This is a genomic window from Bacillus kalamii, assembly GCF_047238185.1.
Lineage (GTDB): Bacteria > Bacillota > Bacilli > Bacillales > DSM-1321 > Bacillus_AD.
On record NZ_JBDFMI010000001.1, the window covers coordinates 2,017,014 to 2,132,356 of the forward strand.

A 115,343-nucleotide genomic window follows, 5' to 3' on the forward strand; every position below is an offset into this window, starting at 1 on the left:
ACCACATTATCATTGATACTCGAATGTTTCCAAATGTTTAAGCTCATTAAACGCATGTAAAAGAATGGCCAAGCCCATACTATGACCATACAAAGACAACTTTGAGAGGTACCTGTTATGAATAGACATATTGCATCTGTTAAACAGCTGCTGTTTTGGAATTGGAAAAATCTATTGCTTTTTGCGATTTTATACGCACTTTTTGGCCTTTTGTTTCTATACCCACTGCTCCGCTCCATACTATTGGCCACCATTCAAGAGGCGCATTTACAGTATTTAACCGCTCAAAACCTGTATACATGGATTTCTGCACCTACTACCATTCCACTATGTTTATTAACCGCTATACTTCTTGGAAATTATATAATGATCGAATTCGCTGTATTGATTACCCATTTTGATTTTGTTAGACGCGGAGAAAAAATCGGTTTTTTCAACATGGTCGGTTCCGGCATTAAAGAAGCGAGCCGTATTTTCTGGCCGGCAAATTGGCTGTTTGTACCGTTAGCACTCGTTCTCTTTCCACTAACCTCATTTCCACTACTAACTGATTTAACGGTGAATCTACGAATTCCTGAATTTATTATTGATTTTCTTCGTGAAAAGCCGCTTCTCTATCTGTTTTATCTCATGGTCCTTCTGGCCATTCATTTGATTGTATTCTACCTCTTTTTTTCTTTGTGTTTTTTTACGTTAGAAAAGCTGAACTTTACACATTCTTGTAAGCGAAGCATCCAATTGATCCAGGGGCGGCTCTTCAAGATATTCCTTTCCTATGTGTGGTGGATGGTGCAGGTTCTTTTTTTGGTTTTATTGGTCATCACTGCCCTTTTATTACTATTTGTGATAAGGGTAAAAATGTTTGAAAGCGATCCAGTAACAGCATTCTTGGATGACTTTATGGTGTGGAAGCAAATCTCTTTCCTCCTCTTTTCCATATTTACGTTAGTTGGAACGTTCTCTTTTATGTGCTATACATATTTTCAGCTAACGAATAAATGGAAGATAACGGAAAGGAAGAACAAAAAAATAAAATGGGCCAGTTTTACCTTCTCAGCCATTCAGGTTTTGGTCATTATTTTTCTTACTGGGATGTACTTAGATTATCGAAATGGGGCTTACTTTTTTTATGACCGCCCACAGCTGCACATAACTGCCCATCGTGCAGGTGCTGCATTAGCTCCAGAAAATACATTGGCTGCTCTAAATCAAGCCATTGAAGCCAAAGCCACCATGGCTGAAATCGACGTGCAACAGACCAAAGATGGAAAATTAATTGTAATGCATGATTCCGACTTCAAACGGGTTGCAAAAGTGCCTAAAAAAGTATGGACGGTAAGCGCTGAAGAAGCACAGACTTTCGAGGTGGGAAGCTCCTTTTCCAAGAAGTTTAAAGGAGAAAAAATACCTTTGCTTGAGGAAATGATTAAGGAAGCAGACGGTAGAATCAAATTGATGATAGAACTAAAAATGAATGGACATGATAAACAGCTTGTGAAACGGGTGTTACAGGTCATACAAAAAAACAATTTTACGGACCAGTGCATCGTAGCAAGTATGGATGCACGTCTTCTTCAACAAGTAAAAACCATGGATCCCACAATAAAAACAGCCTATATTACAGCTGTTGCGTACGGAAATCTTCACCTTATGAAAAATGTAGATGTATTTAGCATAGAGGCGTCATTTGTTAATAGTGACCTTGTTGCTTCTCTTCAAAGCACAGGAAAAGAGGTCTTTGTATGGACAGTCAATGAGAAGGATGCCATTAACAGAACGATAACCATGCCCGTGAATGGCCTTATAACCGACAATCCCTATCTTGCAGCTTTTTATTATCAGCTCAATATTCTTCATCCATTTGCAAAAGATATTATTCAGCTATTTTTATAATATAATCAAACAAAATAATAAGAAATGCGCGAAGGCTTTCTCCTCCCTCACAGTGGGATGCTAATTTATGGCAACGGGGAACGCGGACAAACACATCATGGTGTTGGCATGTACAGTATTCATATAATAGAAGCGGCCTTAGCTCCCCGGAAACGAGCGCTAAAGCCGCTTAAAGTTTTTTATGTTGACTATCCACTTAACAGGGCCGTTCTTCACTTCACCTTTTTTATTCCTGTTTCTAATATCTCCATTTGCATAAGTGTCTGTTCATCTGTAATCGTTTTATCTTTGCCATTCATGATCGCCTCATATAAATCATCATACACTCTTCCATAATCACCGTTGATGGACTTCACTTTTTCTTCGTGGATTGTCCCTTCTTCATCGATATAGGTCAGAACACCATAGTGTTTTAATGTATCTATACCAAAATCTTTATGATCCGGCATGTAAAACAATTTCAAATGCTCTTCCTGGCGATCTTTCGTTTCTTTTACGAAGCATCCCTTTTTACCATGGACCACAAAGCTTGGTCTTTCTTTTAGTCTAAAATAACTGGATTTCACTGAAACTTTTACTCTACCATAGTATAAATCCAAATCGAAATAATCATTCATTCTTCCTTCCCCTAATAGTTGCCTTACATCATACTGGATATGTTCGGGCCTGCCAAAATAGCTGATGACCTGATCCAATGTATGACAGCCATGGCCGTATAGAAAGGACAAAGCAGGGTCGGAGGTATGAGTGGACTCTGGTACTTCGGGACGAAAATAGTCATAATGCATTTCTACTTCCAGTAAATCTCCCAACTTCCCTTCTTCCAAGACCTTTTGAACGGTTAAAAAATCACTGTCGAAGCGTCTGTTCTGGTACGCTTGAACAATTAACCCTTTCTCTTTTGCCATTGCGAATATTTCTTTTGCCTGCTCCGATGTTTCCATAAACGGTTTTTCAACCAAACAGTGTTTATGATGTTCTAATACTAGTTTTGAGTATTCATAATGGCTATCATGTCTTGTGCAAACGACAATGAGCTGTATTTCTTTGTCATGTAAAAGTTCATCCATATCAGAAGTATAATGGACTCCATCAATCCGGTCCCAACTTTCATGATCAGGATTTCTTTGATAAATCGTCTTTACCTTTATATGGTCTCTTTGCAAGACGAACGGCAAATGATATCTGTTTGTGCTTTTTCCATTTCCGATATAACCAATAGTAAGCATAGCGGCCTCCAAACATTTATTTTTTATTGACTGCCTTCTGTAAGGGCAAAAGTTTCTTTTGCTTGATATGTATGAAACGGGTTCAATGGCAAATGTAGCGCAGGCATATGAAAAGCACCACCCAAAATGATGAGCTCATATCAGGAGGTGCTTCACTATTTGTTCTGCAGACTTACATACCATTTTTAATAAAGACTGATCAAAAGCCCTTATTCATTACATGATATGCAATACGTGGAATACAACACCAACCACGAACAATCCTAGGATCATAATGATTGGAGATACTTTCTTCTTAAGAAGCCACATGCATAGAAGGGTTAACAATAAACCAGCTAATCCAGGGATTAAGCTATCTAAATTGTCTTGTAAGGTCGTTACTTTAACATCGCTTAACGAGAGCCCGGCCGATTGTTGTTCCAATGCCGTTTTAACTCCTTCGGCCCCGGCAGGCAATTTATCCCAATCGATATAGGCGCCTTTATCCAGCTGAACGGAAGATACGGTAGGCGTAAATACGACAGATACCCAACGGTTAACTAACGCACCGAGTATAAACATACCGAGTATCGAGGCGCCCTTGGTAATATCTCGAAGCAAGCCGCCAGATAAATCATCAGTGATTTTAGATCCAGCTTTGTAGCCAAATTCCTGTGTATAAAAAGTGAATCCCATACGGATAAGATTCCATAATACGAAGTAAAGAATCGGTCCAAGTATATTACCAGTCATAGCAAGAGAAGCCGCCAACGCACCAAGGATCGGTTTAACCGTGAACCAGAAAACCGGATCACCGATACCAGCCAAAGGCCCCATCATACCGACTTTGACACCTTGAATCGCTACATCGTCAACCGGTGCGCCATTTGCGCGTTCTTCTTCAAGCGCTAAGGTAACACCAAGAATTGGTGAAGCTACATATGGATGAGTATTAAAGAACTCTAAGTGGCGTTTTAAGGCAGCAGAACGGTCTTCTTTCGTTTTATATAATCGTTTGATAGCAGGAATCATTGCATATGCCCAACCACCGTTTTGCATCCGTTCATAGTTCCATGAACCTTGGATGAAAGTTGAACGCCACCAAACAGAAATACGATCTTTTTTGGATAATCTCAATTCTTTTTCCATTTTTTCTCCTCCTCCTTCTTCTTAGTAATCATCAATAATAGCGCCTAATGGATCACCAGTGTTGCCATTTCCGCCATTACCAGAACCGCCTTGTTTAGAAAGAGCTAAATAGATGAGTGCAAGAGCTACACCGATAGCACCTAAACCAATAAGTGTGATTTGTGAAACAGTCGCCAATACGAATCCGATTGCAAAGAATGGCCATACTTCTTTTGTAGCCATCATGTTAATAACCATTGCATAACCAACGGCTACGACCATTCCCCCGCCGATCGCCAAACCGTTTGTCAACCAACTTGGCATAGACTCAAGCAAATCTTGTACCGGACCTGCCCCAATGGCTAAAATTAATCCAGCCGGGATGGCAATACGTAATCCTTGCAAGCAGATAGCGGCGATATGCCAAAATTCAACTACTCTGATATTTCCTTCTTGAGCTGCAGCATCCATAAAATGGACAAATGCTGTCGCAATCGTACGGACAATAATTGTCAAAAGTAAACCTGCAACTGCAAGTGGAACAGCAATCGCGATAGCAGAAGATACTCCGTTTTGACCTTGTCCACTTAAAACTAAAATGATAGCAGATGCAACTGATGCCAACGCAGCATCCGGTGCTACGGCAGCTCCAATATTTGCCCAGCCTAAAGCGATCATTTGAAGCGTACCGCCTAAGATCAGACAAGGTACAAGGTCTCCTGTAACTAAGCCGATTAACGTACATGCAATGATTGGCTGATGGAAATGGAATTCATCCAAAATTCCTTCTACACCAGCTAAAAATGCCACGAGAACGACTAATATTATTTGAATAACCGTCAAATCCATGGTGCTTCATCCTCCCTTTTTTTCTTGATACATATGATTACTGTTGTTTGTTTAACTCTTCTTGAGCTTTCTTGATAATGTCATTCATGTTGCCTTTTGAATCATTCGGGACTTTTCGTACATCAAATGTCACACCAAGTTCTTTTAATCTAGCAAAAGCCTCAATATCTTCTTGGCCGAAAGCCAGCACCTTATTCGGTTGTACCTTGCCAGGTGAGTGTGCCATAGATCCAACATTGATTGTCTCCAATGGAACGCCGCCTTCGACCGCTCTAAGTGCATCTTGTGGATTTTCGAAAAGAAGCAGTGCACGCTGGCCCCCGAAATGTTGATCATCTTTTGCAAGTTCAATCATTTTATGTACAGGGACAACGTGAGCCCTTACACCTGGTGGAGCAGCTTGTTGAATCAATTTTTTACGAAGCTCATCCTTAGCTACCGCATCAGAGACAACGATGATACGAGTAGGCTGTGTTGTTTTTGTCCAAGCGGTCGCTACTTGCCCGTGAAGCAAACGAGAGTCGATGCGTGCTAAGACATATTTAAATGTACCAGGGGCGCCTGCAGTTGATTGTTGGGCAGCTGCTGCAGGTGTATCAGTTGGTGCTGGTTCTAATTCTTCAGGTCTTACTCTAACCCCTTCCTTAGCAGAACCCAGAATACTCGCAGCAATCTCATGCGCAGTGTTCATTGAAAAACGTGATGCAAACGATTCAATCAACATCGGCAAGTTCAAACCGGCAACGATTGCCCATTTGTCGTTGTGCTCTTCAAACAAGCTGTTGGCTTGGTTGAAAGGAGTGCCGCCCCAAAGATCGACTAAGAATAATACTTCATCTTGGTTATCGAAAGATGCGATTGCTTCTTTCATTTTTGCCTTTACATCATCAGGCCCTTCACTAGGCATCAATGTAACAGCTTTCACATTTTCTTGCGCTCCAAAGATCATCTCTCCAGATTGCAAGATACCATTAGCAAATTCGCCATGACTAGCAATGATAATTCCTACCATCTTTTTACCTCCTATACTATTTTTTACAACCAAACACACAAGAACTCTTCAAATGTGTGTTTTCTAACCACCGTAACGCGTTACATGTTCGACAAAAAAGGCACGAGCGCAGTGTTGATGGAATGAAGTTACAGGTATAAACGCCCCCTTTTCCTCACCAATCAACACCCTCTACTCATGCCTGATCGAATTAGTAATACGTAAAAAAATTAAGGCGATGGTTATTTAGACTTGCATTTCGAAAACTTCAATCAATTTTCTCGGTAATTATAGCACGTGATAATCCGCTCTCAAAAACATAATTTCCCATTGATTGCTTTCTAATTGTATACTACTTTGGAAATTGTGCGCAAATTATGTGCACCGCTTCGAAAAAACACATCGAAATTTCACAATTGTGGCTTTTTTCAACAAAAAAAGACAAGTTCTATACCTGTCTTTTATACAAAACTATTTCTTTTTAAATGTATTTCCCACACCGCGTTTGATTACATCAAAGAAACTTAATGACGAAACCATTTTATCCGGATCCACATGCTTACGAATCGTCCGCAACACTTTTTTCGGATTTTTAGAAGAAAATGTATACGATCCATTTCGCTTCGTTTGAATCGCGTAACGCGGAATCCATTTCCCTTTGAACATGATAGAAGCAATCACATAATCAACTTCTTCCCATGGAATTTGAATATACTTGCGTGCATCACGATCATTGAAAAATTCAAATCCTTTGTCGCCAACCATCAATTTGCCATATTCCGGAAGACCCACATGTGAGGCTGCATCAATAACTAAATCTGCTTTTGTATTAATTGATTGAACCATTTTATGTACTCCATTTCTGTCTGTTAATACTCATTATTATACGCATTTTTTCAATTTAAGCCAAAATCTTTTTAAAAATTAGAATAAATTGGATGCGTGATTCTATTAATCTGTAATAAAGAATTTAAACAATATTAAACCCTGAACAAAAATTAGAAATGCTGGTTTAACAGGAAGTAACCACCTACCGGCTTCCTAGCAGTAGAGTGTATCATATATAAAGGGCCTGATTCCTATTTCATTGGAATCAGGCTTTATAAACTTACTTTGTTATATCGTTTCGCTCACATTCTCTGAATCATCTCTTTTAAGCAATAACATGATCGTAAAGGAAATACAATATAAACCTGCTAAGTAGAGCATCGCAACTTTCATATCATAACTTTGTAGAATATAGCCGACAAGTACTGGTGAAAAACCGCCTATAGCTCGGCCAAAGTTAAAAATTGTGTTTGTTGCTGTACTTCGAATTTGAACGGGATATAGACTCCCAATCAACGCCCCGTATCCGGCGAACATTCCATTTGAGAAAAATCCGACAATTGCACCACCAATTAATACACCCACACTACCTGTGGCATAAGAATATAAAAACACAGCACATGCTGATGCAATTAGGAAGACACCAAAAGCACGCTTTGCGCCAAATCGATCTAAGAATAGCCCAAAGGATAACATGCCAATAATCATGCCTACAGCTGTACTAATTGTCCAAATGGCAGAACCTGAAACAGATAAACCTTGTGACTGTTGCAACATCGATGGCAGCCAAATCATTAACCCGTTATAACCGGCAATTTGAACAGTTGCCATTATTATTAATGAAATTGTTGTAATCGCTGTTCGTGGTGTTTCAAACAATTGGACCAACTTGCCTTTTTCATCTTTCTTACTAGCCTCTTTCTTTTTCTGAGCAGCAAGCCACTCAGGTGATTCATCTAAATTCTTCCTTACGATAAAAGCAAAAATAACAGGTACTACACCAACGAAGAACAATGCTCTCCACCCTAAAGTAGGAAGAATAATCGCACTTAGCAATGCTGCTAAAATGACACCATATTGAGCACCTATACTGACATATGAGGACGCACGCCCTTGTTTATTTTTCGGCCAAGCTTCTGCAACAAGCGCCATACCAATACCATATTCTCCTCCGGCACCTATTCCTGCGATAAATCTAAATAGGTATACTTGTTCAATACTAGTGGCTAGTCCCGTTAAAGCTGTACCAATTGCAAAAACGATGACAGTATATGTGAAGACCTTTACCCTTCCATACTTATCTGCTAGAACTCCGAAAACAATTCCTCCTAAAAGCATCCCCATATTCGTTATAGAAGAAATAAGTCCTCCAGTTGCTAAATCAACGTTAAATTCTGCAATAATCATTGTCATCGCAAATGAGATAAACATGATATCCATGCCTTCTAGTGTTAAACCAGCTACCGATGCGACCACGGTTTTTTTACGATAATCCATTCTGCTTTCCCCCAATATGTTCATGTGAAATGAATCTCTTTTACTTACGAATGAATGGATGTATCTTTATAAAACTTTTCCATTCTCCTTTTAAGTCTCACTGGACTTCCTTTAAAAGAGAGACGTTAGTTGTGTCATCACAGCTAAACGGCAAAATAAAATGCCCTTTCGTCGAATTAGACAAAAGGGCATGAATAAACAAAGATATTATTAATATATAACTAAAATATCAAGTTGCCCTTTTCAGCCTCTCTGGACCATATTAAAGGTTAATAATTTCAAAAGATATTTTAGCAGAATTATCTAAATGTTTCAATATAAAATTTGTTTTTTTTAATACGATTAAGCTCAGATGATATTCTCTTGAAAAAAGAATCAGTCGAATACCGCGATCTAATAGACAAGCAAATCAAAGAAAACTACAGTAAAAAACACAACGATTAATGCATATTCTTACGCAAACGAATGCTGCCATTCTTATAAAACAAGGAGTAAACCCTAAAATCGTCAGTAAGCGATTGGGACATGCGAATGTAGGGATTACGCTAGATATCTATAACGCATACTGACTTAGAGATGCAACATGGTACGGTAGTTAAATTGGGCCAAATATGGGCTAAAAGTTAAAAGGATAGTCGCAATCAATCTTTGATTGCGACTATCCTTTATACATTCTTACTTTAACTCTTCACCATTAGAAGCGATGACTTGCTTGTACCAGTTGAAGCTTTTCTTTTTGTACCGTTTTAATGTTCCATTCCCTTCGTTATCCTTATCTACATAGATAAAGCCATATCGTTTTTTCATTTCAGCAGTAGAAGCACTTACAAGGTCAATAGGACCCCATGTAGTGTAGCCGATTAAGTTAACACCATCCGCGATAGCTTCCTTCATTTCAGCAATATGGTCACGGAAATAGCTTATACGGTAATCGTCATTTACGGTCTCATTTTCTAATATATCAACAGCACCAAAACCATTTTCAACGATAAATAAAGGAATTTGGTAACGGTCGTATAACGAATTTAAAGCAATTCGAAGGCCTTTCGGATCGATTTCCCATCCCCATTCAGATGCTTCTAAGTACGGGTTTTCTACGCCTCCTAATTGTAAGTTGCCATCAGAAGCCTTATGTTCTTCAGGAGTTGCAGAGGCCGTGCCACTGTTGTAGTAACTGAAGCCTAAAAAGTCTACTTTATGTGTACGAAGGATTTCTTCATCGCCAGGCTCCATTTTAATTGTAATGTTATGTTCAGCAAAGTAGCGTTCAGTATAGGAAGGATAATAGCCACGAACTTGAACATCCGTGAAGAATACCGTTTCACGGTCTAACATCATAGCGGTCCAAACGTCTTCCGGATTACATGAATACGGATAAGTTGGTGCATAGGCAAGCATACAACCAATTTTACTATCCGGATTAATCTCGTGGCCTACCTTTACTGCCAGAGCGCTGGCAACGAATTGGTGATGGGCTGCTTGATATTGCGTATCTTTTACATTTTCACCTTCCTCAAATTCAAGTCCACCACCAGTAAATGGGGCATGAATGACAAAATTAATTTCATTAAATGTCATCCAATATTTAACTTGATCTTTGTAGCGAGTAAAAAGGGTTCTAGCATAACGCTCATAAAATTCTATGAGTTTACGGTTTTTCCAGCCTCCATAATTTTTCACTAAAGCAAGTGGCATTTCATAGTGAGAAATAGTAACAATAGGCTGGATGTTGTGTTTAGCTAACTCAGTAAATACGTCATCATAATATTTTAAGCCTTCTTCATTTGGTTCTAATTCATCGCCATTTGGAAAAATACGAGTCCACGCAATACTCATACGAAAGCATTTAAAGCCCATTTCAGCAAACAGAGCGATGTCTTCTTTATAGTTGTGATAAAAATCAATGGCAGTGTGGTAAGGATAATAGCCTTCCATTGAATAATCCTGTAAGTTAAAAACTCCATGCGGTAATACGTCTGCTGTAGAAAGGCCTTTGCCTTTTTCTTGATATGCACCTTCAATTTGGTTTGCCGCTGTTGCGCCACCCCATAAAAAATTCTTCGGAAAAGGTTTTGAATAGCTTTTCATCTTTGTTTGTCCCTCCAAAATATGTTCAATCAACTGGGAATGAACATAGTTCATCCCCACCAGTTAGTTGTATTAGATTACTAGGGTTAATAAATCTTCTTGTTTAGCAATTTGTTCTTTATTTGTTTCAATGATATCCATATATTGTGCAGTATTTGTAATAATTACAGGTGTTGTTAGAAGGTATCCAGCCCCTTTAATCTTTTCTATATCAAAGTCGATTAAATGCTGCCCTTTGGTTACTTTATCACCCGTTTTCACATGTGCATTGAAGTATTTTCCCTCTAATTGAACCGTATCAATTCCAATATGAATGAGAATTTCCGCTCCATCATCTGATGTAATACCGACAGCATGTCCCGTAGGGAAGATTGTTGTAATGGTACCATTTACTGGCGAATGAACTTCTCCAATAGTTGGTTCAATCGCTATTCCTCTTCCCATTGCCTCAGATGCGAATACTGCATCTTTCACTTGATTTAACGGAGTAATCGTTCCTGTTAAAGGGCTAACGATCCCTTCTTTTCTCACAAGTAATTCTCCTGCTTTAATTGTTGTATCAGTTGTTGTATCAGTATTTTGTGGTTTCTTTTTGTCTTCATAACCTAAGAAATATGTTAAAGCTGCTGCTCCACCTATTGTCATGATAATCATAAAGAAGTATGGAAGCCATGGTGTAGTTGTACCGCTTAGTGTAAATATAGTGTGAAGTGCAAAGGCATTATTTTCAGCTCCAAATGCCCCAATGAAAGCACCACCGATCGCTCCGACAATAACAACATATTTTAGTGTGCGTTTATGAGTTGCAATCAATCCATAAAGAATTGGTTCTGTTACACCTGAAAGTAATCCAGTTAGTGTCGTTGAACCAGAAAGGGCTTTGGTTTCTTTGTCTTTCGATTTTAAGAAAATACCTAATGCAATACCCATTTGAGCAAAAGTACTTGCAGCCCACATAGGATCAATTGGGTCTCCACCGTTCATTAAGTTTTCAATACTCATTGGAATAAGGGCCCAATGTAATCCAAACATAATAAGGAATACCATGGCACCGCCAACAACAGCACCCGTTAATAATCCGCTATGTTCACTTAAGAAATTAATTCCTGTAGCAATCATTTGACCTACATAGGTTCCAAAAGGACCGAACGCGATAGCAGCTAGTGGTACAATAATCATTAATGAAAGCATTGGTACTAAAAACATTTGTAAATCTTTGTATATCACTTTTTTCAAGAATTTCTCTAATTGAGCATAAATAAGCACTGAGATAAATGCTGGTACGATTTGAGAAGAATAGTCCATCAAAATAACTGGTATTCCTAAGAACGAACTTGTATCTCCATTAGCTAATAAAGCTGTAAAGTTTGGTTCTAATAGTGCGGCTCCTATAATACCACCCATGTATGGATTCGCTCCTAATTTCGTAGCTAAAGTAAAACCTATCATAATAGGCAAGAAGAATAAAATAGCATTACCAGCGGCAGATAAAATAGCATACGTACCACTTTGATCAGATAACAGATCGAACATGACTAATACGCCTAAAAGAGCTTTCAGCATACCTGCTCCTGCAAGCGGTGCTAGTAGTGGGGTAAATGTACCAGAAATTAATTCAAATATTTTTCCGGATAGTGATGTTTTTTCTTCAGATGTGTCATTAGCTTCTTTGGAGAAGTTACTGATTTTATTAATTTCTTTAAATACATCCGAAACATGGTTGCCAATTACTACTTGTTGTTGGCCGCCAGTTTGAACAACACTAATAACACCTTTCACATTTTCTAATGCTTCTTTATTCACTTTTTTGCTATCTTTTACTTTAAAACGTAAGCGAGTAGCACAATGCACTAAACTATTTACGTTGTTTTCTCCACCAATATGTTGGAGAATTTCTTTAGCCAAGCTTGTATAGCTCATATATAACACTCCTTTTATTTTATGTTTATATAAAGAAAAACCTGAATTGGTATCAATTATTCGAAATAATGAACTCGAATAAGCAATATCAACTCAGGTTTTGCCTGCCGAACAGTCACAATCCTGTAGTTCAATTATTATGTTTTTCCCGTGAAGTAATACGGTGAATGTGAAGCATTAAATATAGCATTTCATCTTTGTTTGTTTTTTTACCATAAGAAGATTCAATATATGCGTTTACCTTTTGTGTACATTGATATGCTTCGGGATATTTTGTCTTTACTTGATTATATAATTCATTCTCACCTTCAAGAGTAGATTCATTATGAGTCAGCCTATAGGCAAAATATCTTAAATGAGTAACAAAACGGCTATAATTAATTGAATTTTCGTCCAGCTCCAAACCATAATGATATTTAACAATAGTAAGTACATCATTTACCATTTTCGTCATATTCATCGTATCTTCCATATCATTTTGGTTTTGCTGAGCATTAATGAGATGAAGAGCAATCGAACCAGCTTCATCCTCAGATAGCTTATAACCCGTTTTCTTTTCAATGATTTGTAATGCGTGTAAAGCAATTTCATATTCATTACGATAGAATTTTTTTACTTCCCAAAGCAACGCGTTTTTGAGTGCAATGCCTTGTTGAAAGCGAGAAATCGAAAAACTTATATGGTCAGTTAAGGTGATATAAATATTATCACTGATTTTCCCAGGTAACTTTGATTTAGCGTAGGTAATAATCTCATCTGATACATCCAGATGTTCGGATGGAATTTCGTTAATAAGATGAGCTAATTTATCTGATAAGCCTTTTGTTTCTAAAACAAATGTTTTATCAACTATAGAAGGATCAATATCTTCACCTGATTTCTTTTGGAAAGCAAGACCTCTGCCCATAACAATCATTTCTGAATTATTATCATTTTCAACTAAGACTACATTATTGTTAAATACTTTTTTGATTTTCATCTATCATCACCTACTTATTAGCCTAAATAAAAAACCTAAATCCATACCAAAGATACAATATACTTGTATGCTTGGTATGAACTTAGGTTTTGCCTGCCGAACAGTCACAATCCTATGTGAGAATAAATAATTACTATTTGTCTTTATCTACTTGTATTATAACTAGATTTGATAACGTTTACAAGAGGTTTTTTATTAAAATAATAATCTTAAAATAATAATCGGATTTAGTATTACTACTAATTCAATCTGCTTCCTTAGTTTAATAAGAACAAGGACGTATCAGTGCAACACTCTTTTAACATAAAGCCTATAAGAAATATTTTCTAGATACACCCTACCTCCATCTCAACATGGAGGTGTTTTGTTTGTGGAAAAGAAAAACCCAAACCTCTGATATAAATGGGTTTGAGCTACGTGAAAATGATGACCCGAGATGGGTTCGAACCCCCGACCCCTTCCCTGTCAATTTTGTTTGGTGAATTAAGCTCAGTTAAATACGGTCAAAGAAGCTAGATTTAATAAGGTTTTGAGGCTTCTCAAAATCAATTCAGTTAAATAAATTTAGCTCAATAAAATAATTTGGTGAGCAAATGTGTGAGCATTTGGTTAGTAAGTGGTCTGTTATACCCGTGATAAACGATTCAATATATTACGACTTTATAAATAACAATTGATATATAGTCAAAAGCACTATCTGAGTGAATTTTTTGTTAATTAACGAGTATAAAAATCAAATATTTATTAATAAATGACTTAACTACGTTCAAAGTATTTCCTGTAATTTTTTTTCTGTCAAAAATTTTTCATAAGAGAGCCGATCAGCTAAAAAGTTTTTTTCATTTAACTTAAGTGTAGACGCATTTATTTGGAATTTTTCATATAAATAATCAATAATTTTACCACATTCATTTTGATTTATTTCAATTTTAAAAAGAAATTCCTTTGGATCTAACCTTTTGTCATTCGCCTTGTCACTTACAAAGTCCCGAAAGTCAACATAATCTAGCCCAGTATATAAAAAGGTTCCCTTTTGTTGTAATAATCTCTCATTTGCGGACGATGGATTATCAACACATATTGCAACAGGCTGTTGGTCTCTAGAGTTTTTTATGAAAGTCTTATACGTTCCTGCATTAGCTTGCTTTATCTCATATTCCCCTCGGATTAATTCATTAAATTTTAATGGGTCTAGAATCCATATACAAGCATCATTATTTCCACCATTTTGAGTAGCAAAATACAAACCCACCTCCAACGCTGTAGACCAATCAAGAAACCTAGTTGGTATTCCATAATGTTGTTCGAAATAAACTATATCCCAATCATCAAAAGCTTGCTGCTTATAATTAATTGGATGGATAGAAGTAATTTCATCTAGCATTTTATTATAGAGCCAATTTTCAAAATTCTATATCCTTATCTTTTCTCTGGGATTCAAAACTTTCTTGCAAGATCCTTTGAATGCGGCTTCTGGTAACACATTTCTATACATTGAAGGAACCATTTTTTGAAAGATACCATTTTCCCCACGAAACCACACTATATCCTTATTATATTTAGATTTCCAATCATTAACCTGCTCCTCTATTCTTTCAAATGCTAATCTCGCATCTTCCATTTAACCCACCCCTTGATATTATTTTATAAATTTACCTTTTTAAAGATAAATACTTCGCTTATAAATGTGTACGTAACATAATCCGTACTATATCCTTCATCTATCCAAGTAATTGCTTAAGAATAATCTTAATTATTAGTCCATCATTTCTAAGCGTGTCTATATGCTGATTGAAGGATTTTATTTTGAATAGTTTCTTCATTCCCTTGTAAGAAAAATATTTTTTGTTCTCTTCACTTTTTAATAAATATAGGATTTATATCATCAATGCTTTGTAGTGCAATTCATAGGAAATTGGATTATGATTTACCTCCATCTGATAAATAGGGATATTTGATGTGAGTGCTATATTTACTAAGTGCATTTTATATTCATCTTGGCACTTCAAACCTATATATAGCATAAGGAACGGCTTTCATATGAAAACTATTTCCTACATTTTCTGCTTTCTAACCCTTAACTCTTGCTCATACTCCCATTTTTTTGTTTAATGCAGAAAGTTCAATTAACCAAGCCTATAGTTACTAAATATAAAATTATATTAATAACTAGAACTTATCTGAATATAACTCTATACATTAACTTTTTATAAACTACTTTAATTAAAAATACATTCTTCCAAAGAAACAATACAAAACCTCTTCAAATGTGTGCTACATTAATAATGATATTGCAATTCAATTAACAATACAAATAGATTAAATATAAATGCTTAATTATACTAAATATTACAAAAACAAAGATTTCTTTACAAAAAACTCAACTTCTCTATAATATCTAACTACAAGAAGGTGAAGATGATGATCAAAAAATATAACAATAACTATGTCGATAAAATTAAGATTGATACAGACAAATATTTATTAGATAAAACCAACAACATTTATATCCGTACTTTTTTAGAAATTCCCTTATTAAATGTTCAAGAAGGTAAAGAAATAGGAATAATTATGATGAATCCTTCATATGCTGATAAAACGGCATCAGATAAAACAGTTAATCTAGTAATTGATTTTTTTGTTAACTACAATAAAAAAAAGAACAAAAAAGAACAAAAAATAAAGAAGATAACGATTTTAAATTTATTTCCCATATGTAGTTCCGATCCTAGAGAAGCCTACGAATACTTACGAATTCTACATAGCAAAAACCAGTTAAATAGAGTGATGAAAAACAACCTACTCAAACTAAAAAACAAAATGGTGGATTTTGAATATATCGTATTAGCTTGGGGGTTACCACCAGAAGGTACGATTCCCTACTTATGGTTACATCAAAAATCTCTACAAGTAATTAGATACTCAGAAAAAAATAATGTTAATATGTATGTATTTAAAGTAAACGATACTTCTACTCTATTACGTAAAACTGGTGATCCTCGCCACCCGGCAGGAATGAGAGGAGAAAATCAGTATCTTAGTAGACTAGTTCAAGTTACTCGAAATAATTTGTATGGCATAAGTGGTCAACAACTACATTAAAAACAATGTTACTTGAAGAAAACATACAATTAACATCATTACAGAGTTCCTATTAAACATTAAAATTATATTATATTATAAAAAGCCATTTTTCTAATTTAGCACTATCAATAAAAAAGCACATTAACAACTATATTTATTAAAATCATCCTTTGAAGCTTTGATACCATTTACTAAAAATGCTACAGTTTCTTCAACTGTAGCATCAACAAGACAACTACACTTTCCTATCCAATCTTAAAGAGATACAGTATTCTCTATTACCTATCTAATCAAGTACGTAAGTACGTTTAAATAACTAGTATAAATATCTTCTTTGTTTGCAATTCAGTTAAGAGAATAATCCATTATAATCTTAATATTCAAGTCTTTAGAATTGTCAAGTTCAAAATATTTAATCAAATCTAATAATATAATATTAACCAGTACAATAGTAACTAAAGAAAAAAATTTGTTTTACTCAACACTAATTACGTCAAACCCTATATTAACAAGTGTACTTTTTTCAGCTTCTGGTAGGTTAGGAAAGTTTATGTATAGTCCTTTTTTTGCTCTGCTTAAAGCTACGTAATAAACTCTATGCTCTTCTTTATTCATATTTGGAGCTAACAAAAATGACAATTCATTACGTTCAAGTGAAGGAATAATCAGAAGGACATTTTCAAATTCTTCCCCTTTAGCATTATGCACTGTTTGAAAATCATTTATGTCATCTACAAGTTTCATTTGGAGTACAGCTTGAGAATATAATATATTGTCATACATTTCTTTTGCCGCTCCACCTGTAATTTTTGCTTTAATATTATAATGCCCATAAAGGAATTCATTATAGATTTGTGTGAGGGGCAAGTTATTAATTTGTTCTTGGAATTGTATCAATCTTTTCAAGTTTTCAAACGAATTCTTCTCAGTAAAACTTTCTTTCCTATATGCCATCCTCATTGCTTTTAAAGACTCTTTGATTTTCAATTGTTTCGCATACTCTAATGATTTTATTACATAAAATATTCTCCAACCTCTTTCACTATTTGAATCTTTGACAATATATTCAACTTCATTAGCACTAGAGGCTTGTGGATTTTGAAATGTATCCAACGTTTCTTTTCGATATGCCAAGATTTTCAAATCTACCAGAGATTGATTTTTGAAGTAATCATATGACTTAGTTTTTGAACCAATTATGATAATCGGCTTAGGCCCTTCAATATTATTAACACTTACTTGTTCAAAATCCTTATCTTGTCTCATATGATTAAGAACCGTGATAATTTCATTAGATGATCTACTATTATTTCTTAGAATATATAGTTTCATTTGAGGTACTTCAAACTCTTCGAAATCTTGCACACTGGCGCCCTGAAAAGAATATATAGATTGACATACATCTCCTATAACACCTAAAGTTGTTTCCTTTTCAGCAATTAATTCCACAATCGCTACCTGCAATGGACTTGTATCTTGAAATTCATCAATTAAGAGATAAGGGAATTTCCCACGAATAATCTCACAAATATATGGCTCTTGTAATAAGATATTATATGCAAAATACAAGACATCATCGTGACTTAATTTCCCTTCTGCCCAGTAAATCTCTTTATATTTTGAAAATGTGGTAGGTTTTATTGTGTATCCATCAACTCGACTATCAAAATGTCTGATAAATCCTAATTTAAATGTCTTATCTTTCTCTAAAATCCATTGAAGTTTATTTAAAGCTTTCGCTAAATTTGTATCAGATAAATAATTTTGTCTAGTTTCAGATTTAATTTTTGCTATTTGACTTTTTCTTAGTTTTATTTCATCGTGTCCATCTAGTTTATCAATAGCGATTAGACTTGAATCTAATAGCCAGATAAATGGTTTAACTATATGTTTATAACAAAAACTATGGATAGTTGTTATTTCAATGCTCTCTAAAGAGCCATCTAATCTGTTTCTTAAAGTATTAACTGCTGCATTAGTGTACGTTATACAAGCTATTTTTCTAGAACGTTTAAGCTTGTCTGAATGATTTAGAATACGCTTAATATGATTTACTAAAAAAGTCGTTTTTCCAGCTCCTGGTCCTGCATATAACTTAAATGGTTCATCTAGTGGTATTGCTTCAAAGCTATTTTTTAATTCGATTGCATCTGATAAATCCATTCTAATGCCTCCTTTATATAATCTGGAGGTTGGATAATGTTCTCTTCTAATGAAACTATATTTGCCAATTCTTGAGCAGCTTCTCCTTTTGAAATTGATGCTAGGTATCTACAAGCTATTAATTGCTTCTTAACATTGTAATTATCGATAAGCTTCCCTTTTTCATACACTTCAAAAACTTCATCTTTAAATTTTCCTACTCCAAGCCTGTTTATCAATTCAATTAATGGTTTATCTTTTTCTAATAAAATTAATAATTCTTTTAGCTCTTGAGCATTTGAAAGTGAAGGAGTAATTAACTGTTCACAGTTCGGATTTTTCAAAAACACATCGTATTCAAAAGTTGAACTTTTTCCTCCTTCTTGAGAAAACACACAAATTGTTGGACAAGAATATCCCTCACTATTTACTAGTTCATTAGAAGTAGTTTTATATTCGTACTTTTCTTCTTGTAAATTTAAAAAGAGTGGTAAACATTTTTTCCATTTTGCATTTAAAGTGTTTTTTTTCTTTCTCATTGGATCTAAATCAGTTATACAGGCTACTTTTTTCTTCAATGCATAGTTTCTTGAAGTATCAAAAAGCTTTAAAAAATGATTAAAATATCTTCCTCCGATATTAATAATTGAAGTATGATTATCTACTAAATCAAAGTTTAATATTTTAGCAAATTCCGGAATAACTAGTTGCTCTGCAATACCTTCTACAAGAACAATATTTTGGGCGAAAAATAAATCTGATTTAGTGACATCTAAAAACCTTTTCACATAATTTTTCGACTGAATATCATCCGGATTTTCTAAGTCAAAAACTTTACCTGGATAAGCGATATGTATGGATTCTCCATCTCTTTGTATAACCAGAATATCATCTAAATCTACTGCTGCTGTAATATTAGGAGAATGAGATGTAATAAAAACTTGATTCACCTGAGATGACCTATTTTCTTTTAGAAATTGTAAGAATTTATACTGCATATTTGGATGTAGATGGGCTTCCGGCTCTTCAATAGCCAAAATTGAAAAAACTTTAGCGTTGGTTCCTAGATAGTCACCAGAAGCATTCTTTTGCATTTTTGAAAGTAATAATGAGATATAAATGAGATTGTTATACCCTAAACCATTACTGATTGCAGGAAGTTTAATACCCGACTCTTTTTCTACAATAAGTCTTAAAGCTGAATATAATTCAGTATCAAGAATCTCTCCATCAAATAGAGGCTTTGAATCATCTATACCGGCTCCAGTACGTTCAACATACTTTAATATTTCACCCGTTCCTAACTCCATTCTTTGTTGCAAAGTTTTAATTAATTTAGTAGATTCATCATTGAACTCGCGTTTTAATTCTTCAATTTTTAAAGATTTCTCACTTCTGTTATAATCCGTATTAGATTTAATATCATAATCCATAAAGAAATCGATAACTTCTCTTAGCAAGCTATTATTTCCCTTAAATAAATCTCTTTCTACATCTCTAATCGCTGTAAGAAATTGAAAGTCAAAACGATTAATTTCCTCTGGCTGTACCACATTTTTAAAATCTGGATTCCCGACATATAATCTTGATACATATTTCTTTAAAAAATTATGCTCAATTGATTTCCAATAACGATTTATATCATCGCTTTGAATACTATTCATTAATGTTTCATATTCAGCTTGATTTGTTTCTGGCAAGTAAAATTCATAGGTAATTGTTGCTTCATAAGGGCTATTAATGCTCGTCAGCCAATTAGCTACTGTAACTAGTTCATCTGAATATTCTTCTTCATCTTTAGATTCAGTAAGTTTAGCAGAGATTACAATTCTGGGTGAGGTATTTATTAGCTCTTCAATGTTACAATTTCTATTAAAATCGTTTATATTTAGTTTTTTGCTAGAACCATTATTAAAAAGTAGTTCAAAAGCTTTAAGTATTGCAGTCTTGCCTGCATTATTTTGGCCAAGTATCACATTAATTCCATCATTGAATTGTATTGTAGTTTGAGATGAAAAAGCTCTAAAATTAGTTAATGTTAATTCAGAAATATACATATAAAACCTCCTTATATATATATATTAGCATAACTAGGAAATTTCATATTTTTTGATTTTTTTAAAAAAGATCAAGTTGCTATAACCTAATAAGAAATTTTAATATACAATGCTGAAAGCTTTTTGGACCCTAGGCCTATCCCTTGGTTTTCTTTTCTATAAAAGCTTAGACCCTTTGTACAAAGTCTAAGCTTTTTAAACTATCTTTAATTTTGAACAATAGCTGTTGCAGCTAAAACTTGTATATTTGTATCTGGATTATCTAATGCTTTATACAAAATACCCAAAGCTTTCTGTACTAATTCGCTATTTTCCTCTATTTGAACACCATCTGTTTTGTTTCCTTCAATAATGGAATCAATATCAGTTAGTTGTAGAGGATACTAAAACTTTGTAATTGTAGCCGATTTCTCAAATGCTCCTGAACTTTATCGTTTAACGTATGTCTTTCTACTTTCACTAGCCAGTGTATGTATCTTTGATGGCACATTCCATCCTCATTATTATCGAACTGCTCAACATAACTGTAAGGTCCAACTTGACCAAAATATACATAATCACCTTGAGCAATCATCACAATATCTTGATTATGCATTATATTGATAAACGCATTAATCATCCCTTTATTGTATGCCATTGTTTGCCTTATATAATCTACATAAGTATCGGCTAAACGTGTTTCAATGTCTTCAACTGATACGTTAGATAAATTTCCGATACACAGCCATCCTATTGCTATAAATTTTTTCTACAAAAAGCGGTAATCGCTCTATACCGTGTGGTTTACTCTTTAGTAGAAATAAATTCATAAGCCTTATACCCCAATAAATTCAAACCTAATTCTGATACATTATAGCGTGAACCAGTTACAATTCCTGGACTACGTACGGTAGTATGAACCGCTTGATTGAAAAGATGTAAAGGTTCATCGGTTTCAATCCATCGAACACTTCGTTGATGGCAGAACCCATCAACAGTATTATCAAGACTTGGGACATATTGATATTTAGAAATGCTAATTTAAATATGTACAGTATTGCTCGAATAAATATGTACAAATTTGATATGAATCTACATACTAATCTTGGGGGGATTAGTATGTACATAACAATGAATATTGATATCGATTTTGAGATTAAAAGTCTTTCAGACTTACCGAAATTCAAACAGATTATGGAGCATATGAAAATGAAAATCAATAAAAGTAAGCTAGCAAAGGAATTGGGTGTGGATCGGCGGACAATTGATAAATATCTAAATGGCTTTATCCCAAAAAGAAAAAGGGAAAAGCCCTCAAAGATTGATCCTTATTATGAAATAATAGCCGCATTGTTATCAGAAGATTCAAAACAGGTATTTTATTACCGTCGTATGCTTTGGCAGTACCTAAAAGACAATCATGGATTGGAATGTGGAGCTTCAACCTTCCGTGCGTATATAGCTCGTACACCTGAATTTAATGCCTACTTTGAAGAGGATAAACGTATTTCTTCACCCAAAGGGACAGTCCGATTTGAAACGCCACCAGGTAAGCAGGCCCAATTAGATTGGAAGGAAAACATTTTATTCGAAACCAAAGAGGGAGAAAAGATAGAAGTCAATGTGGCGGCTTTCATTTTATCAAATTCCAGATTCCGAACATTTCAATTAAGTCTTTCTAAGTCACAGAGTACCTTACTTTCTTTTTTAACAGATACTTTTGAAGCAATTGGCGGAGTTCCAGCTGAAATCCTTACGGATAATATGAAAACGGTAATGGATGAAGCGAGGACTGATTATCAACCTGGGAAAGTGAATGCGAAATTTGATCAGTTTGCGAGGGACTTTGATTTTAAAGTCAAACCATGTATTGCAGGACGACCGAGAACCAAGGGGAAAATTGAATCCACAATGAAACTCCTTGATGAAATTCATGCGTACCAAGGTCAACTGACAATGGAGGAACTTCATCTATTCATACAGGATTTAGGGAATAGAATGAATCACCAGATCCATCAAGGAACGGGGAAAATACCGATTATGGAATTCAAAAAAGAAAGGAACCACTTACTCCAGCTACCAACTGACAAAGTAAGAGATTCCTATCGCATCAAACATACACATGTAAAAGTCAATGCATCAAACATGATTTCCTACAAATCGAATCAATACTCTGTACCACCAGAATATCAAGGAAAAAAAGTAGGCTTACAGGTGTATGATGACTACTTGTGGATTTATTATAACATGAAACTGATCGCCCAACATCCAATTAGTAACGCTAAACTTAATTATCAAGAGGAACATTATAAGGCAAGCTTACTTGTTTCCACCCCTCATTATCCTGAAATCGACGATTTAGCAAAACGGAATTTAGCAACGATTGGAGAAGTGTATAAATAATGAATCCAACTACAAACTATCAACAATTATTATGGAATCTTGACTATCTAAAGTTAAAGCAAATGAGCTTACATTTAAATGAAATCGTAGACTTCAGCGTAAAGCATCAGATGTCATTTATCGACACATTAATCAAGTTGACTGCGTATGAAATAGACATACGGGAGAAAAACATGACGCAATCGATGGTGAAGGTCGCAGCTTTCCCTCATTTTAAGGAGGTGAAAGATTTCGATTTTACCTTTCAAACATCGATTAACCAACAGCAGATTCTAGACTTCCTTACATTGCGTTTTATCGAGGAGAATGAAAATATTGTGTTTTTAGGACCAAGTGGTGTCGGTAAAACCCATTTGGCCACAGCAATAGGGATTGCGGCAGCAAAGAAACGGACGAGTACCTATTTTATTAAGTGCCATGACTTGATTCAAAATTTGAGGAAAGCTCGATTAGAAAATCGGTTAGAGAGCCGTTTGAAGCATTACAGCAAATACAGACTGTTAATCATCGATGAAATCGGTTATTTACCGATTGATCACGAAGACGCTAAGTTGTTTTTCCAGCTGATTGATCGAAGATATGAAAAAAGAAGTACCATCTTAACAACCAATGTGAATTTCAAAGCGTGGGATGAAATATTTCAGGAACCTAAACTGGCCAATGCCATATTAGACCGCATTTTACATCATGCGACAGTTGTGCCTATGATAGGTGATTCATACCGATTAAAGGATCATTTAGCAAAAGAGAACGAGTAATTCTGTACATCCTTATCCAAGCGAAAGTGTACATATTTATGTTGACATTTACAGATATTCTCCAACTATTCCATAACTTAGTTTTTTACGATTTCTAACAAGAATAAGATCTCCGGCTTCCATTATATTTAAAAAACACTAGATAGCCCCTAATGCATTTCCAAGTTCACCACTTTCTAATTCATAAACATATTGTAATGCTCTTTTTATCTCTGACTTCGATTGAGTGGCTAGATCACTATACCTGGCCATCCATTTCTGATTACATCTTCTTTAATAAATTCGTTATATCGATTATTGCCGTGTGGACGATATTTTGATACACCTTCATCCTAACCACTCCTCAAGATTCTTAATGACTATACTAAAATCAGAAAATTCACCTTAGTAAACCCTTTTTATTCCTTATGATTCCATAGGGTTATTTTTTTCCCTTCATTTAACACCGCTATTCTCTCCTAAAGCGGTATATTTTTTCTCTATCAATCTTACAAAAATCAACAATCCTTTTTGTACTTGATAATAAAGCTTATTTTCATCCCTAGTTCGTAATAGAAATAACCATTACTGATTAGATTCAATGCCTCACTTACACTATTGAACAATTTCACATTTTATTCACTAATTTGGAAACATTTTTTCTCCAATTCTGCATCAAAATCATTTATAATACCGCATCAAATATCTAGAGCATTAAAATCCAAAAGTTTTCCCCATTTCAAGGACAAGTAGTGTATAATATAGCATTTTTATTTAAGCAACCCGCACTTTGAAAAATCTTTTTTTACTATGCATAGTTGAGTTGATATATAATAGTAGGCTTTATTTATGAAAAATCTATTTCAACCTGAATCTAATCATTGATTCAGGTTTTTTTAAAACTTTTTTCATCTTCTCATTTCAGCTGGTATATAATCCACTCATTGATTCGTGGCTTTTCTTAAAAAAATTTCTTTTTTTCATCTTCGAACCTCAGCTGGTATATAATCCATTCATTGATTCGAGGACTTTCTTAAAAAAATTCTTTTTTCATCTTCGAATCTCAACTGGTATATAATCCATTCATTAATTCGAGGACTTTCTTAAAAAAATTCTTTTTTCATCTTCGAATCTTAACTGGTATATAATCCATTCATTAATTCGAGGACTTTCTTAAAAAAATTCTTTTTTCATCTTCGAATGCCAACCATTTTAAAATGATAGGTATCAATTGAAATCACAAACAACCAATCTGTTTTTTATAAAAGGAGAATTATTATGCACAAAACAATAGAAGATTATCCAATGATGTTAACAGCGGCTGAGATATCAGAAATTTTAATGGTATCTAAACCAACAGCTTATGAAATTATGGAACACAAAAGCTTCCCATTAATCAAAATAGGCCGTAGCAAACGAGTACTCAAATCAAAATTTTTCGAATGGCTGTCTCAACAACAAGTGAACGCATCCTAAAATCACCTTTTTACCAGCAAACAAAATTTAACTAGAAAGCGAGTACAGCTATGGAACATCAATTACAATATATAAATCCTCAAATTGACTTTGAGGTAATTCTATCAATCTGTGAAAAGCACGGTATTTCACAAGAGGTGATTCGCCATTTTCAAACGATAGAAGGGAGTATAAAAAATGAACCCTCTTCAATCGAATCTTGAATTACTTGGGAGTAAAACTCAGCCAATAATTATTAAGCGCAAGATTAATTGTGATCCAGATACAAAGTTAAATGTTCAGCTAGAACTGGCTTTATCTACTAAAAACGAGAAAGTATTCGATTTAAAAGAATAAAACTCTTCCCTCCTGTTCATAATGAATAGCACTTGAACAGGAGGGATTACATTGTCCAAACCTAAAATTATGAAGGTTTCCTATGGCGAAGAAATGCCAGAACAAACAGCTTTACTATTTTACAGAATCCTAGAAAAACTGATTATTAGCTCATTACCTAATGATCCACAAAGAGTCGGACTCTTTTTACAGGATTCATTACTAGAATTCACTAACGAGATTAACGAGGAGGAAACATAATTGCCACGATCTAAAGCAAAATGTATCGCTGATGTTTTTCAGCCACATAGAAAAGTCGCTCAATATCTCAGGGTAAGTTCAAGTGGTCAAGAATTGGGATTACAGGAAGCGACGAATTCAAAGTATCTAACTGATTTTAATAAAGAGGATATAATCGATTTTGTTGATGATAATGTTTCAGCTACAAAACTCTCTATTGAAGAGCGCCCTGCACTAAATCGAATGCTCCATTTCATAAAAGAAGGTAAGATTTCAACTATTATTGTTTATGAACGAGATCGATTGGCTCGTGATGTCTATGAATATATTCAAATCGTAACTTTGTTTTACAAATTTAATGTTAAAGTAATTTTCACTGCTTCTAATTCTCCAGAGTTTTCCGATGATTTATTTACGGAAGCTTGGTATGGATTAACTGCTCAATTCGAAGGTCAGAAAATTAAAACACGTTTGTCTGATGCACGAAAGAGGAACCCTTCACAAATTATTGGATACAAAAAAGTTAAATCAACCGATAGTAACTCGTTAAAACAAACCAAATTTGTAGCTATAGCTGATATGAAAGACATAATCAAACAGATGTTCATTGACATATCTGAAATTGATGAAGAAAAGGACCTTTTCAATATCATTATTAGATATCAACCATTGCTTAATAGAAAAGATACGAGAATCATCGATATCTTAAAAACCCCTTTTTTTAGTGGTCATTACATCGATTCATCCAACGCTACATTTGTTCAATTACCTAACGTTGAACCAATCATTACTGTAGAGTTATTTAAAAAAGTACAAGTGGTATTGGAGCAATTCGAGCGAGATATTGATAATGGCATTTCCTTTTCACAAAAAGAAACCATTGTTAAACCACAATGTAGCCTTTGCAAACAAGAACTTAAGTTCAAGAAAGGTTTAATTGGCTCTCCAGGTTCTTATGTCTGGCGTAAACATAAGAAGATATCTATTGAGGTATCAGAATTGGATGATCTAACCTCGGAATTGATAGAAAATACTTCGTATTTCTTTTTCAAAAATCGAAAAAATTATCAAGACTGTTATCAACAAGCAGCTCACTCAACTCAAAAAACACTCCAAGCAGATTCAAATAGAACTTGAAAATTTGTGTATTGAGTTTACGAAAACATTTAATCCCAAACAACTCCATTAATGGAGAAAAAAATGATGGAAATCACTGTCCTAAGAAAGGAACTCCATACGACAGAGGAAAACATTACTCTTATTAAAGATCGTATAGAAGATATTCATCTAATGAAAGAGTTTACTGAATTAAGATTTAACGAATTGATTGAGTCCGAATTGAATACACTTATCGAATTACTTATATCGAAAATTATTGTTCATCCAGAATACATTCATTTCGATGCTTATTTTAGTGAATTTTTTGAAGAAGGAGATAAAAAATATGCCTCATAATAATGAACGACCTATTCGAAAAGCTATAGGAGTTGTTAGACGATCTGATGTTAAGCAAAAAGAGAATGCTTCTTTACTAACGCAGAAAGAAGAAATATTAGCAAAGGCTAAACTCGAAGGTTATACAATTGTTGATATATTTGAAGATGATGGTCTAAGTGCTTACCATTTATCAGTAAGTGAAAGACCAGCTATGATCAAAGCGTTAAAACTTGCCTTATCTCAAACCGAAGAAATTGAAGCTTTGTTTTTTTATGAAGAGTCACGGCTTTCAAGACAATTTTCCGATTTCGTCATATCTTTCTATAACCCAGTAAAAAAAGAAAAACCGCATTTTGCATTCTTTTCAACAAAAAAAGTAGCAGAATGGAACCCTAATGATATTACTTCAGTCTTTGAATTTGCTACTGCTGCTAAAGATTCAAGTATTAAATCCGCACGAATAATTGATGCTCAAGGTGAATCATTAAAAGTATCTATCAAGTCGAGTAGACTCTTAAAATAGAACCTATATTTTTATTAAGCCGTTTTCTTTTGAGACACAGGCAAGTCTAAAATAGGTAGGAGAGTAGTTAAAAAAGCAGAGCACTTCACCATATGAAATCGCTCTGCTTTTATATTTACTTTTTAGAAAAAACTGATTCCGCTGCTTTCTTAGCGTTCTCAGCTACTTGCTTTCTTGTTTCAGGGTTTTTAATTGCGATTGCGCTACCTGCTGCTACTACAACAAGAACAGCACCCATAGCTATGCTTTTAAAAATTCCTGTTTTCCATTCCCTGTCTTCTCTATGTACAGTGTTTGAAGTTTCAATCATTTCTTTTACAAGACCATTGATTTCGCTACGTTCTTCTTTAGATAAATCGATGTTCCTTAATTGGTCACCATAAATTTCTACTGCTTTTGTAATAATTGCTTGTAATCTCTCAGAAGATTCTCCGTTCAACTTTGCTAACTGAGTTGCCGCCTCAACAACGCTCGGCATAAACTTCATAATCATTTTTCTTTCATCTTCAGATATTTTACTTAAGTCAAACCCGTTCTCTCTGAGCTTTGTAAGTGCCTCTTTAAATGAATTTGCTTGTTGATTATCCATAGAGCACGCATCCTTTTCAATTAGTATTACAATACACAATACTGCGAAAATAAAGAGAATCTTGTTAACAAACTCTTCTACCGCTTGCTAGAATAAAATCAAGTTAAATTACTATCATTAATAACCTCACCATCAACAATACGAATTGTTTTTTCAGCCTTTTGAGCCAAATTTAAATCGTGCGTAATCATAATTACAGTTTGGTTAAACTGCTCACTTAACTTTTTAAGATAATCTACTATTTCTTCTGATGCTTTTTGATCTAGGTTACCTGTTGGTTCATCAGCTAAAATAATACTTGGCTTTGCAGCTAATGCTCTAGCAATGCTGACTCTCTGCTGTTGCCCCCCAGATAATTCACCCGGCATATGGTTAACACGTTCTTCTAGTCCTAAGAAATGTATTAATTCACCTACATATTCGTTATCCACTTTATCGTTTCCAATAAGCAGGGGTAATTCTATATTTTCTTTCGCATTTAACATAGGTATTAGATTAAATTTTTGAAACACAAAACCGACTTCTCTTCGACGATAATCTGCTAGTTCATCATCAGTCATAGCGTTTAATTCTTTTCCGTTTATTTTAATGATGCCTTCTGTTTGCTTCTCTAGTCCTCCGAGTAAATGTAAAAGAGTACTTTTTCCACTACCACTAGGTCCTACGATGGCAACAAACTCACCCTTTTCTATTTCGATATTAGCATTCTTTAATGCTCTGACTTCTGTGTCTTTATTTTGGTTGTATATTTTTTCAACATTACAGACCTCCACAACTTTCATATAAAGCGCTCCTATCTATTCTACATCGTTAATATCTTCCATAATATTATCATTTTTCAACTTGGTGCTAAGTACAATCGAAATAATATAGCTGAGTATTAGTGTAATTAATGCTAATAAAACAAATATCATATAGTCATACTCATAAGGTATTCCGAATAAGTAAATCTCTGATTTTTTATATAAATATTTTGCAATTGGCTGAGAGACTAAAAATGTAATAAATAACGAAATAAACCCTAACATCATATTCTCAAAGTAAATCATACGTTGAAGCGTTTTGAATCTCATTCCAATTGCACGATATACACCTAGTTCGCTTTTTCGTGTCTGAATACGATATTTTAAGTTGTTTACTAGATTGGTTAATACCAAAACAAAAACAACTACCGCCATCCCAATAACATATACTAATTTTTTATGATACATCATATCTAATTTTTCTTTTTCTTCTATCATACTTCTAGCTGTAACCTTTTGGTTTTCGACAGCCAAGCTAATGAGTTTCTCTTCAATAGCCACTTCCTGCTTTTTCGTTAAAGAAGGTTTAGCTCCTATATTAACCGTTTCATATACATTGGTTGGTGCCATTTGTTTAAAATGCTTTTCACTAGTAATCAAAAGAGGATATGTCTGTTCTAATATGGACACTTCTTTCATATACGGATAATAAACAATCGCTGCAATTTTGAAATTTTTATAAGTATACTTCGCATCGTTATCTTTTAAATGCCAATAAGCCTCTTCATCTGTTTTAAAATCCGAACGATATTTTAGCTGGACAGTATCTCCAACATTATATTGCATAATACTTATACCATTTTTGAAATATCCCACATTCCCTTTGGATTCTCCGTACGTACTCATTCTAGGCATTGCAATAATAATTTCATTCGATTTCAAATTAGTAGCATCAAAGCTTCCTTCTGCGAGATAATCCTTTAATTTTTTTAATGCAGGTTCATTGTAGCCTTTTAATTTAGTGAGATAAACGGTATCTTTACTGTCCTTTCCTGTAAAAGAAAATCCATAGACTTTTTTCACAAGTTCATTTCCTTGTTGTAAATAGACTTCGTTTCGATTAATATCTTGTTCTATCACTTTTACTGGTAAAGCCATCTGTGTTTCGATACCATTAACACCTGAAATAACTTTTATTTTTTCTATTGTCTCGCCTTTAATTCCTTCAGTGGCGGACATATCATCATAGGCGTTCATCATATAATCACCATTAAAGAAATTTTGCTCTTTGCTTATCTGATTTGTTTGTTGTGCCATTTTTGCTTGATAACTCATTCCGTAAAACAGAATACATCCGATGCTAATAGAGAGAATTACCAATACGGTCGTTTTCAAATCACGAAATGCGTATTTGATTGCTAGTGTTTGGTAAGGTTTTAAAATACTTTTTCCTGGCTTTAAGTTTAATAAATGGAAACTAGATTGTTTTTCTGCTGTACCAAAAATCGTTCCTATGATGGATTGATTATTCACTTTACGACTTCCTATAAGCCCGATAAGCACAACAATAATTCCAACACATATGATGCAAATAAAAATTGGAACAATTGGAATGACCATACTAAATGGATCTTCCTTCCCCCAAAAATAGATTTTTATCATTCTATCTTTTGAAAGAAGAGTCACGATATAAGCACTTAAAATCCCCAAAACAACGCCAATTGGGATGCTTATAAGATACATATCTAAGAGTTCAGCGAGAATCAATTTCCGCATTTGTTTTTTCTTCATTCCCATCGCTCTTAAGACACCATATTGTTTCTCCCGAGCCATAAGCGAAATGCGGTACACACCATAGATAATGATGGCACAAATCAGTATCAGCAAAGCTCCAAACTCTACATCCATTTTTGCTAAAGCTTGCATATCCTCTTCCCATACATTTTTAGAAATCCTTTTTGGAGGAAAATGTAGGTTTTGCTGAATATCCTTAATGGCTGTGTCTTTATTGACATTTTCTTTGAATTTAATGGTTGCGATAAAATCACTATATTTTCGGTTATCTATTCCCGTATAAAGATTTACTGAACTAGCTAATTTATTTAAGGATAAATCATTAATTATTCCAACAATTTTGTAAGTGACTTTTTCATTTTTCGAATCAACAAAGGATGTTGTATTGAACGTAAATTCTGAACCGATTACTGGATTTACTCCTAAGTTTAACAATGCCCATTTTTCAGCTACAATCTCATTTTCATTTTCGGGCATTCGTCCTTTAAGTAATTTAGATACGGTTATGATTTCTGTTTGATTTGCTTCAACAACCATAGCCCTTTGGTTGTCTTCTGTATGAATAATGCCTCTACCTCTACTGACTCCCAAGTGTTTGATTTGCTCATTATCTCTTAATTTTTCTATTTGTTGATTGTTAAGATCCTTAAGTTGAAAATCGATTGCCGTATAAATAAATTGATTCTGTTTTGCCTCATTTTTGTGATTGCTATGTATTAAAGTGAGCATACCTACAATCAGTGCAATCGTTAAAGAAATACTTAATATGAGGGCTGCTGTGTTCTTCTTGTAATTTTTAATATAGTATCTATGTAGTTTCATTACTCTTCACCACCTCATTTTCATTTATGTAGATTTCCACCTTTAAACTCCTTTCACGACTATTAGTGTTAGAATATTCACTTTTTATAAATCTATTATATCAAAGCATCAAAGAATGATACTAGAATATCAATTTATCTGAACAGAACCCATAAGAAAGACTAAGTTCCATCCACCTATGGCAGCTTAGTCCTTTAGTTGTTTCGTTTTATTTTGCCGATTGTAGTCAAATTTCCTATGTCTGACGTATTGCACATATCGATTTAGGTTCTTTGGATTATTTAAGCGATATTCTGCTATACCACCAATATTGTAAGTCAAAGTTAAAGTTATCGTTAATAATCAAAGCTTTTCGTATATATGATTAGATAAACTTTTTTATTGCTCATTTTTTATCTTTGACCATTTGCATCACTGTGTTTCGGTATTCTTCTTCAGTAATCATACGAGATAAGAGGGAATGCACTAGTTCTGTATGAGCATTTGTAATATTAAAGCCCTCTATTTCTAGTGATGCTTTAGCCTGTCGCAAAGCTCTTTCTAAATATGCATCTCTTTCATTAATGGTCATATTTAAAATTCTCCTATCCTGGATATGTTCAAATACTTAATAACTTTCCATTTTATATTTTTCTTCATAGATTTTAATGCTATACCCCTATCTAACCAACCATTAAAATTAAACGTTTACTAGTTCACCAAACAGACACAACAAATCTTCTCCATCCGTTGGTTTTACAAAAACACCGCAATATAATCTCTTCACAAAATTTTTTTCATTTTTACTCACTTTTTTTCCACTTCACTTAAATACCTTTATAAACTGGAGTTATGGACAATTCATAATGTCACATAAACCATTCAAAACTATTAAACATAGAAACGTTACAACAAGGAGAGTACTAGATGAATAAACATATTGAAGAATACCCGCTAATCCTTACTGCGGTACATATATCAGAAATCCTAATGATTTCTAAACCAACTGCTTACGAAATAATGGAGCAATCCACATTTCCATTGATTCGTATAAGTAGAACCAAACGAGTCCAAAAAGATGCTTTCTTTAAATGGTTATCTCAACAGCAAGCACAAGCATTATAAAGAATGAAGCAAGTGGGCAAACTAATAATAGACCACTGCTTTTCAAAAGCTTAGTTATCAATCTAGGAGGAAAGCACAATGAAAGGTAGTATCAGAAAAAGAGGAAAGAAATACGAAGTTATTGTGGATATAGGAAGAGATCCATATACAGGTAAGCGAAGACAAAGAACCAATTGTACTTTCACTAGAAAACGAGATGCTGAAGCACACCTTCGCAAATGGCTCGTTGAATTAGACGAGAACCGATATGTGGAACCAACCAAAGTCACATTCGCTTCTTATATGGAGTATTGGTTCACTTCTCATTATCAAAAACGAGTTAAAGAATCAACTGTATACAATCGAAAGACTGCAATGGATAAACATCTCATTCGTGAGAATCCATTTGCCAACAAAGAACTCTCAAAAATCACAACAGAAATGATAGATGGTTTATACAACGACAAGTTAGATGAGGGGTATAGCACCAATACCATACGCAAAATCCATCAATTGTTGAATCAAGCTTTCAAACAAGCGGTTAAGTGGAAGAAAATTGCTCACAATCCGGTTATGGATGCGGATCCACCATCCGTAAAAACAAAAGACACAGTAATATGGTCTTTTGATGAAATACACCGATTTCTTGAACACTGCAAGGAAGAGAGACATTACATCACCTTCTTACTTGCCATCTATACCGGAATGCGTAGAGGTGAAATTCTTGGGCTCAAATGGAGTGATATTGATTTCAAGAAAAAAATCATCCGTGTAGAACGCACATTAATTCACATTCCTGAAAAAGGCTATCAACTATCTCCTCCAAAAACTTTCAAGTCGAAGCGTCAAGTTCCTATTACTGATTACATCCTAAATGAGCTAATCACTCATAAAGAGCAGCAAGACGAGTGGAAAGAGCGATTAGGTGAAACCTATCAGGATAACAACTTGGTAATTTGTACGGAACAAGGAACCTTTCAAGATCCACGTAACTTATTACGTGTAATGAAGCGATTATGCGAAAAGGCAAAGGTCACATCGATCTGCATACACGAGATTCGTCATACACACGCTTCGATTTTGATTAGCGAAGGTGTAGATATCGTCAAAGTCGCCAATCGATTAGGTCATTCCAAACCAAAAACAACATTAGATACGTATGCTCACCTGATACCTACTGATCAGGATGAAGTCGCCGATACCTTCCACAACGCCTTGATGCAGAAAAAAGAGCCTGTTGTGAGCATTATGTGAGCATTTCACTAAAAGAGCGTATCACCATAGAAAACCCGCTCCAAACAAAAAGCCAGAAACCCTTGATACATAAAGGTTTCTGGCTCCTAAAAAGTGATGACCCGAGAGGGATTCGAACCCCCGACCCCATCCCTGTCAAGGAACAGGTCAGAAAAACAAAAAGACAAGCCAATGGACATCAAGTCCTTCAGCCTGTCTCCCCATCATTCATTCAATCACTCATACTCTTTCTCAAATTCCATCGTACTTCTGACCGTATCGATTGGTCTAACCAACTGTTCTATTTGTGCACGGTTCGGCTCAAGGAATGGCGGCAATGATAGTTTTTCTCCGACGGTTTCATACGATTCGTCGCCCATGAAGCCTGGTCCGTCTGTCGCGAATTCGAATAGGATTTGCGGTGCGACGCGGACATATAGCGATTCGAAGAAATGGCGGTTTACATAGCCGGATGTATGGAAGCCGAAGCCTTCCATTCGATTTGTCCATTCATCAAGGACTGCTCTGTCAGCGACGCGGAATGCGGCATGATGGACTGTTCCGAAGCCTTGGCGTGCCACTGGAAGTACGGCATTATGCTCGACGACGACCTGTGCCCCGTTGCCGCCCTCTCCCACCTCGAATAAGTGGAATGAGCCTTCTGTGGCGATTTCTTTAAAGAGCATCACTTGCTCAAGCATTTGCTTGAAGTAAGAAAAATCAGCAATTCGGACAAAGATTGGCCCTAATCCTGTTATAGCGAATTCCAATGGGATCGGTCCCTTTTGCCAAGGTGTGCCTGATTCCACTCCTTGATTATGTTCATCTGAGATCAATTGGTATTGTTGATCATCGAAATCGGCAAAGGATAGTGTTTTCTTGCCGAATTGTTCTTTTATGCCTGTATGCGCCACTTTCAAGCGGTCAAATCGCTTCACCCAATAGTCAAGGGCTGCGTCTGTCGGCACACGGAATGAGGTTTTGGCAATTTCGTTCGTTCCGTGGACCCCTTTCGGAATATTGGGGAAATCGAAGAACGTCATATCTGTACCGGCGCTTCCTTTATCATCAGCGAAGAAGAGATGGTATGTTTGGATGTCATCCTGATTCACTGTTTTTTTTACTAAACGCATTCCAAGCACATATGTGAAAAACTCATAGTTTTTTTCCGCAGAGCTTGTAATGGCTGTTACATGGTGTATCCCTTTTAAATGATTCATGGTTTATTCCTCCTACTTATCTGTCCATTTAATACGATTTAAATTATCTCTATTTCGAGATATACAATTAAAAAAAGAGAAATGTTGTTTTTATTTCTAATTATATTATCTTTACTTCGAAATAAATTTACCATACATTCTCTTATTATGTCAAACGATTCACTTTTCTACGGTCGATTGTCTCCCAAAAACGTTAAATCGCTATACCCGTACGCAATCTCTTCCACTTCCAAACGATCGATATACGCCTCCCCTAGCTTCACGCACCCAAATGATTCATAAAAGAATCGGGTCGGATTTTCGCTAAGCACCCATACCAGAATAGATTGGCAGCCGCTGTTTTTAATGGCCTCCATCGTTCGTAAAAATAAGTTCTTGCCCAACCCTTTTCCCTGATGTTCAGCTAGCAAATAGATGGCGTACAATTCGCCTTCATGCGGAAATGGTTTATGGCGGTTCTTGCCCCCTGAAGCAAAACCGACAATTTGGCCATGATCATCACAGGCAGCATATACTATTTGATTGTTTTCAATCGTAATCTTCCAGTTTCTTTCTCTTTCCTTCACATCCAACTTTTCAAGTATTTCATCTTTAATCAAGCCTCTATACGTCTCTTTCCATGATTGGACATGTACCGCAGCGATGGCTTTTTCATCTCCAGCTTGAGCTTTTCGGATCATCATTACATGTCTTCCTTTCCGTATAAATGCCGCCATTCGTTATGTAAGAGCGAAAAGCTGAAGGCATCATGATTTCTTTCATTCTGGAATAGATAAGACCGCAAAACACCCTCTTGTTGGAAACCTGCTTTCATTAAAAGCTGATTAGAGGCTTCGTTTTGTATGAAGGTGACCGCACCGAGTCTTACTAGGCCCAAGCCTTCAAATGAAAAAGCCATGATGGCCTGCATTGCTTCCTTCATTAATCCTCTTCTCCAGTAAAATGGATGGATTTCATATCCGACGTTCGCTTTTTTACTTTTTAATTGCAGGGCATTCAAGCCGATCGTCCCGATTAAATCACTAGAATCCTTCAATACTAAGCCCCAACGGATGGCGCTTCTTTTTTTAAAGGCATCGGCAAAGGAATGGATGATGTTTTCTGCATCCGCCTGGGTCTGTAGGGGATCCATGCCATAGTAGCGCGTCACTTCTTCATTCGACATAATATCAAAATAGGATTGAATATAGGAATCATCCAACTCGACCAGTTGAAGCCGTTCAGTTTCAAGCTGCGGGAACATACAACCCCCTCCTCTTCTATACAGCTACTAATTCTGCATAAAGGCCTAAATTCCTCCTTCTGTATGAACAAGATCTATTACTACAGTAGGAGGAATGAAATAGCAATCTATATAAAAAACGGTTTCTGCCGACTCTCTTTCATTTTCAAAAAAAGACTGTTTAACTACCAGACAACCATTCTATCCACACTACAACTATTTGACCGTTCGCTTATTCTTCCATGAACTGATAAATAGCAGTGCAAAAGAAATACTGCCGAAAGCGATAAATGAAAGGACGATTGGCATAAAATCATAGCTTCTACCCTGCCAAAAAGCCAAAAAGTCGTTATTCATATAAGACATCGGCAGCCCTTTTGAAATGACCTGCAAAAAATGGGGCAGCTGATCCGTAGTGATGCCCATCATCCCGCAAAGGATCATAAAGGCAAAATACAAAGTCATCGTTACACCATAAGTCGGTCCGAATTTTTTGAATATCGAAGCCACAGCATGAGCGACCATAAATAGAAAGGCACTGACCAATAAAATGATGAAGCATAACACAATGGCAGCAATAGGCGTTGGAGCCAACATATCGAGCAATATCCAATCAACACATACATAGATAAGAACCGCGCAAATCATGAATAAGAGATTGGCAATCATTTTAGCCAGCAGAATGCTCCTCTCCTCATAGCCGAAAAGCTTCATTCTTAGAGGGATGTCATTTTCAAGTTCCTGCGAGTAGTTGGCCGCATATCCAATCAGCAGCGTCGCCATTGGAATAATCATGATCATTGTCAAAAAGATGCTTGTCGTTGCCTCCGCTAATTGAGCAGCAGGCATTTCCCCGCTGATCATTTTGGCGATTAGGAGAGACATTAGAATCGGAAAGCCAATTCCGAAAAAAATGGTGAATAGATTTCCGCATGTATTGCGCAGTTCATATTTGATTAAATGAAGGCTAACTCCTTTTGTTTTCATTTTCCTGTGCCTCCATTGTTTGAATTGAATTGCTTCAATGCATTCACGTACATGATTTCGAAATCATTATTGCTTCGTTTATAATTGATATTGTGTTCCGTGAACATCTTCGTAAACGTCCATTCTTCCTCGTTATTCCTGCAGGGGAAAGCCAGCAAATGCTGAGGGGCTTCAATGCGTGCATACTCTTTCGTCAAAGCTTTGCTTTCCTCTGTATGTTCGATGGTGACGATTGATCTGCCGCAATATTTAGAAAATAAGTCCTCAGCCTTTCCGAAATCCACAAGTTTTCCTTTATCGAGGATCAACAGTTTATTGACCAGCCGCTCCAGTTCATCATAATAATGCGAAACAACGCAAAGTCCTGTATGTTTGCCCTGATACCAGTCCGTTATTTTTCCCATCAGCTTTTGGCGTGTTTCAAAATCAAGGCCTGAAGTCACCTCGTCAAAGAAGGTAAGAGGTGCGTCCTGCATCAAAACAAGAATAATCGTCAGCCGTTGCTGCTGTCCGCCTGATAATGTATGGAACCGTTTCTTCAAGCTGCCCTCGAATTGAAAAAAATCAATCAGCTCCATCAATTTTTTATTTTGTTTAATATCCGTGTTTAATATAGCCTCCATAATGTGCTTGACGGACATTGTTTTTACATAATGGTTTTGTTGCATATGCACAGCTATTTCCCGCAAGGAGAGATTGGTTCGGATAGAGCCTTTATATTTGACTAATCCTAGCACCGCTTTCACAAGCGTACTCTTTCCCGCCCCATTTGAACCGATGATGCCTATCCGGTCACCCGCCTTAATATCAACCGGCGTTTGGATCGATAATGCCTTATGCTCACCGAAGGCCACCTCTAATTGCTCAATTGTTAACATACATTGATTTCCTCCTGTACTTTAAAGAAATCATCCCCTGTTGTCCAATCATTTCTCTAAAAAAAGTGTATCATAAGAATGACCATTATTCTGATTTTTCCATAAATAACCACAAATGAATATCCTTATTAGCCTATTCTCCTCATTATTTTTCTATGCTTCTTCCCAATCATTTGCTGATACAGGAACTAATGATCCATCTAACCGTTTGCCAATGATTGATTGGATTCTTTCTATCAGGCTCTTTCGCCTTCTGTCCTGATTTGTGAATACCTGTTGTGGCAGGTTGACTGCACAGAAAAATCAGACTATTGTGTAACAATGAAGCAAATGCCATAATTATACAAAATATAGTAGGGGGATATAGAATGGAAGAAGATGTAAACAAAACAGAGATGATGAAATTTGAATTTAGTGAATTCATTCCTGCTCGGGTTGACTTTACACGATTACACCAAACAACGGGATGGAATAACGACGGACTATATACATATGACCAATTGTATAGGGCCATCTGTAATAGTTGGTACTCTGTTTCTTTCTATCATAATAAGTCTTTAATTGGATTTGGGCGGATAATCTCAGATGGGATTTATCAAACGTTTATTTGTGATGTAATCGTTCATCCCGACTATCAAACCAAAGGAATCGGGACAAAAATAATGAACGCATTGATTAAAAAATGCGATCAGGAAGGGATTAAGTGGATTCAATTATTTTGTGCGAAAGGAAAGGAACATTTTTATAAGAAATTAGGCTTTATTCCTCGCGATGCCGATGCACCGGGTATGTCTTTATTTTTATAATGGGTTGATAATCCATAAAAAACAATAGGGGCGTGCTACAAATCACCGCCTCCTATTGTTGATCTCTTTTCCATACCGAAGCCTTACTCTTGATTCCCTCCCCTTTTCGCCTCTTCCTCTCTTTCAGCCTTTAAAAACAAATACCGCAGGCGATCAGGTTCCGAAGAATAGGCAGTAGGAAAATCCCCCAGGTCTCTATCTAGTTTTCCATATCCTGCAGGTTCTGTTAAAAACAAGCCCTTTCCCTCGGTATAGGCAATCACTTCGGCGGCATATTCACGCGATGTATCGGCTGGTATGATGCCGCTGATTGCCATTCTGCTTACGATTGGCGACATATTTTGGATGGTCCCCCCCATCTCCAGGACATCATGAATGGCCCTTCCCCCACAATCAGCCGGAATCTCCATATGAAATGAACAAAGAGGCTCAAGCAGCTCTGTACCGCTCTTCCGAATTGCTGCTTCCATGACATAGGGAGCCAAATGGCGAAAGTCTGAAGGGGTGCTTACGGGACTGGCATACTGGGCGTAAAAAAACGTGATTTTGGCATCGGTCAGTTCAATGCCATTCAAACCGGACCGGCATGCTTTTTCTACCCCTTGCTGAACTGCATTCTGAAACGATGAGTTCAAATAGCCGTATGAAACCAGGCTTTCGTATTCGATCCCAGCGCCTATCGGCAGCGGTTCAATCCGCAATCCGATAGATGCATAATAGGGGTTTGGCTTTACACCCATATTGATGATCGCTTCGCCTGCTTGGGTCGGACACTCTTTATAGATCGTTAGTAATGATCCGAACAGAGCTTCCAAGCCATATCGTTCTTTTAATAACGACTGGATGATTTCAATCTGGACCTTTCCATATATATGGATGGTTATTTCATTGGTTTCTTGTAAAATACTGCACTGTAGAAGAGGATCCTCCTCTGTCAACTCATAAATAGCCTGGATCAGTTTGCTTCTGTCTCCGCTTACTATCGGTTGGAGAGAAACCTGAAGAGTCGGTTTTTCCCTGGATACCACCGGCATTGCACGAAAAGGAGCGCCCAGTATGTCTCCTATCGATAAAGGATCGGCATTAGGCAGGATTGCGATGTCACCGCAATCGACCTTTTCGGCAGGGTGGAACGAGCTGTTTTCCAGTTTGAACAGCTGGCGGATTTTAAAGCCTGCACGGTTTTTATTGCTTATATCTACATTTTGCCGGATGGATAGACAGCCGGAAAATAGTTTGATATATGCTGTTTTCCCCCATTTTGCATCTCTGTCAATTTTATAGACATACCCGCTTAAAGTATCTAATGAAGGAATCTTATAACTCGGAAGCAGTCGATCGATGGCATCCAGTAAAGATGGAATGCCGATCCCCTTGGCAGCGGCACCGTGAAAAACGGGGAACACATCCCCTGATTGGACAGTTGCCAAAAAAGACTGCTTATATTCATCTTCCGAAATAGGCTGGTCATTCAAAAATTTTCCAGCCAGCATTTCATCACGCTCAAATAGACAATGCAGGATGTCATCTGCCATAGGTGCCTCATCCAAAATGGCAGGTGTCGATGTGCCTCCATGGATGACTTTCTGCATGATGGCTAAACGGTCATCAAGCTCAACTTTGATCTGGCCATAAAGAGGTTCTAATTCCACACCATTCCGGTCAATTTTATTAATGAACAGAAGGACAGGTATCTTCATTCTCTTCAATTGTTGAAATATAATCCTTGTTTGGCTTTGGACGCCTTCTTTTGCGGAAATCACCAGTACAGCTGCATCCAAGATGCCGAATACCCGTTCCACTTCAGCAAAAAAATCCATATGCCCCGGTGTATCGATTATATTGATTTTTTGATCTTTCCAATAAAAAGAAGTAGTGCTAGAGCGGATGGTTATCCCTCTTTTCCTCTCCAATTCCATTGAATCCGTCACTGTGTTTCCCTCGTCTACATCACCTGCTGAAGCAATGGCTCCTGCTTCAAATAATAACCTTTCCGTCACCGTCGTTTTCCCTGCATCCACATGTGCCAAGATGCCGATATTCTTAATTGGGGTCATTTTCTGCCGCCCCCCTTACAAACAAAACAAGTTTGCTTTCGGTTGCAGCAGGCAGTTACTTGCCATTCTGCTAACGCTATGGTGAACATGTTTTTACATTCAACAAATGGCATGTGTGGCTGCAGAGAAAACCTTGTACTCTTTTTCCGTTTCAGCAACAGGAAAATACCTCCATATAAAAAGAGGAAGAACGCAGTTTATAGGGCCGTTGATACGCCTTCCTCTGCTCTTGTACCCATTTTTCTTTGTCTCAACATCATAATTTTACGCCTCCTAGTATGTATTACTTCTGATAATAACATATTTATCCAAATATAGCATATTAGTTAGAAACCCATTTTAGCTTTGTTTATCATTCTTCCTTTAGACAAATAATGTAGAAAACCGGGAATACTTTTTCCCGGCTGTAAAAACTAAGCACACGGTTGCCTAAGTAACTGACATGGACGAAAAAAAAGGCTAATATGAAGATAGGTTATTAAGAAAGGGATGATTGTATGATTCACTATAAAAGCCGCAACGATGTAGCGGAGGCAGAAAAATGGAACCTGAACGATATCTACCCTACAAAAGAGGCTTGGCTGGAAGGTGTAGAAAAAGTCAAACAATTGACAAAGGAATTGAAGGAATTCAATGGACGTATACATAATGCAAGTGATCTGTACGAATATCTGAATAAGGATGAAGAAGTGTCTAAGACTTTTACGCTCGTTTCCGCCTATGCAAGGCTGAGTAATGACCTAGATACACGCGACCCTGAGTCCCAAGGCTTGCTCAATCAGGCAGAAAGCTTGAGCTTTGCATTAAGCGAAGCGGTTTCTTTTTTCTTTCCATTCTTACTGAGCCTTGATGAAGAAAAATTGAAGCAGTATCTAGTGGATGAACCAAAATTGCGCTATTTCGAGCAGGATCTAATGGAAATGTACAGATACAAAACACATGTCCTGTCCTCCGAGCAAGAGGAAATCATGTCACAAATGGGACAGGCGATGTCTGCACCGAATCATATTTACCGAATGATCAATAATGCAGATATCAAGTTCGGTGACATTACGAATAGTGAGGGAAAAAAAGAAGAATTAACAAGAGGCAAGTACTCGCTGATCCTTCGCAACGGGAATCGGGAACAGAGAAAAGAAGCTTATATTGCCCATTATGAACCGTATATCCAATTGAAAAACTCAATTGCTGCCACCCTTTCTTCTGCGATTAAAAACAACGTAACTGTCTCTTCCATCCGGAACTACCCTTCCGCACTGGATAAGGCTTTGTTTGGAGATAATGTGCCAAGAAGTGTGTATGACCAGTTGATTGAAACAACGAAAAAACATGTAGATGCATTGCATGAGTATGCGTATGTACGCAAAGATATTTTGGGGCTGGATGACTTGCATTTGTATGACGCCAGTGTAAAGCTGGTCGATGATGTCGAACAGGAACAATCATTTGACGATGCATACGGCACCATGCTGAAGGCATTGGCACCGCTTGGCGCTGAATATGGTGAAACACTGGCTGCCTTCAAGCATAAGAGATATATCGATGTCAGAGAAACGCCAGGAAAGATGTCTGGAGCGTATAATATGGGTGTGTACGGCGTGCATCCTTTCGTATTGCTGAACCATCAGGATGACATGAACAGCCTGTTTACGCTTGCTCATGAAATGGGCCATGCGATGCACAGTTATTACTCCTCAAAAACACAGCCGTTCCCTACAGCAAGATATAGCATTTTTGTCGCAGAAGTCGCTTCGACAGTGAATGAAGTGCTGTTGATCCATTACCTTCTGGAGCAAGCAAACGATAAAAAGATGAGGAAATATTTATTGAACCATTTTATCGAGCAATTCCGGGGCACTTTCTTCACACAGGTCATGTTTGCCGAATTCGAAAAAATCACCCATGAACGGGCTGAAAAGAAAGAACCGCTGAATGCGGAAGATTTCAATGATATTTATGAAAATCTGTTCAAGGAATATAATGGCGATGCATTCACGCTCGATAAGGAAGTCGCCTATAATTGGGCTAGAATACCCCATTTTTATCGTCCATTTTATGTGTATAAATATGCAACCGGTTTTGCATCGGCCATTCATATCGCGAAGGCTCTGCTAAGCGGTGATCCATCCGTAAAAGAAGCCTATTTGGACTTTCTGAAAAGCGGCAGCTCAGACTTTCCATTGGAGCTCTTAAAGAAGACCGGCGTTGACTTGGCTTCGGGTGAACCGGTTGAAAGTGCTCTTCAGTATTTCCGTGAATTGCTGCAGGAGTTCAAAGGATTGGATCTTTAAGCAAAACAATTGATAAGCGCGTTTTTTATCAAGTTGCGGGTTTGATGAGCGGAAGTTTCGTTTCCGGCCCCAGCTGGCGTATGAGAGTGGTTAGTAACCCGGAACGTTAACAGATCCGAAGAAAAAAGGCATTTAGCCTTTGCTCTATATAGGACTAGGCAGTGGATGGTTTCATCCACTGCTTTTTGTTTTGCCTTCCTTAAGATCAAATAAGCACTGTTTATCCCCTCTTCATTTTGGAAAAACTAACATAAAATACCGAAATGGAGGGAATGACATGCCCCAGAACGAAGAAAAGCGACACCTCCCCAACCAGCCCGAATCCTATTGGCTGGATAAGTCGATTTTGCCTGATTATCCCGCTTTATCAACCCATATCGATGTTGACGTCATTATCGTGGGCGCAGGTATTACAGGGATCACATCTGCCTACCTACTTGCTAATGAAGGCTTCAACGTCGCTATCCTGGAAGCCGGCAAGGCGCTTAATGGCACTACCGGACATACGACTGCAAAAGTGACCGCACAGCATGGTTTGATATACAACGGCCTTATCCAGAATGTGGGGGAACAAATGGCTTCACTTTATTATCAAGCGAACGCAGATGCATTGTCATTTATGAGGAAAACCATTGGCCAACTTGATATTTCCTGCGATTTTCTCGAGCAGGATGCCTTTATTTACAGTACGACCGAACAATATGCAAGAACATTAGAGAAGGAAGCGGAAGCATATAGCCTTCTTGGAATAGATGGAGAATTGGTCGCCAGCATTCCCTTCAACCTGGACATTCAAAATGCACTCGTTATGAGAAATCAAGCACAATTCCACCCGGTTAAATATCTTTCCAGGCTTCTTGAAGCCTCCATCGAGAAAGGGGCCAGTCTCTTTGAACGGACGACTGCGGTCAACATCCAACCGGGAGAAAGGCCGACTGTGTTCACACGTGATGGAGCAACCGCTACAGCCGACTATGTTCTCTTGTGCTCCCATTTTCCTTTCTATGAAGGTACAGGCCTTTATTCAACCAGGCTGCATGCCGATCGTTCGTACGTGATTGCCGCCAAAACCAAAAAGGATTATCCGGGAGGCATGTACATAAGTGCCGAACAGCCGACCAGATCGCTTCGGTCACTATCAATGGATGGAGAATCATATGTTTTGATCGGCGGCGAAAGCCACAAAGCCGGCCAAGGTGGGGACACGCTCAAATGCTATGAGGCACTTGAAGCATTCGGCGAAGATGTGTTTGGCCTTGAAGCAATTCCCTACCGCTGGTCTGCGCAGGATTTAATCACACTCGACAACATCCCTTATATCGGCAGTATTACCTCCGGACATGACAATTTGTTGATCGCAACCGGATACCGTAAATGGGGAATGACAAATGGAACAGCGGCCGCCTTGCTTTTCAAGGACATGGTATTGAAAAAAGAAAGCAAATATGAGACCTTATTCAGCCCTTCCCGCTTCCACATGAATCCAAGCCTGAAAAATGTGTTGATGGAAAACGCCAATGTAGCCGGCCATTTGCTGAAAGGCAAACTGGAAATGCCAGAAACGCAGCTGAACGATCTGTCCTTGGATGAAGGTGCCGTGATGATGATTAATGGCCATCGAAAAGGCGTTTATAAAGATAGCGGCGGAAAACTCCACATGGTGGATACCACTTGCACACATATTGGCTGTGAAGTGGAATGGAATAACGGCGAAAGAACGTGGGATTGTCCCTGCCACGGCTCCAGATTCTCGATTACGGGCGAAGTCATTGAAGGGCCGGCGGAAAAACCGCTCCAGCAATACGATTATACGATGCTCGATAACCTCACCTCAGATGATTCCGGTTATTAAGATCCAGCAATGCTATAGAAAATAAACCCCTTGCTGAGAATGCAAGGGGTTTTTGGGTTATTGTCTCCACCAGTCATCAAAAACGGTAATCGGGCCAAATCGCTTATGTTCTGTTTTCTTATACCAGTTTTCAATCGTTTGGGCACTATTTTCGCTGACTTCTTTTCCTTCCAAATAGTCGTCGATGTCCTCATAGGATACACCGAGCGCCACTTCATCCGGTAATTGTGGTTTATCGTCTTCCAGGTCGGCAGTCGGCTTTTTCGTATACAGGTGCTCTGGCGCCCCTAAATAATTCAGGATGCTTTTTCCTTGTCTTTTCGTAAGGCGGTATAACGGAGCCAAATCGCAAGCTCCATCACCATGCTTCGTATAGAATCCTGTCACGGCTTCGGCAGCATGGTCAGTTCCAAGGACAGCCCCTTGATATAGGCCGGCCAAATCATACTGGACCTTCATTCTCTCTCTCGCTTTTACATTCCCGCGGAGAAAATGGCTTAATGTCTTTCCTGTTGCCTTTTCAACAGATGCGACACTCGCGTCGACCGAATCTTTAATATTCACAGCCAATGATAAGGAAGGCTTGATCCAGCCCAAGGCATCCTGGCAATCATCCTCATCCAATTGAACGCCATATGGAAGTCTGACTGCTATAAATGAGTACTCATCTTTTCCGGTTTCTTCATTCAATTCATTGACAGCACTTTGTGCCATATATCCGCATAATGTTGAGTCCTGCCCTCCTGATATACCAAGGACGACACTCTTTAAGAATGGATATCTCTTCAAATAATCCTTAATAAAGTCGACACTTCTTCTGAATTCCTGTTTAGGGTCGATTTCAGGTTTTGTTTTTAATGCTTCAATGATTTCTGCTTGTAATGGTCTCACAGTTTATACCCACTTTCTTAATACTTGGTTAGGATTAGTATAACAATATTCAGGCCAATCATCATATATTTCAGAAGAAAAATGGAATGGACGGACATTTTTCCGCATACAGCACGATGTCCTTTATTCCTGTCCTATTGCTGTCTTAACCGCCCACTGTTGATGTCGATGAAACAGCTTATGAGCTTCTTCTACAGATATCCAAGACAGAATATGGTCCATCTCGACCGGTTCCTGGACCTTATGTGTCAATCCAGCAAGGTAAAAAAGGGCGTCATTCAGTATAGCTTCACCCTTTGAATTGACAAAATAGTTTTGCGCCTTTCCAATGCACGAATCAATCCTTATTTCATAGCCTGTTTCTTCAAGCAATTCACGGATGAGGCATTGCTCCGGTGTTTCCTGCCTTTCTATCCCACCGCCAGGCAAAAAATAACGGCCGCTCCCATTTTGAACCACTGCAACCTTTTCTCTTTTCTCATCCAATATAACGGCATATGCACATGGCCTGGCCGCATAGTTATAACCGTGTTCTTTCTTTCCGAAAATCACAGTATCTCACCTCTTTATGCCTTAAATAGAGAACTTCCTCAAAACATCTTCAAACGTATCCACTCTGTATTATTAGTGTATACCACCATCCTAGCAAGAACATCAGCGAGACTATTCTTTTTTCGTTCAACATGGACTGGGCATAATGATTAATCCTTGACATAAAAACCGTCCGGACGGTATAGTAATTTCATAAAAGACCAAACAGACGGTTTTGCAAAGGAGGACTCCTTATGAATACAAAAGCAGCTCAAAAGCGCCAAAAAATTTTAGAAGCCGCAAAAGAATATATACTCAATAATGATTTTCAATCACTTACGTTGGATGCCACTGCACGGCAAGCAGGAATCAGTAAAGGCGGACTATTGTATCACTTTCCCAATAAAGAAGCTTTACTGAATGGGTTAGCAGATTATATTCTTCAAAACTTCACTAAAGCATTTGAGGATCATGCCAAAAACGATGTTACCGAAAAAGGGCGATGGAGCAGGGCTCTAATTGAAACTACAAAAAAAGACATTGATCAACATGCTGAATTAAATGTCGGGATCATTGCCGCTTCCATGCTTCATACAGATTTATCAGGAAACATATCGGAAGCGTATCAATATATGCAAACCAAAGTGGAACAGGATGGCCTTGATCCAGTCGCTGCAACTATTATCCGTCTAGCTATCGACGGACTTTACTATTCTGAGTTATTCCAAATCGCTCCGCTCGATCCTCATATGCAGGAAAAAGTGATCGAACGGTTAAAACTGATGACTCAATAGGAGGTGCATACGTTGAATCCTTATCTATTTCTCGCAATTGCTATTATCAGTGAAGTGTTTGGCAGTTCTATGTTAAAAATGGCGGATGGCTTCAAAAAACGATGGCCATCTGTCGGGGCCATTTGCGGCTTACTAATCGCTTTTTACTTTTTATCTTTATCTTTGAGGTCTGTACCGCTGGGTACCGCATATGCGATATGGTCAGGTGTCGGCACTGCCTTAACTGCCCTAGTGGGGATATTCATTTATAAAGAAAAGGCATCTATTACAAAAGGGTTGGGTATATTGTTCATCATCGGAGGCGTCGTACTCCTGAAATTATCCAGCAGCGGCATTCATTGACCCATAAACGAATAGGAGACTGGATACATGAACGGTTATATATTATTGGGCATTTCCATTATAAGTGAAATATGTGGCACAACCATGCTTAAACTATCTGATGGTTTCACCAAGATACTTCCTTCCGCCGGAGTAGTGATCGGCTTTTCAGTTGCCTTTTACTGTTTATCCTTATGCCTAAAAACGATTCCACTCAGTTTGGCGTATGCCATATGGGGAGGAGTGGGCACTGCCTTAACAGCTTTAATCGGGATCCTTGTTTGGAGAGAACCTTTCAGCTCCGCTACACTGCTTGGATTATTGCTGATTATTGGGGGCGTCGTATTTTTAAACGTCCCGGACAAAAGAAAGCGGAAGCTAAAACGGTCATCCTTCGAATGATCGTTTTAGCTTCATATATTAAATCTCCTATTCTTTAGATTGTGATAAAATGAAGCTATCCTTGTTCAGAAAATAGGAGTGATCGTAACCCTTTGAAAAAAACAGTCAAGCTTGTTCTCGCTATGTTTATTATCGTTTCGATTGCCTATATAGCCATTCTCCAATGGAAAATCAGCAGTGCGGGCAAGACACCGATTCCTGATGATACCGGGTACTTGATGATCTTAGGCACAAAAGTGAATGGTGAAACCCCTTCACCTGCCTTGAATGAACGCATACATACAACTGCCCGTTATTTGAAGGCCCATCCAAAAACAATTGCCATTGCTTCTGGCGGAAAAGGGCCTAACGAAGGTATAAGCGAAGCCCTAGCCATATCTAATGCCCTGCAGGGACTAGGCATAGAGGAAAACCGAATCATCCAGGAAAATCAATCTTCTTCAACAAAAGAAAATATCGCTTTTTCCAAAAAGCTTATTCCTATTAGCGCTAAACAATCCGGAGCAATCGTCTCTAATAAATTCCACCTATACAGAGCATTGTCTATTGCGGAGGATAATGGCCTGCAAATGACCGGCCTCCCGGCAAAAACCCCGAATAGCGCCAAATTGAAACTATATATAAGAGAGTATTTAGCGATCACTAAATACTATGTACTGAAGTGGCTCTAATGTTCCCTTCTCTTAAAAAGAAGCAAGCCTTGCAAGAAAGGCCTGCTTCTCTATTTATGCATCACGTAGAAGTGATGGCCTATTCGTCCTTCCCGCTTATCGCTGCCATCTCTCCCTTTTCATATTTCATGAGCTCCGATAAATCTTTAACATATTGTTTATAGTCCATTAAGAGCTGGTCGCTCATGATGTCCGCTCCCAATACCTTCATCATATGCTGGAGGAAAGCCAATCTCTTTGTGAGTTTATTGTGATCGCAAGCATGCAGAACAGAATCGTACCAAATATTCGCCAAAAGCAAAAAGACTTCCGCGCATTCGTCCGGATAATCCGTATCGATTGTTCCATCCCTCATGCCATCTCTCATTATATCCGCCAAGATAGGTGCACTTTTCTTGAGACTTTGTTTGATTGTGCCCACCATCAAATGCGGGTTTTCAACCTGAGTAACCCATGTATGATGAGAAAATTGCTTGTCTATATTTTTTTGCAGCAACAGTGTCAATTTCTCTCGTGCCGTAAACCCATGTAACTGTAATAACCACTTTTTCAGCATTGCTTCCATTTCTTCGCCTCGCTGCTCCAGCACTGCTTTCAGAATATCTTCCTTAGAGGAGAAATGATGATAGATAGCCCCTTTTGACATGTCTAAAGCTTTGACAATATCCTGCATGCTTGTTTGTTCATACCCATTTGTGTGAAAGAGTTCTGCGGATACTGTTAGGATTTTTTGCTTTGTTTTTTCCGGATATTTATTTCTGGCCATACTCAACACCCCTTATACATTCCAACGGTCGGCCTTTTAATTATACCGTACCAACCCGACACACTAAACTGAATCGTTTACCTATTTTAAGTAATCAAAAAAGCAAGCATACGCTTTTACAGCATCCTACTTGCTTTTTACATTCCTATTCAATTCATCCATTTCCTATTGACCATTGAAAAGCTTTGGTCATCCACAATGAATGAGCTTACCCGATACCCATTATGACTGCAACGACCTGCTTATATTGATTTAATACTTGCAGTTCATAGTTTTTGGGGGATTCCAGCTGCTTCAAATTCTGAGGTGTTATATTTTTTTTATAAACTAACTTTTGTTGCAATTGGTATGTATGATTTTTAATTTTCAGTTTTTGTAAATCTCCATAAATGGGAGTCGGTTTTTCAACCAGCATGCTGCTGACCAATTCTTCTCCTTCCTCATCGCCGAAAGAAAAAAAGTAAGGATGTTCCGTACTCTTCAGCATGGTTTCAAGTTTTTTGGATAAAATAATTTGCATCTGTATATCCATAAACCCATCCTTTTTCTGAATCATCAGTTTCCCTGTTTTAATATTAGGCCGTATGATGAACTCGTTGTAATCGGCAACGGATTCATACTTATATTGGGTGTTTTTTTCTGACTGTATGGCTTCATGCCCATTTGAACAGCCAGCTACACCTATAATAGCCAGCATTACAAACATACTACTTATTTTTCTCATCTTGTTTCATCCTAAATAATATGGACTTTTCCCTTAAAGACTTGGCTTTATATCTCTAATAATTGCATCAATTTTTTAATGTTGAAAAATTCATTACTATATCCATAGTAAAATATTATGTATGTAATATCAATGAAATTTTATTTCAATGACTTCTGATTGATTATCCATCATACTGAATGGAATATCCCCATAAGGACATTGGACAGTGAAAGACACAGATTTACATGGTAGAAAAAAAGAGGAGATTAACATTCATCCCCTCTTTTTGCAAATGTCTTTTATACTGGATTGACTCCATGCTTACGTTCAGTAAAAACAAGCTGCTTGCTTGAGTATGCGGAAAATCGATCAATTAATTCGCCTCTTAAATGTTCCGGCTCCACAATAGCATCGACAATCATTTCCGAAGCAAGATGATAGATGTTGATATCCTGGCGATATTCTTCTCTTTTCTCTTCAATGAATGCTTTCCTTTCTTCCTCAGGCAATGCCTGAATTTTGTTGGCATATACAGCATTCACTGCCGCTTCCGGCCCCATCACCGCAATCGAGGCCGAAGGCAGTGCGATGCAGCAATCAGGTTCAAAGGCCGGACCAGCCATCGCATAAAGCCCTGCTCCATATGCTTTACGAACAATAACCGAAATCTTTGGCACCGTCGCTTCACTCATGGCTGAAATCATTTTGGCCCCGTGGCGGATAATGCCTGCTTGCTCTACCTTGGTTCCTATCATAAATCCAGGAATGTCAGCCAAGAACAGCAACGGAATATGGAAGGCGTCACAAAGCTGGATGAATTTTGCTGCCTTATCGGCACTATCATGGAAAAGTACTCCGCCTTTCACTTTTGGCTGATTGGCTAAGATCCCCACCGGCTTGCCTTCCATTCTTGCCAATCCAGTGATTAATTCTGCAGCAAACAGTTTCTTTATTTCTATGAAACTGCCTTCATCAATCAATCCATCTATGAAATCGTACATATTGAAAGGCGCGTTTTGATTGGCAGGAATAATGCTTTCGATCGATATGGATTCCTTGGCTGCTTTGCCAGGTACATGTTCAGGCATTTCCTTATAGTTTTGAGGAAAATAGCGAAGGTAGTCCCTTGCGAATAAAAGGGCTTCTTCCTCGCTCTTCACCAATACATCCCCACATCCGGAAACAGAGCAATGCATTTTGGCACCGCCCATCTCTTCTTCCGTCACTTTTTCTCCGATGACCATTTCAGCCATTCTTGGAGAGCCGAGATACATGGAAGCATTGCCATCCACCATCACGACAATATCGCAAAATGCCGGTATATAGGCTCCACCGGCTGCAGAAGGTCCGAATAGGAGGCATATTTGCGGAACTCTGCCGGATAATTGGACTTGATTGTAAAAAATACGCCCTGCCCCTCTTCTTCCCGGGAACATCTCTACCTGATCCGTAATCCGTGCCCCAGCTGAATCCACTAGATACAGCATCGGGATATTCAACTTCAAGGCTGTTTCTTGGATACGGATAATCTTTTCAACAGTCCGCGCTCCCCAAGAGCCTGCTTTGATGGTTGAATCGTTCGCCATGATACAAACCTTTCTGCCATGTATAGTACCGATTCCCGTCACAACCCCATCAGCAGGAAATTCTTCACGGTCACAGTTTGCAAAGAATTGGTCCTCTATGTCCAAGCCTTCGTCGAATAATTGCTGCAGACGTTCACGTACAAACAATTTGCCTTTTTCTTTATTTTTTTCATGGTATTTTTCTTTACCGCCCTTTTTAATGCTTTCTACTCTCTCTTGGTAGGAAAGGTCCTTGGTCGCTACTGGTTTCATTATTCCGTCACTCTCCCTTATAGTTGGGTTTCCTCTTTTCTGCAAAAGCCGCCAATCCTTCCACCCGGTCACTTGTTGGGATGGTTGCACTGTAGCAGATATTTTCAATTTTCAGGCCAGACTGCAAATCTGCTTGGAGCCCCGTATCTATCGCCTTTTTGGCCTGTTGGATGGCGATTGGTCCGTTAGCCGCAATCATTTCTGCCAAACGGTATGCTTCTTCAAATACAGCCTCTACTGGTACAGTTTTATTGAATAAACCGATACTGTACCCTTCCAACGCGCCTAAACGCCGAGCAGTAAAAATTAATTCTTTAGCCCTTGCAGTACCGATAATCCTCGGAAGCCGTTGCGTCCCGCCCGCTCCAGGTATAATGGCAAGAGACGTTTCCGTTAACCCATACTGGCCCTGCTCTGAAGCGATACGCATGTCGCAGGCTAGCGCAAGCTCCAATCCTCCCCCAAAAGCCGATCCGTTCATTGCGGCAATGACTGGAAACGGAATTGCTTCTACCCTTTGGACCGTTTCTCCGATCAATGCGACTGTTTTACTGACTGTGTTCTGGTCCATCCCTTTCCTTTCCTTCAAATCGGCTCCTGCACAAAAGATGCGGTTGCCTGCGGATGTAAGGATAACGGCACGAACGTCCGGTTCATGCCTTAAGCGGTCCAATGTCTCACTAAGGGTTTGAAGCAATAAGGTGTTTAGCGCATTCGCCGAGCTGGGGCGATTTAAAGTCAGAATCACTATTCCCTTCTCATCCTTTTCTACTAAGAGGCATTCATTCATCTGACAACACTCCTTCTATTTCATAATCAATGCTTGCTACTGTTCGCTATGGCCATTTGATGGCTGCGCAATGGTTTTCTGATTCTGTTTTGGATAAATAAAGCAGCCTGTTGAAGATTTCCTTCATCAATGCCTGTTGTATAGCCCATTTGGTGCAGCATGTGGATTACATCATCGGTGGCAACATTACCGGAGGCGCCAGGCGCATACGGACAGCCTCCCAATCCTCCAACAGAGGCATCAAAGGTAGAGATGCCCATGTCTAGTGAGCGTAGGATATTCGCCATCGCCATACCTTGCGTATCATGAAAATGCATGGCCACCTTATGTATGTCGAATTCCTTTCCTACCTGTTCCAGCACTTGCTCCACTTGCTGCGGATTCGCTACCCCGATTGTATCTCCAAGTGAAATTTCCCCGATGCCATAGTTGAATAATTGGTCACAGATCGCCAAGATTCTATGTATATCAACTGTCCCTTCATAAGGACAGCCGAAAACGGTCGATACGTATCCTCTTACACTTTTTCCGGCTTTGAGAGCTTCAGCAGCCACTTCCTTCATGACAGGAAGCGTCTGCTCAATCGTTTTATTGATGTTTTTTAGATTATGCGTTTCACTCGCTGACATAAAAACATTCACTTCATCGATTTCGGCATCCAATGCATTGGCCAATCCTTTCATGTTAGGAACTAAGGCCGCATATGTGATCCCTTTCTTGCGGCTGATTCCTTTAGCGACTTCTACAGCATCGCTTAATTGTGGAATCCAATTTCTTGGCACAAATGAAGTAATTTCAATGTAATTCATCCCTGTTCCAGACAGTTGATTGATCCATTGTATTTTTTGCTCAGTGGAAATGATTTCTTTTTCATTCTGTAAACCGTCCCTTGGCCCAACTTCCTTGATTGTAATATGGGTTTTTCCCATCGTTTCCTTCCCCCCGTTTGTACTAGGATACAGAATTCCTACCCGGCTTTAACGGTCGGGCCGCTAATCTATGGATTATTTGATTGTCTATTCCAGGACGACCAGTACGTCGCCTTCATTCACAAAATCATTTTCTTGGACATTTAGTTTACGGACTGTTCCATCCTGTTCGGCCACAATGGGTATTTCCATTTTCATCGATTCCAGGATGATAAGGTCCTGTCCCTCTTTAACCGATTCCCCTTCTTTGACCGCTATCTTCCATACACTTCCTGCCATGCTTGCTTTTGCTTCATTCATTTCACTGTGCCCCTCTCTTTATTTGTATAATAGGTGTCCACAAATCCAGTATGGGTATTCCCTCCCCGAAACTCCCCATGCCCGATTATCTCTTGGACCATACTAATATTCGTTTTAACTCCTTCTACATGATACTGATTAAGTGCCTGTTCCATCCGTTGAATGCATTGATTCCGATTTTCTCCTGTCACAACCAGCTTGGCGATCATTCCATCATAAAAGGGTGTGACTGTATAGCCGCTTTTCACGCCAACATCATTCCGCACTCCTTCTCCATCAGGGACAGAAAAGCGTGTAATGGTACCCGGAGACGGAAAAAAAGTAACCGGATCTTCGGCATAAATTCGTGCTTCGATACTATGGCCCGACAATGTAATATCTTCTTGTGAGAATGGCAGCTCTTCCCCGTTTGCGATCCTAATTTGCTGCTCGACTAAATCCAATCCAGATACACCTTCTGTAACTGGATGCTCCACCTGCAACCTTGTATTCATTTCTAAGAAATAATAATCACCGTTATTGTCCATCATGAATTCAAATGTACCGGCATTGGCATAGCCGATTGATTTGGCCGCTTTCACTGCCGCCTCGCCCATTTTCTTTCTGAGCTCTTCCGTAACGATTGGAGATGGAGCTTCTTCAATTACCTTTTGGTTCCTTCTTTGTATCGAGCATTCCCGTTCGCCAATATAAACGCCATTCCCAAAAGAATCGAACAGCACTTGGATTTCAATATGGCGTGGCTGTTCAATCAACTTCTCCATGAACATGTCGCCATTATTGAAAAAGGTCTGTGCCCTTTTTTGCTGGCCATGAAACGATTTCATCAGTTCCTCTTCTGAATGCACAGCCCCCATGCCAATACCCCCGCCGCCGGCAGAAGCTTTCAGCATAATTGGATAACCAATGGCTTTAGCCTGTTCAATAGCGTCATCCACATCTTTCAGGGCAAACGAAATGCCGGGTACAACCGGCAGGCCGGCGGCTTCCATCGCATGCCTAGATTCAATTTTCTTTCCCATCATACGGATCACTTCAGGATTAGGGCCGATAAACAGGATGCCCTCCAATTGACATTTCTCGGCAAATTCAGGGTTTTCGCTCAAAAACCCATACCCGGGATGGATCGCTTCACAGCCTGCCTCCTTCGCTGCTGCTATGAGGGCATCTCCATTGTTATAGCTGTCCTGCGGCCGTGGGCCTCCAATGCAATAGGCTTCGTCTGCTTCCTGGACAAACGGCGCGCCCGTATCTGCCTCGGAATAAACAGCAACAGCAGTGATTCCCATCTTTTTGCATGTCCTGATGATCCTCGATGCAATTTCTCCCCTATTGGCAATCAGTATTTTCTTGAACATTTTGTTCCCTCCATTACTTATGATTGAATGAGGCTTTGCGCTAGTTCCCGTAACTTGAACTTTTGGATTTTCCCAGAAGCTGTCATCGGATATTGCTTCGTGAATTCGATATATTTAGGGATTTTATGATAAGAAATTTGTCCTGTGCAGAAGTCTCTGATTTGTTCCGCATCCACAGGAATTCCTTCTTTAGGTATAATCCAGGCCATTACTTCCTCGCCGTATTTGCTGTCCGGTATCCCTACTACCTGGACATCCAGAACGGCTGGATGAGTATAAAGGAATTCTTCAATCTCCCTTGGATAAATATTTTCTCCGCCGCGAATAATCATATCTTTAAGACGGCTGGTTATTTTGACATATCCGTTCTCATCCATGACCGCTAAGTCGCCGGTATGAAGCCAGCGTTCTTCATCGATCACTTGCCGGGTCGCTTCTTCATTTTTGTAGTAGCCAGCCATTACATGATAGCCTCTTGTGCACAGCTCCCCTTGCTGGCCTGCAGGCAGGATCCTGTTAGTTCCCGGCTCGACAATTTTAACTTCCACATTCGGAAGAGCCTTACCCACGGATGAAACACGCAATTCAATGGGATCATCCGTCCTCGTCTGAGTGATGACTGGCGAACTTTCCGTCTGCCCGTACGCAATTGTAATTTCGGCTGCCCCCATTTTTTCGACCACTGCCTTCATCACCTCGATCGGGCAATTGCTGCCTGCCATGATGCCTGTTCGTAAGGTGGAGAGATTAAATGAATCGAAGTTTGGCAGATTCAGTTCTGTAATGAACATCGTCGGCACCCCGTGAAGAGCCGTGCATTTTTCAGCTTGGACCGTTTGCAGCACGAGATCGGGATCGAATTCCTGGACAGGCACCATTGTCGCACCTGAAGTGACACATGCCATCGTACCGAGCACACAGCCAAAGCAATGGAAAAAAGGAACTGGAATACACATCCTGTCTTGATTCGTCAGTTTCATGCATTCACCAATATTCTTTCCATTATTCACTATATTGGAGTGGGTAAGCATTACACCTTTCGGAAAGCCTGTCGTACCGGAGGTATACTGCATGTTAATGACATCCTCGGGTTTAAGCATTGCCATAGCTTCATTCAATTCAGCATCGCTGACCTGCTCCCCCATCAAAAGCACGTCATCCCATGAATAGGTGCCAGGATAGCGTTTATCCGAAAGAACGATGACATTTTTCAAGTTAGGCAGCTGCTCAGCTGACAGTTGTCCGGGCTTGCTTTCCTTCAATTCCGGCACAATTCCATACAATGTATCAATATATGAATGGGCTTTATAGGAATCTATCAAAATAAGGGTGGTACTGTCGCTTTGCTTCAGTAAAAATTCCAGTTCTCGAGCCTGGTAGTTCGTATTGACAGTCACAAGCACTGCACCCATTTTTCCGGTGGCAAATTGAGTGATCAGCCATTCCGGTGTATTAGTGGCCCAAACAGCGAGTGAATCTCCTTTTTTCACACCCATTTTCATAAAACCCTTTGCAGCTTTCTTGCACTCTTCGTTAAACATCTTATAGGTATACCGCAAATCCCTGTCATGATAGACCATCGCTTCCACATCAGGTTGCTTCTCAGCTACATCTTGAAGTAATTGACCGATCGTAACATGCATGATTTCTGCCATGCCATCCCACCTAACCTTTCGATTATTACTCTATTTTTGCCATTACTGTTCAAGACATGCTGGGTCATTATTTGCAGCCTAATTGACGGGAAATAACCAAACGCTGGATTTCTGAGGTCCCTTCCCCGATTTCCAATAATTTAGCATCACGGAGGAACCGTTCCACTTCATACTCGCGCATATAGCCGTATCCACCATGGATCTGGATTGCCTGATTACATGTGCGGAACGCCATCTCGGTGGCAAAAAGCTTGGCATAGGCGCTTTCTTTTGTAAACGGCTTTCCTTGGTCCTTCAACCAAGCGGCTTTATACACCATATTTCTCGCCAATTCAATTTCCATGGCCATATCCGCCAATTTGAACTGGATCGCCTGAAATGAAGAGATCGGTTGTCCGAACTGTTTGCGTTCCTTGCTGTATTGCAGAGCCTTTTCAAATGCGCCCTGGGCAAGTCCGACAGCAAGCGCGGCAATGGAGATTCTTCCTCCGTCCAGTGTATAAAGAAATTGCTTGAAGCCTTTTTGGCTGTCGCCAAGTATATTTTCCTTAGGGACCCGGACATCCTCCAGTACAATCTGTGTCGTATCCGAGGCGCGGACACCCATTTTTTCATAGGGTGCCGTAATGGTCATACCAGGCGTCCCTTGTGGTACGATCAATGCCGAGATGATATTTTTCCCTCTCTCATCCTTTCCTGTCACAGCTGTCACAGTAACGGTCTTTGCGTACGTACCGTTTGTAATCCAGCATTTCTCTCCATTAATGACATATTCATCGCCGTCAAGGACTGCCGTTGTCTTCGTTCCTCCTGCATCCGACCCGGCATTCGGTTCCGTTAGGCCGAAGGCTGCTATCCCTTCTCCGCTTGCTAAAGGAACAAGATACGTTTGTTTTTGCTCTTCTGTCCCGAAATAATAAATGGGACTTGCCCCCAATGAAACAGCGGCTGCATAGCTTAATCCGGTACCTCCGCATACCTTGCCGATTTCTTCTACAGCAATCGCATAAGAGATGGTATCGCCGCCGGCTCCTCCGTATTGTTCAGGAAAAGGGATGCCCAGCAAGCCCAATTCGCCCATCCGTTTGAATAAAGGCTGTGAAAAACGGGCCTCCCTATCCAGCTCAATCGCCAAAGGCTTTATTTCTTTTTGTGCGAAATCCCTAACCATTTCCTGAATCATTTTCTGTTCTTTGCTTAATGAAAAATCCATTTGCTTACCTCCTGTATTGGCAGACCGACTAATCGGTCTGTTGAGAACAAACGCAGGTATCCAAACCGATATGATGGATGTTCTTAAGCTGATAGGGCAAATAGGCCGGATTACGTTTGGCTTCATCTGTCCAGATAGATTGAAAGATAATATCGCTATATATGGCGCCGATTTCATCAATGGTATGTGAGCCGCTGCTCTTATACCATTTATATGTCCAATTGACCATGCCGAGAACCGCCATCCCGGTAATGCCAACGGGAAGTTCCGGCCTGAATTCCCCATTCTCGATTCCTTCTTGGATGACTCCATCGAGAATGGAACGGTATTTATTCCGCTTTTCTTTGATTTGCTGTTCGTATGGTGGTTTTAAATATAAGTTTTCCTGATAAAACACAGAAATATGAGGTTTATAGAGGTCAAATACTTTGACAAATGACTGAATGATCTGCAGTAGTTTTACGGTGGGAGTATGATTCTTCGATGTGGCTTCCTCCGCTTTACGGAGAACATATGAAATAAAATAATCGTGGATGACATACAGGAGCTCATCCTTCGATTGAAAATGGTGATAGAATCCCCCTTTGCTTGTTCCGGAGCTTTCCACAATCTGATGCACAGATACACCGTGAAAGCCATGCTGCTCGAACAATTTCAAAGACGTTTCGATGATTCGATCCTTTAATTGTGCTATTCATTTCACCCCTTTCTAAATGTAAGCACTTACATTTCCATATTTAAAAGTGTAGCAGAGTCATTTTCTTTTTGTCAAACAAGAACACAGCCGGTAAAGAATCCAACTGCATTATGCCAATCCCGCACATTCTCTGAAAAATGGATCGATCCTATCATTTGGAGCAATAGCCTCATAACGTATCCCTTTTGCAATATAGAGAACTAGCTCTCTCGTTTATACTTGCTTTTTCGAAGGAAAATCGCGGTTTTATCCCTTGAACCGGAAAAAATTCCATGGTTAATTGTTCCCGAATCAACGGTTTCACCGCTTGTCCAAGCAAAAACCGGATGAACTCCTCATCCGGTTTCTTTCAATTCAAAAAACTATCCTCTATTCATCCCATCGGAAAAATCAAGCCGCTGCAGCTTCCATTTGCCATTTTTAAGGACCCAAAGTGCATTCAATTCACCCACTGGATCACCTTCACTGATTCCGCTGACCTTCTGTGTCGCCATGAAACCAGTGCCATAAGTACCGTACACAGGTTTAAGCATCGATATGCCTCCTACCAACAATTCCATCGGCTCATTAAGCAGTCCTTTTCGGTAAATGCCCAACCGTTCATATTCTTCCTTTTTACGGTTCAAATCAATCTTAAACAGTTGTTTGCCGGCCACTATTTCTGCTGCATATTGATTTTTAAAATAGGCTTCTGTCATCACCGGCTCCGGCAATTCCACTTGTATCCATTTGCCTTTTTTAAATGAAAAGACATTTCCCTCATAGCTTTCCGGTTGGTCTAAAGATTTCATTGTCATAATGACATCTTTTATGCCGTCATTGGTTATATCCTCAACGAGTAGTCTGGGTGCTTTTCCCTCGCCGATCGGCACTTGAAATGTTTTCTTTCCATATAGGATCTTCAGGCTCATTTTTTTATAGGTGGAATCGGATTTTTTTAACGGCGAACCGCGTAAAATTATATGGTCTTTAACTGCATTACCCGTTACATCTGCATACATATTCATTTCTTCAACACCCGTTGTTTTTGCCTGGGCAGCCAGGTATGGATACGTTCCCAGCATTCCGAAAAGCATGGCGAGGACAATTATTTTTTTCATACATATCACCCTTCTATTTGGATTGAACTTATCGGCTAATTCCTTAATAAGATGCCCACAAATGGAAAAAATATGAATACGCTCAATCTGTGTTTTTTTCCACAAAAATAAGCATGGTCCTTTTTGAACCATGCTTAACTGGCAATTATCTTTCTCAGATTAATGATAGTAAATGTCTGACTGAATAAACAAAACCATCCTCATCATTCGTTTTCGTTATTATATCTGCTTTTTCCTGGATGCTCAAAGGGGCGTTCCCCATCGCCACTGATTTGGTAGCCACTTCAAACTGGGCCAAATCATTGCCTCCATCGCCAAATGCGTATATCTCTGTAAATTGTTTCCCGGTCATTTGTTGATAACGCATAATTGCTTTCCCTTTTTGTGCTTCATTTGATGTTATTTCCACATTATTCGGGAAAGAGGAAGCCATGGATATATGTTCATTCCCCGCCAGGGCTTTTTTAACCTCATCGATCAGTTCCACTTGCTCGTATCGGACTAACGCTATCAATTTGTAGATTGTGAGGGAATCCTGTTCCAATATATCATCATAATTAAAGGCGTTGAATAGCTCATCCAATTCACCTTCATCCATATTATGCAATGGCGGCAGCGTTGAGGGAAATCCACCGTGGTTGGTGTAGACAAGAACTCTAACCCCCAATTGGCTGAGCTCCTGCAATAATTCTTTATACACATCTATCGGCAATGATGCTTCATACAGAATTTCGCCTTCTTCATCATAGAGGACAGAGCCATTTATACAAAAAATGGGGATATCCAATCCTTTGACTGCATCATATTTGATGACATCCCTATAAGCCCTGCCCGTGTTCAGAATGAGCTGATAGCCTTGATCCTGCAATTCCTTTATGGCCTTACTGCTCTCTTCCGTAATTTCGTGCTTTGAATTCAATAATGTTCCATCTAAATCAATTGAAAGACATTTCATTTATATAATTCCTTTCTATAAAGAAAAACGGAATAACCATTCTGTTTTTGCTTTATCTGACATGTACCGTTACAAACTCTATTAATCCCACTTTAAATTATATCAAAATAAGATAGATTGAAAAGTCCCTATCCACTGGCAAAATAAAACCCCCTCGGTTGGACACATAAGCCAACAAAGGGGGACAGTTCATCAAAACGAATGTTTAAAACGTTTTATACATCAATTCGTTTAATGAAAAAGGCAAGCACTAATCCTATTACACTGGCTGCAAAAGCAAACAAAAAGGCATTTTGTACACCTGCTGTCAGGGCTTCAGGTATAAGAGAAGGATTGGCAGGATTAGCAGCACTGTTCATAAAGCTGTTCTGCCCAGCCGCCATGATGCTGATTGCGATTGCCGTTCCGATTGCTCCAGCAATCTGCTGCAATGTATTCATAACGGCTGATCCATCCGGATACAGCTCCCTCGGCAATTCATTCAGTCCATTTGTTTGGGCAGGCATCATGAGCATTGCCACGCCGATAAACAGGCAGCTATGAAGGATTATCACATAGAACTCGGTTGTATCTGCCGTGACACGGGAGAATAAGAATGTCATTATGGTGGTAATCACAAATCCAGGGATTACCAAGTATTTCGGTCCAAAGCGGTCAAACAAACGGCCTGTGACAGGGGACATGAACCCATTGATGATACCGCCTGGCAATAAGACAAGTCCTGCTGTAAAGGCTGGAAGCAGTAATCCTCCTTTTAGGTACATCGGCAAAAGGATTGAGGCTGAAAGGATCAGCATCATGCCGATGAATACCATCAGTACACCCATTGTAAACATGGAAAACTTGAATACACGGAGATTCAGCATTGGCTGCCCCATTTTTAATTGTCTGATTGAAAAAAGAATCAGTCCAATGACACCGATAACCAGCGGAACGATGACGTTCGGATGCCCCCAAGCCCCGGCTCCCTCGCCGGCATTGCTGAATCCGAAAACAATACCGCCAAATCCGATTGTTGAAAGAATGATTGATAGTATATCAATTTTCGGCTTTGTTATGACAGAAACATTTTGCATATAGATGTATCCAAAAACCATTGCAAATAAGAGCAGAGGCAAACAAATCCAAAAGATAGCCTGCCAGCCTAACGAATCGACAATAAGGCCTGACAAAGTAGGGCCGAGCGCTGGTGCAAACATAATGACAAGTCCCATCATGCCCATTGCGGAACCTCGTTTATGCGGAGGAAAAATAATGAGAATGACATTTGTCATTAATGGAAGCAATAATCCAGTCCCGATTGCTTGGATTACACGTGCAAACATGAGCATTTCAAAATTGCCCGATAAACCTCCTACAAGCATTCCGATGACCGAGAAGGCCAATGAAGCCAAAAAAAGCTGCCTAGTCGTATACCATTGCAGCAATAGCGCCGATACAGGCACAAGTATTCCAAGCACAAGCAGATAGCCTGTCGTCAGCCATTGAACAGTCGACGGTTCAATATGGAAATCGCTCATAATATTCGTAAAAGCCATATTTAAGGCCGTTTCACTGAAAAGTCCAATAAATGCACTGATCATCAAGGCGATGGAAATAGGCATCGGCCTTATATGTTGTGTTTCTTTTTCCAATTGTTGTTCCAAAAAATCACTCCTCATAGACCAATCATGTTGGTTACTTATGTATGTGCATAGATTTTCCGCTTCCCGAATCTAAAAGGAGCGGATACACCGATTGATTTAGTTTAGCGGGTTGCTGGCGCAGTGTCAATATTGAAATCAGATTGTTTCCACTATAAAAAAAAGCCTGCTCATTCAGTGCCGATAGCATACAGCACTGAATCAACCAACAGGCTTTTTCCGTTTTTATATGGTTATATATACATTTACTTATTTTTCTTTATTTCACCCTGCCAATAGTCTACACCGGAAGAATCCTCAAGGACATCACGGTTGAAAACCGGGTCTTTCCCCTGCTTTCGCTGTTCGCGGTAATCTTGAAGAGCTCTCAAAGCCACCTTGTACAATAACGCAATAGCAACTAGGTTAATTAAGGCCATAATGCCCATAAATACATCTGCCAACGTCCATACTACAGCCAATTGAGCAACACTTCCCCATAATACCATACAAAGGACTAAAACTCGGTATATATTCAAAGCGATCTTATTATCCCTGATAAATTCGATATTTGTTTCCCCATAATAGTAGTTGCCAATAATGGAACTAAAACCGAACAAGAAGATTGCAACAGCGATGAATATACTTGCCCAAGGACCGATATGCTCAGTCAACGCCATTTGAGTCAGGTTGATGCCTTCCGCGCCGCTCGTATATGTTCCTGACAATAAAATGATAAAGGCAGTTGCACTGCAGATAAGAATTGTATCGGTGAAAACACCCAATGTTTGGATCAAGCCCTGCTTGACAGGATGTGTAACTGAAGCGGAAGCAGCAGCATTCGGCGCACTTCCCATCCCTGCTTCATTAGAGAATAATCCTCGTTTGACTCCGTACAAAATCGCTGCACCGAAGCCGCCTCCGACAGCTTGTTCAACACCGAATGCATTTTCGATGATCAATTTAAACACAGTAGGAATCTCTGTTACGTTCATCACAACAACAAATAGTGCCAATACAAGGTAAAGTAACGCCATTACAGGTACAATTACTTGCACAACATGCGCGATTCTCTTGATGCCGCCAAAAACCACTAAAGCTGTCAATAGGGCCAGCACAATCCCGATCGTCTTTGTATTCACCCCGAATGAATCATTGATTGCCATCGAAATCGTATTGCTTTGAACAGAGTTAAAAACTAGGCCGAAGCAAAATGTAATGATGACCGCAAAAACGATGCCCAGCTTTCGGTTTTTCAATCCCTTTTCCATATAGTAAGCAGGGCCGCCCCTATATCCGTCACGATCTTTCACTTTATATACTTGAGCTAATGTACTTTCAATAAAACTGGAGGCACCTCCAAGGAATGCAATGATCCACATCCAAAAAATGGCGCCAGGCCCCCCAAATGTAATTGCGGTTGCCACACCTGCAAGGTTTCCTGTACCTACACGTGAAGCTGTACTGATACAAAAAGCTTGAAAGGATGAGATCCCCCTTCTGCCTTCTGTAGTGACCGTTGCTTTATCGGTCATTAGCTTAAACATTTCACCAAGATAGCCAAACTGCACAAACTTCGTTTTAATTGTGAAAAACAACCCAAGAGCGAGCAATACAGCTATCAATATGTACGTCCAAATAATATCGTTCAATTCTGTCAATAATCCTAACAAATCGTATCCTCCATTACTAAAGATTTGACCCATTACTATCCCAAGATAATAATATACCCACAATTATAATCTATCATTAATTTGTCATAACTATCAAGCTTTATCTATAAAAACCAATAACAGATTTATTTAACAATATTTCCTATCTATGTCCCTTTTGATTGTTTTATTGAAATAATGTAAAATAAAACCAAAAAGCCGTTCGGCTCTGGATATCCCAGAGGCCTGAACGGCTTTCACATCGTTTCATCTTATGATTGTTCTTCTTCCATTTTTCTCTGCTTCCACATTTGAACAATTTCACCATGTTCAGCAGTGTCAATTATGAAGGATCCGTTTGAATAACGGTCAGATGTAGAAAGGCTGGATACCTCTACCTCTTCAAGAATCCCTTTTTCGGTCATTAATAACATCTGGTCCTGATCAGTGGCAATTGCCGCTCCCGCAACACGGTGCGGATTATTCTTTAATTCACGGAGCATGACAACACCACGTTTAGCCCTGGATGTTTTCTCAAATTCTTTCAGCTTCATTTTTTTCATAGCGCCCCGCTGTGTAGCTAAAACGACCATTTCCGTTTTTTCATTACTTACGATTCCAGCGTGGACGACTTCATCTCCATCCTTCAGATTAATGCCTTTTACACCTGATGCCCGTACGCCCAAAACATTTACTTCACTTTCATCGAACCATAGCCCAAGCCCTAGTTTTGTCGCAATGAATAATTGTTGTGTGCCATCGGTAATATCCACGAACATTAATTCGTCATCGCCTTTTAAATTGATGGCCACCAATGGTTTCGAATAGCGGTTTGCTTTATATAATGCAAGCTCAGAACGTTTGACCAAACCATTCTTTGTCAGGAACAATACATAATGCGGCACATCGAAATCCTTTATAGTCATTGCTTTTATTACGTTTTCATCCCGATCGGTCGGTACAAGGCTGGCAATATGCTGGCCGATATCCTTCCAGCGGATGTCAGGCAGCTGGTGGACCGGACAGAATATGTAATTCCCTTTATTTGTGAACAACAAAAGATTATCTGTTGTGTTAACTTCTTCCTGATAAATCAGAAGGTCACTTTCCTTCATGCCAAAATCCTGGCCCCCAGACGCCGCAAAGGAACGCGGGGAGGTTCTTTTGACATAACCTTCTTTTGTGACAGTAACAATCACATCCTCACTCGCCACAAGAACTTCCAGGTTAATTTTAATTTCTTCGATTTTGTCTTCAATCTTCGTTAAACGAACATCATTATATTGTCTTTTCACCAATTTCAACTCTTTTTTGATGACAGAAATCAATTTCTTTTCGCTTTCAAGGATAGCCGTTAATTCAGCGATTTTCTCAGCTAATTCCTGCGCTTCCGCTTGTAGCGCTGTGATGTCCGTATTCGTTAAACGGTATAGCTGCAAGGAAACGATCGCTTCCGCTTGAGCTTCCGAAAAATCGAATTTACCGGAAATATTGCGTTTTGCATCTCTTTTATCCTGTGAAGAACGGATGGTCGCAATCACTTCATCCAAAATGGAAAGAGCTTTCATCAGGCCTTCTACAATATGCTCGCGTTCCTGTGCTTTCTTCAATTCAAAAGTTGACCGCTTCGTGATTACGTCCTTCCGGTGATCGATGTATGCATCAAGCATCCCCTTAATGCCCATCAGCATTGGTCTTTTCTTATGGATGGCCACCATATTGAAGTTATAAGGAACCTGAAGGTCCGTATTCTTGTATAAGAAATTCAGGACACCCTCGGCATCGCTCTCCTTCTTCAAATCAACCACGATCCGTAAGCCTAGACGGTCGGATTCATCGCGTACCTCGGCGATCCCTTCAACTTTTCGATCAATTCGCAGTTCATCCATTTTCTTGACCAGGTTTGCTTTATTGACCTCATAAGGAATTTCAGTGATGACAATTTGCTGCTTTCCGCCGCGAACCGTTTCTATCTCTGCTTTCCCACGTACAATAATTTTCCCTTTGCCTGTCTCGTAGGCTTTCTTTATGCCTTCTACACCCTGTATGATGCCTCCGGTTGGGAAATCAGGGCCTTTAATGACTGTCATCAGATCATCGACTGTGCAATCTGGATGGTCGATCCGCATTAAAGCTGCATCAATGACCTCTCCAAATTGGTGTGGAGGGATTTCAGTCGCATAACCAGCCGATATGCCTGTTGAACCATTGACCAATAAAGCCGGAAACATGGCTGGAAGCACAGTCGGTTCTTCGGCCGTATCATCGAAGTTTGGGATAAAATCTACTGTTTTCTTTTCAATATCGCGCAACAATTCACTTGCTATAGCAGACAATCTCGCCTCTGTATAACGCATGGCTGCCGCAGGATCTCCGTCCATGCTTCCGTTATTTCCATGCATTTCAACAAGGACTTTCCGAAGCTTCCAATCCTGGCTCATTCTGACCATGGCTTCATAAACGGATGAATCGCCATGTGGATGGTAATTACCGATGACATTCCCTACCGTTTTGGCCGATTTCCTGAAGTTTTTATCACTTGTATTCCCTTCCGTATGCATGGCAAATAGGATTCTACGCTGCACCGGCTTCAAACCATCACGCGCATCGGGTAACGCACGGTCCTGAATGATGTATTTACTGTATCTGCCAAACCGATCTCCAATTACTTCTTCAAGAGGCAGGTCGCGAAATTGCTCTACTGATGACATACGTTACACCCCTTCCTCTGAAATAATCATATTTTCATTATCAAGTATATTATTTTCATCCTCTAATCCAAATGCCACATGCGTTTCTATCCATTTTCTCCGAGGCTCTACTTTATCGCCCATCAAAGTGGTTACTCTTCGTTCCGCTCTTGCAGCATCATCAATGCGAACCCTTATTAATGTCCGCGATTCAGGATTCATGGTAGTATCCCATAACTGGTCTGCGTTCATTTCGCCAAGACCTTTGTATCGCTGCAGGATATATCCCTTTCCTACCTTCTGCTGTACAGACTCCAATTCTTCGTCATTCCATGCGTATTCAACCCTGGCTTTTTTTCCAAGGCCTTTGCTTACCTTATAAAGAGGAGGAAGGGCTATGAATATATTGCCATTCTCTATCAAGGGCTTCATGTAACGGTAGAAGAATGTCAACAGCAATACTTGGATATGGGCACCATCCGTATCGGCATCCGTCATGATGACCACTTTGTCATAGTTGATGTCTTCGATGTTGAAATCAGGTCCAACTCCGCCGCCGATCGCATGAATGATCGTATTGATCTCTTCATTTTTGAAAATATCGGCAAGCTTCGCTTTTTCAGTGTTGATTACCTTTCCCCTTAAGGGCAGGATTGCCTGGAAGCGTCTATCGCGGCCTTGCTTGGCTGAACCGCCAGCAGAGTCTCCTTCGACCAGATATAGCTCATTTTTCTTAGGGTTTCGAGATTGTGCGGGGGTCAGTTTGCCTGATAGGGTGGTTTCCCCTTTTTTGCGTTTCTTCCCAGTCCGTGCTTCCTCACGCGCCTTTCTCGCCGCTTCTCTCGCTTGAAATGCCTTAATTGATTTTTTGATCAACAGGGTAGCCGTGTCTGGATTTTCATGGAGGAAATAGGCAAGGTGCTCAGAAATCACTCCATCAACAGAGGACCGTGCAGCGCTTGTGCCCAATTTACTCTTCGTTTGTCCCTCGAACTGAAGTAATTCCTCAGGGATACGGACTGAAATGACTGCCGCCAATCCTTCACGGATATCGCTTCCCTCGAGATTTTTATCTTTTTCCTTTAATAGTCCATTTTTACGGGCGAATTCATTGAATACTCTCGTCATCGCTGTCTTTGCCCCTACCTCATGGGTACCGCCGTCTTTCGTGCGGACATTATTGACGAAGCTTAACATATTTTCGGAATATCCATCATTGAATTGGAAAGCGAATTCAATTTCTATGCCGTTCTGTTCGCCTTCGATGCTGATTACGTCATGCAAAGAATCGCGCTCTTCATTTAAATACTCGACAAAAGCTTTTAATCCTTCTTCATAATGGAACATTTCCCGATTATTATTGCGGTCATCGATTAATTCTATCTTCATCCCTTTCATGAGGAATGCAGATTCCCTCAATCTCTCGGATAACGTTTCAAAGTTATATATCAATGTAGAAAAAATGGCAGGATCCGGTTTGAAGTGTATGGTTGTCCCGGTCCCGTTAGTGCTCCCTTTTTTCTCCAAAGTAGTTTGCGGCTTCCCTCCATTGGCAAATCGCTGTTCATAAATAAAGCCATCTCTCTTAATAGTGACTGTCAGCCATTCGGAAAGTGCATTGACAACAGAAGCACCTACACCATGGAGCCCACCGCTTGTTTTATAGCCGCCTTGTCCGAATTTCCCTCCGGCATGTAGGATAGTCAAAATTACTTCAGGTGTTGGTTTGCCCATTTTGTGCATGCCGGTAGGCATCCCGCGGCCTTTATCGGTTACGCTGACACTATTGTCCTTGTGCAATCTCACAATTATATGGTTTCCATAGCCGGCCAATGCCTCATCCACGGAATTATCTACAATTTCATAAACAAGATGGTGCAACCCTCTTGTATCTGTGCTGCCAATATACATTCCAGGCCGTTTCCGGACGGCTTCCAGCCCTTCCAGCACCTGGATGGCATCATCGTTATATTCAATATTCTTAGTACGGTTTGTTGCCACTCTTATTTCTCCTTCCACAAGCAAATCTTAATGTACTCTATACTTGCTTGAAAGTAAAACTAATTATGTAATAAATTCTATTATACCACAAACAGAACGAATGTTCCCGGCAGTTTATTGCACTTGATGCGCTTTATGACCTATTGTAACTTGAAAATTCAATTTCGCAAATATTGTTTTCTATTATTCACAGAGTATTACTTATTGTGAAAACATATGGATAATGGTTGCAATAAAGGCTATACATCTGTTCGAAAAAGGAAAACGATTAGAAAAAAGGAGCTAATCCGCTCCTTTTCCCCTTACTTTGTCAATGCATGCTCCACCTTGATACAGCGATTCATTATGACAGTATAGCCTTTCTCCTTTAAAAATATATATGCTTCTTCGTCAATGACCTCTAGTTGGGTCCAAAAAACATCTGCATCAATCTCATCGAACTCTCTTGCCAATTCAGGCAATACCGCTGGTCTTCTGAATACATTCACAATATCCACATGGCCTTCAATAGCCCGCAATGAAGGAACTGCCTTTATTCCTAAAGCTTCTTTGATTGTAGGATTGACCGGAATAATTTCATAACCGCAATTCATCATTGCCTTTGAAACCATATTGCTTGTCCGGTCAGGATTGTCGGATAAGCCTACAACAGCGATTCGTTTGGATTGTTTAAGTATGTCCCCGATTTCCTGTCTGCTTGGATTTTCGATGTTCATATTCCATTCCCCTTTATCCCTTATTTAGTTTATCGCATGAAAGAAGCGAGTATTGTCTTTATACATCCCATGCCGCTTGGAAGCAGCAACCCCTAAGAATGGCTTTTACAGCTAGCGAGATCTTACGAACCACTTTGTCAACATTTGTTCTCCAGCAATGCAAATGATTGTGCCTAAAATCAAACCGTTCGAAAGCAATGAAGTAAGCACTGGGTGCAAGCCTTCAAAGGCCTCTGTCGGCAGGAACATTACCCCGGCACCGCTCAGCAAAGAAACACCAATCACTGTCCGAGTAGAGTCGTTGGCATCCTTAAATTCACTTAACGCGACACTCAGCATGCCTGCAAAAATAACGAAGCTGACAGAATAGCCGACAGCGGGCGGCATAGCAGCGAAAAATGACATGACCGGCGGAAAAAAGCTGATCGCAATAACTGCCAGCGAGGCAATGATAAATGGCCGTTTGGAAGAGATGCCTGTAGCTTGGATAAATCCCCCCGCTCCCGAAAGAGGCACTGGCCCCATTGTACTGAATGCCCCGCCCAGCAGCTGTGCGATCCCGCTCATTGCACCTGATTTATTGATGCTGTATGGCTCTGTATCCAGATTCATTTTTTTTAGGATGCTTTCTGTAATCCTTATACTAGCAATCATATTCGCAAGCAAAAGAAAAGTCACGAAAAGAGCAGTCATGATCATTCCTGAATTAAAGGCTGGCTTGCCAAATACAAATAGTTCAGGAAGTGAAAAAACTTGGCTTCCCTTAAAGTCAAACTGCGGGGACAACTTACAGGCGGCAAAAATGATCCATCCCAAAGCCAAAGCCAGTAGGATCGCGTACTGTTTAATAAAATGGATTTTATTGCGTGTAAACCAGAAAGTGATTACAATGACAAGCAAGCTTAAAATGGCGGATTTCATATTAATCAACGGATGCATATCCGTTATGCCAAGCATTCCATTCAAAAACGATTTACTTAATTGAAGGACTAACAGCAACAAATAAACACCTGTAACTGTTGGCGTAAACAATATACTCAGTTTTTGGATGAGTCCAAACACACTCAATACAATAAATAAAATGCCGCTTGCCAGCAAAGCGCCCTGCAGCGCCTGCAGCGTTTCCGTATGAGAAGAGAATAATGTCGTTGACAGTCCGGCATACAGGGCGAATACACCCCACCACAATCCAGCCGGCCCCTCATTAATCGGCAATTTATGCCCAAAGAGTATTTGCAGCAAACCGGCTACTCCCATTACGAATACGGCTCGCTGGATAAAACCAGCGGTGTCGGCTGCATCAAGACCAAATAGCCCGGCAACTGCAATTGGGGCTATAATGGAACTTGAAAACATGAACGCCAGCCACTGAATGGATGATAATAAATGTCTCATTACTGGTTCCTCTCCTTAAAACTATTCAATTATTCTATAAAGTTCCATCATAATTAATAGCATATATGCCACCTTCACACAAACAATCTTTTACGTAGATTTACCAATATTGCATGGTTTTTTTCTTGAATCATGGTAAAATGATAACAGGATTTTGTTATTAAGAAAGGGTATTATACAATGGTTATTTTTCTCGTATTACTATTAGCATATTTGCTTGGCAGCGTGCCGTCAGGCTTATGGATCGGTAAGATATTCTATGGAAAGGATATACGCCAGCATGGGAGCGGCAACCTTGGAGGGACAAATACGTTCCGTACACTCGGCAAAAAAGCAGGGTTCACCGTGACAATCATGGATATTCTGAAAGGGACATTGGCTGCACTGCTACCTTACCTGCTAAATGTCGATATCCATCCGCTAATTCCGGGAATGGTCGCTGTACTCGGCCACATGTATCCCATCTTCGCCGGTTTCCGGGGAGGAAAGGCTGTCGCTACTTCCGCCGGGGTAGTCCTTGGGTATGCGCCGCTGATCTTTTTAATTTTGTTAGTCACCTTTTTCATCGCACTCTATCTTTCGAAATATGTGAGCTTATCCAGCATGATTTGTGCAGTAGTTGCACTTATTTGCTCATTGGTTGTTTGGGATATCCCGCTGATCATCATTATGGCAGTGATAGCTGTTTTTATCATCTACAAACATCGTACGAATATAAAGCGGATAAAAGAAGGAACCGAACCGAAAATCACGTTCATGTAACATACATAGTTAAAGGGCCGCTATCCATACGGGTTGGATTCGGCCCTTTTTTTCGGGGAGACTATATGAATTTGCCTTTCATTCAATATATTTCTACTATCTGTTACATATATCAAAACCAATCTGTTTCACTTTCCGCAAATATAAAAAAGGCTCCATTAGAGTTCCCCCTTCTCTATACTTCCTTTACATGCGAAAAAGGAGATTATCATGTTAAACCCTAAATATTCATAGAAATATTTATCGACTTTGAATGTTTCACGCTTTCTTTCTCTTCCTCTTTTCCTTTATAATTACATTGGAAGCATAAGGATGTGAAAGGAGAATTTTCATGAAAATATATATAACAGACCAAGCTGCACAATGGTATCAGGAAGAACTGGATTTAGAAAAAGGGGATAGTGTCCGTTTCTTCGCCCGTTATGGCGGCGAAAGCACCATCCAAGCAGCCTTTTCATTAGGTATATCTCCGGAACAGCCGGAAAATGCCGTCGTATCTGTAGAAAAGAACGGGATGCTTTATTTTATTGACGAAAGTGATTTATGGTATTTTGACAACAAGGACCTATACGTTGATTTCAGCACTGAAAAAGACGAACCGACTTATACAGTGAAATAAGCAAAAAAGCTTGTCCCCTTTTTACCCTGGACAAGCTTTTTTGCTTATTTTGCCTGTTTCTTATTTTCATCATATGCTTGGTGCCAATCGGGATACTCCCTCTTTAAGGAGATAGGCCTAAAGGAGTCTTTCTTGACGCATGCATGTGTGGAGTTTGCTGTTACAATCAAATCGTTATGCTGGTTATAGATTTCATATCCATAGACAGTTTTAACGCCATTGTATTTTTCAATCCATGTATGTACTGTCGCGGTATCTCCATATGTCATAGGCTTTTTATAAGAGATTTGTACATCCATTACCGGTGATACAATCCCATCCTTCTCCATATCCGCATATCTGAACCCTAAATCCTCCACAATCTGAGTGCGTCCAAGTTCTAGCCAAATGATATAGTTCGCATGGTAAACGACACCCATTTGATCTGTTTCAGCATAACGGACTTCTATTTCTTTTTTAGAGATTAGCATACCATCTCTCCCTTCCATTTCACATCCAATATTATTTTACCATATTGGAATTATGAACGCCTGTAGAAAGAAGCTATACAAATATCAAAAGACCATGTTTCCATGGCCTTTCGAATCATTATTCGCCTTTGGTTTGAATAACCTGAGGCTGGCGGCCAGTTTTATCCTGCATTTTTTTCCCTTTATTGCCGCCGGCAGAACGTGATTGTGTGCCAATGTGGTTAGGCACAAAATCTTGTGGATGCTTTTTTGGATTTCCCATTAGACACCCTCCTTCCCTTATATCCTGTACAAAAGAGAAGGAATCATTCCAGGCTTATTCTGCCTTTTGTAGATGCCTTTTTTCCAGTTTTGCTTCGATCCGTTCGATCGCCTCTTGATCTTTCATTAATTCATGTTTGTTTTCCAGCACTAAATCTTCGAATGAAATTTTCCGCCTTCTCTTCATGTGATATCCCTCTTTTCAATAATGTAGTATTTATTATTGTCAAAAAGGAGCCTTTTATATAACTTTTATTTCAACTTTTATTATTTTTATCAATAAAAGTATTCAGTCTTCTTATACTTTGAGCCGGCCGCGAACGATTACTATTCTTCACACCCTTATTTAACTGGCCAAAAGCTTTTCGAAAGGTAAATGGTCGTACTCTGTAAGAGAATCTCCATTTTCTGCCTATTAATCATTTTATCACTTGTTTACCGTTTGCGTACACCCATTTATTTACTTCATAAATATGACCAACCTCTGTACAAAAGCTGCATATTTCTGTGACATAATAGAAAAGTATAAATTATTTGTCTATTCTAACTTTTACCACTTAAAGGAGAGATCAAATTGGCAGTTGTCATAATTGTAATCATCATAGGCATTAGTGCTCTACTAACCAGTTGACAGCAAGCTGCCGGCGAATATACTATATACCGGAAAGTCTAGAGACATATCGTTTTTAATAATGGGACATGAAAAACAACCATAAAACTCTACCATTCAAGGGTCCCTGCCTGGAGTCTGCTTTTTTTGTACTTTATTGGAAATGGAACCCTTCTTTTTGAGGAAAAGCCTGCAGATTCAGGACCATTTTCATCACATTTTTTTATATTGTTTTTTTAATTGTTCATATGTTATCTGGCCAATATGTTTATATGCGATATTTCCTTTCTTATCAATAAAATAGGTCGAAGGAAAAGCAATTATTTCATATGTTTCGGAAACATGCGTTTTATCCTCCAAGAGGACTGGGAATGTGATTCCATAGGAACCGGCGAAACCCTTGACATCATTATAAGGATCATTATTAATAGCGAGCAATTCGACGTTTTGTCCATATTCGGCATAAAATTTCTGTAGATCTGGCATTTCTTCTTTACATGGCGGGCACCAAGTTGCCCAGAAATTAATGATTACATTTTTGCCCTTCAAACTACTTAGCTGCACTTCTTTGCCATCCAGGTTTTTCAGCGTAAAATTAGGCGCTGCCATTCCCTTTTCAAGCCCAGGCATTTTTTCCTGATTCAAATCTTCCTTTCGGTCCATTGCTTGTACAATAGCAGCTCCAATTAAAATAAGCAAAATCGATGCAGCAATTATTTTTTTTGCCATAGTTATTGCCTCCCGTTATTCCCATTGCCCTTATTGTATCTTAGAAAAAAATACAGAACAAACATTTATTTACACTATATGAAATGAAAGGGTTTTTAATCCTGTTTGAATAGCCAGCAAAAAAAAGCAGACTAGCTCCCTAAATGGATAGCAGATCTGCTTTTTTTGTTTGTTATGGATTCAATGTCAACTGTTCGCCTTTTGCTTCGTTCAGTTTGGTTGTATGGTATTTTCCATTAACCCAATCTTCCATTTGATCCTGATACCATTTACTCTTTACATGCCCAGATTGTCCTGGCCCGACTAACTGATAGGATTGGGATAAATCCTGCAAATCCGCAACAAATCTCCATGATGCACCATGGTCGACTGTCCCATCAGGCTCAAATCCTGCAGCCTGGACGGTCACTGCACTTCCGTTCGCAGGAATCCCCCCTTTCGGATTGAAGATATAGTTCAAAGGTGAAACAGCTGACAATGGATGATTGAATCGAATTTTATGGTAATCTCCCCATGACCAATCAGAAGTCTTATCCCCTTGCATTTCTTTTATGGAAGAAATGGTGTTTTTTAATGATTTTTCGAGCAGCTTTTCAATGCCTCCCTGTTCTTTCACCCAAGGTCCTTCATTCCCTTCCAATGCCCTGCGGAGCAATTCGTCAACTGCTTGCTTACGGCCGCTGAACAATTTAAACGTATCTTCAGGGATTTGTTTGTCAAATAAGCTATTGGATATATTCGCCATCCACAAATTAAAAATCAGTGGCGCTTGCTTATCCTTTTCGTCCTTGAAATTCCATTTCTTTAAAATCTCCAAAGCAGGTTTGACCTCTTTATCCGATGAAACTTGTAGCTCTTTTAGGAATTGCGGAACAAATTCCCGCGCCTGAAGATTCAACACATCGCTCTGCAACGCCTTCATGTCACTGGCATCAAGCTGATCATTGCTTTTAAGGACTTCCTGTATTCTCATCTGCCTGTATGGCTGTGCCCAGTTATTGCTTATATGGTAAGGATAATCATCGGAGGCCACTTTATTGTTCGCTGTCGATACAAAGCCTTCTTTTGGATTGACTGTACGCGGCAGCTGATTATACGGAATATATCCTGTCCATTCATAATCATCATTCCAACCCGGTACAGGCAACATTGAATCTCCTTTTTTCCTTATAGGTATATTTCCGTTCGCCTTATAAGCGATGGTGCCGTCCGTTGAAGCAAACACAAAATTTTGAGCTGGAGTATTAAATTTTTCCAACGCTTTTTCAAACTCATTCCAATCCTGGGATTTATTCATATTGATGATAGCTTCCAGCTCTGCGGATGGATCAAGTGCCGTCCAACGGAGTGCAAGTACCTGGCCCTTTCCGCTCTTGCCTGCAAATTCAGAAATAATCGGTCCATGGCGCGTTACAGTGACTTCATAAGGAATGGTCTTTCCTTTCTTTACTTTAATAGGTTCTGGAATAATTTCGGCCTGCTCCCATTTGCCATTATGCAGGAATTGATCCTTATGCTCGCCATTTCTCTTTTCGATATATAAATCCTGTACATCTGGACCGGTATTGGTTACCCCCCAGGCTATTTTTTCATTGTGGCCGAGGATAATGCCTGGTATTCCGGCAAAAATGACACCGCTCACATTTACTGCTGGCGCCTTTAATTGCATTTGATACCAAATGGCTGGAGTCGCTAGTGCAAGATGGGGATCATCAGCAAGCAACGGCTTGCCGCTCTTCGTCTTGCTTCCGCTGACAACCCAATTGTTGCTTCCGTTATATTCTGGAGGAATGATGGCAGCGGCAAAACTTTTGCTTATATCGACCTCATCTTTGGAAAGAATATACGGGGCATTTTTGGGATAACTCGGAAAAAGGTCATACGCCTTTTCCTTTGGGAAGTTTTGAAGCAAATATTGCCTGAATGCCTGATCCTCCCAGTTTCCTCCAAGATCGAAGGCCATGTATTTTCCGATGGTCAATGAATCCACTGGCGTCCATGGTTCAGGCTTATAGCCTAATATGGAAAATTCAACCGGAAGCTTTCCGTCTTTTGACGCTTCCTTCATATACAGATTGACACCTTCAGCAAACCATTCCAATACATTCTTGCCCTCTTCCGTATAGGCATCATATGAATCTGCTGCTGCCCTTCTTAATCCTAAAGTCCTAAAAAATTTATCTTTGTCAACCATCGCTTTACCGATTACTTCACTTAATCGCCCTGAAGCCTGCCTCCTGCTCAAATCCATTTGGAAGAGGCGGTCCTGTGCTTGCACATACCCTTGAGCCACATATAAATCATGTTCGTTCTTTGCATTCAAATGAGGCACACCCGACGAATCTCTCGTAACCTGTACTGGCTGCTTTAAAGCCTTAATCGTAATATTTCCTTCGGTCTTGGGCATTCCTTTAGCTAAAAAGAGATTAGCCGCTATGAGTCCGGCAATGATTAAAATAATAAGGACAGCAATCGCCCATAGAATTATTTTTTTCGCTTTACGCTTCGGCCGCTGTTTTGTTAACACTGTCTCCATTTCTTTTCCCCTTTCTGTCTGAACAATAAGGTCACTCCCTACTTAATTCGACTTGAGGCGATAATTCCCTACTTTCGTTATCTTTTTTTTTACTAATTCGTTCAATACTTTGCAAAAATACAAATTCCAACGCCTATCTTTTGAGACTATTTGTGAACGAGTGTATACTTTTAGGTATCAAATATGGACAATATACGCTAACAAAGGGAGATTTACATGACAACAACAGTTACTGAACACGAAGAAATGCTTCATCAAATTGACCTTTTGAAAGAGGATCTAGAGAGGGTGCAAAATGGCATCACGAAACAGCTTATTGAGGAGGAAATCGACCGCATTGAAAAACGGATTCATGTTTCGCTCAACTGGAAATTCCTTTATATCGATATTCACTTCATCGATGGAAAAAAAATTAAACGTGCCAGTATCCGGGCACAAAAAGGCGATAGCAGAATGATGAATGGCACAGAGGCAAAAGCTTTATTGAGAGAGGCAAAAGAAGTATATATTGAATCAGACCCTCTATCTTCTGTGAAGTTTGCACAGTATGTGAAAACGGAGAGTATCGCCCATTATATGGTGTACTACGGATTGCCGGAAAAAAACGAAATCTCTTTATAAACCAAATTGGATAGAAAAAGCAAGTCCCCTTGTTGGATACCCGACTAACAAAGGGGATTTTTTTCTTCTCGAAATCTAGCTGCTTGATAAAGGACAAACCACTAAAAAAGGGGTTCATTGTACTGATCATTGAAGGATATACATATAAAAACATCAGAAAGGGAAAGCGTTTTTCCGCTCTCCCTTTCTGATGTTATTCAATTCTCAGCATCTTATTATATGTTTGCCTAATAAAATAAGAATGTTCACCATATAATAACGTTTTATCACCTCTAAAATATGCATGAACAAAGAATGTTTCTTCACGATTATTTCGGTATAGTATAGTGAGTTCAAAATCCTCTTTATTTACAAACTTATACCTCTCATTTGAAGATTCTGCTCTATTAAGGATACGTGTAATCTTTTTAATTTCTCCTTTATCTGAGATGATTATTGGTTTTTCATTTTCTTCTTTTGTATTTTTTATGGTTATTTGATCAATATTGGAAAAGCCGTTGTAAAAATGATTATAGGTAACGAATCCTCCGATAATCAGAGCAACCAGTAGAATTATTGCTTTTTTCATATTGCCCCCTAACGACACTTCAGCTTATAATTTTGTGATACATTCTTAAAAGAATATATTCTGTCCATTCGGAAATAATCCTTTTAAATCATTTGAATTTACCCTAATTAAATTGATTTCCTTTTATACATAAAAATACAACTATAGAACCTTCATCTTCCATTTGGGCAAGAATAATATAAATTTTCCTTTGCATAGTGAAAGTTGATAATTGCAGTACTTTCTGAAATATCATTTTTTATTATTGACAACAATTTCGTATTTTGTTAATATTTGGAGCAATAAAAGCATACAAATTCGTTGATGAGAAAGAGTAGTGTTTCGCCTTGTTCTCCAGAGAGCTGACAGTTCGGTGAAAGTCAGTGTTCAAGCGCTACATGAAAATCCTCTCTGAGAAGGTTAGCTGAAATCAGTAAGCGAACCCGGGTGTCTACCGTTAAAAAGAACACGTATGATTGTACGTTGCTAAGTGCTATTGGATCGGATTCAATAGAATTAGGGTGGTATCGCGGTTAACCCCGTCCCAAGTAAGGGACGGGGTTTTTTGTATGCCTTTTATACAAATAGTATAGGAGGAATGGATGCAATGAAAAAAGAAACCATACAACAACGAGAACAAAGGATTCGCATGTTTTGGGAAAAAGCAAATATCTTTGAAAAATCCATTGAAAATCGTCATGAACATACACCATTTGTATTTTATGAAGGGCCACCCACGGCTAATGGCTTGCCTCATGTAGGCCATGCTTTAGGAAGAACGATTAAAGATGTAGTTGCTCGCTACAAAACGATGCAAGGGTTTCTCGTTGAACGAAAAGCCGGTTGGGATACACATGGTTTACCAGTAGAGTTAGGCGTGGAAAAACAACTTGGGATTTCAGGTAAACAAGAAATAGAAAATTATGGAATAGAACCATTTATTGAAAAATGCAAGGAAAGCGTTTTCACATATGAAAAAATATGGCGTTCCTTTACTAAAGAACTTGGTTATTGGGTGGATATGGATCATCCATTTTTAACCTTAAGCAATGGGTATATTGAAAGTGTATGGAACATTTTACGTAAAGTGCATCAAGATACACTACTCTATAAAGGGCATCGTGTATCTCCCTACTGCCCTAGCTGTCAAACATCTCTAAGCTCACATGAAGTAGCACAAGGTTATAAAGATGTAAAAGACTTATCCGCTACGGTTACATTTAAACGTACAGATAAAGATGAATATTTCCTCGGTTGGACCACCACCCCATGGACATTGCCAGCTAATGTCGCCCTTGCAATGCATGCAGATATAACGTATGTAAAGGCCGAACTTGATGGAGACATTTATATTGTGGCAAAATCTCTGATGACAAAAGTGGTTGCCGTCAAAGCGAACATATTGAGTGAACATAAGGGAAAAGAATTTGAAGGTGCTGCCTATCATCCTCCGTTCGATTATGTAAATGTAGAAAAAGGACATATTGTTGTCATGGCCGACTATGTAACAGAAACAAGTGGTACTGGGATTGTCCACATTGCCCCGGCTTATGGTGAAGATGACTATCGGACTGTCCAACAAAATGGACTATCATTCATTCATGTTGTTAATCAACAGGGCCGTTATACGGAAGCGGTAACAGATTTAGCAGGACGGTTTGTCAAAGATTGTGATGTAGAAATCATTAAGCTACTAGCAGCATCAAAATTATTGTTCCATAAAGAAAAATATACTCATAGCTATCCGCATTGCTGGCGCTGTGATTCACCGCTACTTTATTATGCAACAGATAGCTGGTTTATTAAAATGTCATTATTAAAAAAGAAACTAATTGAAAATAACGAAAAGGTTAAATGGTATCCGGAGCATATTAAAGAAGGCCGGTTTGGAAATTTCCTTGAACATGTAGTCGATTGGAATATCAGCCGTAATCGTTATTGGGGAACACCTTTAAATATATGGATTTGTACAAATTGTGGTCATGAGGAAGCACCAGGAAGTATAGAAATGCTCAAGGGATTAGCAACTAAGCCTCTTCCGGAAAACGTAGAATTGCATAAACCATATATTGATGAAATTATGTGTAATTGTCCAAAATGCCATAGCGAAATGAAACGGACATCTGAAGTAATAGATGTTTGGTTCGATAGTGGTTCAATGCCATTTGCACAGCATCACTATCCCTTTGAACAAGCAGCATTCACACACCAGTTTCCTGCCGATATTGTAATTGAAGGAATTGATCAAACACGAGGATTTTTCTATAGTTTATTAGCTGTTTCAACACTGTATACAGGGCAAGTTCCATATAAAAAAGTGTTATCGCTTGGCCATGTTTTAGATGAACACGGACAGAAAATGTCAAAAAGCAAAGGGAATGCACTAGACCCAATAGAATTAATACATGTTTATGGCGCTGATGCATTAAGATGGGCTTTACTAGTAGATAGTTCGCCTTGGAATCCAAAACGGTTTTCGAAAAAAATGGTTCAAGAAGCAAAATCAAAATTGGTGGATAAGCTCGAAAATACATTTCATTTTTATCAGTTGTATGCATCGATTGATGGGTATATGTATAACCCCTCGCTTCCTGCTCAACAGACAAAGCTAGATGAATGGATATTATCACGGCTTCACAGCACCATTCAAAAAGTGGCTCTTTACATGGATGATTATCAATTCACACAGGCAGCTCGCGAAATCGCAAAATTTGTAGATGAAGTTAGTAATTGGTATGTACGCAGATCCAGACAACGTTTTTGGGCTTCTGGTTTATCAGAGGACAAACGGGCTGCCTTTAATACATTATTTGAGGTACTGAGTGAAGTCTGCAAGCTATTAGCACCTTTCACACCATTTATAGCAGAAGATATGTATATGAAATTGCATCAAGAAAGTGTCCATTTACAAGACCTTCCACAAACAAATAATCGACGTATCCATCCTATTCTTGAACAAGAAATGAATTGTGTCATGAAAATTGTTGAGCTTGGCCGAAATATTAGAAATGAACAAAATTTAAAAGTAAAACAACCATTAGCTCAGATGATTATTTGCTCAAATGAACATTTCGAAATGTATCAAAACATTATTCAAGAAGAACTGAATGTGAAGGAAATTCGTTGGACTAAGCATTTAACGGGGTTAGAAGATATAACTTTAAAATTGAATTTTAAAAGTGCCGGCGCTGTTTATGGAAAACACGTCAATGAGGTAAAAGAGTATGTCGAAAGCATCTCTTCCGCCGAAAAAGAATCATTACTATCGGAACAAAAAATAAAAATACACTTATTAGGCCAAGAATTCGAATTGGACATGGCGCACATATACACAGAATCACATGTAAAAGAAGGCTATTCCCTTGCAGAAAATGGACCATTTAAGGTGTTATTATCTACGTATTTAACTAGTGAACTGATTGAAGAAGGCCAAATTCGAGACTTTATCCGTTGTATTCAAGACATCCGCAAAAAAATGAACTATCCTATCGAAAAATATATTGATCTTCATATCCAATGCACGCCTGAATGTCAGAAGTTCATTAAACGATATACAAAACTAGTGAAAGCGAATGTACTTGTACGAGATATACAGTTTGTATCGTCAATTGAATCACCATCCGCTATTGCCTATCCATTTGATAAATCAGAAGTAATTTTTACAATGCATGTAAAATAGGAATAACAGAAAACGCATTCTAACCAAAATAGAATGCGTTTTTCAATTCATTTGCAGGCGTATACATATTACTGTTTAATTGGATTAAAGATTCGATTTCCTCCACATGCACAATTCAGAACACTTTAAGAATATCTTTGATTAAGATTGCAAAACAAATTCTCGTATCATAAATTGCTGAAGGAAACCCCCTCGTATATACAGTAGATCCCCTAGATTGACAGCATTGTTTATCAAAGGAAAGAACAAGACGCTAACTGTTAGAGACGATTTTTTTAATTATATTATTGATAATTTGGAACATAGTTTATTTAGAATTATCAACGTAAAAAAATGGCCCGCCAAATAGTGCGGACCATTTTTTCTATCATTACGCTTCTTGTTTGTCGTGTGATTGTAATTTATCACGCAATACCATAGGAAGAATTCCTCCATGGCGGTAATAGTCGATTTCCACTTCACTGTCGAAACGGACTAAAGCTTCAAATTCAGTCACTTTTCCTTCTTCATCAGTTGCAGTCACTTTGACATAATCTCTAGGTTTAACTGTTTCATCAACAGCTACCTCAAACGTTTCCTTACCTGTTAGGCCAAGTGTTTCAGCGCTGTCCCCTTGCTTGAATTGCAATGGAAGAACACCCATCAATACTAGGTTAGAACGGTGGATACGTTCGAAGCTCTCAGCGATGACTGTTTTAATGCCAAGAAGGTTTGTGCCTTTGGCAGCCCAGTCACGTGAAGAACCCATACCATAGTCTTTGCCTGCGATGACCATCAAACCAGTGCCATCTTGCTTGTATTTCATGCAAGCATCATAAATGCTCATCACATCGCCAGTAGGCCAATAAGTTGTATAGCCTCCCTCTGTTCCAGGAGCGATTCCATTACGGATACGGATATTGGCAAACGTACCTCTCATCATTACTTCGTGGTTACCGCGGCGAGATCCATATGAGTTGAAATCTCTTGGTTCAACACCGTTGTCGCGCAAGTAAATGCCTGCAGGTGTTGTTTTGCCGATTGCTCCGGCAGGTGAAATATGGTCAGTAGTGACGGAGTCGCCGAATTTTCCTACTACACGCAAAGCATGAAGCGGTTCGACTGTACCGGCGCTAGGCTGCAATCCTTCAAAGAAAGGAGGGTTCGCAATATAAGTGGACTGTTCATCCCAAGAATAAAGCGGTTCGTTTCCAGTTTGGATTTCATTCCAACGCTCATTATCGCTGAACACTGTATCATATTCTTTTTTGAACAATTCCGGTGTAACTGTTTTAGAAACCACTTCTTTGATTTCTTCCGCAGATGGCCAGATATCCTTAAGCATAATGTCGTTGCCCTTCGCATCTTTTCCAAGCGCTTCGCTGTCGAAATCGATGTTGACTGTTCCGGCAAGAGCATAGGCAACAACCAATGGAGGTGAAGCCAAATAGTTAGCCTTAACGAGCGGGTGGATACGGCCTTCAAAGTTTCTGTTACCTGAAAGGACAGAAGTTACAAGCAAATCAGACTCAGCGACCGCTTTTTCGATTTCAGGAGCCAATGGGCCGGAGTTACCGATACAAGTTGTACAACCGTAACCGACAGTATTGAAACCTAATTGTTCCAAATAAGGAGTAAGGCCGGAGTTATTCAAATATCCAGTTACAACCTTTGAACCTGGAGCCAATGATGTTTTTACATAGGCAGGCACATGCAGTCCAGCTTCAACCGCTTTTTTGGCCAATAGACCGGCGCCGACCAATACATAAGGGTTTGATGTATTGGTACAGCTTGTAATAGCTGCGATGGCAACTGCACCTGTCTTCATTTTAACCTCTTCTATTTCAGAGAAAGGAACCGTAATTTCTTTAGAAAGATCAGCGGCATCCAAGCCAAATCCATGATTTCCTACTGGGGCGCTAAGCGCTTCTTTGAAAGATTTCTTCATCATACTTAATGGAATCAAATCTTGCGGGCGTTTAGGACCTGATAGGTTTGCCTCGATAGCCGAAAGATCGATTTCAACTACATCTGTGTATGTCGGCTCGACGCTTTCGTTTGAAAGGAATAATCCGTTCGCTTTGCAATACTCTTCAACCACTTTAATATGGTCTTCATCTCTGCCTGTCAGGCGCATATAATCTAGCGCTTCCTTATCCACAGGGAAGAAACCGCAAGTTGCTCCATATTCAGGTGCCATGTTGGCGATCGTCGCACGGTCTGCCAATGGCAAATTCAATACGCCAGGGCCGAAGAATTCGACGAATTTATTTACAACGCCTTTTTGGCGAAGGACTTGTGTCACTTTCAATGCTAAATCCGTTGCAGTTGCTGCACTTGGAAGTTTTCCGACCAATTTCACCCCGATAACTTCAGGAACCGGGAAGTAAGATGGCTGGCCGAGCATTCCAGCTTCTGCCTCGATACCGCCTACACCCCAGCCAAGGACGCCGATACCGTTGATCATTGTTGTATGTGAGTCGGTACCAACCAATGAATCAGGGAATGTATCAAATTCGCCTTCAGCATTCTCGATTTCATGTACAACTGAAGCTAGGTACTCTAAGTTCACTTGGTGGACAATACCGGTTGCAGGTGGAACCGCACGGTAGTTATCAAATGATTTTTGGGCCCAGCTTAAGAACTGGTATCGTTCATTATTTCGTTGGAACTCAAAATCCATGTTTACTTTCAATGAATCCGGTGTTCCCGCTTTATCAACCTGAACAGAGTGGTCAATAACAAGATCAACCGGGATTTCAGGATTGATTTTATCAGGGTCGCCGCCAAGGTCCGCCATTGCTTTACGCATGGAAGCCAAATCTACGACTGCCGGCACGCCAGTGAAATCTTGTAGGATTACACGTGAAGGCTTGAACGGTACATCTACGTCTTTTTGTTCACTTGTGCCCCATTTTGCAAGATTTTCTACATGTTCTTTTGTAATGACTCTGCCGTCAACTTGTCGTAGGACAGATTCAAGCAATACTTTAATGGAATATGGCAATTTTGCCACGGAGCCGATTCCGGCCTCTTCCAATGCACTTAAGCGGTAATAATTATAGCGCTTTCCGTTCACTTCAAAAGAAGAGCGCGATTGAAATACATCATTATTTTTCCCCATACGATGTTCCCCCTCTTTTCTTCCAAATTATAAGAAATGGTCATAAAAATACGCTCGGCAAACACTTTTGCCAGGCTATACCTTAACTATAATGGAAAAAATACAATATGTCGAAAAGTTCGGTCATTTCTCCCATCCTACTTTTCTCTCAATTAAAGTGTACAAAAATTATAACGATAAGTAAATGACAAGAAAGTTATTGCAATTGATAAGTTTTTCTTATCGAAAAGTAAAACACGAAATATAAAAGGCTTTCACAACGGTATTTTCATCACCATTTCTTGTTCCTTGTATACCCTCGCTTTCTACCTTAAAACTATTTTTAGAAAATTTAACCGAAAAATCCTCATTCTAATTTTGCACAAATGTGTCAAAATCTTCCCTTCATATTGACCTATTTCACAGCTCATCCTTCACCTCATTGCTACCATAACGGAACTAAAAAAAGAGCATATAAGTATGCACTTTTTCCATTTTATTGTTTTAAGCCATCAATTGTCATAAACATTCTTGAGTAGACTTCTTGGATATGCTCATTCGTTTTTTTAATTATTCAAACTATATCCCTATTTTTTAATTGTACCGTCTCCTTGCGAAGTAAAAATGCCAACCGCATATTCAGTACCAGGAGTCTAATTCATATTTTGGTTGTACCCCAAATCTTTTTCAGTAAAAGGGACATCATTATGTGTTCCTATAAAAAAGAGTGGAATGGTTGAATGTAAATATACATCATCATATTGGCTTTCAGCGGCTTCAAACAAATTTTTTTCTGTAATAAAGACCGCATCGTAAGGCTTTAGGTCTTCGTTTGTCACTTGCTCGAATGTAATCTCTGTAAACTTTACGCTTTCTTCTTTTACTTCTGGTGCTTTGCCGACCACGGCTATCCGTAATGCACCTCCTTCGTACAACTCAACATTAGGGCTTGATGTGCAAGCTGATAAGAATAACGATATCAGTGTTACAATTGCGGAATATATGTATTTCTTTCCTTTTTTCTTTTCATCGGCATCCTCCAAATACATATTTTTCCACCATTCCGATTATCAACTATTTTAACACTAATATCGATCACTGTCTGTTGGTTAACAGCTCTTTGCTATAATCTATGTCTTTTGTTTGCTCATTTACGGGTTAAAGGCAAAAAAAGAATTCGCCATATAAAAGGGAGTACAATTTACGTGAATTGCACTCCCTTTATTAAGAAAATTATGAAATTGACAAGCCTATTTTGCCGAATTGCCCTGCATCTTCCATATGTTTGATAGCTTTATCGTAGTCTTCCAGCTTCCAGATTTGGTCTATGACAGGCTTAATGCTGTGTTTTTCCGCAAAGGCAAGCAATTCTCTATACTCTTCTCCGCTTCCCATAGATGTGCCATGCATGGTTAATTGCCCATAAAAGAAATCGCGGAGATTCAATTCAATGACGTCTCCTGCTGAAGCGCCGAACGTAACGACTGTTCCGCCTTTTTTCAAAGATCTCAGCGACTTATGAAAAGTAGCTGCTCCAACACTTTCAATTACTAAGTCCACTTGGTTTCCATTTAATGACTTTTCCCATTCGCTATCGCTATCTATGGCAGATGATGCACCTAGTTTCAGCGCTAAATCCCTTTTTTTCTCAGAACGGGATGTAACGGTCACCTCTGCTCCCGCAGCCACAGCAAACTGCAGCAGGAATGTCGCTACACCGCTCCCTATTCCTGGAATCAGAATCTTCATCCCCGGCTTCACACGCCCTTTTGTGAAAAGGGCCCGATAAGCAGTCAAAGCCGACAAAGAAAGTACACCTGCTTCTTCCCAATTTAAATAATTCGGTTTTTCTACTGCATTTTCCTGAGGTATTACGATATATTCAGAGAACGTTCCATGATCGGGAAGACCTACAATTTCAAATGATTCAGGAGGGGCATCCGACTTATACTTCCAGCCTAACGAGGGAAGAATCATTACTTCTTTTCCTATCAGGCCTTCATCCACCCCTTCACCGACCTTCTCTATAATACCAGCACCGTCTGAACCTATGACGAGAGCTGGTTCTTCTTCTTTATGCCGTTGCAGGACAAATAAATCCCGATGGTTTAAACCTGCAGCTTTCATTTTGACACGTACTTCGCCATGGCCAGGTTCCTGAAGTTCTATATCCGATAACGATAGACCATCCTTACCGAGTTTCCCCTTATGTATAATTGCTTTCATGTGCAGTCCCCCTTTTTGGATAGTACTTTCATTGTATCTCCAGCCGTCTGTAAGAGAAACTATTTGGCTCAAGTCATGGGGAAAATAAGATAGCATGGCTGCTAATTCAATCGAAATCCATTTCATTTTTTAAAACGCGATTAAGCGCGTAACAAGCTTGATTCAAGTAATTAGCTTTTCTCTTATATACCTTAATATGACAAAAAAGCACCCCGAAAGATTGTCTCTACCTTTTGGGGTGCAGAACCATTCCGTTCCTATTTAGATTAAATAACCAATTACAGCCGGTTTTTGCAGAAATGCTTAACCAACTCGAAAATATCCAAATCATAGGCTGGATAATAATACGCTATTGCTTAATCACTATCATCTGGATCATACATCTGGATCATACATCTTCATCGACCGTTTCATCATCTATAGACAACAATGTCCTCTAAGGGCAAACGAGTCGTTTCGAACCCAGGTTCCGCCGCTTTCCCAATGGGCAACAAAAGAATAGGCACAAAACGCTCATCCAACTCCAAAAGGCTTGATAAAGCTTTTCCGTCAAATCCGCCGATTGGTACAGTATCCAACCCTTTTGCCCGAGCAGCAAGCATTATTTGCATAGTTACCAGTCCACAATCAAACGTAGCCATATTTAAACGGATTTCTTTAGGCAGCTGTGGCACCATTTGCTCAATTCCGCTTATTTGCCGTTGCATGGTTGCTTCATCCATTAGGCCTTTATCGTATTTGCTCTTATAAATGGATTCGGCATTATGGTACATTTCTGTATCTGCAACAATGGCGATGACGGCAGATGCCTTTTCCACAGGTTCCTGATTATAGGCGGCTGCCCTGATTGCTTTCTTTAACTCATTATTCTCGATTACGATAAATCTCCAAGGCTGCAAGTTCCTGGATGACGGCGCCTTTGTTGCTAGCGTTAACAATTCGTTAATAAGTGGACGATCCAATTGAAAGGAAGGATCAAACTTACGCACAGATCTGCGTTCCTGAAGTATTGTTGTAAAGTCTTGTGTTGTCATATTGTCCCCCGTTGTCATTATTCACATTCAAAATACTAATAAAATGATGCAGTGTCAAGATTATTTTTGGTTATATGCCTCTTAACATACATGCCATTCAGCATTTCTTCCTTCCTACTGCCAATTTTGGTTGAACCAATCTCAACTGGCGAGAATTGCTCCTTATGAATCAAATCCAATAGGCGAATAGTAAGGATAAGAAAAAAGGAGGACTCCAAATGGGCAAAAATAAGAAAAACCACCAGAAAAATAATGATCATCCGTCCGGACAGCAGGAGCCATTAAGCGGTTCCCATAAAGTCAAGAACCGGAACCATAGCCGCCAAAAGCAGCATTCACACCATGATATGTAACTGAAACATCCATAAAGGATTGCTTATCCAGACGGAGGGCAATCCTTTATTTATACTAATCGATGAAAGGCAGCCACTATTTCAGCTTCATCCCCATTACAGAGTGTCCTCAATTCAATTAAGACCTTTCCTCCATGTACCCTCGGAATAATCGGAGGATTGTTAGACCGCAGCTTTCTTTCGATTTCAGAAGCGGTAAATCCCTCAACAGCGATGGATACTGCATAGCCAATTACAGTCACACCTGGCATTGTACCGCCTCCAACAGCATTTTCAGTTTCCATTATTTCAATCTGGAAAACCCCGCTAGGATGCTCCAGAATTTCTGTTGCCAATTTCTCTCCCTGTTCTTTCAACATTTCGGGATTTTTCATTAAATCTTGGACTAACGGATTATCCAAACTGCCGCCTTCCGACTTTAAATAGGCGAGAAGGACCGCTTCCAGAGCAGCCAGTGACAGCTTATCCACACGGAGAATCCTTGCCAGTTGGGAATGTTTCAGTTTGTCGACCAGTTCTTTTTTGCCCGCGATGATTCCGGCCTGTGGTCCGCCCAATAATTTATCTCCACTGAATGACACCAGATGGCATCCTTGCAAAAGTGTTTCTTTTACGGTCGGTTCCTCGCCAATGCCTGCATTTCTAAAATCGGATAAAACACCGCTTCCAAGGTCCTCATAAAACCACAGCCCTTTTTTCTCAGCTAGATCAGCGAGCTGGTCTGTACTGACGTCTGAAGTGAATCCACTCATCTTAAAATTGGACAAATGCACCTTCATCAGCAGCTTCGTATGCTCGGTTATATTCTGTTCGTAATCGTATAGATGTGTCCTATTAGTGGTTCCCACTTCTTTTATGACTGCCCCACTTTCCTCCATAATGGAAGAAATACGGAACGAGCCCCCGATCTCAATCAATTGCCCTCTGGAAATGATCACCTCACTTCCTTTAGCCAATGTATGTAGTATCAGAAAAACCGCAGCTGCATTGTTATTCACAACCATCGAAGCTTCCGCGCCGGTTAATTCATTAATCCATTTTTCCACATGTGAGTTCCGCGAACCTCTGCTGCCGTTTTTTACATCATATTCCAAATTGCTGTAATTGCCGGCAATATCGGCAATATGGGCAATCGCCTCCCTGCTCAGGCGTGCTCTGCCCATGTTCGTATGCAGGACTACGCCGGTTGCATTGATCACCTTTTTTAACCTATACGAATAATCTTCCTCTGCCAATCCGTTGCATAAGCGGAATATCTCCTCTATGAATCCAGATTCCCCAGGCAAGCATCCGGTCCATTCTGACTTCATTATCGAAGACCGTATTCGTTCTATGACGGTACTCATCACTTTTGTCCCTTGATTCTTCCCGAATCCATGCTTCTCTATAAAATGCTGGAATCCCTCGGACTTCTGCAGTTCATGGATAGCAGGAATGTCTTTTAAATATTCTTTCAAAAATAAAGCCTCCGATCACTTTCAGATTAATCTAAGTATACCATTCTCACCTTTATACACACAGTGCATAAAATAGGCAAAAGGAGGGGTTGCCGATGAATGGACAGCTGTATTCGCTGACTCATTTTGAAAGCTGGGTCCAGCAAAATGGCGAAAATCCATTTGCTTCTTATTTGGATGATTCCATGTTTCCTGTCTATTGTTACGAATACGAGGATAGATACTGTGTAGAAGCTTTTTTGCCGGACATAAAAGCTGATGAATTGCGTGTGTCAATAAAAGACAGCATCCTTATCATTGCTAGCCTGAATAACGGCCAGCTTGAAAGAAGAATCGTATTGCCGACTGATAGCCTTCCGGATTTCAGCATGGTCCACGAACCCTCTTTCTTAACCGTAATAATCGAAAAGACAGCAAATGCAGGTTAATGTTTGATCTGAATACATGCATTTTATTGTATAATAGGATTGTGGATACAATAAAGATTCTAGGAGGTGGCATCTATGAACGAAGAATGTGTACGCTTGACATCTCTCTCGACGAAAGCGGGCTGAGGATGCAAGATCGGTCCCCAGGACTTGTCGCAAGTTTTGCGCAATTTACCTAAACAACCGCAGCATCCGCAATTATTGGTGGGCAATGAAACCGCTGATGATGCAGGTGTCTTTAAATTAACAGATGAGTTGGCACTTATCCAGACAGTCGATTTCTTTACGCCTGTTGTGGATGATCCATATATGTTCGGACAAATAGCGGCCGCTAACGCTTTAAGCGATGTATATGCAATGGGAGGGACGCCGAAAACAGCAATGAATATTGTTGCCTATCCGATTAAAACATTGGGAGCGGACATCTTATCCTCCATATTGCGAGGCGCCTCTGATAAAGTGGTAGAATCCGGCGCTGTAACGGTCGGCGGCCATAGCATCGATGACAAGGAGCCTAAGTTCGGCCTTTCGGTTACAGGGATTATACACCCTGGCGCCATTTGGAAAAACACAGGCGCCAAACCGGGAGATTCGCTCATATTAACCAAACCGCTGGGGGTCGGCATATTAACTACCGGCATCAAGCGGAATGCAGTCACTCCCGAGCAGGAGGAAGCCGTTACAAAAACGATGGCTGAACTGAACAAGGCAAGTGCAGAAGCATTGCACCATTATCATCCTAACGCTGTTACGGACATTACAGGATTCGGCTTATTGGGCCATGCCAGTGAAATGGCGGAAGGCAGCAATGTCAGCATCGACATCGACTACAGACAGGTTCCATTCCTCGACGGCACGATGAAGCTTGCTGAAAATGGTGTTATACCAGGAGGAAGCAAATCAAACCATCAATGGCTGGAAGGAAAAGTCGAATACGATGACCAGCTATCTCTACCGCAGCAATTAGCGATATGTGACAGCATCACTTCAGGAGGACTATTGATCAGTATGCCTAGCCATGAAGCCGAAGCCTTTTGCGAAGAACTGCACAATCAAGGAAATACGGCTGCTATAATAGGCAATGTGTTGGAGCCTCGACTTCCATTAATCACTGTACGGGCTACATAAGGTGCCAATCGGGCGAAAAAAGGGGAACCCCCAATATGGCGGTTCCCCTTTGTCCTATGTAACCATAATGATACCATAATCACCCATTCAATCATAGATGATTATTTTTTCCCAATTTTTCTTAGAATCATGTCGACCATTCCCGGCGATTATCTTTACGAACCGTAATCTTTTCGGCATCAAGCAGTTCCAGTAAAGGGATCATATGCTTCCGTGTAAGCCCGAGAATTTGTTTGGCTTCCGCAATTGTAAAGGAATTTCCCGTCTGTTCCTTTAATTCCTTTATACTTTGTTCAAAAGAATCTCTCACTACATAATAAACATCTGTCAGCGGGATCAAAATGCCTGACTCTGCCAAAAATGGCTTCAATTCGAAAAATATAGGCTCAGGTATATTCTGCCGTTCCGCATAGACATTTAAATACGTCACTTTCATGCCGTCATTCTTCATTTCATCAAGCATATGCCCGACCTTTGTCCTCCATTTATCCGGAATATGGGGAGCAAAGCCAGAGAGGAATAGCAACTGACCGTTATTTTCCCATATTCCGTCACCGGCCCCATTTTCAAGCATAAACCGGATAAACACTGCGCTTCCTTTGGGCGATAACTTCTGCATTAACTCAGCACCGGGCATTCCCTGCTTCATAGGATTCTGCACATGATATGCCTCTATAGCTTCTACTATTCCTGCCTGAACCTCTTCCACAAAATGCACACCTGCAAAATGGTTTTTCTCATATTCCAGAAAGAAATCATCATCCTTGATAAGAGGGCGTATTCTTTCAACAGGAAGTGAACTGTAAAGGCTTAATTCTTCAACTGAAGCACTTCCTTTTTGCTTCAGTATATCCCTCAGCCTTTCAACTTCGCTGCCTTCTTTTTTACGTTGAAGCCCGCACATCGTTTCCTGGCCGAATTTGTATTTTCCCCCATGCGGATCCACAATCCAGCCTCCGCCGATTGTTTCCGGGGGGGAAGGCCTGCGGATAATGAAGGCGTCCCCTCTTTTGGCTACTACCTTTTTTTCTAGCCTCAATTGGCAGAGGATATCTCCCTTTGAGCTGCCCGCTTCCTTACGGTCGAAAAATACAATTTTCCCCATCACCTCTGCAGTGCCTATATAACAAGCCACCTGCATTCGCTGCTTGATCCTAATAACACCACGTACAATAGAAAGTGACACATCCAGGCAATCGCTAATAGGGAAAGAAAGAGAAGCTACGAGGACATCCCCCCGTTTCACTTGATCCACAGCAATAGTAGGCAAATTAACAGCAGCCCTCTGGCCTGCACACACATAGGACGCTTTTTTATTATGCACCTGTATTTGCCGCGCTTTTGACTCAGCTCCCGAGGGCAGGAGATAGACAGCTTCTCCTTCACGCAAACTGCCTTCATTGACCGTTCCTCTGACAACCGTCCCTTGGCCTTTTATAGTAAACGCGGAATCGACCGGAAGCCTGAAAGGTCCATCGTTTTGTTTAAAAGGCAGTTCTTGGGCATGCACAATAATCGCTTGCTTTAACGCCTCGATCCCTTCTCCTGTTAGACTGTCTACTTCAAAAATCGCCGCACTTTGAAAAATGCTGCCTGCAAGCTCGCGGTTTATGTCTTCCTTCACTATATCCAGAAAACCCGATTCAACTAGGCCGCATTTAGTCAGAACAACCATTCCTGACGATATACGTAAAAAATCAAGAATCGCCAAATGCTCCTTCGTTTGCGGCATGACCCCCTCATCGGCAGCCACTACTAGAATCATCATATCAATGCCGGAAACACCGGCGATCATTTTTTTTATAAATTTTTCATGTCCGGGCACATCAATAATACTGATGTTCATTTCGTTGCTTTGGAAAAAAGGGGCAAAGCCGAGTTCAATGGATATTTCCCTTTCCTTCTCTTCCTTTAACGTGTCTGTCTCAATATTGGTCAATGCTTTTGTCAAAGATGTCTTGCCATGGTCGATATGACCGGCCATCCCGATCGTAACATGTTTGTTCATCATCATGCATCCTTCTCAGAAACGTACTTTAGTTCAATACAAAACGGGTTTTGCTTCCCGTCTGCGTCCCTATTACTTCCAGCCGGGCATCCATTCTTTCTTTCAACTCCGGCACATGGGATATAATACCGACCAATCTGCCTGCGCTTTGGATCTCGAGCAACGATTCAATTGCCTGGTCCAGGGACTCGGGATCAAGCGTGCCGAAACCTTCGTCAATAAACATCGTCTCCAGTGAAATGCCGCCTGCATTTTGCTGTACAACCGCCGCCAATCCCAATGCCAGCGATAAAGATGCCTTGAAGCTTTCCCCACCGGATAATGTTTTGACATGGCGCTCCATGCCCGTGTATTGGTCAAACACAGACAACTCCAGGCCGCTTTGGATATTTTTCCGTGTAGGGTCGATCTTGCGGATCAGATTATAGCGCCCGCTGGTCATTTGCTCAAGGCGTTCATTCGCTTCCACAAGGATATCATCCAGAAAACTGGTCAGCACAAACCGTTCGAATGTAATCCGAAATGGATTCTGCCCTTTCGTAATTTCATATAAATGCCCAATTTGTTCATATTGCTTCTGTATATGTGACTGTTTTTCCATGCCTGCAGATAGTTTTTCCGCTATTCGTTGGTTCGTGGACATTTTGAACGTTAATTCACTTATGCTCTTTCTTTGCTCTTCACATTCGTTCGCCACCGCTTCAAGCTCTCGTTCAATTGCCCCGACATCTGGCAAAGAAACCCCATTCAGCTTATTTTCCAATGAGCGCAGAAGATTATCTACTCTATTCCATTCAGACTTGTACTGATCGATACTGAATTGGATTTGTTTTATTTCTGCATCCGTTTTTTTAGCCGCAGCATATGCGCCATAGGTATCAAAGCCTTGCTCTCCCATATCTTTTTTGAATAATTCCCGCTGTTCATCCAATTCCAATTCCATGATTTTTATATTGCGGATTTCATTTTCAAGGGCACTATTTATTTTTACTTCTTCATTTAATGCCAGTTGCCATTCCTGCTGCGATTGTTCAAAAGCTTGTTCAAGCTGGCGAACTTTTGCTTCAGCTTTTTTTACAGTTGCCTCGTATGATTCAAGCGTTCGAAGTTGCTCGGGAATCCGCTCCTTCATTGCATCCAGCGTCGCTCTAATTTGCAGCCTGCTCGCATTTTCACTTTCCATTCGCTGTTTCAAGCTGTCCCTTTTTTCCAAGAGTTGCTTGATATGGTCCTCTATACGCTTGTATTCCTGTTCAAGTACTGTCCCTTTTTCTATGAGTTTTCCCAGCTGCTTCACTCGTTCAGCAACTGACTTCATGCCTACCTTCAATTGTTCCTCTGCATCACTGCCTGTCATTCCAAGTTGTTCAAATAAATGCTCTGACTGCTTTTTGGCCAGTTCTGCCTTGTCATTAAGGGACTCATACTGAACATTAAGCCGATCATACATACGGACCGTTTCCTGCCATTCAGCCCGTTTGGATTCCGCGTTTTTTTTGCATGCTTCATACATTTCCTGGGTTACCATTTGATCACTATGTTCAGCAGGGCGGGGGTGATGGATAGAACCGCAAACAGCGCATTCCTCTCCTTCCTTCAATTGGGCCGCCAATATAGCTGCATGGGAATGGAAGAGTTGCTTTTCAACTTCCGTTAATTGGTCTCTTGCATCACCATGCGCTTTCTCGCATTCATGCAGTTTCCCCTCTTGCTGTTTTAGCTTTTCACTTAAAGAAGCCATTTCTGAATCCAACATATTTGTTTCCTTCCATGCACGGAAGGCTTCCTGATATTTTTCTTCTTGCCTTGATTGCTCCGAATACTCCAGTTCAGCCTTTTCCGATTGGCGGATTGCTTCTTTGACCGACAACCCTTTATTCTCACTTGTTTCCACGAACTTTTTTATATCAGCGCATTCCTTCTCCAATCCGCTGCATAAAGCGGATTGCTTAGCCAGCTTTTCTTCCAATGAAGAAAAGGAAAGAATATCTTTTTTCATTTCAGATAATCCGATCCATTCTTTTGAAGCGGCTTCCCTTTCCTCTTTTCGCCCTGTTTCTTCTTCATATTGTCTCCGGGCTTTTTGTACGGCTACTTTTGCTGTTTCAGCTGCTTGTTTAAGATGTTCAATTTCAGCTTGAGATTGCTTGACTCTTTTTCCGATGCGGAGATAGGCAAGCTCCTGCTTTTCCAATTGAGCCGCTTTCTTCGCCCAATCGATAGACGCCTCTTGCTGGTCCATCTTTGTTTTTTGTTCGTGGAGCCGGTCGAATGCTGTTTTTAATTGTTCTCTTTCCTTAAATTTCGCTTCCAGTTCCTTTGCCTTGTATAGGGTATCAGTGATGTTTTTTTGCTTTTGTTCGGTAGCTGACAGATTTTTCTTGCGTTCCGAAATCTGTTCTATTGCCCTCGCGATATCAGACTGTAACTGGTTGTATGTTTCTGCAGCCGTCAGGACAGGCTGTCCCTCTTGTTCTTCTCGTTCAAAAATCCAGACTATATCGTTCATGAAGGCAGCTAGCTCAGCCTGCATCTGTTCCTCTGCTTTTTTAAGTACTGTGCTTTTCTCCTTTAATTTGTCTTCCATCTTTTTATACATTTCAGTATGGAACAATTTTTGGAGGATCATTTCCTTTTCTTTACTTTCAGAGACAAGCAGCTTCTTGAACTCGCCTTGCGGAATCATCAGTATTTGTTTAAATTGTACAGCATCTAGCCCGATGATTCTTTTGATCTTTTCATCCACGTCCCTGACATTTGCCGCCACTAGTTCCTTTCCTTCCTCTTTCACCTCATATAGTTCAGCCTTTGCATTGACAGTAGTGTATCCGTCCCCTGACTTTTTTTGCCTTACTTGCATCGGACTTCTCCATATATGATACGTTTTGTCACGCAAGCGGAAGGTGAGCGACACTTCGGTCGCCACATCCTGGTCAGCAAAATGGCTTCTTAAATCAAGACCAGTACGTTCGTCACCGCTTGCTTTTCCAAAAATGGCAAAGGAAATGCCATCAAATATAGTGGTTTTTCCAGCTCCGGTTTTACCCGAAATCACAAACATATTCCTATTTTCCAAAAGGGTGAAATCAATCAATTCCGTCCCTGCGTATGGCCCGAAAGCCTGTAGGGTCAATTGTAGTGGCCTCATCAGTAATCCCCCTCCCTTTTTACTTCGTCAATAATCCCTTTCATGATTCCGCTTTTTTCTTCATCAAAGTGCCGTTCAGTCATTTGTTCATAAAAATGCTCGTAAAGCTGCAATTCTGTTCGGTTCTTATCTTTCAGAACGGTAAATGTCTTTTTATTTTTTTGGTCATTAACATCCCATTTACGTTCCAAATGCAATACATTCGGATAGACCTTTCTCAATTTTTGGATGGGATCCAATATGGTTCCTTTATCCAGCAGTGTAATCTTTAAATAATCTTCGCGTTTTTGTGTTTTATAAAAGGCTGGATCCATAAGTTCATGAAAATGTCCGGACAGCTCCCTCATATCATATTTAGGGATCAAAGGCCGCCTTTTGATTGTTAACTGTTGCTGATCATCTATAGTCACTACATTTACAGACTTGCTCTGTTTCGCCTCGGAAAAAGAGTACTTCAACAGTGAACCGGAATAATGGATAGTAGGATCTTTGATGGCATCTGGGCTGTGCAAATGCCCTAACGCTGTATAGTTGAAGTGTTTAAATAAATCTCTTGAAACAGTGCCAGACCCGCCCACTGATAAAATCCTTTCCGAATCAGACACTTCCCCTCCAGCTACGAAAGCATGTCCAACAAATACATTAGGCTCGTTCTTATTCATTTTTTCCACAATGCGCCCGACGATTGCCTCCATGGCCCCTTGATGGGAATGGATATTGTCATCTTCAAACACATGCTTCACTACGCCAGGTTCGGCAAAGGGAACACAATAAAAGTTAACGCCATTTATATGGACAGGCTCTATTTCAGCCTGAAGCTTACCCTGAAGATAAAGCTGGCTTTGCTTATACCAGGATGTACCGAATGACAACCTTTCAGCACTGTCATGGTTACCAGAGATAGCAACAATCGGTATATTCATTTTTATGTTAATAGTAAAAAGGATTTCGTCCAAAAGATCGACCGCTTCCGTCGGCGGAACGGACCGGTCATACAAGTCTCCGGCAATGACAACTGCATCAGGCTTTTCCTCAGATACAATTTCCATGAATCGATTCAATATATACCTCTGGTCCTCGGTCATATAAATCCCATGAACAATCTTTCCTAAATGCCAATCAGCTGTATGAATGAATTTCATTATAAGGCCCCCCTCGTTCCAAATATCTATCTTTTATTATAACAGACCTTTTCTGCTCGCAGAATGTATGTTCCTTCATTTTGAGCATGCATTAATTGGGTTGCAGCAAAAAAAGCTGCCAAATCTCTTAATTGTTTAAGAAAATCCGGCAGCTTTCTTCTATTCGAATAGATGTTCATACGGGTTTATGTCAATTTTGTTTTTTTGAAGTTTCTTCCTCAGAAACTTATGGTCTCGCTTTGGCGTAGCTATTATGTAGCCTTTGATGATATGGCCTTCATCTATCCTACGGGCTTTTTCCTCAAGCGCGATCTCCCCGATTTTCCCGGCAATCTTCTGCCTTGCCACGTCGCGGAACAGCTCTGGAACAGGGCTCACCAAATCATCCAGCAACAATCTCGCTTCCTGGGTCCAAAGATTTTTTGTTTGTTTTACATAGTATAATTCCCAATCCATATCAGATAAGCCATCGCTTTTAGGGAGCTTTTTGAGGAACTTGCGGAACATAAAGAAGCCGCCGATCCCCATCATCCCGGCCAACACGACCACCCACGCCAATATAAACCATAAAAACCAGCCATCCAGCATTGAAGTCATCCTCCTTCAACAGCAATTTATTCCCTTTTTACCTATTATTCTACTATATGGCTCTAATGGAGTATACTGAATTTGGTAAAAAAGACAAATAACTGAAATATAATAAATTATCATTCCCCCAAAAAAGGATTGTTTCTTTTTAAAAACATTTGTATAATTAAAAACGTTGTGTTTGGGGTTGGATGAGCAACTGGTGTACTCCTTGGTCTTCAAAACCATTTGAAAGGCGCTTGACGTCTTTGGTGGGTTCGATTCCCACACAATCCCGCCAAACTCCTAAATGTTAATGAAATACTATGCTTGAATACCGGCCATGCAGATTAGTAGCGGCCGGTTTTTCCATTCCCTGAATATGCACACTGGCACGCAAAAAAGCACCCATTAAGGTGCTTTAATTGGTTCAGCCTGAGAAAGAAATTGGACCTCTTTATACAATTTTTTATACTGTACATACATCGCTACACGCCATGGTACAATCATGCCGAAAGCCAGTAACCAAAACATTCCGCTTAACTGCCCTACATCTATTGAATTGCTTAACATTAGTTTTGCTACCAACCGGATTAATACTAAGCCGATTAAGATAAAAACAAAGGCTTTTGACCTTTTCATGAATACTTCATTGTCTTTTATTTCAAATTTGGATGTTTTAATCAGGAATAAAGAGAAAAACATGCCAACGAGAAGAGCTTCGAGAATTTCTCCTCCTGTCACACGAAAGAAAGGAAAAATGAACATCAACGCCCCAGAGCTCATAAAGATGGGCGGCAAAATGATTTTTTTGCTGCTCACCGGTTTTGTGGAAGCCTTCATTCTGACAAGCATGACTGATACAGCCATTACAATTGCAATAATAGTAGAAATATATATCAACTAACTCACTCCCCTAATTAACTAACTCATCTTTATCCCTATGCAGAATCATTGTTTATGGATATACAATTCTGAAACGGTAGAATCCCTTTTAATAACTCCATTATTTTAACAATATTTACTGAAAAAATCAAAAAACCTGACATCTCTGCCAGATTTTCTGATGATTAAAGAACTCGTTTAACAGCTTCCAATATGGCATTTTCATCAAATGGCTTCACAATAAAGTCTTTGGCCCCTGCCTCAATAGCTTCCACAACCATTTTTTGTTGTCCCATAGCAGAACACATAACAATTTTCGCATCTGGAAATTCCCTTTTGATTTCCACCACAGCCTTCAATCCACTCATTTCTGGCATGGTGATGTCCATCGTCACTAAATCCGGCTGGTATTCCCTATATAGGTCAACAGCCTGTCTTCCATTTTCTGCTTCACCTATAATTTCATGATTCGCTTTCGATAAAATGTTGGATAATGTCAAACGCATAAACTTAGCATCATCGACAATTAATATTCTGGCCATACTAAAACCTCCCTGCTCAAACAACCTAACCGGCACATACATGTATTGTAAATAATACGCATCCTACTAATATACTATTAATTATTAATAATAAACGACAATGTTCATAAAAGCTAGGACAATGTACCAATATTCTGATAGATCTTTTCTGAAAACGCTCTTAAAAGCCTTTCCATCCATCAAATACTTTATTAACAAAGAATGAAGAAATATAATTCAAACCGTCAAAATAGAGGAGCACACCCATCAGGATCATAATGATACCCCCTATTTTAACAATTGTACGGTTATGTTTTCTAATCCAATTCAATTTACCGATAAAGAACGAAAGGATAAAGAATGGGATAGCAAATCCTAACACATAAGCTACCATATACGGGATTGCCCGATTACTATCATTAATGGCCATGCTTAAGACAGCCGACAGGATAGGCCCTGTGCATGGTGTCCATCCCAAAGAAAAAGCAAGCCCGATTAAAATGGATCCCAAGTATCCGCCCGGCCTATTTTTAAAAGCCATTTTATGCTCTTTCATCAAAAATGCCGGTTGGAATAGGCCAACGATGACCAATCCGAAGAAAATGATTAAGATTCCTCCGACTTGCCTAATCAAGGAATCATAATTTCGCAAAAACGAACCAATATAGGAGGTTCCAAATCCTAATAAAATAAAAATGAATGAAAAGCCAATAATGAAAAAAAGAGTATGCAAAATACTTCTCTTTTTGAGCATGGCATTCTCTGACTTTAATTCACCAACGCTCATCCCTGTTATATACGATAAAAAGGCCGGATAAATGGGTAACGAGCACGGAGATATAAAGCTTAAAAATCCTGCACCAAAAGCTAAAAAAATGTTCATGAAAGCGGTACCTCCCACTTCTTAAAATGGCAAACTACTACTAGTTTAACAAAATAAGGATGAAAAGGGATATGTTTGATTTATGAACATTCTATGACAATAATAAAGAATGACATTATAGCAAACATTATTGTTTGAATTAATTTCCATTAAAAGCTATACTAATGTAAATTACATTATTTACTAGTGTTATAGACCTACCAAAGAGCGGTAATCTAGAAAGGAATAACCCCTGTGTCAAAAAATGAACTATTGAATCTGATCGAAAAAAAAAGAAAAGAAATGGTCCTAATCGCTTCAAAATACGGTTTGACTTCCTCCATGACGCTCCAGCACAGCCAGGAACTCGATTACCTGTTAAATCAATATGACCGAAGCTATCTTAGCAAAAGCGTATAAGCGACCGTCTGAATACATATATTCCATAGCATAACCAAGAAGAGCATCACGCTCTTTTTTATATTCATAAAAACTATCTTCCCTGCAATATAAGATCATATTGCACCATAGGTATTATATGATGAAGATAGTAATCTTCCGCTGCCCAGTACCTGTTGCGGAACTTGGAAAGATTCGTTTGTATCTGTGTACCTTCTCTCTGGAATCTTACTTCTCTTGAACACTCCAAAAAAATCGAAAAATCAAAGAAATGCCGCCAATCCTCTCTTTGAATAAATACTCCTTCAACCACTATTACACAGCGATCCGGAATATCGATATTCACCCACTCATGTTTATCCTCTTCTGCCTTATAAAATGGCAAATATACTATTTTTTCACTGTGCAATTTTTGAAATAAAATATCCGAAAGCTCCTTCACATCCCATTGCAGCAGATAGTATTCTTCCCACTCTTTAAGACCCGTGAAATAGCGGCGTTTTTTTTCCACTATGAAATCATCCATATGAAAAACCATTGTATGAAGACCCATTGATTCAAGCAATTCTTTTACATGTTCAGCAAGTGTTGTTTTACCAGATCTGCTTAAGCCATCAATTCCGATTAGCGTTCTTTCTTTTTTTGCAATCTCTTTTATTTTTTCCGCTAACAGGTTTGCATTTCCCTTCATTTTTTATTCCCCTTCACATCGCCATTTTTAACAAAGAAGGAGCCTATACATTCTATACAGGCTCCTTCATCGTCTATTTAGCAGTACTTTGTGCATCCTCTATCGGAATCTGGATTAATTGATTAGAACCGGTCGCTTTTGGCATTTTTCCGTCCCATTTCTCGATCCATTTATTTTGGATTACTTCCTTGGAAATCGACTTTTTAATAATGTCATTGTAATCAGCAATACCTTTAGCTTCTATCATTTTCTTTTCAGCTTCAGCTTTAGCGATTTTCAATTCAATCTGCTTTCGTTCCAATTCTTGTGCCGCTTCCACCCGCTTATCTATAGCGGCTTGTGTCGACTTATCCGGCTTAGGAACACCAAGTGTAAAGTTATCTACCTGAAAGCCCAATTTGATGATATCATCAGCAAATACTTTTTTGACGTCGACTGCAGCATCTGAGGATTTTTCCCCGTATGTATCAATTACTGAATATTTGGATATCGCTTTTCTGCCTGCATCCCATAGTCTAGTTTTCAAATAAGAATCCTCGATTGCTTCCACATCAACAGGACCAAATTTGTTGAAGACATCCACTACTTTATCCGGTTGGATGCTGTAGGTAAAGGCAAAATCGATTGTTACATTTTTTCCATCTGAAGTTGCAACTTGAATATCTTTGTAATTAACGGTTTGCATTCGGATCGGATACACAGTTACTTTATCGAATATTCCTACTAAATGCCAGCCCTGGCTAAGCGTTTCTTTTTGAACGCCTCCATTCGGACTATATACAACGCCGACATATCCATTTGGTATTTTTTGAATGAACAAAGATGTGATACCGACAGCAGCCACTAAGGCAATTGCAATTATGACCCCGCCAATAATCCTGCGATTTTTATTTTTTTTCATTTGAGTGACGTTCTCCATCTTCTTCCTCCTCTAATTTTGATTTAAAATTCTGAGCTGTCTCGCCAATTTTTCTGAATGAAGGCGATAGCATAAACCAGACGCCAATTAAAAGTAAAATAATAACTATAACGGAACCAATCCAGACCTTCACATCAAACCCTCCTTCCAAAAAACAAAATCAATCAGAGTTTCCAATTGAAAATGTCCATTGTCCAGCTTAAGATTGAAGCTGATACTATATGTACGTCTATATAAAGAGAAAGTTTCAAAACCTTTTCATTTTTGTTACTTTTATGTTAAACAAACAAAAAAGCTTTAATGGCATATCTCTAACTAGCCATTAAAGCCTGTTGTTTTATTTTCAGGAGGAAAAGAAATCATTCATCACATTGCTAATGAGTGCATCGGGGTTTTGAGGAACGGTTTTCTTGCAATAATCACTAAGGATGACCTGAGCTTTGTCTTTCGTCAACGTTCTGGCATCACTGCAATACCCGGCAATTTTACCGCTATCCGGAAAACCCTGAAAGCTTTTTTCTGTATACAATTCACCTTGGGCCTTCAAGATTTTTAAAGTATGCAACAAGGATTCTTCGCTTAACTCCAGAACATATGCTGCTTCAATAATTCCCCGCATGTCACGCAATAACCGACTCGCCTTCATTTCATCAAAAAACATGACAAACGCCTCGGACAACGCCTTCTTCTGAAACTCCTTATATTTATAGTGGACCATCTCACATGCTGCCACAAAAAGGACCACTTCTGGTGTTTGATTGTATATCTCTATCCATTTATATGAGAGTTCGATACTATTTGGCTTCGAACGTTCTGACCATTTACCTTTTTTTTGTATCCGGACAATACAGTCCTCCATATCCATCTTTTGTTTAAGATTCTCAATATCCTTATATAAAGGATGATGGAACCTAGCGGTTAAAACTGGCATCTTCACACATCCTTTCTCCACCTAAGTTTACCATATCGGTTGTTACTGGCAGATTTCTGTCATTTTACATTTTATGCTCAAAATAGTGACAGATACCCATCCTTCCATATTATCTAGTATAGTGTATATTGAAAAGCGAAAAAAATCTTCCGCTCTTTATCCTATATTCAAAAAAAAGGCATATCCAGAATAAAAGCCACTTTCCCTATACTCAGGAAAGTGGCCTTGTGAAAGAAACACGTATGACAAAAAGGATTCTGCTTCATCTTATATGTATGATAAATGCTATATGCACATTTCTGCAACCATTGATCACACCATTTTTATGAATAATTCCCTACTATATCAACAGTATTATTTCGTTTGTTTATTCATCGCGCTCATCATTTGATTGATTTTCTTTTGGGATGGTTTCATTCCCATTTGCATCATCATCATGCGCAACATTTGCTCGTTAATTGGCGGATTCTTTTTCAAATAGTTCATCATATACTTACGAGCAATGAAAAACCCTAGTGCTGTTCCGGCTAATAAGGCGATAACAGCTGTGAGTACGATTTGCCAAACCATATACTATTTCCTCCTTCAAGTTGTCTACTATTTAGTGTACTAGACCAACCGTTATTATACAATATTGTGTACCCATTTTGTAAAGGGTTTATATTAATTTTCTCTTTTTTCTTGGCTTTAGCCAGCCGTATCGGCTTTCGGCTAATTCGACAGCCAAAAATGAATCCGCACATTTGCGAATAAACTCGAAAAAGATTGTTTCAGCCTCATAGCTTCCTACAGATTGAATATATAATACCCGATTATGAATTTCAAGCGAGGCAGAACTTTTCATTCCATTATTTGTCCGGCAATCTATTTGATAGGTTGTCCCATTTTCATCATTTAGGACCATCATACCTTCTATCTTATCGTTATTAAAGTGATCTGTTAATTGAGAAGGAATCCGTTTCGTAACATATACAATTTGGCGGCCGATAATTCGCGCTATTTGCCCTCTCGCGTGATAATAATCTAGAAAAAGACTATATAAGAGCTGCTCTCTTCCGACATACATGCCAGCAAAATGTTCTTTAATTAAATAGATCTGATATTGTCGCATCAAGACCATCCCTATCATCCTTTTTTACATTAAGTATATAAGGGATAGAGTTCGGAACTTGCTGTATTGTGCTGAATAAATATTCTAGTTTTGTCGAAAAAACACGATAGGAATTGATGATAGAAGAATCCTTGCATTTTGAGCAAGGATTCTTCCCTTTTTCTTTACTTATTTTTGAATTAGAGCTTTTACTCGTGAAACGACATTATCTGCCGTAAATCCATATTCAGCCATAACGGTTTCACCTGGTGCAGAAGCTCCCCATTGATCAATGCATAATACTTCTCCATCATTTCCGATATATTTATGCCAGCCAAAAGATGAAGCCATTTCAATTCCTAGACGCTTTGTAACGGTCGGTGGGATTACTGAATCTTTATACTGTTGAGATTGTTTCTCAAATCGATCCCATGAAGGCATACTAATGACGGACACATCGATGCCCTCATTTGCCAAGGATTTTTGTGCAGTAATGGCAAGGCCAACTTCCGAACCAGTCGCTAGCAAAAGTGCATCTGGCTGTTCCTTGCCACAGGCAGAAACGACATAAGCACCCTTTGAAACACCATTATAAGCCACTTCATTAGTTTGGGGCAATGTAGGCAAATTCTGTCTTGTAAGCACCAATGCAGTAGGCATGTTAGTGGATTCAATCGATAATTTCCAAGCAGCTGCTGTTTCGGTTCCATCAGCAGGACGAATAACGGATAAATTATGCATCGCCCGTAACGACGCTAATTGTTCAATAGGTTCATGGGTTGGACCATCTTCTCCTACAGCTATGCTGTCATGTGTAAAAACGTACGTTACAGGCAAGCCCATTAATGCAGCAAGACGGATAGCTGGACGAAGATAATCAGAAAAGACGAAGAAAGTTCCTCCATATACATTTAGTCCTCCATGCAACGCCATTCCATTAAGAGCGGCACCCATTGCGAATTCGCGTACTCCGAACCAAATATTTCGGCCTGAATAGTGTCCAGGCAAGAAATCCGCTGCTCCCTTTATCATTGTTTTATTGGACCCTGCCAAATCAGCGGATCCCCCAAAGAATGACGGAAGATTTTTAGCTATAGCATTTAATACCTCACCACTGGACGCACGGGATGCCAAGCTACTTCCTTCTTTATACTGGGGTATATCTGCGTCCCAGCCGGAAGGAAGTTCATTCGTAATGGCAAGCTGCAATTGAGCGGCCAGATCAGGATATTCCTGCTTATAAGAGTCAAAAATAGAATTCCATTGACTTTCTTTCGTTTCCCCTGCTTGAACACATTCTTTTTCGAAATGCGCATACACCTCTTCAGGGACATAAAAATCTTCTTCAAAAGTCCATTTATATGCTTCTTTAGTAAGCTTTAATTCATCAGCTCCCAAAGGCATTCCATGGGCATCAGATTTCCCAGCCCGATTTGGGGATCCGTATCCGATCACTGTCTTTACTTCTATGAGAGTAGGCCTTGTCACATCTTTCCTGGCTTGCTCAATCGCCTTGGATAATTCTTCGATATCATTTCCATCATTCACTTTTATATATTCCCAGCCATACGCCTTATAGCGGCCTTCTACACTCTCACTGAATGCCTGGTTTAATTCGCCGTCCAATGAAATATCATTGGAATCATAGAGAACAATCAATCTGCCCAATTGTAAGTGGGCTGCCAACGAGGATGCTTCAGCGGAAACGCCTTCCATCAAGTCCCCATCCCCGCATATGCTGTATGTATAATGGTCAACTACAGGGTAACCATCTTTATTATATGTTTCAGCCAAATGTCTTTCAGCCATTGCCATACCGACTGCCATTGCAATTCCTTGACCTAATGGACCAGTTGTAGCTTCCACACCTACTGTATGGCCGTATTCAGGGTGCCCGGGCGTTTTACTCCCCCATTGGCGGAATTGCTTCAAATCTTCCATGCTCACACCATAATGTGATAAATGCAATAAACTATATAAAAGCATAGAACCGTGTCCAGCTGAGAGGACAAAGCGGTCTCTATTGAACCAGTTCGGATTATTAGGGTTATGGTTCATATACTTTGTCCACAAAGTGTATGCCATAGGGGCAGCGCCCATAGGCATACCAGGATGTCCGGAATTCGCTTTTTCAATCGCATCAATTGAAAGAGTCCGAATACTATTAATAGATAGCTCTTCGATTTTTTTCATGAAATGTTCTTCCCTTCCAGGTTGAATTTAGTCACTTCTATAATATAGTTGTTAAGCCGGTTATACAACATTAATAGTGAGATAATTACAAATAGAGAAACAATTCTTGTATGCGCGAGAAAAAGCGGGGAAAATCATATGCAGAATATACAGAAGCCCTTTGGAAAAGGATGTAAAGGGCTTAATGCAATCTATTTTTCTGTTCCTTAATGCGTTTGACCTTCTCAGGTGTTACATCATTTCCCTCGGGATCCAAGACAGTCAGGTTTTCGATCGTGTTTGCCATGGAAGATCTGAATGATTGCAGATATTCGCTTCGAAGCTTAGTTTGTTCTTTAGCTTCATCTGGCGTTAAGCCTTCATTTTTTGATTTTTTTGAGAGTTCATTAATTCTTGCGATTTTTTCTTTAGATAGCATAGTGACGCTCCTTCATTTAAGGTTTTCCTTATCATTGCCATGTTATAAGAAAAAAATAAAAGTCGCAAGTGAAACTGCTTCTATTCTTTTTGGCTATCTATGTATTCTAAATATCTTCTGTTAACTGTTGCCTTAGAAACCGGATAACCGAATCCCCTTAATGTCGCAGCTATATCAGCAAAAGTCAGGCCGCTTTCTCTGAGGCGAACAATTTCCCCAACAGGAACATCCTTTTTTTCAGGTCCTGTAGACTGGTTATTGGATTTGATATTCCTTTGGGGTCTGTATCCTTCCGCTACTGCTTTTTTCATCCCGCGGCTTATTTTTATGTTATGTAGTTTGCGCTGGTATTCCTCTACAATACCAACAATTTGTAAAACCATTGAATCTCCTTCCGATAATTCCAGTTCACCTTTTTGTGAGTAGGCTATGATCTTTACTCCTTCCTTGATGATGCAGTGGAGAAGCGCGATTTTAGCATTGCCCCTTCCGAGCCTGGTTTCATCCTGTACAAAAACAGCATCTGCCTTTTCCTCTTTAATAGCATCCAATAAAGTGAACACACCATCACGATCCAATTGGTAACCGCTCGCTTTTTCTTTCACGATCCCCATAATTCCATAACCCATTTCCTTGGCTAAAGAAACAAGTTCGTTTTCCTGCCGTTGTAAAGAGCTTGACTGCGTTTCTTTGTCTGTACTGACCCGGCAGTAAATGATTGCTTTTTTCATTTCCAAATCCTTTCTTTCCATCTATTTATAGTTCTCATTCCATTGTTAATTGAGTCAAATTTTCTTTTTGTTTCTTCATCACGGGTACTTTAATTACATCGCCCGCTTTCAGGACTTCACCATTCATTTTATTGGTTTGTTCTATATATGCAATAAAATCAGGTATTTCCATTTGTTGATCATTGTATCTTTCAGCAATTCCCCATAAGGTATCGCCGCTGCTTACTTCTATTTCAATATAGGATTGATTTCCTTTTACATTTAACATAACAAAATAGACGACTGAAAATAATAATATTACAACAAAAAATAATAGGGAAAAAGAATGCTTACGAATAAAATAATTCATTATAATCTCCTCCTGAAAAGTATGCGAATATTTGTTCGCTCTTCACAATGGATTATAATACGAACACTTGTTTTCTGTCAATAAAATTCAAACATATGTTTGTATCCTTAAATATACCATGCTATAATGGACACAAACAGTATTGAGGTGAGGTGTATCAATGAATAAATTATCAAAGCGCCAGCAGGACATACTTGACTTTATCAAGTTAGAAGTGCAAACAAAAGGATATCCGCCTTCTGTCAGAGAAATTGGAGAAGCTGTAGGTTTGGCTTCCAGTTCGACAGTACATGGTCACCTGGCCCGGTTGGAAAGTAAAGGATTGATTCGCCGTGACCCTACCAAACCGCGCGCGATTGAAATACTAGATTTAGAGGAAGAATCTTTCATCCCAAAACGGAAGCCTGTCAATGTGCCCTTGGTGGGTAAAGTAACTGCCGGCCAGCCTATTACAGCGATCGAAAATATTGAAGAATATTTTCCTTTGCCCGAACATCTTGCAGGATACGAGCAGAATGTCTTCATGCTTGAAATATCGGGCGACAGCATGATTGAAGCTGGCATACATAATGGAGATTATGTCATTGTGCGCCAGCAATCCACCGCCTTAAATGGGGATATAGTTGTCGCAATGACTGAGGATGATGAGGCAACAGTCAAACGTTTCTTTAAAGAAAACAATTATTTCCGCCTTCAACCGGAAAACTCATCACTAGCCCCTATCATTCTTGATAAAGTGTCTATTTTAGGAAAAGTGATAGGATTGTACCGGGAAATCAACTGACTGCAAGCGTTCTTTCAAGTGATTTATATCATGAAGGAACGCTTTTTCTGTATTATCGCTGCCTTCTTTCATATTAAATATTCAAATAGAATGCTATAATGAAGCTATGTCAAACTTTAGGAATGATATAATGGGAATAAACGTTTTCCTTGATGATTTCCGTACGTGCCCCAATAATTATGTTCTATGTACCAATATTGATGAATGCCTACACATACTGAAAAATTATCATATAGACTATCTTTCTCTCGACCATGATCTCGTGAATAAAAAAAGGAACGGCTCGATGTTGGCTAAAAAAATGGTGGATTTACAATTATTCGCTAAGCATATTACTATACACTCCGCCAATTCGGTTGGTGGGAAAACGATGTATAACTGTTTTAAGGATGCACAAAAAAACCTGAAAATGCCGCTAAAAATAGGCATTTCCTTAAAACCGATGCCGCTTTATTAGCCATCACAGAAATAAGATAAAGAGGCTTGGAGAAACCGTATTTCTCCGTAAGAAAAAACCGGACTGCCATGTGATATTCTTTGAAGAATTTCACATTGGTTCGGTTTTTTTTTACTTTTTGAATTTCTTCATATAGCGTGGTTCTGCTTGAAGGGTCGGCAACACTGATATACAACGCCCTATTATAGTTGCCTTGTTCTTTTTCTATCCTCCCCTTTTCCCCTTCTCTTTTTACTTACTTTTCAAACTATTATTCATCTTTCTACACATTTATATATTAGAATAATAAATAGAAAGGGGGAAAACCATTAATGAACAAGAAGAAAAAAGTAATCATGACTGCTGAAAAAAGAGAGCAATTAGATCAGTTACGCTTGAACATCCAGTTAAAAACAACACCATTCTTACAATCGGCTTATCTCGCCGATAACTTGCCACAAGTACTATGGGACAAAATCAGACAGGCGATTCTAGAAGACCAAATCTGTTGTCATATTTGCTCATCTTCTAAGGGCAAGTCATACTTATTTACAGATTGGGATTTTGATTATACAAATCAAACAGTCTCCATTAAGTCCATTAAACCTTTATGTTACTCTTGTTTTTGCCTTCAGGATTACGAAACATCACTCGGTTTCTTGGATGAACAGGAACGCACGGCATTAATTCAGCACTTCTTACAAGTGAATAAATGTAAAAAAGACATCTATCAGTTGCATTTACGCGATTTAAAGATAAAACAGCACGCTAATTATACAACCGTATTTAAAGAGGCTGAACAGATCAGTTTAGGCAATATCGAGCAATTGCCGATGTTTATCAATACATTAATGGATACCCAAGCACAACATAAACAAAGTGTTGCTGAGAAAGCCGTTATTAAAGTAGATCATCAAGTCCCTTTTCATCGGGAAATAGAAGAGGCATTAAATGAAATAAGAATAAATAAACAGCAGTGCCTGCTCTCCTCATTATGATGGAGAGTTTTTTATACTTACACGTAAATTTCATTTATCAATCACTTAAACGTCAACTTTTTTGCCCATTTTTCCAACTGCTTTTTAGGATGAATCCTTATTTAATACCGTTCCCGTTTAAATATTTTTAGTAAATAAACCCAAAAATAGGTAGACAACTAGTACCAGTTGATTTGTTTTTTCATACCATACTAGTGAATCAAAACATTAATGAATGGAGGATTTCTTATGTTTCTAAACAAACGGAATTCAGGCGGCTGGGGAAACTGGGGAAATATGAATGATTGCGGTTGCGGATCCAATATGGGACCTTCCAACATTGGACCTTCCAATATGGGGCCTTCCAATGTAGGACCTTCACAAATGGGGCCTTCACAAATGGGGCCAGGCACTGGTCCGTGGGGATCACAGGTCTCTCCAGGCAACACGCAAATGTATCCTACCCAAACAGCGCCTTCTCAAGTGTCGCCAACACAACATTCGATGAACAAAAATGTCTTTAAAACTGTTGTTCCTAACATCCACCCTTCGCATACCACTACGGTAAATAAGCATATCATTCAGCATCAGCATTATTTCCCCCATACAGAATCTTGTGTAAACGAATGCTGTGTAGAAAACGTGATTTGCCAACCGCCACCAAATCCTTGCTGCTACCCAAGACCTTATTAAAAAAAGCCCTTTATGGGCTTTTTTATTGTGAAGATGACTTCGCCAAACAACTCCATTTTTTATTCTCTCCTTAATTATAGAAGGGCAATGGAAAACGAAGATCTTTTATGGAAACAAAACAGCAATCACATCCATTTAACTATTAATACAGGCAACTACCTAGCATTTTTAGAAATGAGGGAAGTGATTAGCTTATGTGTTCTTATGCAACTAGCAAACTCTCTGTTTGTTTAATCCATTTTCTTAGGAAGGATCTAGGACTGCCCCTAACTAAGAAAGTGATGGAGACTTTTTCTTTTCATAAATACAAAACCAGTGGTCATATTGATTTTCTGCATCTTTTTCTTGCTTTACACATTCAGTACACACCCATTCGCTAGATAATAACGGGAAAAACGTATCAACATAAGGCAACGTAATATCAACAATCGTTAAATAGATCCGGTCAGTATAAGAAAAGAATTGTTTAAATACAGTTGAACCTCCAATTATATATAAATCATTGTCGGCTTGCTCAGCTAAGATATCCTCAATAGAGTGTTTCACTTCTACTTCATCAGGAAAAACATAGTCTTTCCTGCGAGTCAGCACTATATTTCTCCGATTATGTAACGGCCGGCCTATCATTTCATAAATCTTCCTGCTCATTACCACAGAATTGCCCTCCGTCAATTCCTTGAACAAGAGTAAATCTTTTTTCAATCTCCATGGCATCTGATCGTGAATACTGAATTCTAGGTTTAAGCCTACACAGGCAATCATATTAATACTCATATGGATATATCACTTCCTTTAGCTAGTGATTCTGACTACTTCTTTATAAGAATAATCCCGAAAAAAAGAATATGAAAGCTGTTTGGCTATACAAACATATACCTCCCCCGCTTACCATACCCTCTTTAACCCACTTTTGTATTATTGTAGCATAAGCTCCGCAAGACATCCTTTTCCTAGCTCCAAAACAATCCAAACCATTATACAAGTGCCTATATATAATTAATTCACAAAAAAATGAAACTTTTTAGGCCGCTCAATCGTCTATATAAGTATAAATATATTTTGAACGGAGGAATGTAGTAAATATGCATAATACTTTCTTATATGCTGTTCTTTTAATCGGGTTGTCTGTATTGGTAAGCGTTCTTTCCGTACAGGTAGGGACTTGTTTTCTCATACTATCCATCTTAACCATAACAGTTAAAAACACAATTGACCGAAAATATGGCCACTTACTGAAAAAGAAAGAATACGCCTCCAAATAACCAAAAAAAGCAGAAGCTATGCGGCTCTGCTTTTTTCTTTTAATCAAATGTTTATTGAATAACCAGCCTTTTCTTTTCCTTACCTTTTGCTTTTTTCCATCGTTCGTATTTTTCGCGCTTTTTCGAACACCCAAAATCAGTTGTTGCCTGAATGAGATTATTAACAATGGATGCAGTCGCCCATATGGAAATAGCTCCAACAGCCAAAGCGGCAATTACTTCATTAGAAGATATCTCAATAGAAGTATGTTCGGTTTGGATTTTCATTTGAATGCCTCCTTTATTATGATTTAGAATAAGACAAGTCTATCAATAATTGATGATGTAAAGGCAAACTGGAAATGTCAATATCGGAACATCGGGATATGTTCATTTAAACTTATCTTCTAAAGGAATAAAATATTTTTCGATTCCCTTCGTAAAGGTTTTGTATAGGCTTTCGTTCAATAAGTAGTTCCGCCTTTCGAACCACCACCACCAGCTTTGGAGTTCATCATACCTTTTCGCCTTTTCTTCCATGGATAAGTCCTTTTCCTTTAATCTCATCAAGCACCTCCAAATACAGTATGTTATGATTTGTTGTTATTCACATTACATAGTTCATTTTGTAAGGGCGCTTTTCCTTCTGCCATTTCCATATTTCTCTATATTTCAGGAAGGATTTCGTGCACAAACTGCTGAATTGGTGTGTATGGCATATGAATGTATGTATCCCCTTTTTGCAGCCTGGCGTCTTTTATATGTAGTAAAACTTCTAAAAAAGTACGATTTAGAGTGACCTAAGATTTTCAGATGGATGCATTTAAAAAAGCCTGCTAGAGCATAACTACCCTTGCATATTAGCTAGAAAGAGTATTGCTTTACTCTTCCACTATTCCATCGTTCCTTAAAGCCTAATCTATCCATGAAATATTCCTTTCCATTTTGAACATACTAGAACTACTAATTGATGCATTCAAATGAAAGGAACACATATGACTATTAAAAGGTATTTGAATAAGCTAACTCCCGCCCAAATCATCGTTTTATACTATTTTATCGCCGTATTATTATCCGCCTTTTTATTCCGGCTTCCGATTGCCCTGCAGGAAGGCGTCCATTTATCTTTCATGGATGCAATATTTACAGCTGTAAGCGCAGTAAGTGTAACTGGCTTGTCCGTTATCGGCATTACCGATACATTTAGTGTTCCTGGTTATTTTATCTTAATGTTTGTTTTGCAATTTGGCGGTATAGGCGTCATGACTTTACATACATTCATCTGGTTAATCTTTAAGAGAAAAATCGGATTCAAAGAGCGCCGGCTAATTATGACTGATCAGAACCAAGGCTCCTTTGCTGGTTTGGTATCCCTATTAAAACAGGTATTGATCATGTTTGTAACCATTGAAGCTCTTGGTGCAATTATTCTAGGTTTTTATATGACTAAAGACTATCACTCTGTGCCTGAAGCATTATTACAAGGACTTTTCATGTCTATTTCTGCCACAACAAACGCTGGATTCGATATTACCGGAAGTTCTTTATATCCATATGCAAATGATTATTTCATCCAATTGGTAAATATTGTTTTGATTCTTTTCGGGTCTATTGGCTACGCTGTTTTGATTGAAGTGAAAAATTATTTGATCCGCAGGCCGCAAAACCGTCCTTATCAATTTTCATTGTATACAAAATTAACTACATCCACTTTCTTTATCCTGATTGCCTTAGGGACGGTATGTATCCTATTATTGGAGCACCATCACTTTTTATTAGAAAAACCTTGGCACGAACAATTTTTTTATGCGCTTTTCCAGTCGGTCACCACAAGAAATGCCGGCCTCGCTACAATGGATGTCAGCCAATTTGCACCGCCGACTTTATTTATCTTATGTGCATTGATGTTTATAGGCGCCTCTCCCAGTTCGGTTGGAGGAGGCATACGAACCACTACATTTGCTATTAGCGTTTTGTTTTTATTCCATTATGCCCGTGGCCACCAGCATATTAAAATATTCAAACGTGAAATTCATGAAGATGATATCAAAAAATCTGTAGTGGTCACCATGATTGCTTTGATCGTGTGCGGTTTAGGGATCTTATCGCTAAGCATTTCTGAAACATTTTCCTTAACTGCTATTCTGTTTGAAGTGTGCTCGGCATTCGGAACAACTGGTTTATCTTTAGGTATTACATCAGACTTATCGGCAGCAGGGAAGGTCGTCATCATTATTCTCATGTTTATCGGCCGAATCGGCATTCTTTCATTTATTTTCATGTTCGGTAAAGGGAAAGATCCTGATATTTACCGCTACCCGAAAGAGCGAATCATTATTGGTTAAAGAGATTGGGGCTATCAGCCCAATCTCTTTTTGCTGATCTTCTATTCATGGGTCATATTTCTGTTACATGTTTATTCGGTATGTTTATAACCCTCAATGAATGGAGAAGAATTGTATTGCTGTGTAA

108 protein-coding genes, 1 tRNA gene and 1 other annotated feature (1 of these 110 only partly in view) are annotated in these 115,343 nt (G+C 39.2%); of the genes, 33 read left to right on the forward strand and 76 right to left on the reverse strand.

The window, feature by feature from the left end:
• The first annotated feature begins 117 nt into the window (after positions 1–117).
• Entirely contained in the window at positions 118–1,893 is a 1,776-nt protein-coding gene (locus tag ABC357_RS10090; protein ID WP_412887379.1) for a glycerophosphodiester phosphodiesterase family protein, read from the forward strand.
• Between the two features lie 212 nt (positions 1,894–2,105).
• On the opposite strand, the gene ABC357_RS10095 is transcribed toward ABC357_RS10090, so the two are convergent.
• From ABC357_RS10095 to ABC357_RS10145, 11 genes are all read right to left on the reverse strand, one after another.
• Positions 2,106–3,122, reverse strand: a complete 1,017-nt coding sequence (locus ABC357_RS10095; RefSeq protein WP_412887380.1) for an oxidoreductase — start codon at positions 3,120–3,122, stop codon at positions 2,106–2,108.
• 216 nt (positions 3,123–3,338) lie between these two features.
• Positions 3,339–4,250: a PTS system mannose/fructose/sorbose family transporter subunit IID gene (locus ABC357_RS10100; protein ID WP_412887381.1), complete on the reverse strand. Its 912-nt coding sequence runs from the start codon at positions 4,248–4,250 to the stop codon at positions 3,339–3,341.
• 21 nt (positions 4,251–4,271) lie between these two features.
• Positions 4,272–5,072, reverse strand: a complete 801-nt coding sequence (locus ABC357_RS10105) for a PTS mannose/fructose/sorbose transporter subunit IIC (protein WP_412888631.1) — start codon at positions 5,070–5,072, stop codon at positions 4,272–4,274.
• A 43-nt stretch (positions 5,073–5,115) separates the two neighbouring features.
• Positions 5,116–6,090 carry a mannose/fructose/sorbose PTS transporter subunit IIA gene (locus ABC357_RS10110; RefSeq protein WP_412887382.1) on the reverse strand — a complete coding sequence of 325 codons (975 nt, stop codon included), beginning with the start codon at positions 6,088–6,090 and terminating at the stop codon, positions 5,116–5,118.
• A gap of 450 nt (positions 6,091–6,540) precedes the next feature.
• Positions 6,541–6,915, reverse strand: coding sequence for a DUF956 family protein (locus ABC357_RS10115; protein ID WP_412887383.1), 375 nt, complete (start codon positions 6,913–6,915; stop codon positions 6,541–6,543).
• Positions 6,916–7,185: 270 nt separating this feature from the next.
• Positions 7,186–8,394, reverse strand: coding sequence for an MFS transporter (locus ABC357_RS10120; protein ID WP_412887384.1), 1,209 nt, complete (start codon positions 8,392–8,394; stop codon positions 7,186–7,188).
• A gap of 675 nt (positions 8,395–9,069) precedes the next feature.
• Positions 9,070–10,482, reverse strand: coding sequence for an aryl-phospho-beta-d-glucosidase (gene bglH / locus ABC357_RS10125; protein ID WP_412887385.1), 1,413 nt, complete (start codon positions 10,480–10,482; stop codon positions 9,070–9,072).
• 72 nt (positions 10,483–10,554) lie between these two features.
• Entirely contained in the window at positions 10,555–12,402 is a 1,848-nt protein-coding gene (locus ABC357_RS10130; protein WP_412887386.1) for a beta-glucoside-specific PTS transporter subunit IIABC, read from the reverse strand.
• A 130-nt stretch (positions 12,403–12,532) separates the two neighbouring features.
• Positions 12,533–13,381, reverse strand: coding sequence for a BglG family transcription antiterminator LicT (gene licT, locus ABC357_RS10135; protein WP_412887387.1), 849 nt, complete (start codon positions 13,379–13,381; stop codon positions 12,533–12,535).
• A 766-nt stretch (positions 13,382–14,147) separates the two neighbouring features.
• A complete protein-coding gene (locus ABC357_RS10140; RefSeq protein WP_412887388.1) occupies positions 14,148–14,765 on the reverse strand; it encodes an FRG domain-containing protein in 618 nt (205 codons plus the stop codon).
• Between the two features lie 27 nt (positions 14,766–14,792).
• Positions 14,793–15,002, reverse strand: coding sequence for a hypothetical protein (locus tag ABC357_RS10145; RefSeq protein WP_412887389.1), 210 nt, complete (start codon positions 15,000–15,002; stop codon positions 14,793–14,795).
• A gap of 797 nt (positions 15,003–15,799) precedes the next feature.
• Here ABC357_RS10145 and ABC357_RS10150 point away from each other — a divergent pair.
• Positions 15,800–16,483, forward strand: coding sequence for a DUF1643 domain-containing protein (locus ABC357_RS10150; RefSeq protein WP_412887390.1), 684 nt, complete (start codon positions 15,800–15,802; stop codon positions 16,481–16,483).
• A 456-nt stretch (positions 16,484–16,939) separates the two neighbouring features.
• Here ABC357_RS10150 and ABC357_RS10155 read toward each other — a convergent pair whose 3' ends face one another.
• The 3 genes from ABC357_RS10155 to ABC357_RS10165 form a co-directional block, all read right to left on the reverse strand.
• Complete coding sequence (locus tag ABC357_RS10155) at positions 16,940–18,628, reverse strand: UvrD-helicase domain-containing protein (RefSeq protein WP_412887391.1); 1,689 nt, start codon at positions 18,626–18,628, stop codon at positions 16,940–16,942.
• Positions 18,601–20,664: an ATP-dependent nuclease gene (locus tag ABC357_RS10160; protein ID WP_412887392.1), complete on the reverse strand. Its 2,064-nt coding sequence runs from the start codon at positions 20,662–20,664 to the stop codon at positions 18,601–18,603. The genes ABC357_RS10155 and ABC357_RS10160 overlap by 28 nt, the downstream gene beginning before the upstream one ends.
• Positions 20,665–21,031: 367 nt before the next feature.
• Complete coding sequence (locus ABC357_RS10165) at positions 21,032–21,301, reverse strand: hypothetical protein (protein ID WP_412887393.1); 270 nt, start codon at positions 21,299–21,301, stop codon at positions 21,032–21,034.
• 461 nt (positions 21,302–21,762) lie between these two features.
• On the opposite strand from ABC357_RS10165, the gene istA reads away from it, so the two are divergent.
• From istA to ABC357_RS10200, 7 genes are all read left to right on the forward strand, one after another.
• Positions 21,763–23,046: an IS21 family transposase gene (gene istA, locus ABC357_RS10170; protein WP_412885845.1), complete on the forward strand. Its 1,284-nt coding sequence runs from the start codon at positions 21,763–21,765 to the stop codon at positions 23,044–23,046.
• Positions 23,046–23,804, forward strand: coding sequence for an IS21-like element helper ATPase IstB (istB, locus tag ABC357_RS10175; protein ID WP_412885551.1), 759 nt, complete (start codon positions 23,046–23,048; stop codon positions 23,802–23,804). Before istA ends, istB begins: the two co-directional genes overlap by 1 nt.
• A 1,257-nt stretch (positions 23,805–25,061) precedes the next feature.
• Complete coding sequence (locus ABC357_RS10180) at positions 25,062–25,259, forward strand: helix-turn-helix domain-containing protein (protein WP_412887394.1); 198 nt, start codon at positions 25,062–25,064, stop codon at positions 25,257–25,259.
• Between the two features lie 387 nt (positions 25,260–25,646).
• Positions 25,647–25,835: a hypothetical protein gene (locus ABC357_RS10185; RefSeq protein WP_412887395.1), complete on the forward strand. Its 189-nt coding sequence runs from the start codon at positions 25,647–25,649 to the stop codon at positions 25,833–25,835.
• A complete protein-coding gene (locus tag ABC357_RS10190; protein WP_412887396.1) occupies positions 25,836–26,951 on the forward strand; it encodes a recombinase family protein in 1,116 nt (371 codons plus the stop codon). It abuts the gene before it with no gap.
• A gap of 63 nt (positions 26,952–27,014) precedes the next feature.
• The gene (locus ABC357_RS10195) at positions 27,015–27,269 is read left to right on the forward strand and encodes a hypothetical protein (RefSeq protein WP_412887397.1); all 255 of its coding nucleotides are present in this window, start codon (positions 27,015–27,017) and stop codon (positions 27,267–27,269) included.
• Entirely contained in the window at positions 27,259–27,774 is a 516-nt protein-coding gene (locus ABC357_RS10200; RefSeq protein WP_412887398.1) for a recombinase family protein, read from the forward strand. The genes ABC357_RS10195 and ABC357_RS10200 overlap by 11 nt, the downstream gene beginning before the upstream one ends.
• Before the next feature lie 115 nt (positions 27,775–27,889).
• On the opposite strand, the gene ABC357_RS10205 is transcribed toward ABC357_RS10200, so the two are convergent.
• The 4 genes from ABC357_RS10205 to ABC357_RS10220 form a co-directional block, all read right to left on the reverse strand.
• On the reverse strand, positions 27,890–28,363 hold the full coding sequence (locus ABC357_RS10205; RefSeq protein WP_412887399.1) for an apurinic/apyrimidinic endonuclease family protein: 474 nt from the start codon (positions 28,361–28,363) through the stop codon (positions 27,890–27,892).
• Between the two features lie 98 nt (positions 28,364–28,461).
• Complete coding sequence (locus tag ABC357_RS10210) at positions 28,462–29,145, reverse strand: ABC transporter ATP-binding protein (protein ID WP_412887400.1); 684 nt, start codon at positions 29,143–29,145, stop codon at positions 28,462–28,464.
• Between the two features lie 15 nt (positions 29,146–29,160).
• On the reverse strand, positions 29,161–31,722 hold the full coding sequence (locus ABC357_RS10215) for an FtsX-like permease family protein (protein WP_412887401.1): 2,562 nt from the start codon (positions 31,720–31,722) through the stop codon (positions 29,161–29,163).
• A gap of 385 nt (positions 31,723–32,107) precedes the next feature.
• Positions 32,108–32,293 carry a hypothetical protein gene (locus tag ABC357_RS10220; protein WP_412887402.1) on the reverse strand — a complete coding sequence of 62 codons (186 nt, stop codon included), beginning with the start codon at positions 32,291–32,293 and terminating at the stop codon, positions 32,108–32,110.
• A 335-nt stretch (positions 32,294–32,628) separates the two neighbouring features.
• Here ABC357_RS10220 and ABC357_RS10225 point away from each other — a divergent pair, with 335 nt between their 5' ends.
• Together ABC357_RS10225 and ABC357_RS10230 are read left to right on the forward strand one after the other, a co-directional pair.
• On the forward strand, positions 32,629–32,826 hold the full coding sequence (locus tag ABC357_RS10225) for a DNA-binding protein (protein ID WP_412887403.1): 198 nt from the start codon (positions 32,629–32,631) through the stop codon (positions 32,824–32,826).
• A gap of 78 nt (positions 32,827–32,904) precedes the next feature.
• Positions 32,905–34,059: a site-specific integrase gene (locus ABC357_RS10230; RefSeq protein WP_412887404.1), complete on the forward strand. Its 1,155-nt coding sequence runs from the start codon at positions 32,905–32,907 to the stop codon at positions 34,057–34,059.
• A 215-nt stretch (positions 34,060–34,274) separates the two neighbouring features.
• Here the strand turns inward: ABC357_RS10230 and ABC357_RS10235 are convergent, their stop codons facing one another.
• The 5 genes from ABC357_RS10235 to ABC357_RS10255 all read right to left on the reverse strand — a co-directional run bounded on the left by ABC357_RS10235 (position 34,275) and on the right by ABC357_RS10255 (position 38,345).
• Positions 34,275–35,258, reverse strand: a complete 984-nt coding sequence (locus ABC357_RS10235) for a ring-cleaving dioxygenase (protein WP_412887405.1) — start codon at positions 35,256–35,258, stop codon at positions 34,275–34,277.
• Positions 35,259–35,425: 167 nt separating this feature from the next.
• The gene (locus ABC357_RS10240; protein WP_412887406.1) at positions 35,426–35,941 is read right to left on the reverse strand and encodes a GNAT family N-acetyltransferase; all 516 of its coding nucleotides are present in this window, start codon (positions 35,939–35,941) and stop codon (positions 35,426–35,428) included.
• A complete protein-coding gene (locus ABC357_RS10245; protein WP_412887407.1) occupies positions 35,941–36,501 on the reverse strand; it encodes a GNAT family N-acetyltransferase in 561 nt (186 codons plus the stop codon). Before ABC357_RS10245 ends, ABC357_RS10240 begins: the two co-directional genes overlap by 1 nt.
• 195 nt (positions 36,502–36,696) lie before the next feature.
• The gene (locus tag ABC357_RS10250; protein ID WP_412887408.1) at positions 36,697–37,467 is read right to left on the reverse strand and encodes an ABC transporter permease; all 771 of its coding nucleotides are present in this window, start codon (positions 37,465–37,467) and stop codon (positions 36,697–36,699) included.
• Complete coding sequence (locus ABC357_RS10255) at positions 37,464–38,345, reverse strand: ATP-binding cassette domain-containing protein (protein ID WP_412887409.1); 882 nt, start codon at positions 38,343–38,345, stop codon at positions 37,464–37,466. The genes ABC357_RS10250 and ABC357_RS10255 overlap by 4 nt, the downstream gene beginning before the upstream one ends.
• Positions 38,346–38,713: 368 nt before the next feature.
• On the opposite strand from ABC357_RS10255, the gene ABC357_RS10260 reads away from it, so the two are divergent.
• On the forward strand, positions 38,714–39,151 hold the full coding sequence (locus ABC357_RS10260) for a GNAT family N-acetyltransferase (RefSeq protein WP_412887410.1): 438 nt from the start codon (positions 38,714–38,716) through the stop codon (positions 39,149–39,151).
• 83 nt (positions 39,152–39,234) lie between these two features.
• Here the strand turns inward: ABC357_RS10260 and ABC357_RS10265 are convergent, their stop codons facing one another.
• Positions 39,235–41,208, reverse strand: coding sequence for a GTP-binding protein (locus ABC357_RS10265; RefSeq protein WP_412887411.1), 1,974 nt, complete (start codon positions 41,206–41,208; stop codon positions 39,235–39,237).
• A 497-nt stretch (positions 41,209–41,705) separates the two neighbouring features.
• On the opposite strand from ABC357_RS10265, the gene pepF reads away from it, so the two are divergent.
• Complete coding sequence (gene pepF / locus ABC357_RS10270) at positions 41,706–43,499, forward strand: oligoendopeptidase F (RefSeq protein WP_412887412.1); 1,794 nt, start codon at positions 41,706–41,708, stop codon at positions 43,497–43,499.
• A 277-nt stretch (positions 43,500–43,776) separates the two neighbouring features.
• Positions 43,777–45,351, forward strand: a complete 1,575-nt coding sequence (locus ABC357_RS10275) for an FAD-dependent oxidoreductase (protein ID WP_412887413.1) — start codon at positions 43,777–43,779, stop codon at positions 45,349–45,351.
• Positions 45,352–45,408: 57 nt separating this feature from the next.
• Here the strand turns inward: ABC357_RS10275 and nadE are convergent, their stop codons facing one another.
• Together nadE and ABC357_RS10285 are read right to left on the reverse strand one after the other, a co-directional pair.
• Positions 45,409–46,242 (reverse strand): NAD(+) synthase, encoded by an 834-nt coding sequence (gene nadE / locus ABC357_RS10280; protein WP_412887414.1) that lies wholly within the window; start codon positions 46,240–46,242, stop codon positions 45,409–45,411.
• A 123-nt stretch (positions 46,243–46,365) separates the two neighbouring features.
• Positions 46,366–46,794 carry an NUDIX hydrolase gene (locus ABC357_RS10285; RefSeq protein WP_412887415.1) on the reverse strand — a complete coding sequence of 143 codons (429 nt, stop codon included), beginning with the start codon at positions 46,792–46,794 and terminating at the stop codon, positions 46,366–46,368.
• A gap of 233 nt (positions 46,795–47,027) precedes the next feature.
• Here ABC357_RS10285 and ABC357_RS10290 point away from each other — a divergent pair, with 233 nt between their 5' ends.
• The 4 genes from ABC357_RS10290 to ABC357_RS10305 all read left to right on the forward strand — a co-directional run bounded on the left by ABC357_RS10290 (position 47,028) and on the right by ABC357_RS10305 (position 48,961).
• Positions 47,028–47,567 (forward strand): TetR/AcrR family transcriptional regulator, encoded by a 540-nt coding sequence (locus ABC357_RS10290; protein WP_412887416.1) that lies wholly within the window; start codon positions 47,028–47,030, stop codon positions 47,565–47,567.
• Between the two features lie 12 nt (positions 47,568–47,579).
• Positions 47,580–47,909 carry a DMT family transporter gene (locus ABC357_RS10295; protein WP_412887417.1) on the forward strand — a complete coding sequence of 110 codons (330 nt, stop codon included), beginning with the start codon at positions 47,580–47,582 and terminating at the stop codon, positions 47,907–47,909.
• Positions 47,910–47,936: 27 nt separating this feature from the next.
• A complete protein-coding gene (locus ABC357_RS10300; RefSeq protein WP_412887418.1) occupies positions 47,937–48,290 on the forward strand; it encodes a DMT family transporter in 354 nt (117 codons plus the stop codon).
• A gap of 92 nt (positions 48,291–48,382) precedes the next feature.
• Complete coding sequence (locus tag ABC357_RS10305; protein WP_412887419.1) at positions 48,383–48,961, forward strand: YdcF family protein; 579 nt, start codon at positions 48,383–48,385, stop codon at positions 48,959–48,961.
• A gap of 79 nt (positions 48,962–49,040) precedes the next feature.
• Here the strand turns inward: ABC357_RS10305 and ABC357_RS10310 are convergent, their stop codons facing one another.
• The 18 genes from ABC357_RS10310 to ABC357_RS10395 all read right to left on the reverse strand — a co-directional run bounded on the left by ABC357_RS10310 (position 49,041) and on the right by ABC357_RS10395 (position 71,344).
• Entirely contained in the window at positions 49,041–49,727 is a 687-nt protein-coding gene (locus tag ABC357_RS10310) for a TetR/AcrR family transcriptional regulator (protein ID WP_412887420.1), read from the reverse strand.
• Positions 49,728–49,935: 208 nt separating this feature from the next.
• Positions 49,936–50,451, reverse strand: coding sequence for a hypothetical protein (locus ABC357_RS10315; protein ID WP_412887421.1), 516 nt, complete (start codon positions 50,449–50,451; stop codon positions 49,936–49,938).
• A 281-nt stretch (positions 50,452–50,732) separates the two neighbouring features.
• Positions 50,733–52,271 carry an acyl-CoA carboxylase subunit beta gene (locus ABC357_RS10320; RefSeq protein WP_412887422.1) on the reverse strand — a complete coding sequence of 513 codons (1,539 nt, stop codon included), beginning with the start codon at positions 52,269–52,271 and terminating at the stop codon, positions 50,733–50,735.
• A 7-nt stretch (positions 52,272–52,278) separates the two neighbouring features.
• Positions 52,279–53,061 carry an enoyl-CoA hydratase gene (locus tag ABC357_RS10325; protein ID WP_412887423.1) on the reverse strand — a complete coding sequence of 261 codons (783 nt, stop codon included), beginning with the start codon at positions 53,059–53,061 and terminating at the stop codon, positions 52,279–52,281.
• A 26-nt stretch (positions 53,062–53,087) separates the two neighbouring features.
• Positions 53,088–53,990, reverse strand: a complete 903-nt coding sequence (locus ABC357_RS10330) for a hydroxymethylglutaryl-CoA lyase (protein WP_412887424.1) — start codon at positions 53,988–53,990, stop codon at positions 53,088–53,090.
• Positions 53,991–54,077: 87 nt separating this feature from the next.
• Positions 54,078–54,290, reverse strand: a complete 213-nt coding sequence (locus ABC357_RS10335; protein WP_412887425.1) for an acetyl-CoA carboxylase biotin carboxyl carrier protein subunit — start codon at positions 54,288–54,290, stop codon at positions 54,078–54,080.
• Complete coding sequence (locus ABC357_RS10340) at positions 54,287–55,648, reverse strand: acetyl-CoA carboxylase biotin carboxylase subunit (RefSeq protein WP_412887426.1); 1,362 nt, start codon at positions 55,646–55,648, stop codon at positions 54,287–54,289. Before ABC357_RS10340 ends, ABC357_RS10335 begins: the two co-directional genes overlap by 4 nt.
• 17 nt (positions 55,649–55,665) lie before the next feature.
• Positions 55,666–57,303: an AMP-binding protein gene (locus ABC357_RS10345; RefSeq protein ID WP_412887427.1), complete on the reverse strand. Its 1,638-nt coding sequence runs from the start codon at positions 57,301–57,303 to the stop codon at positions 55,666–55,668.
• 67 nt (positions 57,304–57,370) lie between these two features.
• A complete protein-coding gene (locus ABC357_RS10350; RefSeq protein ID WP_412887428.1) occupies positions 57,371–58,516 on the reverse strand; it encodes an acyl-CoA dehydrogenase in 1,146 nt (381 codons plus the stop codon).
• Between the two features lie 28 nt (positions 58,517–58,544).
• Entirely contained in the window at positions 58,545–59,210 is a 666-nt protein-coding gene (locus tag ABC357_RS10355) for a TetR/AcrR family transcriptional regulator (protein WP_412888632.1), read from the reverse strand.
• A gap of 365 nt (positions 59,211–59,575) precedes the next feature.
• Entirely contained in the window at positions 59,576–60,313 is a 738-nt protein-coding gene (locus ABC357_RS10360; RefSeq protein WP_412887429.1) for a hypothetical protein, read from the reverse strand.
• Positions 60,314–60,467: 154 nt separating this feature from the next.
• Positions 60,468–61,268, reverse strand: coding sequence for an HAD family hydrolase (locus ABC357_RS10365; RefSeq protein ID WP_412887430.1), 801 nt, complete (start codon positions 61,266–61,268; stop codon positions 60,468–60,470).
• A gap of 215 nt (positions 61,269–61,483) precedes the next feature.
• Positions 61,484–62,929: a DHA2 family efflux MFS transporter permease subunit gene (locus ABC357_RS10370; RefSeq protein ID WP_412887431.1), complete on the reverse strand. Its 1,446-nt coding sequence runs from the start codon at positions 62,927–62,929 to the stop codon at positions 61,484–61,486.
• 227 nt (positions 62,930–63,156) lie between these two features.
• Positions 63,157–64,596 (reverse strand): alanine/glycine:cation symporter family protein, encoded by a 1,440-nt coding sequence (locus ABC357_RS10375; protein WP_412887432.1) that lies wholly within the window; start codon positions 64,594–64,596, stop codon positions 63,157–63,159.
• A 218-nt stretch (positions 64,597–64,814) separates the two neighbouring features.
• On the reverse strand, positions 64,815–67,253 hold the full coding sequence (parC, locus tag ABC357_RS10380; protein ID WP_412887433.1) for a DNA topoisomerase IV subunit A: 2,439 nt from the start codon (positions 67,251–67,253) through the stop codon (positions 64,815–64,817).
• A 3-nt stretch (positions 67,254–67,256) separates the two neighbouring features.
• Positions 67,257–69,209: a DNA topoisomerase IV subunit B gene (gene parE, locus ABC357_RS10385; protein ID WP_412888633.1), complete on the reverse strand. Its 1,953-nt coding sequence runs from the start codon at positions 69,207–69,209 to the stop codon at positions 67,257–67,259.
• Positions 69,210–69,535: 326 nt separating this feature from the next.
• Positions 69,536–69,949 (reverse strand): CoA-binding protein, encoded by a 414-nt coding sequence (locus ABC357_RS10390; protein ID WP_412887434.1) that lies wholly within the window; start codon positions 69,947–69,949, stop codon positions 69,536–69,538.
• Between the two features lie 111 nt (positions 69,950–70,060).
• Entirely contained in the window at positions 70,061–71,344 is a 1,284-nt protein-coding gene (locus ABC357_RS10395) for a purine/pyrimidine permease (RefSeq protein ID WP_412887435.1), read from the reverse strand.
• 180 nt (positions 71,345–71,524) lie between these two features.
• Here ABC357_RS10395 and plsY point away from each other — a divergent pair, with 180 nt between their 5' ends.
• Complete coding sequence (gene plsY, locus ABC357_RS10400; protein ID WP_412887436.1) at positions 71,525–72,106, forward strand: glycerol-3-phosphate 1-O-acyltransferase PlsY; 582 nt, start codon at positions 71,525–71,527, stop codon at positions 72,104–72,106.
• A gap of 331 nt (positions 72,107–72,437) precedes the next feature.
• Entirely contained in the window at positions 72,438–72,725 is a 288-nt protein-coding gene (locus ABC357_RS10405; protein ID WP_412887437.1) for a HesB/YadR/YfhF family protein, read from the forward strand.
• 44 nt (positions 72,726–72,769) lie between these two features.
• On the opposite strand, the gene ABC357_RS10410 is transcribed toward ABC357_RS10405, so the two are convergent.
• The 5 genes from ABC357_RS10410 to ABC357_RS10430 form a co-directional block, all read right to left on the reverse strand.
• The gene (locus tag ABC357_RS10410; protein ID WP_412887438.1) at positions 72,770–73,195 is read right to left on the reverse strand and encodes an acyl-CoA thioesterase; all 426 of its coding nucleotides are present in this window, start codon (positions 73,193–73,195) and stop codon (positions 72,770–72,772) included.
• A gap of 118 nt (positions 73,196–73,313) precedes the next feature.
• Positions 73,314–73,457, reverse strand: coding sequence for an acid-soluble spore protein N (locus ABC357_RS10415; RefSeq protein ID WP_412887439.1), 144 nt, complete (start codon positions 73,455–73,457; stop codon positions 73,314–73,316).
• Between the two features lie 54 nt (positions 73,458–73,511).
• Positions 73,512–73,643 (reverse strand): FbpB family small basic protein, encoded by a 132-nt coding sequence (locus tag ABC357_RS10420; protein ID WP_412887440.1) that lies wholly within the window; start codon positions 73,641–73,643, stop codon positions 73,512–73,514.
• A 636-nt stretch (positions 73,644–74,279) separates the two neighbouring features.
• Positions 74,280–74,795: a TlpA family protein disulfide reductase gene (locus ABC357_RS10425; RefSeq protein WP_412887441.1), complete on the reverse strand. Its 516-nt coding sequence runs from the start codon at positions 74,793–74,795 to the stop codon at positions 74,280–74,282.
• A 172-nt stretch (positions 74,796–74,967) separates the two neighbouring features.
• A complete protein-coding gene (locus ABC357_RS10430; protein ID WP_412887442.1) occupies positions 74,968–77,331 on the reverse strand; it encodes a penicillin acylase family protein in 2,364 nt (787 codons plus the stop codon).
• A 216-nt stretch (positions 77,332–77,547) separates the two neighbouring features.
• Between ABC357_RS10430 and ABC357_RS10435 the strand changes: the two genes are divergently transcribed.
• Positions 77,548–77,952 (forward strand): hypothetical protein, encoded by a 405-nt coding sequence (locus tag ABC357_RS10435; protein ID WP_412887443.1) that lies wholly within the window; start codon positions 77,548–77,550, stop codon positions 77,950–77,952.
• Between the two features lie 193 nt (positions 77,953–78,145).
• Here the strand turns inward: ABC357_RS10435 and ABC357_RS10440 are convergent, their stop codons facing one another.
• Entirely contained in the window at positions 78,146–78,520 is a 375-nt protein-coding gene (locus tag ABC357_RS10440) for a YhfM domain-containing protein (RefSeq protein ID WP_412887444.1), read from the reverse strand.
• A gap of 291 nt (positions 78,521–78,811) precedes the next feature.
• Positions 78,812–79,049: a binding site (T-box leader), on the forward strand.
• A 57-nt stretch (positions 79,050–79,106) separates the two neighbouring features.
• Between ABC357_RS10440 and ileS the strand changes: the two genes are divergently transcribed.
• The gene (gene ileS, locus ABC357_RS10445; RefSeq protein WP_412887445.1) at positions 79,107–82,178 is read left to right on the forward strand and encodes an isoleucine--tRNA ligase; all 3,072 of its coding nucleotides are present in this window, start codon (positions 79,107–79,109) and stop codon (positions 82,176–82,178) included.
• A gap of 370 nt (positions 82,179–82,548) precedes the next feature.
• On the opposite strand, the gene acnA is transcribed toward ileS, so the two are convergent.
• The 4 genes from acnA to ABC357_RS10465 all read right to left on the reverse strand — a co-directional run bounded on the left by acnA (position 82,549) and on the right by ABC357_RS10465 (position 88,520).
• On the reverse strand, positions 82,549–85,281 hold the full coding sequence (gene acnA, locus ABC357_RS10450; RefSeq protein WP_412887446.1) for an aconitate hydratase AcnA: 2,733 nt from the start codon (positions 85,279–85,281) through the stop codon (positions 82,549–82,551).
• A gap of 632 nt (positions 85,282–85,913) precedes the next feature.
• The gene (locus ABC357_RS10455) at positions 85,914–86,309 is read right to left on the reverse strand and encodes a hypothetical protein (protein WP_412887447.1); all 396 of its coding nucleotides are present in this window, start codon (positions 86,307–86,309) and stop codon (positions 85,914–85,916) included.
• A 184-nt stretch (positions 86,310–86,493) separates the two neighbouring features.
• Positions 86,494–87,486, reverse strand: coding sequence for a zinc-binding dehydrogenase (locus tag ABC357_RS10460; protein WP_412887448.1), 993 nt, complete (start codon positions 87,484–87,486; stop codon positions 86,494–86,496).
• Positions 87,487–87,899: 413 nt separating this feature from the next.
• Complete coding sequence (locus tag ABC357_RS10465; protein ID WP_412887449.1) at positions 87,900–88,520, reverse strand: nitroreductase family protein; 621 nt, start codon at positions 88,518–88,520, stop codon at positions 87,900–87,902.
• A 218-nt stretch (positions 88,521–88,738) separates the two neighbouring features.
• Here ABC357_RS10465 and ABC357_RS10470 point away from each other — a divergent pair, with 218 nt between their 5' ends.
• The gene (locus ABC357_RS10470) at positions 88,739–88,873 is read left to right on the forward strand and encodes a small acid-soluble spore protein P (RefSeq protein WP_412887450.1); all 135 of its coding nucleotides are present in this window, start codon (positions 88,739–88,741) and stop codon (positions 88,871–88,873) included.
• 50 nt (positions 88,874–88,923) lie between these two features.
• On the opposite strand, the gene selA is transcribed toward ABC357_RS10470, so the two are convergent.
• Positions 88,924–90,330 (reverse strand): L-seryl-tRNA(Sec) selenium transferase, encoded by a 1,407-nt coding sequence (selA, locus tag ABC357_RS10475; protein WP_412887451.1) that lies wholly within the window; start codon positions 90,328–90,330, stop codon positions 88,924–88,926.
• A gap of 95 nt (positions 90,331–90,425) precedes the next feature.
• Here selA and ABC357_RS10480 point away from each other — a divergent pair, with 95 nt between their 5' ends.
• Positions 90,426–90,758: an Hsp20/alpha crystallin family protein gene (locus tag ABC357_RS10480; RefSeq protein ID WP_412887452.1), complete on the forward strand. Its 333-nt coding sequence runs from the start codon at positions 90,426–90,428 to the stop codon at positions 90,756–90,758.
• A gap of 75 nt (positions 90,759–90,833) precedes the next feature.
• Positions 90,834–91,886 carry a selenide, water dikinase SelD gene (selD, locus tag ABC357_RS10485; RefSeq protein WP_412887453.1) on the forward strand — a complete coding sequence of 351 codons (1,053 nt, stop codon included), beginning with the start codon at positions 90,834–90,836 and terminating at the stop codon, positions 91,884–91,886.
• Positions 91,887–92,013: 127 nt separating this feature from the next.
• Here the strand turns inward: selD and selB are convergent, their stop codons facing one another.
• The 4 genes from selB to ABC357_RS10505 form a co-directional block, all read right to left on the reverse strand.
• The gene (gene selB, locus ABC357_RS10490) at positions 92,014–93,897 is read right to left on the reverse strand and encodes a selenocysteine-specific translation elongation factor (protein WP_412887454.1); all 1,884 of its coding nucleotides are present in this window, start codon (positions 93,895–93,897) and stop codon (positions 92,014–92,016) included.
• Between the two features lie 25 nt (positions 93,898–93,922).
• Positions 93,923–97,042 carry an AAA family ATPase gene (locus ABC357_RS10495; protein WP_412887455.1) on the reverse strand — a complete coding sequence of 1,040 codons (3,120 nt, stop codon included), beginning with the start codon at positions 97,040–97,042 and terminating at the stop codon, positions 93,923–93,925.
• Positions 97,042–98,184 carry an exonuclease SbcCD subunit D gene (locus ABC357_RS10500; RefSeq protein WP_412887456.1) on the reverse strand — a complete coding sequence of 381 codons (1,143 nt, stop codon included), beginning with the start codon at positions 98,182–98,184 and terminating at the stop codon, positions 97,042–97,044. The genes ABC357_RS10495 and ABC357_RS10500 overlap by 1 nt, the downstream gene beginning before the upstream one ends.
• 159 nt (positions 98,185–98,343) lie before the next feature.
• On the reverse strand, positions 98,344–98,772 hold the full coding sequence (locus ABC357_RS10505; protein WP_412888634.1) for a DUF2621 family protein: 429 nt from the start codon (positions 98,770–98,772) through the stop codon (positions 98,344–98,346).
• Between the two features lie 183 nt (positions 98,773–98,955).
• Here ABC357_RS10505 and ABC357_RS10510 point away from each other — a divergent pair.
• Positions 98,956–99,052 (forward strand) — tRNA-Sec (locus ABC357_RS10510).
• A gap of 110 nt (positions 99,053–99,162) precedes the next feature.
• Here ABC357_RS10510 and ABC357_RS10515 read toward each other — a convergent pair.
• From ABC357_RS10515 to ABC357_RS10525, 3 genes are all read right to left on the reverse strand, one after another.
• Entirely contained in the window at positions 99,163–99,654 is a 492-nt protein-coding gene (locus ABC357_RS10515; RefSeq protein WP_412887457.1) for a CcdC family protein, read from the reverse strand.
• A 167-nt stretch (positions 99,655–99,821) separates the two neighbouring features.
• Positions 99,822–100,178, reverse strand: a complete 357-nt coding sequence (locus ABC357_RS10520; protein ID WP_412887458.1) for a response regulator — start codon at positions 100,176–100,178, stop codon at positions 99,822–99,824.
• A 160-nt stretch (positions 100,179–100,338) separates the two neighbouring features.
• On the reverse strand, positions 100,339–101,040 hold the full coding sequence (locus ABC357_RS10525; RefSeq protein ID WP_412887459.1) for a cytochrome c biogenesis CcdA family protein: 702 nt from the start codon (positions 101,038–101,040) through the stop codon (positions 100,339–100,341).
• 234 nt (positions 101,041–101,274) lie between these two features.
• Here ABC357_RS10525 and ABC357_RS10530 point away from each other — a divergent pair, with 234 nt between their 5' ends.
• Positions 101,275–101,439 carry a Spo0E family sporulation regulatory protein-aspartic acid phosphatase gene (locus ABC357_RS10530; RefSeq protein ID WP_412887460.1) on the forward strand — a complete coding sequence of 55 codons (165 nt, stop codon included), beginning with the start codon at positions 101,275–101,277 and terminating at the stop codon, positions 101,437–101,439.
• A 73-nt stretch (positions 101,440–101,512) separates the two neighbouring features.
• On the opposite strand, the gene ABC357_RS10535 is transcribed toward ABC357_RS10530, so the two are convergent.
• The 10 genes from ABC357_RS10535 to yneA all read right to left on the reverse strand — a co-directional run bounded on the left by ABC357_RS10535 (position 101,513) and on the right by yneA (position 108,740).
• Entirely contained in the window at positions 101,513–102,109 is a 597-nt protein-coding gene (locus ABC357_RS10535) for a kinase (protein ID WP_412887461.1), read from the reverse strand.
• A 73-nt stretch (positions 102,110–102,182) separates the two neighbouring features.
• Positions 102,183–103,028 (reverse strand): prohibitin family protein, encoded by an 846-nt coding sequence (locus tag ABC357_RS10540; RefSeq protein WP_412887462.1) that lies wholly within the window; start codon positions 103,026–103,028, stop codon positions 102,183–102,185.
• Positions 102,997–103,161, reverse strand: a complete 165-nt coding sequence (locus ABC357_RS10545; protein WP_412887463.1) for a hypothetical protein — start codon at positions 103,159–103,161, stop codon at positions 102,997–102,999. Before ABC357_RS10545 ends, ABC357_RS10540 begins: the two co-directional genes overlap by 32 nt.
• A 210-nt stretch (positions 103,162–103,371) precedes the next feature.
• Positions 103,372–103,959 (reverse strand): hypothetical protein, encoded by a 588-nt coding sequence (locus ABC357_RS10550; protein ID WP_412887464.1) that lies wholly within the window; start codon positions 103,957–103,959, stop codon positions 103,372–103,374.
• A 354-nt stretch (positions 103,960–104,313) separates the two neighbouring features.
• Positions 104,314–104,529 (reverse strand): YneF family protein, encoded by a 216-nt coding sequence (locus ABC357_RS10555; RefSeq protein ID WP_412887465.1) that lies wholly within the window; start codon positions 104,527–104,529, stop codon positions 104,314–104,316.
• 88 nt (positions 104,530–104,617) lie between these two features.
• Positions 104,618–105,079 carry a sporulation inhibitor of replication protein SirA gene (gene sirA, locus ABC357_RS10560; protein ID WP_412887466.1) on the reverse strand — a complete coding sequence of 154 codons (462 nt, stop codon included), beginning with the start codon at positions 105,077–105,079 and terminating at the stop codon, positions 104,618–104,620.
• A 159-nt stretch (positions 105,080–105,238) separates the two neighbouring features.
• On the reverse strand, positions 105,239–107,242 hold the full coding sequence (gene tkt / locus ABC357_RS10565; protein WP_412887467.1) for a transketolase: 2,004 nt from the start codon (positions 107,240–107,242) through the stop codon (positions 105,239–105,241).
• 181 nt (positions 107,243–107,423) lie between these two features.
• Complete coding sequence (locus ABC357_RS10570) at positions 107,424–107,660, reverse strand: DUF896 domain-containing protein (RefSeq protein WP_412887468.1); 237 nt, start codon at positions 107,658–107,660, stop codon at positions 107,424–107,426.
• Between the two features lie 80 nt (positions 107,661–107,740).
• Entirely contained in the window at positions 107,741–108,391 is a 651-nt protein-coding gene (locus tag ABC357_RS10575) for a YneB family resolvase-like protein (RefSeq protein WP_459562754.1), read from the reverse strand.
• 34 nt (positions 108,392–108,425) lie between these two features.
• Positions 108,426–108,740, reverse strand: a complete 315-nt coding sequence (gene yneA, locus ABC357_RS10580) for a cell division suppressor protein YneA (RefSeq protein ID WP_412887470.1) — start codon at positions 108,738–108,740, stop codon at positions 108,426–108,428.
• A gap of 160 nt (positions 108,741–108,900) precedes the next feature.
• Here yneA and lexA point away from each other — a divergent pair, with 160 nt between their 5' ends.
• The 4 genes from lexA (at position 108,901) to ABC357_RS10600 (ending at position 111,630) form a co-directional block, all read left to right on the forward strand.
• Positions 108,901–109,524 carry a transcriptional repressor LexA gene (gene lexA / locus ABC357_RS10585; protein WP_412887471.1) on the forward strand — a complete coding sequence of 208 codons (624 nt, stop codon included), beginning with the start codon at positions 108,901–108,903 and terminating at the stop codon, positions 109,522–109,524.
• A 130-nt stretch (positions 109,525–109,654) separates the two neighbouring features.
• Entirely contained in the window at positions 109,655–109,981 is a 327-nt protein-coding gene (locus tag ABC357_RS10590) for a cyclic-phosphate processing receiver domain-containing protein (protein WP_412887472.1), read from the forward strand.
• A gap of 311 nt (positions 109,982–110,292) precedes the next feature.
• Positions 110,293–110,958: a hypothetical protein gene (locus ABC357_RS10595; RefSeq protein WP_412887473.1), complete on the forward strand. Its 666-nt coding sequence runs from the start codon at positions 110,293–110,295 to the stop codon at positions 110,956–110,958.
• A gap of 228 nt (positions 110,959–111,186) precedes the next feature.
• The gene (locus ABC357_RS10600; protein ID WP_412887474.1) at positions 111,187–111,630 is read left to right on the forward strand and encodes a CotD family spore coat protein; all 444 of its coding nucleotides are present in this window, start codon (positions 111,187–111,189) and stop codon (positions 111,628–111,630) included.
• Positions 111,631–111,900: 270 nt separating this feature from the next.
• On the opposite strand, the gene ABC357_RS10605 is transcribed toward ABC357_RS10600, so the two are convergent.
• Positions 111,901–112,404 carry a dihydrofolate reductase gene (locus ABC357_RS10605; RefSeq protein WP_412887475.1) on the reverse strand — a complete coding sequence of 168 codons (504 nt, stop codon included), beginning with the start codon at positions 112,402–112,404 and terminating at the stop codon, positions 111,901–111,903.
• 308 nt (positions 112,405–112,712) lie between these two features.
• Between ABC357_RS10605 and ABC357_RS10610 the strand changes: the two genes are divergently transcribed.
• Positions 112,713–112,892 carry a hypothetical protein gene (locus ABC357_RS10610; protein WP_412887476.1) on the forward strand — a complete coding sequence of 60 codons (180 nt, stop codon included), beginning with the start codon at positions 112,713–112,715 and terminating at the stop codon, positions 112,890–112,892.
• 51 nt (positions 112,893–112,943) lie between these two features.
• Here the strand turns inward: ABC357_RS10610 and ABC357_RS10615 are convergent, their stop codons facing one another.
• Positions 112,944–113,159: a hypothetical protein gene (locus ABC357_RS10615; protein ID WP_412887477.1), complete on the reverse strand. Its 216-nt coding sequence runs from the start codon at positions 113,157–113,159 to the stop codon at positions 112,944–112,946.
• A 102-nt stretch (positions 113,160–113,261) separates the two neighbouring features.
• Positions 113,262–113,438 (reverse strand): hypothetical protein, encoded by a 177-nt coding sequence (locus ABC357_RS10620; RefSeq protein WP_412887478.1) that lies wholly within the window; start codon positions 113,436–113,438, stop codon positions 113,262–113,264.
• Between the two features lie 428 nt (positions 113,439–113,866).
• Between ABC357_RS10620 and ABC357_RS10625 the strand changes: the two genes are divergently transcribed.
• Positions 113,867–115,216 (forward strand): TrkH family potassium uptake protein, encoded by a 1,350-nt coding sequence (locus ABC357_RS10625; RefSeq protein WP_412887479.1) that lies wholly within the window; start codon positions 113,867–113,869, stop codon positions 115,214–115,216.
• 71 nt (positions 115,217–115,287) lie between these two features.
• On the opposite strand, the gene ABC357_RS10630 is transcribed toward ABC357_RS10625, so the two are convergent.
• A protein-coding gene (locus ABC357_RS10630) for a DUF3139 domain-containing protein (RefSeq protein ID WP_412887480.1) crosses the window boundary here: on the reverse strand, positions 115,288–115,343 show its final stretch. 301 nt of this gene lie beyond the right edge of the window; 56 of the gene's 357 nt are visible here — the last part of the coding sequence; its start codon lies beyond the right edge, outside the window; it ends in the stop codon at positions 115,288–115,290.

Coding starts and splice junctions, on each gene's coding strand:
- ABC357_RS10090 (WP_412887379.1), top strand. CDS start 118: ATGAATAGACATATTGCATCTGTTAAACAGCTGCTGTTTTGGAATTGG.
- ABC357_RS10095 (WP_412887380.1), bottom strand. CDS start 3,122: ATGCTTACTATTGGTTATATCGGAAATGGAAAAAGCACAAACAGATAT.
- ABC357_RS10100 (WP_412887381.1), bottom strand. CDS start 4,250: ATGGAAAAAGAATTGAGATTATCCAAAAAAGATCGTATTTCTGTTTGG.
- ABC357_RS10110 (WP_412887382.1), bottom strand. CDS start 6,090: ATGGTAGGAATTATCATTGCTAGTCATGGCGAATTTGCTAATGGTATC.
- ABC357_RS10115 (WP_412887383.1), bottom strand. CDS start 6,915: ATGGTTCAATCAATTAATACAAAAGCAGATTTAGTTATTGATGCAGCC.
- ABC357_RS10120 (WP_412887384.1), bottom strand. CDS start 8,394: ATGGATTATCGTAAAAAAACCGTGGTCGCATCGGTAGCTGGTTTAACA.
- bglH (WP_412887385.1), bottom strand. CDS start 10,482: ATGAAAAGCTATTCAAAACCTTTTCCGAAGAATTTTTTATGGGGTGGC.
- ABC357_RS10130 (WP_412887386.1), bottom strand. CDS start 12,402: ATGAGCTATACAAGCTTGGCTAAAGAAATTCTCCAACATATTGGTGGA.
- licT (WP_412887387.1), bottom strand. CDS start 13,381: ATGAAAATCAAAAAAGTATTTAACAATAATGTAGTCTTAGTTGAAAAT.
- ABC357_RS10140 (WP_412887388.1), bottom strand. CDS start 14,765: ATGCTAGATGAAATTACTTCTATCCATCCAATTAATTATAAGCAGCAA.
- ABC357_RS10145 (WP_412887389.1), bottom strand. CDS start 15,002: ATGGAAGATGCGAGATTAGCATTTGAAAGAATAGAGGAGCAGGTTAAT.
- ABC357_RS10150 (WP_412887390.1), top strand. CDS start 15,800: ATGATGATCAAAAAATATAACAATAACTATGTCGATAAAATTAAGATT.
- ABC357_RS10155 (WP_412887391.1), bottom strand. CDS start 18,628: ATGGATTTATCAGATGCAATCGAATTAAAAAATAGCTTTGAAGCAATA.
- ABC357_RS10160 (WP_412887392.1), bottom strand. CDS start 20,664: ATGTATATTTCTGAATTAACATTAACTAATTTTAGAGCTTTTTCATCT.
- ABC357_RS10165 (WP_412887393.1), bottom strand. CDS start 21,301: ATGGCATACAATAAAGGGATGATTAATGCGTTTATCAATATAATGCAT.
- istA (WP_412885845.1), top strand. CDS start 21,763: ATGTACATAACAATGAATATTGATATCGATTTTGAGATTAAAAGTCTT.
- istB (WP_412885551.1), top strand. CDS start 23,046: ATGAATCCAACTACAAACTATCAACAATTATTATGGAATCTTGACTAT.
- ABC357_RS10180 (WP_412887394.1), top strand. CDS start 25,062: ATGCACAAAACAATAGAAGATTATCCAATGATGTTAACAGCGGCTGAG.
- ABC357_RS10195 (WP_412887397.1), top strand. CDS start 27,015: ATGATGGAAATCACTGTCCTAAGAAAGGAACTCCATACGACAGAGGAA.
- ABC357_RS10200 (WP_412887398.1), top strand. CDS start 27,259: ATGCCTCATAATAATGAACGACCTATTCGAAAAGCTATAGGAGTTGTT.
- ABC357_RS10205 (WP_412887399.1), bottom strand. CDS start 28,363: ATGGATAATCAACAAGCAAATTCATTTAAAGAGGCACTTACAAAGCTC.
- ABC357_RS10210 (WP_412887400.1), bottom strand. CDS start 29,145: ATGAAAGTTGTGGAGGTCTGTAATGTTGAAAAAATATACAACCAAAAT.
- ABC357_RS10215 (WP_412887401.1), bottom strand. CDS start 31,722: ATGAAACTACATAGATACTATATTAAAAATTACAAGAAGAACACAGCA.
- ABC357_RS10220 (WP_412887402.1), bottom strand. CDS start 32,293: ATGACCATTAATGAAAGAGATGCATATTTAGAAAGAGCTTTGCGACAG.
- ABC357_RS10225 (WP_412887403.1), top strand. CDS start 32,629: ATGAATAAACATATTGAAGAATACCCGCTAATCCTTACTGCGGTACAT.
- ABC357_RS10230 (WP_412887404.1), top strand. CDS start 32,905: ATGAAAGGTAGTATCAGAAAAAGAGGAAAGAAATACGAAGTTATTGTG.
- ABC357_RS10235 (WP_412887405.1), bottom strand. CDS start 35,258: ATGAATCATTTAAAAGGGATACACCATGTAACAGCCATTACAAGCTCT.
- ABC357_RS10240 (WP_412887406.1), bottom strand. CDS start 35,941: ATGATGATCCGAAAAGCTCAAGCTGGAGATGAAAAAGCCATCGCTGCG.
- ABC357_RS10245 (WP_412887407.1), bottom strand. CDS start 36,501: ATGTTCCCGCAGCTTGAAACTGAACGGCTTCAACTGGTCGAGTTGGAT.
- ABC357_RS10250 (WP_412887408.1), bottom strand. CDS start 37,467: ATGAAAACAAAAGGAGTTAGCCTTCATTTAATCAAATATGAACTGCGC.
- ABC357_RS10255 (WP_412887409.1), bottom strand. CDS start 38,345: ATGTTAACAATTGAGCAATTAGAGGTGGCCTTCGGTGAGCATAAGGCA.
- ABC357_RS10260 (WP_412887410.1), top strand. CDS start 38,714: ATGGAAGAAGATGTAAACAAAACAGAGATGATGAAATTTGAATTTAGT.
- ABC357_RS10265 (WP_412887411.1), bottom strand. CDS start 41,208: ATGACCCCAATTAAGAATATCGGCATCTTGGCACATGTGGATGCAGGG.
- pepF (WP_412887412.1), top strand. CDS start 41,706: ATGATTCACTATAAAAGCCGCAACGATGTAGCGGAGGCAGAAAAATGG.
- ABC357_RS10275 (WP_412887413.1), top strand. CDS start 43,777: ATGCCCCAGAACGAAGAAAAGCGACACCTCCCCAACCAGCCCGAATCC.
- ABC357_RS10290 (WP_412887416.1), top strand. CDS start 47,028: ATGAATACAAAAGCAGCTCAAAAGCGCCAAAAAATTTTAGAAGCCGCA.
- ABC357_RS10300 (WP_412887418.1), top strand. CDS start 47,937: ATGAACGGTTATATATTATTGGGCATTTCCATTATAAGTGAAATATGT.
- ABC357_RS10310 (WP_412887420.1), bottom strand. CDS start 49,727: ATGGCCAGAAATAAATATCCGGAAAAAACAAAGCAAAAAATCCTAACA.
- ABC357_RS10315 (WP_412887421.1), bottom strand. CDS start 50,451: ATGAGAAAAATAAGTAGTATGTTTGTAATGCTGGCTATTATAGGTGTA.
- ABC357_RS10320 (WP_412887422.1), bottom strand. CDS start 52,271: ATGAAACCAGTAGCGACCAAGGACCTTTCCTACCAAGAGAGAGTAGAA.
- ABC357_RS10325 (WP_412887423.1), bottom strand. CDS start 53,061: ATGAATGAATGCCTCTTAGTAGAAAAGGATGAGAAGGGAATAGTGATT.
- ABC357_RS10330 (WP_412887424.1), bottom strand. CDS start 53,990: ATGGGAAAAACCCATATTACAATCAAGGAAGTTGGGCCAAGGGACGGT.
- ABC357_RS10335 (WP_412887425.1), bottom strand. CDS start 54,290: ATGAATGAAGCAAAAGCAAGCATGGCAGGAAGTGTATGGAAGATAGCG.
- ABC357_RS10340 (WP_412887426.1), bottom strand. CDS start 55,648: ATGTTCAAGAAAATACTGATTGCCAATAGGGGAGAAATTGCATCGAGG.
- ABC357_RS10345 (WP_412887427.1), bottom strand. CDS start 57,303: ATGGCAGAAATCATGCATGTTACGATCGGTCAATTACTTCAAGATGTA.
- ABC357_RS10350 (WP_412887428.1), bottom strand. CDS start 58,516: ATGGATTTTTCATTAAGCAAAGAACAGAAAATGATTCAGGAAATGGTT.
- ABC357_RS10360 (WP_412887429.1), bottom strand. CDS start 60,313: ATGAAAAAAATAATTGTCCTCGCCATGCTTTTCGGAATGCTGGGAACG.
- ABC357_RS10365 (WP_412887430.1), bottom strand. CDS start 61,268: ATGAAATGTCTTTCAATTGATTTAGATGGAACATTATTGAATTCAAAG.
- ABC357_RS10370 (WP_412887431.1), bottom strand. CDS start 62,929: ATGAGGAGTGATTTTTTGGAACAACAATTGGAAAAAGAAACACAACAT.
- ABC357_RS10375 (WP_412887432.1), bottom strand. CDS start 64,596: ATGGGTCAAATCTTTAGTAATGGAGGATACGATTTGTTAGGATTATTG.
- parC (WP_412887433.1), bottom strand. CDS start 67,253: ATGTCATCAGTAGAGCAATTTCGCGACCTGCCTCTTGAAGAAGTAATT.
- ABC357_RS10390 (WP_412887434.1), bottom strand. CDS start 69,949: ATGAACATCGAAAATCCAAGCAGACAGGAAATCGGGGACATACTTAAA.
- ABC357_RS10395 (WP_412887435.1), bottom strand. CDS start 71,344: ATGAGACATTTATTATCATCCATTCAGTGGCTGGCGTTCATGTTTTCA.
- plsY (WP_412887436.1), top strand. CDS start 71,525: ATGGTTATTTTTCTCGTATTACTATTAGCATATTTGCTTGGCAGCGTG.
- ABC357_RS10405 (WP_412887437.1), top strand. CDS start 72,438: ATGAAAATATATATAACAGACCAAGCTGCACAATGGTATCAGGAAGAA.
- ABC357_RS10410 (WP_412887438.1), bottom strand. CDS start 73,195: ATGCTAATCTCTAAAAAAGAAATAGAAGTCCGTTATGCTGAAACAGAT.
- ABC357_RS10415 (WP_412887439.1), bottom strand. CDS start 73,457: ATGGGAAATCCAAAAAAGCATCCACAAGATTTTGTGCCTAACCACATT.
- ABC357_RS10420 (WP_412887440.1), bottom strand. CDS start 73,643: ATGAAGAGAAGGCGGAAAATTTCATTCGAAGATTTAGTGCTGGAAAAC.
- ABC357_RS10425 (WP_412887441.1), bottom strand. CDS start 74,795: ATGGCAAAAAAAATAATTGCTGCATCGATTTTGCTTATTTTAATTGGA.
- ABC357_RS10430 (WP_412887442.1), bottom strand. CDS start 77,331: ATGGAGACAGTGTTAACAAAACAGCGGCCGAAGCGTAAAGCGAAAAAA.
- ABC357_RS10435 (WP_412887443.1), top strand. CDS start 77,548: ATGACAACAACAGTTACTGAACACGAAGAAATGCTTCATCAAATTGAC.
- ABC357_RS10440 (WP_412887444.1), bottom strand. CDS start 78,520: ATGAAAAAAGCAATAATTCTACTGGTTGCTCTGATTATCGGAGGATTC.
- ileS (WP_412887445.1), top strand. CDS start 79,107: ATGAAAAAAGAAACCATACAACAACGAGAACAAAGGATTCGCATGTTT.
- acnA (WP_412887446.1), bottom strand. CDS start 85,281: ATGGGGAAAAATAATGATGTATTTCAATCGCGCTCTTCTTTTGAAGTG.
- ABC357_RS10455 (WP_412887447.1), bottom strand. CDS start 86,309: ATGTATTTGGAGGATGCCGATGAAAAGAAAAAAGGAAAGAAATACATA.
- ABC357_RS10460 (WP_412887448.1), bottom strand. CDS start 87,486: ATGAAAGCAATTATACATAAGGGGAAACTCGGTAAGGATGGTCTATCG.
- ABC357_RS10465 (WP_412887449.1), bottom strand. CDS start 88,520: ATGACAACACAAGACTTTACAACAATACTTCAGGAACGCAGATCTGTG.
- ABC357_RS10470 (WP_412887450.1), top strand. CDS start 88,739: ATGGGCAAAAATAAGAAAAACCACCAGAAAAATAATGATCATCCGTCC.
- ABC357_RS10480 (WP_412887452.1), top strand. CDS start 90,426: ATGAATGGACAGCTGTATTCGCTGACTCATTTTGAAAGCTGGGTCCAG.
- selB (WP_412887454.1), bottom strand. CDS start 93,897: ATGATGAACAAACATGTTACGATCGGGATGGCCGGTCATATCGACCAT.
- ABC357_RS10495 (WP_412887455.1), bottom strand. CDS start 97,042: ATGAGGCCACTACAATTGACCCTACAGGCTTTCGGGCCATACGCAGGG.
- ABC357_RS10500 (WP_412887456.1), bottom strand. CDS start 98,184: ATGAAATTCATTCATACAGCTGATTGGCATTTAGGAAAGATTGTTCAT.
- ABC357_RS10505 (WP_412888634.1), bottom strand. CDS start 98,772: ATGCTGGATGGCTGGTTTTTATGGTTTATATTGGCGTGGGTGGTCGTG.
- ABC357_RS10520 (WP_412887458.1), bottom strand. CDS start 100,178: ATGGCCAGAATATTAATTGTCGATGATGCTAAGTTTATGCGTTTGACA.
- ABC357_RS10525 (WP_412887459.1), bottom strand. CDS start 101,040: ATGAACATTTTTTTAGCTTTTGGTGCAGGATTTTTAAGCTTTATATCT.
- ABC357_RS10535 (WP_412887461.1), bottom strand. CDS start 102,109: ATGAAGGGAAATGCAAACCTGTTAGCGGAAAAAATAAAAGAGATTGCA.
- ABC357_RS10540 (WP_412887462.1), bottom strand. CDS start 103,028: ATGGAGAACGTCACTCAAATGAAAAAAAATAAAAATCGCAGGATTATT.
- ABC357_RS10550 (WP_412887464.1), bottom strand. CDS start 103,959: ATGCCAGTTTTAACCGCTAGGTTCCATCATCCTTTATATAAGGATATT.
- ABC357_RS10555 (WP_412887465.1), bottom strand. CDS start 104,529: ATGGTTTGGCAAATCGTACTCACAGCTGTTATCGCCTTATTAGCCGGA.
- sirA (WP_412887466.1), bottom strand. CDS start 105,079: ATGGTCTTGATGCGACAATATCAGATCTATTTAATTAAAGAACATTTT.
- tkt (WP_412887467.1), bottom strand. CDS start 107,242: ATGAAAAAAATCGAAGAGCTATCTATTAATAGTATTCGGACTCTTTCA.
- ABC357_RS10570 (WP_412887468.1), bottom strand. CDS start 107,660: ATGCTATCTAAAGAAAAAATCGCAAGAATTAATGAACTCTCAAAAAAA.
- ABC357_RS10575 (WP_459562754.1), bottom strand. CDS start 108,391: ATGAAAAAAGCAATCATTTACTGCCGGGTCAGTACAGACAAAGAAACG.
- yneA (WP_412887470.1), bottom strand. CDS start 108,740: ATGAATTATTTTATTCGTAAGCATTCTTTTTCCCTATTATTTTTTGTT.
- lexA (WP_412887471.1), top strand. CDS start 108,901: ATGAATAAATTATCAAAGCGCCAGCAGGACATACTTGACTTTATCAAG.
- ABC357_RS10590 (WP_412887472.1), top strand. CDS start 109,655: ATGGGAATAAACGTTTTCCTTGATGATTTCCGTACGTGCCCCAATAAT.
- ABC357_RS10595 (WP_412887473.1), top strand. CDS start 110,293: ATGAACAAGAAGAAAAAAGTAATCATGACTGCTGAAAAAAGAGAGCAA.
- ABC357_RS10600 (WP_412887474.1), top strand. CDS start 111,187: ATGTTTCTAAACAAACGGAATTCAGGCGGCTGGGGAAACTGGGGAAAT.
- ABC357_RS10605 (WP_412887475.1), bottom strand. CDS start 112,404: ATGAGTATTAATATGATTGCCTGTGTAGGCTTAAACCTAGAATTCAGT.
- ABC357_RS10610 (WP_412887476.1), top strand. CDS start 112,713: ATGCATAATACTTTCTTATATGCTGTTCTTTTAATCGGGTTGTCTGTA.
- ABC357_RS10615 (WP_412887477.1), bottom strand. CDS start 113,159: ATGAAAATCCAAACCGAACATACTTCTATTGAGATATCTTCTAATGAA.
- ABC357_RS10620 (WP_412887478.1), bottom strand. CDS start 113,438: ATGAGATTAAAGGAAAAGGACTTATCCATGGAAGAAAAGGCGAAAAGG.
- ABC357_RS10625 (WP_412887479.1), top strand. CDS start 113,867: ATGACTATTAAAAGGTATTTGAATAAGCTAACTCCCGCCCAAATCATC.